Source organism: Flagellimonas pelagia, from assembly GCF_003584135.1.
Classification (GTDB): Bacteria; Bacteroidota; Bacteroidia; order Flavobacteriales; family Flavobacteriaceae; genus Flagellimonas; species Flagellimonas pelagia.
Map to the genome: position 1 here is coordinate 230,686 of NZ_QXFI01000033.1, position 115,343 is coordinate 346,028.

Consider the following 115,343-nt stretch of genomic DNA (forward strand, 5'->3'; position numbering starts at 1 on the left):
TTGGTATTGATAAGAAACTGACGGAAAGAATTGACGAATGGTGAAATCTTCCTCAGAAGTGGACAACGACCGCCTCCAATCCTCATACCGTAAACCAAGGTCCACCTTCGATTTTTCATGAAGTTGCACTTGGAACTGCGAGTACAATGCCCACAGGGTTTCATCACTCTCGATGAGACTTTGGGACCGGGGGTCCACGATCCATTCGCCTTCCACCTGGGTCTCGATCTTACTATCGTTTGTGTTATCGGAATAACTCCCCTTGAATCCGAACTCGCCTTCCAATTTATCATTAAAGGTATGGGTGTAATCCAACTTGAGCACCCCTAACTGGATGGTCGACTCACTGAAACCTCGATTCCCATCCGTAAAAATTTCATTTTCCGGGTCATAGGGCTCATCGTTTTCATCAAAATACTCGCTCTTTGTGGTGGCCGGGCTATCGTTAGTATAATTGAGATAACTCAAATCCACAGCAAAACTGGAATGGTCGGTCAGCTTGTCAGTCAAATACAAGGAGGAAATCACATTCAACTTCGATGCGTTTCCCTCCGTAACCAAATGCGACCTAAAATAATCCTGACCCTCAATGATCCGTTGGTTGTTCACATTGGACATGGATCGGTTCTTGGCAAAATTCAAGGTGAATTCCCCACCGAGTTCCACCTTTGGTGAAATTTGATAACCCATACCTAAATTCATGTTATGGGCATTGTTGTTATTGTTGAAATAGGTGGAAAAAATAGCCTGACTGGGAGCGCCGAGAATAGGTTGAAAACTCGTTCCCGACCCTTCAAACCCATTTTTTCCATGGTCGTGGAATAGGGAATAGTTGGCATTCAGGTGCATTTTTTCAGTTCCGAAGGAATAGCCCAACGAGGTACTTGCCTTTTCCCAATAGCCATACCCCAAACTGGCGCTATAGTTCCATTGGCTGCCCTCGTTCACTCCTTTTTTGAAGATAATATTGATGATGCCCGCTCCCCCATCCGCATCGTATTTGGCCGAAGGAGAGGTGACGAGTTCCACCTTTTCAATGTTGTCCGCCAAGGTGCTCTCCAAAAGGGCCATCACATCTTCCATGGACATGGATATCCTTCGACCGTTGAAGAGGACCGTAACCCCACTTTGCCCGTTCAAGGTAAACTGGTAGTCACGCCTGTCCAAAATCACTCCTGGCAACCGTTCCAACAGTTGCAAGGCATTGCTTCCCTTGGTTATCACACTGCTCTGCACATTGATTACCTGGCCTTCCAGGGTGCGTTGTACCCAATCCCTTCGTGCCGCCAACACCACCTCATCCAATTCATTCACATTTTCGGTCAATACCAATGTCCCCAATTGCAATGACGGTGAACCCGAATCCAAATGAAAGGGTTCCGTATAGTGATCGGCAAAACCGAGATAGGTCACCCGCACTCGAAATGGACCTACTCCAGTTGGCTCCAAAGAAAAATAACCTGCATCGTCTGTTATGGCACCGGTAACCAAAGTGGTATCCACTGCCTGATACAACACCACATTGGCAAAGGGGATGGGATTGTCCTGTGCATCACTCACCTTACCGCGAACTTGCGCCAAAACTTGGGAGATTCCAGCAATCAACATAAGACTCACACAAAAATTTTTACCAGTTAAAACCTTGACTTTCATTTGTTTTGAATTGATTCTTGCCAAATGAAGTTTGCTTTGCTATACCATCATAATTGGATTGACCGAAGGTGGCACTTTGTTGACTTCCCGCGTCTTTTCCCAGATAATGATGTAAAATGCCTTTCGTCAATTATTTATGGCAGGTCGTCAATTTGGCTCGGGCACATAATCAAAAAAAGTAACTTGTACTGATTTATGAATTAGTTGATGGATTTCAACCGACTGAAAAAGATTGCCCTGAAACTCAAACTGTACCATATCCCCTTTTGGTTGGGGTATCATTTGGTATGGTTGACCATCAATGTGGGCAGTTTATCACAAGTTTGGGAATATTTACTCCACAGCGACTCTTCCGTCAAATTCTATTTTTATGTGATTTTCCAGATTATCGGGGTATACTTCAACCTGTATTATCTGATTCCGAAGTTGTTGTATGTTGGGCGTTATGCGAGTTATATTTTTTCGGTATTGGGAACCATTTTGGTCTGTAACGCCTTTATTGTAAGTGGTTACTTTTTGGCCTCCTATCTTTCCGGAAAGTCCCTATTCGAGCTGTTTGGGGTATATCCGTACCAATTCACCACCATCTATTTTGTGTGGGCCCTACCCTCCACTGTGGCCAGTATGACCTTGGGGATGAGCATTAAACTGGGCAAGAATTGGCTGCAGGCGGAGAAAAGGCGGTTGCGCTTGGAAAAAGAACACCTGGAAACCGAGCTCAAGTACCTCAAATCGCAGATCAATCCCCATTTTTTGTTCAACACCATCAATTCCATCTTTGCGTTGATCCACAAAAACCCGGATTTGGCCTCAGAATCATTGGCCAATTTTTCGGACATGCTGCGCTTTCAATTGTATGAATGTAATGATGAGCAGATTCCGTTGGAAAAGGAACTTCGCTTTATTGAAAACTTCATCGACCTGGAAAAACTGCGGTTAGATCCCGAACATACCGAAATGCAGTTCGACATTCTGGACCAAACGCTGCATCAAAAAACGATTGCTCCTTTTATCCTGATTCCCTTTGTGGAAAATGCGTTCAAACATGTTTCCAAAGGAAAGGGGCAACCCAATTTTATCCGGATGACACTCAAAGTGACCGATGCTTATCTCAAATTACATATTGAAAACAGTAAAGGCCCCAATGGGTTGGGTAACGAGGATGAACGGCCCAGGGGCATCGGGCTGACCAACGTGGAACGCCGGTTGCATTTATTGTACCCTGACTCGTATTCGTTACATATTGATGATCAAAAAGATAGATTTTCCGTACTATTGAAACTGGAATGGCAAAAAAACTGAAGTGCATAATCGTGGATGATGAGCCGCTCGCTAGGGAGGTGCTGCAGGAATACGTGCAGGTCATCGACCATTTGGAACTGGTATGCACGGTGGAAAATGCTCTGGAATTGGACCAAATGTTGGAGAAACAGGCCATAGACCTCATCTTTTTGGACATTCAGATGCCGTATCTGACGGGTTTGGATTTTCTAAAAGTCCGCCACGACCTGCCCATGGTCATCATCACCACGGCCTTCCCCAATTATGCTTTGGACGGGTTTCGGTTTGATGTGATCGATTACCTTTTGAAACCTATCACCTTTAACCGTTTTTTTAAGGCGGTGACCAAAGCAGTTCGGTATCATTCCTATAAATCGGGCACTCAAGAACCTACCGAAACAACCACCGAACAAGCTTACTTTTTTGTTAAGTGCGATGGGCGGTATCAAAAAATCTATACTTCGGAAATCCTATTTGTAAAGGCCTTGGAAAACTATGTGTTGATCCATACCACTTCGGACAAGCACATGAGCCTGATGCCGCTAAAGACCATTGAGGAAAATCTGGATACGGAAGCCTTTATTCGGGTACACAAATCATACATCGTTCCCATTGCCAAAATACGGTCTTTGGAAAACCACGAACTGATTTTGGAAGAGGGCCATAAAATTCCCGTGAGTCGAAATTATGCCAAGCAGGTACAGGACAAAGTATTGAAGGACAAGGTACTGAAACGAAAAGAACCCTAGAGCCGTAGCTGCCTGTTTTTACGCGCTGGCACCAATTGTTTGACGACCTTATTTTCCTCCTTATATTTTTTTTGAAAACACTTTACATTTTAAAGAATTGTATTAAATTTGCATCCGCGCTTAGAAAAAGTGCAGAGTTCTTTAAAATGCGAAAATAGCGTCCCGATAGCTATCGGGAGTAGAGCATAAAACACCAGTGGTTTGGCTCGAAAGCTATTTGCAGAACATGCGAAAATAGCTCAGTTGGTAGAGCATCACCTTGCCAAGGTGGAGGTCGCGGGTTCGAATCCCGTTTTTCGCTCAAAAACGCTGCTTGCAGCGTTTTTTTGTTTCAAGTCCAGGCTCGAGTGGTGGAACTGGTAGACACGCCGGACTTAAAATCCTGTGGCCTTTTTGGCCGTGCGGGTTCAAGTCCCGCCTCGAGTACATAAAAACTCCGTAGACCCAAAGTTTATGGGGTTTTTTGTTTTTATAAAGTTTATTTGAGGTTTACTTTTTCAGGTCTTATTCCAAAAATTAAATATTGAATGAAAACTTTTGATCTCCAGAAGTCTTTGATTTCAGCTTGGCTTTTACTTTTTTACTAATAACATCTAATGGATTGGGCTTGGAAGATGGTTTTGTTGCTTTAGAAAGCCATCCCACCTCATTTGTTGAATGCAAGTCATATTCGTTCTTAAGAAATGATTCAACTGCCTTTTGCGCGGGATGTCCATATTTATTTGTTCCAACAGAAAAAACAACCGGCGTTTTTTTCTTTCGTACAACTCTTGACCAAAATGAACTACTGTGATTATATCCAGAACCATGGTGAGGGCTTTGACACAGTATTAGCTCTCCACCTAATTTAAGCCTTTCAAGTTGTTTTTTAGACGTATCGGCGGTCAATAAAACGTAACCTTCTTCAGTATCAATCCTGCAAATTGTCGATAGAATATTTGCCAACGGGTTATTATGAACATCTTCTTCATGAACATTGTACTTTTCCTTCTTTATATATTTCAATACATCACCATAAGTAGGGGATAAAAAGGAAATAACCCCTTTTCCAAATAATTCTATATTAAAATTTAAATCTGCTTGTATCAACCCAACTTTGGTACCATTAGCTGCGTATCTGTCATTAACATACCTCATCAAATCCAAATACGCCTTTTCGGAAACTGTAGTTTTTAAGGCTGCCCGAATAAAATCAGAGGTGAAATGAGTACAGGTTTGTAAGAAGTAGTTGATTTTTACATTCTGTGAATAACAGTAATCAATAAGTTCAAGCATGCCTGAGAAATGGTCGTAATGCGGATGAGAAAGAATCAAAAATTCAATACTTTCCGGCTTCTTATCCTGAATAAATTTTAAAACAGGATTATCATTGTTTCGATTGCAGTCAATAATTCCTATATGCTTAATGGAATCACCAGGACCCCATTCGAGAACAATAGAATCACCTTGACCAACATCCTTGAACGTAATTTCTAACAATATCTAAACTACTTTATAGGCTTGGTTAATTCAGAATTTTCAAGCCCAGCATATAAATCATTAAGTTCAAAAAGCTTCATATCCACAAGATATTCTCCGTTATAAACATCAAACCTCATTGAACCAGGTCTTTCTTTATAAACCAACATTACAGGCGTATTCTCTTTCAATCCTTCAAGATGTTTAAATAAAACCTTTCCAAACTCCCTTACTTCAAATTCCCGGCCCTCCTTATCCACCAGACATTCACAAATAACATAATCTAAACCAATTTCAATTACTTTAGCTTGGTAAGATATTTTATTTGTCCAAGACTCTTCAACTTTGAAACCTCCAGAAATAAAATCATGGTGTGTTAAATTATATTCTTCTTTTTGTATTTGGTCACGGCCAACAAAAAATTCAACATCCACCTTCTCATAGTTTGCATCAACATTCCCTTGGGAAGCATCTTTTTTTCGTTCCTCGACATGCTCTTCAACAAAAATTTCCCCTTCAAGGAAATCAACTGTATTTTGAAAAGTTATACCCTTATTGCTCATTTGACCAACTTTGTTCTGTTAATGATTTTGCTTCCAAGTGTAAATCCTTATAATCATTAAAACTAAAGCTATTTGTATTTCTAAGGATGTTAAGAATAATAATTTCTCCAAAACCAGTTATATTCTTTAAAGTGTCAATGTCCTCAATTATGAAATTACCTTTTCCGTGCTTTTGAATCTCCATTGGGCCTGAATATGGCCCCATATTAAGTGATACTTGACCACTAGAAGTTGTTTTTTCGATAACTATTCCAATGTCAGTTTTCAGAGGTATAATGTTATTTATGCCATCTTTAAAATAGTTTTCGGAAAACCTTTTACGAGATTCCTCTAAGTCAATTTGTTCATTTATATTGATAAACATTGAATAGTAAAGAATGTTCTTAATTTGACCAAAATGCTTGGACCCCTTTATTTTTGCAAATAGATTAAGAAAAGGTTCTTGAAAAAAGGATTTAGATCCAACAAGATTATCTTTATGATTCTCGCTTTTGTAAATAATCCTATCCCATCGTATAGAAATTGTATCAAAGGTATCTTTGAAGAAAAGATGAATGATAGCATTATGAGAGTTTTCATTTTCAATTCTCAAACCTGTAGTCAATTGCACAAAAGGAGCAACAATATCATACATGCAACTGGGAAAATCCAAAATGTTAGTAAATCTTATTTCAAATTGATGTGCTGGTATATAATTCATTTCCATCATTTTATGGAACCCTTAAATATATAGTAATTTCAATTGTTATAACGATATTTTCCAAGAAATCATTGCCCTAAGCAGAATTAGCAACCTATTAAAAAATCGGCTTTCTGTATAAGGGATATTGCCAGTTTCGCACACAAACAAATAAATAGGAAATTTAGAACTTGTAAATCCTACCATCTTATGTTATCTAATTCTCATACCGCATCTTATACGACTCCCATTGGTAGCCCATCTGCACCCGTCGGTACGCATAAATATATTCGCCATCGGTACGCACGTTGATAATGCCCGGCAAGATCTTTTTAAACCTGCGCCTCGCCACCGTATTGGAAGCCGATAGGGAAAAATCCAAATCGCCCAAAGTGGTCGGCTCAATAATGTTGGAAGCCGCTACGTGCTCCGCATCCTCATCATCCACAAACAGCGCCGATAAAGCGGTAGAAAACAACAAAGGTTCTTCCCCGCGCACCGCTCTTCCGATCGCCCCTAAAAATTTGGCCCTGGGGTGACCATGGTCGGGTACCTCGCCAGAAGACACCACCGTAACCATCGGGTTCACCGCCTTGAATAGGTCGGGGTCAAACTCATGGCTGCCATGATGGGGCGCCTTGAACACATGCGCATTCACGTTGAGGGCACCATCGGGTTGGGACAATAAGAGTCCGCTCCCTTCTATGTTCAGGTCGCCAGAGAAAAAAGTGCGGACATGGTTATAGGACATCCGGAACACCAAGGAATGCCCGTTGATGGTATGCGACTTGCCCCCGAACCATTCAAAAGCTCCATTAGGTTTAAGGATAGGCCCCAAAATCTCCACACGGATATCAGGGTCGCCAATGTTCAGGATACCTGCGGATTTGTCCAGCCGATGGTAGTTGATACCTCTGACCTTGATGGCATCGACCCATTTTTTAAAGGTTCCCTTCAAATTAAACCCATTCAGGTCAGCCAATGTACTGTGCTTGGTCACCAGTTCGCCGTTCACTTCGTTGCCCAAGTCGGTATTGAAACCGGAATCGAACAGCCCGATACCGTTATGATAAATATTGTTCACCGTGATCTGTGGATGTTCGATGAGGGGAATGAGCCCTTCCACATGATCGGCATCGGCATGGCTCAGGAACATATGGTCGATGGTCACGGTATTGCCGGGGATGTCCAAGCGGTACTTCCAAATGATAAACCCCAAGGCACGATCGCGAAGGCCACCGTCTACCAAGATTTTGGTATCGTTGGGCGTCACCACAAAGGCGGCATCGCCTTGGCCCACGTCCAAAAAGTACATCTCGAAGCTTCTTTTATTCATCAATGAGGGATTTTTGATTTCCCCGTCCCTGCCCCTGTAGTTGATCGGGGTGTACCCTGCGGTTGGGGCGTTTCCGGGTAAAAGTTCCACATCGTCCCCATAAATGAGCACATAACTTTTGCGTTCCCCTTGATCCTGAAAATAAAAGCGTTGGGTCTTGTTCCCCAAGAATTGTATCGCCATAGGAAGTTGAATTTTAATAGCGGGGGAAGTATTGTTTTAAAAATAAGGAATTTTCTTATTCATTTGCTTAGGAGCAATGTTATCAAATAGAAAAATTGATAGCAAAGACATCATAAAAAATAGCCCTACTTGGGAACATATTGATGATTTTGAATTATCTTTTAATGGATTTTCACTTCTACAACATCTTGAAAGCCAAAACAAACGCACATAAAATGAAAAAACTACTATTCTTTTGCGTGTCAATCGCCATGCTCTATGGATTTACATTGCATGAAGCAACCTCTATGGTAAACATACAGCCAAATCCATTTAACAAGTACGGTATTTTTGATCATCAGATCAACATAGGAAAACCTACCATTTCAGGAACCGTTGCCTATGATACAGGATCGCAGGAATATACCCTGGAAGGATCGGGAACGAACATGTGGGCCAATACTGATGAGTTTCAATATCTGTACAAGTCCATACAGGGTGACTTTATCCTCAGGGCACATATCCGATTTGTGGGCGAAGGGGTGGACCCCCACCGAAAAATAGGATGGATCATCCGCAACAACCTCAGGGGAGACTCTCCCCATGTCAACGCATCGGTACATGGAGATGGGTTGACCTCATTGCAATTTAGAAGGGAGACTGGAGGCGAAACCGAGGAAGTCACCTCTACCGATGTTGCTCCGGATGTGGTTCAATTGGAACGACGTGAAGGGGTCTATTACATGTCTACCGCAAAATTTGGCGAACCATTTACCACCGTGAAAATTGAAGACGTGAATCTTCGGAACGAAGTATTTGTGGGGCTATATATCTGTTCCCACAACCCTGAAGTGGTTGAAAAAGCAGTCTTTTCCAATGTACGGATCATTAAACCTGCCCCAAAGGACCTTGAGCCTTATCGGGATTACCTCGGCAGCAACATGGAGATCATGAATGTTGAAACGGGCCATCGGAAAATCCTGTTCAATTCCGCCCATTCCATCCAGGCCCCGAATTGGGTCAACAATGATAGGGAACTGGTGTTCAATTCCAACGGGTTTTTATATCGATATGATTTTGCCACGGATGAAATTTCCCAGATCAATTCAGGTTTTGCCGTCAACAATAACAATGACCATGTATTTTCCTTTGATGAAAGCATTTTGGGCATCAGTAACCATAATCAAGAAGATGGGGGAACCTCGTCCATCTACATCATGGACCCTAAAGGGGATTCACTTCCCAGGAAAATTACCAAAGATGGGGTGGGCGCATCCTATCTGCACGGGATATCCCCGGATAATAAATCAATGTTGTTCACAGGAGAGCGCAAGGGTAAATACGATCTTTACAGTGTGGATATAGCCACTGGCAAGGAAGTGCAACTTACGGACACCGAAAACTTGGATGATGGCTCAGAATATTCCCCAGATGGCAAATACATCTATTTCAACTCCAACCGAACAGGCAATATGCAATTGTGGCGTATGAAGCCAGATGGCAGTGACCAAGCACAATTGACGTTCGACACTGCATATAAAGATTGGTTTCCCCACGTTTCCCCGGATGGTAAATGGATCGTGTTCATTTCCTTCCCTCCTACCATTGGATTTGGGGAGCATCCCTTTTATAAACAATGTACCATTCGGTTAATGCCAGCTTCCGGCGGCGTCCCAACCATTGTTGGCTATATCTACGGCGGACAGGGTTCCATCAATGTGCCCAGTTGGTCTAAGGACAGTAAACACATTGCGCTTGTCACCAATAGTGATTAGGTCTAAAGACCGATTAAAGTAATTCGTCAAAATACCATAAACCATCCATCCAATGGGTGGTTTACAACGTTCGCCATCTAAGCTGATAAGCTCCATAAACCCATTACCAGAAAAAATGGTTAAGGTAGGTCAGCAAAAAGGACCCTATCTCTTTGTTTGACTGTCTATTAATCACTTCATCAATCCTGACAGAGCATTCATCAATTAAAGTCTGTCATCCATCAATCCATATCTTCCTTCGCAAGGATCGCCAGCTACATTTGGATGACCAACTATTCAAATTATGAAGCGAATCAAATTTTTCAGTTTGGCCATTCTGGTATTGGGAATGACCATTACCTCTTGCTCCATTGAGGATGGCAAGGATGGCATCAACGGTATTGATGGATTGGATGGCAAAGATGGTGCCAACGGACAGGATGGAGCACCCGGACAAGATGGAGCACCCGGACAGGACGGTTCCAATGGCGAAGATGGAATCGGTTTGGATGAAATGGCCCAATATGGTGCCGTAACCCTTGATTTGAGTGGTAAAAGACCAGATGGGATTGCTTTTGAGGATTCTGCTGTATTCAAGTTTACCCCAATAAATGCCACTAGTTACCCAAACTACAATATTGTTGAAGCTACCCAAAATGGTGATGATGTACAGTACTTCTTTAACTTCCGCCGGTTTTACAGTTCTCCGGACGATACATATAATACCACTTTTGTGGACTGGGAAGTTACAGTGGACAACCCAGGCCAAGCAACTGAGAATATACTATCAGTTGTGCTTGTCTTGAACAGATATGGTGTTGTTGGCCCTGACAATAAATACTTTGTGATACAGGATAAGTATGAAACCGGAGGTGAAGGGGTTTCGGATATCGCGATTCCAGATATGACCTTTGACCCGAATAGTGGCAACCACCTGACTTTCTCTTACTCCTTCACAGTTGAAGGTGCCAATAATGATTCTGGGAACTTTTTAAATGTTTCCGGAACAGTGGATGTAAACCTTCTTGAAGAAATACAATAATTAACGATCACTCTAAAATAACCGCTATGAAAACAAGAAAACTATTAAGAATTACCGCGCTCACCATGAGCTTGATCATGCTATCCTGCTCAGGGGATGATGGAAAGGACGGAATGGATGGACTGGACGGAATCAATGGCACCAATGGAGAAGATGGTGCCGATGGAACAAATGGGGTTGGTTTTGATGAACTTACTCGGTATGGATCCGCTACATTGGAATTGAACGGAAACCGACCTGACGGGGTCACCATTGATTATTCCACCATTTTTAAGTTCACACAAACCAATGGAGAGACCTATTCCAGCAATATTTTATATATGGAAAAAGATGTCGTATTACAGTTTACCCGCTTTTATAGCTCCCCAGATGACTATTTCAATGGCAATTTCATCCATTTTTATATCCAAATCTCAAATTTTGGGGAAACCACCCAGACCATCAATTATTCCGAAGTACAAGTCCAAGGCCATCCGGTAATCGGCACGGATAATAAATACTTCATTTTGGACGACCTCTATGAGTCCAACACCAATGGAACTTCAGAAATTGAATATACCGATTTCAATTTTAACCCGGAGGACAACCACCTTACCTTCAATTATTCCTTTTTTGTTGATGCCTCAGCAAACGATTCCACACATCCACTTCATGTAAAAGGTAGTGCGGATGTATATCTTTTGGAGGAAATACAATAAGACATAACATAATCTATAATCATAAACAACCCCGTTTACAACTTTCAATTTTTAACAGCTGACAAATAAATATCCATGAAACTTATCAAATTATTCAGTGCGGCAATGCTTGCGCTAAGCGTAACCATGGTTTCCTGTTCCGGTGAGGACGGAAAAGATGGCATTGACGGTATAGATGGCATCAATGGGACCAACGGCAAAGACGGAACCGATGGACAAAATGGCACCAATGGTCAGGATGGAACTGACGGAATCGGTTTTGATGAACTTACACAATATGGCTACATCACCCTAAAAATGGAAGGCACAAGAGCAGATAATGAGGCTTTTCAGGATTCTACTTCCTTCAAGTTTACACCCGCAGATGGGATAAACCTATGGCAATATAGCCTTGTAGATTCTTATATGGTTGGGGAAGATCAAGTGTATACATTCACAGTAGCCCGTTTTTTCAGTGCGCCGGATGATGTCTTTCAAGAGACCACCTTTAGTACATACATGGAAATCATAGATATCGGACAAACAACACAGGATTTTTACTTTAGCTATGACATCTCTAGCTATGCCGTGGTCGGAGATGACCATAAGTATTTTACGTTAAGCAACTCCTATGACAGCAACAGCCCGGAGATGTTGAATTTACAAATAACAAATGTCAACTATGACCCGGAAACCCATCACCTTACTTATTCTTTTGACTTTACTGTGGATGGAACAGGGAATATAACAGGGAATCCGCTACACATGTCCGGTACCGTGGACGCCATTGTTTTGGAACAAGTATTTTTCTAAAAAGATTCAAAAATAACATTGAACTTTCAACATTCTAAAAATATGAGACTGAGCAAAATTATTGGATCAACCATGCTTTTCATGAGTCTGGTCATGGTTTCCTGTTCCGATGGCACAGATGGTATGGATGGCACCAATGGATTGAATGGCATCAATGGGACCGACGGTAAAAATGGGGTAGATGGTACCAATGGTGAAGATGGTCAAAATGGTTCCAACGGTGTTGGTTATGATGAATTGGCCAAATATGGGCAAATCACTGTTGACATGGAGGGAGTCCGACCCGACGGGGAAGCGTATCAGGATTCTGCCATCTACAGATATACAGCGGTTGAGGCATCAACCATTCCTAAATTTAACAGTGTATCCGTATCGGACAATATTACAAGTTTTAAAATTCGAAGGTTCCTCAGCACTCCTGATGAACCTCTCCAAACTTCCTTTTTTCAATTGGATATGGAAATCCAAGATCTTGGTGGAGCATCACAGCAATTTGGTTTTCTACATCTTTACACCCTTGGCTATACGGTCATTGGGCAAGACCACAAGTTTTTTTACTTGGACGGGGAAGATTTTGTATTGATCGATGATAGCATCATCCAAGATTTTGACTTTGATGATACCAGCAACCATCTTACCTATAATTTTTCAGTGACCCTGCCAGCAGGTCAAAACAGCTCTGGAAATGAGGTGACCTTTTCTGGCACTGTTGATGTAACCGTTCTGGAAGAAGTTGAAGTACCATAATCTACCTGCCAACCTAATACAAAAAGGCCGCTACTTAAGTAGCGGCCTTTTTATTTATGGTCAAATTTCACTTACGTAATCAAATTTCCATTTTCGTCCCATTCGGCGATGACACCACGCTTACTTTGGTCCACACACTTGGCTAGCCATTCTTCTTCATAGGCCACACCGTGCTGTGCCAAAACATCCTCAGGGACCCCGTCCCATACATTGGGCATGTTACCCTTATACCCAATCTCCTCGATTCCGATCTTGGTGGTATAGAAACCGGTCATGGTCAAGTTCCTTACCAACGAAAAGAAGTTCACCTCAAAAGGCCTCTCATTTCCTGGAACCTCTGGGTCATAAAAGGCAATAGTATCTAAAATGCTCTTCTGTTGTTCCACGGTACAATCCTTGAACTCTTTAGCGAACTCCGTGTTGCACTTGTGGTCCAGCCACATCAGCCCACCGCGCAGATCAGGTTGGTAACGCGGATTGTCCTTGGCCATGAATTCGATGAACCCCACCACATCGGCATCGCTGGCCGCCTTGAACTGCTCGCTCCCCGGTAAAATAAGGTCGCACAAAATAGTAAGGGTGGCCACTTCGTGTGGATTTAGGAATTCTTCTTCCTGTAGTTCCGCAATCAGTTCTTCTTCCAAGGGAACCCTGCCCGGATAGGTCATCTTTGGGGACTCTACCAGTTCCTCGGTCTCAGCACTGGGCTTACACCCATGTAAGGCCAATCCCCCGGCAACAGAACCTAATACGATCGATTTTAAACTCTTTCTCCTATCCATCACTTATATGTTTTGTTGTTTCAACTGGTCAACGATATATTCAGAAGCCCGCATGGAAAGGGCCAAAATGGTCCAAGTACAATTCTTGTCCGCTTGGGATACAAAAGGCCCTGCGTCCACGATGAATACGTTATCCACATCGTGCAACTGTTGGTATTTGTTGGTTACCGAAGTCTTGGGGTCGTCACCCATACGGGTCGTACCCACTTCATGGATGATGTTACCCGGATTGTGAAGGCCATAATTGGTCTCCTTGCCCGGTTTCTTGCCCAAGGGCTCACCGCCCATGTTGATCAGGATCTCCTCAAAAGTATCCTGCATGTGTTTGGCCTGGTTGATCTCATACTGCGACCACTTGTAATGGAAACGCAATACCGGGATACCAAATTCATCCACAGTGGTAGGATCGATCTCGCAGTAGTTTTCTTTTCTTGCAATAGATTCGCCCCTTCCGGCCATCCCGACCACGGCACCATAATATTTCTTGGCGTCGCTTCTCAGCACATCGCCATAACCTCCGACCTTGGTCCCGAAGAACTTGTTGAACTCGTTTGCATTGAACCCGAAACCATAGCTGGGCATACCCATACCGCCCCACACCTCAATGTGGTAGCCTCGTGGGAAATCCAGTTTGGAATTGTCACCCCACCATGGGGAATATACGTGCATTCCACCTACTCCATCCTCGTTGTAGGAAACTTTTCGGTTCATCAGATCGGGGATAAAACCGGCGCGGTCGGCACCAGTGGAATCGTGGAGGTACTTCCCGACCACGTCACTGCTGTTCCCCAATCCGTTGGGGTGCTGCTTACTTTTGGAGTTCAAAAGGATCCTGGCGGAACTACAGGCAGAGGCACCAAGTACCACTACCTTACCCTTCAGTTTGTATTCCTTTCTGTCTTCCTTGTTGATGTAGGATACCCCTGTTGCCTTTCCTTCGGCATCGGTGGTGACCTCACGAACCATGCAGTTCACAAAAAGATCTACTTGGCCGCCATTCTTTTGGGCTGGGAATATCAAACAGGTTCCAGCGGAGAAATCGGCATACACCTGACAAGCACGGTTACATTGTCCACAATAAAAACATACCCCACGATAATCATTCAACTTTTTGGTAAGCATGGATAGACGGGCCGGATATACAGGAACGTTAGTTTTTCTTGCCCCTTTGATGTAGAACAACTCGTGCAACCTTGGTTTTGGCGGTGGCAAGAAGAAACCATCAGGGTCGTTCGGAAGACCTTCATTGGTACCGAACACCCCGATCAGTTTGTCCACCTTATCATAATAGGGTTTAATATCTTCATAACTGATAGGCCAGTTGTCTCCGTGCCCATCAATATCCTTGTGCTTGAAATCCTTAGGGCCGAAACGTAGGGAAATCCTTCCCCAGTGGTTAGTCCTACCCCCAAGCATGCGGGAACGGAACCATTCAAACTGTGAACCGTCTTTTTGGGTATAAGGCTCTCCCTCAATATCCCAGCCACCATAGGCGGCATCGAAGTCACCAAAGGGCCTAAAACGTGTGCTCGCCCCTCTCCTCGGACTTTCGTAAGGCCATTTCAATTGGGTCTGGTGCTCTGGAAGGGCCGGATCAAAAAAGGGGCCTGCTTCTACAACGGCAACCTTTAGGCCTGCCTCGGACAGCACCTTGGTGGCCATTCCACCTCCTGCTCCCGATCCCACAATGATGGCATCGTAAACAGTGGAATTTTCAATAATCTGCATTGGTTAAATTGGTTTTATTTGTAAGTAGTTATTTGACAGTGGGTTAAAACATTTTATTGGAAAGCTCGAAAAGTCAAACCTTCTGAATAACAAAGCTCAAAATGGACCTTGTAGGTTTTAAAGATACTTTTTATATGGATAAATCAAGAAGCCTTCCCACAATTTTTCATTTAATAAAATTTGAACAAAAGTAATGCAAGTGGAACTCGGCAAAATACCCGATATTTGAAAACACAGGAATCAAACCAACTTTAAACCTTCATTCCAAAATGGGAAAACATTTTACGCTAATCGTTCTTTTACTATTGACACACCATGGTTTATGGGCCCAAAAAGGTAATAATTCCACCTTGAAAATCAAGGACATCATGCAAGGGGACAACTTTGTCGGGCACCTGCCTTCCAACCACTATTGGTCTTCCGATGGCATGACACTATATTTTGACTGGAACCCCGATGGCGCCATGAGTGATTCGCTATATGCCTATTCCATCGGAAAAAAGGATATCTACAAGGTGGATTTTATGTCTGCAAACACATTGCCCTCTTCAAGACTTACTTACAACCAACAAAAAACCAAGGCGGTTTATGCAAAGAATGGTGATATTTTCTTATTGGATATTGCTACTTACAAATCCACTCCCATCACCAAAACACTGGAAAGGGAAAACAACCCCCATTTTACCCATAATGGAAAAGGGATAGCCTATACCAAGGACAATGAGCTTTTTGTTTGGGACATGGCCACCGGAACCACAGAACAAATGACCCATTTTGTGAAGGCCAAGGACAAAGAGGACAAAAGGGATTCCAAAGATGAATTTCTATACCAAGACCAATTGGGGCTTTTTGATGTGCTGCGCGAACGCAAGGCTAAAAAGGATGCTGGGGAAGAGATTAGCAAAAAGCTGGAGATACTAGAGCCTTTGGTCGTGGAAACTGGTGGAAAATCTGTAATCGGATTGGAAATGGCCCCTTCGGGAAAATACATTACCTATATTTTGATGGACAGGCCCAAAAGCAAGGGAACCATTGTACCTCATTATGTAACTGAATCAGGGTATACAGAAGACCAAAATACCCGTTCCAAGGTTGGCGATGAGCCCACCAAGTATGAAATGTTTGTGTACAATTTGGCCAAACGGGAAAGTTATCCCGTGGTCCTTGATAATTTGGAAGGCCTGGATTATGTACCCGAATACACCAAGGATTATCCGGACAAACCCTATAAAAATGAAGATCGGATCGGTTTCATCAACGGCCCCACATGGAACCCTGAAGGTTCCAAGGCCATATTGGACATTCAAGCCCATGATTATAAAGATCGATGGATCGTATTGCTCGATCCAGAAACAGGCAAAGTGGAACAATTGGATCGCCAACATGACGAGGCTTGGATCGCAGGACCCGGTGTGGGTTGGTTTGGAGGTTCTAAATTAGGCTGGCTACCTGGTGGGAAGAGTGTTTGGTTCATGTCCGAAAAAACAGGATACACCCATTTGTACACCATGGACATCAATTCCAAAAAGGCCAAGGCCCTTACTTCTGGTGAATTTGAAATCTATGATGCATTCATATCCAAAGATGAGTCCAGATGGTATTTTGGCTCGAACAAGACCCATCCCGGTGATCGACAATTTTACACCATGCCCTTAAAAGGAGGGAATTGGGAGCAGCTGACCAATATGATTGGCAATAATGATGTGGTACTTTCTCCAGACGAAACCCAGTTGGCCATACTATATTCCTACTCCAATAAGCCTACGGAATTGTACCTTCAGGAAAACCCTGTGTATGCCAAAAAACAGACCCAAGCGGTACAACTGACCCATTCAACCACTAAGGATTTTGAGGGATATGAATGGAAAGACCCCGAAATCATCACTTTTCAGGCCGAAGACGGTGCCGAAGTATATGCCAGGCTCTATCAACCCGAAACATCAGTAAAAAACAAGGCTGCCGTAATTTTTGTTCACGGGGCCGGTTATCTACAGAATGCACACAAGTGGTGGAGTTCCTATTTTAGGGAATATATGTTCCACAATCTTTTGGTGGACAACGGATATACCGTTTTGGACATCGATTACCGTGGAAGCGCCGGTTATGGGCGGGACTGGCGTACCGGAATCTACCGCCATATGGGAGGAAAAGATCTTTCCGACCAAGTGGACGGTGCCAAAATGTTAGTGGACAAATACGGTATCGACACGGATAAAATTGGTATATATGGAGGTTCCTATGGCGGGTTCATCACGTTGATGGGCATGTTCAACGCACCCGATACTTTCAGTGCGGGTGGGGCCATTAGGTCCGTTGGGGATTGGGCCGCCTATAACCATGGCTATACGGCCCGCATCCTGAATACTCCCGCAACGGATAGTTTGGCCTACAGAAGAAGCTCTCCCATCTATTTTGCAGATGGCCTGAAGGGAAAACTTTTGATCCTTCACGGCATGGTGGACGATAATGTCCATTTTCAGGATATGGTAAGATTGTCACAGCGCTTGATCGAATTGGGCAAGGAAAATTGGGAAATGGCCGTTTACCCCGTGGAGCGACATGGCTTTGTGGAACCCAGTAGTTGGACGGATGAATACACCCGTATTTTCAATCTGTTCCAAGAGGCACTTCTAGATAAAAAATAATGTATGGAGGTAGAAAAGGCTTCATCTGGAATTTGAACAAAAAAACATATCTTCCCGTTTGAAAGTTAACGAACAAACGGGATGAAAGCATTGTTGAAAGCACTCGGCCCTGGCCTATTGTTTGCCAGTATGGCCATTGGCACCTCGCACTTGGTACTCTCCACCAAAGCTGGGGCACAATATGGTTGGATTATGGTCATCCCCATACTTTTGGCCAATCTGTTCAAGTATCCCTTTTTTGAGTTCGGTATCCGATATACCACGGTCACCGAAAAAAGCCTGATCCAAGGGTATTTGAATTTAGGCAAAACCTATTTGTGGATCTATGCCTTTGTTACCCTCATCAGCACTTTTACCATTTTGGCCGCCCTCTATGTGGTCACCGCTGGATTGTTCATGAACCTGTTCCATATCAACAGCATGGGTGCCGGGACCATTTCGTTAGGACTGTTTATTTTCATCAGCCTATTATTGATTGTGGGGAAATACCGCTTTTTGGAAGAATCGTTAAAGGCAGTAATTACCATTCTCTTTGTCGCCCTGTTGATTACTACCATCATGGTCTTGCAGAAGGGTACCGTTCCCGGTTCGGAAACATACCAACGCCCCGAAATTTTCAATGAAGCCGGCATTTTGTTCCTGATAGGTCTTGTGGGATGGATGCCCACCGCAGTGGAAGCTTCGGGTTGGGTAAGCATGTGGGGGATGGAGAATTTAAAGACTATGAAAAACAAACCAACACTGAAGATTGCCATCCAGGAATTCAATATTGGATACATTCTAACAGCGTTATTGGCTATATTCTTCATGATTATAGGTTGGATGACCCTCTATGGTACCGGAACAGAATTGAGCGGTAATGCAGTGATTTTCGCAGATCAATTGGTGAACCTATTTACCACCCATATTGGCAATTGGGCCTACTTTTTCATTGCCGTGGCCGCATTCGCCACCATGTTCAGTACCTGTATGACGGCCCATGATGCCATCTCCAGGGTAAGTGTGGACATTCTTCAAAAACTCTACCCGAAAAAATCCCTGTTCCAAAACAAAAATGCCTTTGCCATTATGGTGATTGTCATGACTTTGATCAACTGGATGGTCATTACCCTGTTCAGTGCCAACATGGGAGATCTTGTGGCATTGGCCACTTTTGTTTCGTTTGTATTGGCTCCACTATTAGGTTGGATGAATTTAAAAACGGTGATGGGCAATGATATTCCCTTGGAACACAAACCCAAACTGGGACTAAGAATCCTCACCTATACAGGGATGGTATTCCTTTCCTTGTTTGCGCTTTACTATTGCTGGATGCTTTTGGTATGAACTTAATCAAATAGGACATTGTCGTTTAGGACCACAATCAAAGAACGTTGGTTCTGCTTGTGCAAAGTCTCAATACAGAACACTCCGTTGGTACAGTTGTTCAGTATTTTATCTTCTCCATATCCAATGGAATACAAAATACTGGTAGCAGGCACGCCTTGTCCCACCAAATATTTCTTTATGGCATCAGAACGTCCTTGTGTAAGTTTAAAATTGGTGCTACTACCCCCCCTACTGTCCGTATAGGTCTCAATCCTGAGTTGAGCATCCGGAAAGGCTTTCATGAAAGTTACCACCTTATCCAACTGCGCATCGATTTCCGGAGTAAGCTGGATGGAACTGTTGGCAAAATAAAACTTATCCATCTTTACTACTTTCTGTCCTTCTTTTTCCTCAACCAAATCGTCATACAACGATATCTGGATGTTATAGGAATCGCTGTTGGATAACTCTTGCAGTTCTTCCTCAGATAAGCGCTTTTTAAAGGTCGAATAGCGTTCTGCAGTACTCTCAAGGATCACCGCACTGATCCATGGGATTTCCAAACGGTAATTTCCTTCCTCGTCGGAATAGGTCTCTGCCAATAGCTCGCCAGTGTTGTCTTTTAGTCGTACCACGGCTTTGGAAACTGTCTCACCGCGGCCATAGGGTTTTACTATCTTGCCTTTGAAGGTAATGGTCTTCAAGCCGGGTTTTTCATCAACCTTAAAACCATAAAGATCATCCTTTCCTTTTCCACCAGTTCGATTGGATGCAAAATAGCCCAACAGGCCTTCTCCTTCGTTCCTGATTACAAAACCGAAATCATCGTATTCCGAGTTGATTCCCTTTCCAAGGTTGATGGGTATCCCAAAACCGCCCTTTTCTATATTCGCCTTATAAATATCCATTCCCCCAAGACCATAAAACACATCCGAAGCAAAATAGAAGCTGTCCTCAAAAACATAGGGGGCAATCTCATTGCCCGGTGAGTTGATCCTTGGACCCAAATTGATGGGAGCCGACATGACCTGCCCATTGGTGGTATACACAAAATAGATATCGGTACCACCGTAACCATCCTCAAAATCCGCAGCAAAATAGAGTTTGCCAGTGGCATCATCATAAAAAGGATAATAGAACGAAGTGCTCAAGTCTTTCAGCAACAACTGAAAAGCGCCCCCAATCCTCTGCATACCTATGGCAAGGGCATTTTTTCCATTATCATCAAAGGCCATTTCCCCATTTTGCGTATTGGAAAGTACATAGAATACACTGTTCAATTTATTGGAATAGTAGGGCGTAGCCTTATGAAAACTGGAGTTGGCCACTTGCTCAAAAGGTTGAATGGCCGTTATCTGACCATCGGGCTGCAAGGTGGACTCATACAAATTGAAATACCCTTCGTTACCCGGTTCGTACTTTAACTTTTTGTTGTGTTGCCTTCCGCTGGAAAACAATAGCTTGTTTCCATAGAATGCTGGGGCAAAATCCGTCTGGGAACTGTTGGCTGCCAGATTGAAAATTTCATAATCCAATCCTGAATTGGCCGACTCACTTTGTAACAGCTGGTTGTTAAAGTCCATGTTCTCCATAAGTTCCTTCGGAAAGTCTGTGGACATAGTGGCCAAAAAGCTTGCTTTACGCTCTTTATCGGTTGTTTTGGAAAAGCTCTGGAGCATTTTATTGTAATGGTGCCCATCCATTAGGGTATCTTGCTTATAAAGCTCCAGATACGCCTCAGAAGCCTTTTCAAAATTGTTGGTCTGGAAATAGGAATCTGCCAGGTTCAAAAATTGTTTGGGCGTTAACGTACCATTGGCCAGCTGTGCCTCATAGGCATTGACGGCCTTTTGGTACTCATATTGGAAAAAGAACAAATCTCCTTTGGACTTTTTGGTTTGCGCAACACAGAGTACTATGCCCAAAAGGAACATAAAAAGTGACAGTCCTATTTTTTTTGTTGGGTCCATGTTAGAAAAATCTTGGGGAATCAATCTGTTTGCCTTTGTTCTTCGTGTTCTTGTTGTTGTTCTTGGTCTTGTTGCCAGTACCAAATCCGCCTCTACCAATATAAAATTTCAATATGGCCTCATGGGAACCGCCACTATACTCTCCCAGTCCGTTAATGGCATAATCATAGGAATATCCGACGAACATGGCATTGGAAATCTGGAATCCCACCAAACCACTCACGGCATTGTCAAATCGGTACGAGGCCCCAATGGTGAGGGCATCAATAAATTGAAAATTGGCCGAGAGATTCACGGTTACCGGAGCACCCTGAAGGTAATTCACTAAAAAAGCCGGTTTAAACTTGGTCCGGTCACCCAATTGAAACACATACCCACCAATGGCATTGAACTGCATATTGTCCTCCACGATCGTGGACACTTCATCATTATATAGGGCATTGGTCAAAAAATTGGGCACCGAAACCCCCAAATACCAATCCTCTTCATGATACAGGAACAATCCGGCCCCAACAGTTGGGTAAAAATTGCTGTACTTATCGCCTAAAAGCGAAGGGTCCGACGGGTCTTCAAAACTACCTTTGGAATAATCAATGTTCAAAGAAGATCCCCCGGCATTTAATCCAAAGGACAGTTTGGTATCATTGGAAAGTTGGATCTGGTAGGAATAGGCCACATCAAAATAAGTTTGCGTGGAAGGTCCCAGTTGATCGCTCACGATATTGATCCCCAATCCCATTTTCTCATTTTTAAACGGAATGTTGGCCCCAGCTCTAATGGTAGTCGGAGCCCCTTCTATATCCACCCATTGTGCCCGATACAGACCAATAATCTCTGGACTTTCCACAGTGCCCACATAAGCAGGGTTGAAGCTGCCGATGTTGTACATATACTGAGTGTACTGGGGCTCTTTTTGGGCATGGAGCATCTCTGCGCCCAACAAAAGCGTCAAAAGCGTAATCCTATATATCGTTAAACCGAATTTCTTTGGCATTTTTTAATCTCTAATGATTTGTATCCACCCTTTGACCACATCCGTGCCATCTCCCTGACGATCTAGCACATAGAAATAGGTTCCTTTGGGCAATTCCCCGTTTTTGCCTGTTCCGTCCCATGAACTGTCATACCCATCCATCTGGAAGACACTGTTTCCATAGCGATCGAACACCTCAAAAGTGTTCTGTGGATATAGGTCATCATCCACCAATGTCAAGGTATCGTTGACCCCATCCCCATTAGGTGAAAATATAGTACAAATAGTACCGGGATCTTTGCATTGGCTTTCATTCACTTGTACCGATACAGATGCCGTATTATTGGACGGTTCATCATCATTCGGAAAACTGGAAGCAAGGGTCGCCGTATTCTGTAATTGACCTGCTGAAACAACCCTCACCGTAATCCGCAATGTCACCGTTTCCTCTGCAGTCATTTCATCAATGGTCCATTCCCCGGTTTCGGGATCATAGGTTCCTTTGGAAGCATTGTGCGAAATATAGTTGAACCCGGATGCCAGCAAATCGTTCACCACAATGTCCAATACCCTATCCATGGTCAGGTTCTCTACCGTAATGGTAAAATTGATCTCGGTGTTCAACAACACTTCCTCACTATCCACTTCCTTTGTCACGGCCAAGTCAATATCCTCAGGGTTACAATCGGGCGTCAAGAAAGGATCACAGGCATCCAAGGGGTCGGTAGCATTTTCTGGAACAGCGGTGGTACTCGGGTCATCGATGACCAAAACTTCCTCACCATCCGTCAATCCATCGCCATCCGTATCGGGATTGTTTGGATTGGTACCCAAGGTGGCTTCTTCGGTATCCAACAGTCCATCGCCATCGGTATCCACCATACAATCACTCACCGATATGGTTACCTGTACCGATGTATTGGTACAAGGCGCTACGGCTCCTGTTGTCGTATATTCAAAAACATAGTCCCCATCTGGCAAACCGGCAAAATCAACCGTATTGTCCGAACCAATTACCAAAGCTCCACTGGAAGGGTCAGTGATCAAGGCCCAGGTTCCTGCATCGGCCCCAGTAAGGGTATCATCCAAATCGATGATATTTGGCCCTCCGTTTCCTTGCACGCTACAGGCGGTGGTATTGGAAGGGGTTCCCGCAGATTGGGTATCGTTTACCACAGCTATGACTTCCACTCTTTCGGAAGCACAGCCATTGGCCGATGCCGAAACGTAATAAGAAGTCGTTGTATCTAAATTATTAATGACCAAAGTATTCCCCGTTTGCAAAATGGTGCCATCTGTCGGGGCATCATACCAGCGATAAGTAATGGTACTTTCATCTTCCACGGTAGCCGAAGCGGTCAACGTAGCCGTACCTTGCCCACAAATGGGTTCCCCGGCATCCGTACTGTTGATCACAGGGGTAAAGTTTCGAATCAAAGTGAGATCCATGGTCGGACTGGCACAGTTATTCGCCTCATCATAAAAGAACCCGTAATAGGTTCCGGGACCCTCCACGAAGCTGCCAACATGGGCATCGACCACCAATGGATCGGCATCCACACTCCAGGTCAATACAGTGCCGGCTGGAGTAGCGTTTGTAACATAGTCGTTCAAGTCCACCGCAATAATATCGCAGAACTCCAGCTCGGCACTTTGGCCGGGAGCCTCACTTCCCGCGTCACAAGGAATGGAGCAATCGTTTACCGTAACCGTAACATTCACACTTTGGTCCACACAAGGAGATGCCGCGTTTGTGGTGGTATACGTAAACACATAACTCCCTGTGGGCTGACCGTTAAAATTCACGATATTGAACGCGTCGATGGAAATGGAAGATCCAGCTACAGGGGTCGTCAAAGACCAAACTCCATTGGGGTCATTCCCAGAAATCCTATCGTCCAAATCCACAATACTATTACCATCCGAGGAACTATTACAAACAGCGACACCGGTAGTTGTACCTGCATTAGGCTCCTCGTTCACCGTCAAAACGATTTCTAAAGAATTTGGACTAGCACAGTCGTTCAATGCGTCATAGTAAAATCCATAGTAAGTCCCCGCAGAAGTGACCACACTGGAAGCCAAATAATTTGCAGAAACACTGGTATTGGAGTTAGTGCTCCATCGGAGTTCAGTACCCGCTGGTGGGACACTGCTCACATAATCATCCAAATCTTGATTAAAATCACCTAGGTTTTGTACGCAAAAATCGGTTTCCGTTCCATTTAACGTAGGGGTTGCATTTCCGGCCGCACAGGAATCATCATCAATAAAACTACTTTCCCCAACATTCTCCGTTGGATTGATCGTTCCATTATTTGTGCCTGTCAGGGTAACCGTTATCGTCTCATCCGATTCTATTAAGATATCTCCATTTGTGGTCACATCAATCTGGGCATTAGTGCTGTTGGCAGGGATGATCACGTTCGAACTCGTGCCGTTTTCATTTCCCCCATTTATTGTGTAGTCGACTGTGGTAGGGTTGACAAGATCTGCCTGATCTAGACTAATTGTAAAGGTAAGCGTCGCCGTGTCTATATTTCCCTCGTCGACAGGAGTTGGGTCATCGATAGACACAACAACGCTGTCATCATTCGTATTTTCCACCGATACTGTTTGGGAGCCGACTAACAAATATGAAATGGCACTAGATCCATTTACACTTATTGTAATATCGTATGTTTGGGTACCATCGACGATTGCATCATCAACGCCTGTCACCGTTACCGTCTGGGGGGTGTCCCAGTTCCCTGTTGTAAAGGTAAGTTGAGACAAATCAACTGTTCCTTCACTTGTATCCCCTGATACAATATCCAAAATAACATTATTTATAGGTGGTTGCCTGTTCAAAACTACCGTAAAGGTATCCGTAGTACCTATTTCAGAAGTCACCGTTGTTCCACCGGATTCCGTCACTGTGAAGCCTGCAATGTCATCATCAGCATTTTCGACGGAGACTGTCTGGTTTGCAAGACTATCAAATGCATCGTCACTAGATACATCATTTACACTTATACTTATATCATAAGTTACAGCTCCATCTATGATAAGATCATCCTCCCCTGTCACCGTTACCGTCTGGGGGGTGTCCCAGTTAGCATTGGTGAAGGTCAACTGGGGAAGGTCCACCGTCCCCTCGCCCGTGTCGCCCGACACAACGTCAAGGACCACATCGGTCAGGGGCTGCGCATCAAGGACCACCGTGAAGGTGTCCGTAGTGCCAGTTTCGGAAGTGGCGGTCACTCCGCCCTCCTCCACTATGGTGAAGCCAACGACCTCGTCATCGGCATTGTCAACGGAGACCGTCTGAGGGGACACACCGCTATAGGCGGCATCACTGCCGGCCACATTCACGCTGACCGTTATGTCATAGGTCTGGGTGCCGTCCGAGATCGCATCGTCGACCCCTGTCACCGTTACCGTCTGGGGGGTGTCCCAGTTAGCATTGGTGAAGGTCAACTGGGGAAGGTCCACCGTCCCCTCGCCCGTGTCGCCCGACACAACGTCAAGGACCACATCGGTCAGGGGCTGCGCATCAAGGACCACCGTGAAGGTGTCCGTAGTGCCAGTTTCGGAAGTGGCGGTCACTCCGCCCTCCTCCACTATGGTGAAGCCTTCTTGTCCATACCCCACAACCACAAAAAACAAAAAAAGAATACACAGAATTCCACCTCGACGCAATTGGGCCGATGGGGTATAAGAAATTGTTTTAAACAAGGACAGCATCACCTAAATCAATCTGTTTCAGTTACGTTCTATGGTGCCATGATAGGTTGGTGATTTGGGAGCTACCAATATTACGAAAAAGCGGGGAACCCCCACTAGCAATTAGTTTAAATCTCTATTTAATCGGATAAACTGTTTGCTCGTATTTATGAAACTACAGCAGAGCTGGTTTCGGCCTCTGGACTGATCTTTTTTACCAGTCCCTGAAGCACTTTACCAGGACCTACCTCAACAAAGGAAGAAGCCCCATCCTTTACCATTTGCTGTACGCTCTGGGTCCATTTTACGGGTGCTGTCAATTGTAGGATCAGGTTCTTTTTAATTTCATCCGCAGTGGATACAGCCGTAGTGGTCACGTTTTGGTAAATGGGACAGCTTGGCGTACTGAATAGGGTGGTTTCAATAGCTGCCGCCAACTCTTCGCGGGCTGGCTCCATCAATGGGGAATGGAAAGCGCCCCCAACAGGCAACAATAGAGCTCGTTTGGCCCCAGCTTCCTTTAATTTTTCACAGGCAATGTTCACGGCATCCACTTCACCGGAAATCACCAATTGACCAGGACAGTTATAGTTTGCAGGCACCACAATACCTTCAACTTCGGCACATATTTTCTCCACAATTTCATCATCCAATCCCAAAACGGCCGCCATGGTACTGGGTTTAATCTCACAGGCCTTTTGCATGGCCAAAGCACGTTGGGAAACCAATTGAAGTCCATCCTCAAAATTCAAGGTACCATTAGCCACCAAGGCAGAGAATTCACCCAAGGAATGTCCGGCCACCATATCGGGCTTGAATGTATCGCCAAGTACCTTGCTCATGATCACGGAATGCAAAAAGATGGCAGGTTGGGTCACTTTGGTCTGCTTCAAATCTTCGGCAGTGCCCTCGAACATGATATCGGTGATGGAAAAGCCCAAGATTTCATTGGCCTGTTCAAAAAGTTCCTGTGCCACCGAATGATTCTCGTACAGGTCCAATCCCATACCTACAAATTGCGCTCCCTGTCCTGGAAAAATATATGCGTTCATCTTAGTCGAGTTTTTTTGAGTGGGACAAAAATAGGGAATATTATCCGATGTGTTTTGGATACTTGGATGGTTGGATTTTTGGACGGTTGGACTTTTAGATTGTTGGATTACTCAATTGTTGGCCTGTTCGACAGATTAGCTATTCTTCTTTGAACCAGCTGGAATATTTTACGTAGTTGTTGGCAATCCGGTCTATTTCCCCGGCACTGAGCTCGGGACTGATATCCTTGATCTTCTTGGCGGGCATTCCGGCATAAATGCTGTTGGCTTCCACATGGGTTCCCTTGGTGACCACGGCACCAGCCGCGATGATGGAATTGCTCTCTACTACACAATCGTCCATAATGATGCTCCCCATGCCCACCAACACGTTGTCCTTTATGGTGCATCCATGCACAATGGCATTATGCCCAATGGAAACATTGTTTCCGATCGTGGTCGGTGATTTCAGATAGGTACAATGGATCACGGCCCCATCCTGCACGTTTACCTTGTTGCCCATTTTAATGAAATGGACATCGCCACGCACTACGGCATTGAACCATACACTGCATTGGTCGCCCATGGTAACTTCCCCTACAATGGTAGCGTTCTCGGCTATAAAACAATCCTTTCCCATTACCGGGGATATGCCCCTCACGGATTTGATGATCATATCTTTTTAATTTGAATCAATTCAATTATACTACTTTACGGATATCTAAATTGTTCCTTCGACTCCGCTCAGGGACCTGCTCGATATGGCCGCTAGTGGATTTTGTCTTTTTATATCTCGCTTCTCATGCTAAAGCCGTCAATTCGAGTGAAATTCCGGGGGAATTTTGTATCGAGAATCGGTTTTGGGCTTGAAATGCTGGTTCTCGATACAATTTTTCTCTTGAAAAATTACTCGAACTGACAAATTACGGTCAAAATGCTCAACGGTCATATTCATCTATTGAAAATATGACAATAGTTCTGCTTTTTTGGAGGCGGATACGGAGAGTTCCTTCCCGTTGGACAAAATAACACTACCTCCTTTGCCCTTTTTGTACTTGACCACTTCGGATACATTGACCAGATACGATTTATGGATCCTGGCAAAGGGATAGGGTTGCAGGGCATCTTCAAAATATTTCAGGGTCTTGCTCACCACAATTTTTTTCTTTTCCAGATAGATTTCCGTGTAGTTATCATCCGCCTTGCAAAAATAGATATCTCCTACCTCCAATACCTGAAAGCCATCCTGCTGTGGTAAGGTAATCTTTCCTTCTGCCTTGATGGGCCTTGCCTTCAGCACCTGTCCTTCCAAGGCATTTTCCTTTTCCTTAATGGCCCGTACATACTCCACCGCTTTGACCAATTCATCAATATTGATGGGCTTCATCAGATAATAAGCGGCATGATGATTAAGGGCATCCATGGCATATTGGTTGTAGGCCGTGACAAAAATGATCTCGAACGAACGGTCTGGAATTTTGTCCAGAAGGTCAAAGGCGTTGCCAAAGGGCATTTCCACATCCAAGAACACCAGATCGGGTTCCTGGTTTTGGATCAATGACAATCCTTGTTCAATATTGGCGGCTTCCCCGAGGAGTTTTACGCCTTCGCAATACTTGGCCAAATAGTTCCGAAGTATTTCGCGGCTATTGGCCTCGTCCTCCACGATGATTGCCTTGAGTTCCATCATTGCTTTTTCAGTTTAAGGGACACTCTGGTCCCGGTATGGTCTCCATTTAGGTCGGAAATGGAAACGTCCACCCGATTTTTGTACATATCGTTCAAAATCTCGATGCGCTTTTTGATATTTCCCATCCCTTTGGACTTTTGTTTCTTTTGATTACTGGTCTTCAGTTCTGCGGACTTTTTTCTGCCGATGCCATTGTCCTCGATGATGATTTCCAACATGTCGTTCGTCACCGGAAGCACCTTGATTTTTAAAAATCCTTTTTCTTCCTTGTAGCGCAAGCCGTGCCAGATGGCATTTTCAATATAAGGCTGGAGCAGCATGGGCGGAATCTGAAATGCCTCCACATCCACTGCGGGGTCCACCACCACCTCATAATCGAATTTATCCGCAAAGCGGGAATGTTCCAACTTCACATAAAGCTCCAATAGTTCGAGCTCCTTGGCCAAGGGAATAAAATCTTCCTCGGAATTTTCGAGTACGCTGCGCATGAGCACCGAAAACTCACTCAAAAACCGGTTGGCACTGCGTTCGTCACTTTTGGCGATATAATTGTTCACGGAGTTGAGCGCATTAAAGATGAAATGCGGATTCATCTGGGTTCGCAGCGATTTTAACGCCAATAGGTTGTTGGCCAATTTCTGCTGTTTGTCACTGCGGTAGTACAAAAATGCAGTCAACGACATCATCGCAATCCCAAAGATGAGGGAATAAATGATCCACTTTTGGCGTTTACTGGTCTCCTCGTACAATTGTTGTTCGGTAACAGCCAGACTGTACTTGCTCTGCGCTAGTTCGCGTTCCTGCTCCAAGCTAGAAATTCGGTTTTGGGTATTGGCAATTTCCCGGTTGAAGCGAGCAGCCCTAGAGATTTCCTGTTCCTTTCTCACATACAGACTATCCACAACGGCCACATAATCTTGATAGGACTCCAAGGCCTTGGTGAAATCGCCCTTGTTCCGATATACTTCCGAAAGTTTACGGGTAGCATCTTTTTGGATAACCAAATCATCATCCTTATCGGCTTCCACAATACTTTTTTCGAGATAGGGAATGGCCTCATCCAGCTTGTCTTGGGCAATATAGGCACTCGCAATCTTGTAATTGATGCGTTGTGAGGTAATGGTGTCGGAACCTGACACGCCTTTGCTTTCACGAGGCACACTTGGAGGGGAAAGTTGCTTGAGCTCGTTCAAACTTTTTTTCCGCTGTTGGATCTCATCACCGTACCTACTTTTCTGGTTGTAATAATCGGCTACGCGTTCACTCTCTTGGATCATACGTTCCGGGGCGACTTTTTTGGACAGGTCCAACGAATTTCGATAATACCCTTCGGCCTCTACCTCCCTATCCTCACTTGCAAAGGCATCCGCCATTTTGGAATTCAGGTCGATAATCTTGGGCGAAATCTGGTTCTTCTCCGCAATCACCAAACCTTGTTTGTAATATCCTTGCGCCTCCTTTATTTTACCATTACCCTTGTTGGCATCACCTAAAGCCTCAAAGAGTTCCACTCGTTGATAGGGTACCATGCTTTTTTCTTCGATCAAGGAGGTAAGGGTTCTGATGGCCAAATCGTTTTGCCCATTCAAGGTGTATGCTTGTCCCAACAATAATTTAGTTCGATTGGACTCCGTTGCAGAAAGGGCATCCTTAAAATTATCGATGGCCAAATCGTATTGTTTGTGATAAAGGTAAATTTCACCTAAAGTTCGCAGGGATTGGGCAAGTTCCCGTTTGTTGCCCGAAGTACCCAAGGGCTCCATGGATTGGGCCACAAAATCGATGCTCTTTTCCAGACTGGTTTTTTTATAAAAGTTGGCAGAATCCAACAGTCGTTGGTGGTCCATTGCCACACTCCTTGTTTTGGATGCCGAGCTTTCCCTCTTTTTGGAAATTCCCTTTCCATATCCTTCCACCAAAACATCTACATCCTCACCGGAAATGATCCTATGACGCACCGTTTCGATCTCTGGGCTTTCAAAAATGAGTATATCTCCAATGGAAGCCCTAATCTTGAACTCTCCCAAACTATTGGTCTTGGTATATTCTCCCTTGTCCGTAGACACCTCAACCCCAGAAATGGGCACATAGTTCTCCTTGCCCTTCACGGAACCCTTGATCTCCACCCCGCCACTGGTTTGCCCCACTTGGGACACGGCGGTCAGGGTGGTCATCAACAAACAGATAAATATGTAAGCCCTTTTCATCATAATTGAAGTAAACTTAGTTCATCCCAAGCGTATTAAAAAATGGATTTTTAGGGAAAGAAGCTCAAATACACCTCGATTTTACCACTTTACAAAGTCATCCGGTTCATTGGCTCATTCTGATTGCCATTTGGCTCATTCTCGATTTTTATTGCAAAAAGATGCCTATACTTTTAAGCCATCATTTAAAAACATTGCATCATGAAACATTTGAATAAAGTATTGGGAACAGCATTCGCACTTATGGCCACAGGTGCCAGCTACGGTTGCAACCTCAAAGCACAGGAAAAAGAAAATACGGTATTGGTGACCCAATCCATTGTGGAAAAACCAAGCAAGCATTTTGTAAAAATCGCTTTGTTGCTCGATACCAGTAACAGTATGGACGGACTCATCAACCAAGCCAAGGCACAATTGTGGGATATTGTGAACGAGTTTACCCACGCCAAATGTGGCAACGATACCCGACCCATGCTTCAAATTGCCCTTTATGAATATGGAAATGATAATCTTTCTTCCCGTGAAGGGTACATTAGACAGGTATTGGGATTTTCGGATGACTTGGATGAAATTTCAGAAAAACTATTCTCCCTGACCACTAATGGCGGTGAGGAATATTGTGGAGAGGTCATTCAAACTTCCCTGAAACAATTGGATTGGGGCAAGAATGCCGATGATCTTAAAATGATCTTTATTGCAGGGAATGAACCCTTCACACAAGGCAAATTGAATTACAGGGATGCAGCCGCCAATGCCAAGGAAAAGGATGTGATCGTGAATACTATTTTCTGTGGCAATTTTCAACAAGGCATCAGTACCGAATGGAAAAGTGGTGCCTCATTGACCGGAGGGGAATATATGGCCATTGACCATAATCAACAGATCGTGCACATCAACACCCCTTATGACGATGTCATCATCAAATTGAATTCCAAATTGAACAACACCTATATTTCGTATGGTTCCATTGGGTATGAAAAGAAAGCGCAGCAAAGCGCTCAGGACCTGAATGCCGCTGAGCTGGAAGAAGTCGTTGTGGTAAAACGTGCGGTGAGCAAAAGCTCCAGACTGTATAAAAATTCCCAATGGGATTTGGTGGATGCCGTGGAGGATGATGAAGCCGTGCTATCCAAATTGAAGGATAATGACCTTCCCAAAGAGTTGCAGGGCAAATCCAAAAGTGAAATCAAAGCGTACGTTGAGGACAAAAAAGCGGAGCGTGAAAAAATTCAAAAGGAAATCCAAGAATTGAATGCGAAACGTGAGGCTTATATCGCCCAAAGCCAGAAAGAGGAAAAAGGGGAATTGGAAAACGCCATGTTATCGGCCATCAAGAGCCAAGCCTCCAAGAAAAATATGAAGTGGGATTAATGTAGTTTTTATTGGTTGGTTGGAAATGGCTCATCCCTTGTGGTGGGCCATTTTTAATTGTTGGCTGCTGGGCAATAACAATCGTATCGTTTGCCATCATCGCTCTGACCAAAATCGTAGCCCAAGGTAATCTGGTGGAACCCGCCATTATCAAAACGGATATCCCCGGATTGATAGGAATAATTATAGGAGAACAAGAAACGGTTCACATTCACACCCACAATTGGCGTGAACAATTGCAAACGTTGCTCGCCAAAAGTTCCGTTGGATTGGTACTGTGCCCCATCAAAACTTCTTCGGTAAGAAAGTCCGGCCCAAATGGTACCGAAACTAACATCCTTGTACACCTTGGCGTTCAGGTCAACCGTTTTTTCCTTGGTATAATCCGTCATCTGGAACAAGATGGAAGGCTCCACCCTAGTTTTTTTTCCGAATACATAACCTGCGGAAAGCAAATATCTTCTAATGTTGTCGATTTCAACTGCACTATATAGGTCACGTCCGCTTCCCAAAACATTGAGGATTGCCGCATGGGCGTAGAACTCGAACAAGTTGTAGGATGCGCCCAAATCCACATTGAAATAACTGGTCGTATTTTTTACCCCTGTGACCACAGGATCGGGTATCACAGACCTAAATTCCGTTTCATCCAAACTACTTAATATCACTCCTGCACTAAGTCCGAACGAAAGTTGGTTCAGTGTTCTGAAATCACCACCAAGCTGCAAGTGGTGGGCATACGTTCCTTTAAACCCGGTTTGGGAATGGTAGCCGTTGGAATCATTAAATAGAATACCTCCGATACCGCTACGTTCCCCCACTCTAGAATTGATATTGAACGTTTGGAGACTGGGAGCCTCGTCCACATTGAACCATTGCTTTCTGGCCGTAAGACGAATCTTGGTCCCCTCAGCAATACCCGCCATGGATGGATAGACCAAATAATAGTTATCCGCCAAGTAGTCAAAATATACGGGGATTCCCTCCTGTGCCTTGGCCATAAAACCAAAGAACAGGGCAATAATGATTGAGGTTGTGCTGCGTCTCATGTGACGATCTGGGCTAATGGTTGTGATTTAAAAATAATCAAACATTTAGATAACGGTTTGCAAAGGACATTATTATAATATTTTGCTGCACATATCAACTATTGGTATTTTTGTATCAAATTAAACCGATGAAAGAATATAATATCACCGTAATAGCCACCAATAATCCTAAGATCATCAAATTGGAGGCCAACCATTTTTTGGTGAAGGGCAATTACGAATACAAGAATATAGACGAGGCCAAAAATTCTCCCTTGGCACAGCAACTTTTTTACCTTCCGTTCATTAAAACGGTGTACATCGCCAGCAATTTTGTGGCTTTGGAAAGGTACGATATCGTGACCTGGGAAGATGTAAAGGCCGATGTGGCCCAACAATTGGTAGAATACCTGAATGCCGGGGAACCAGTGGTGAACGAAGAGGATGTGCAAAAAAAGCAGCCCGTTACCGTTTATGCCGAAGTAACCCCTAACCCTTCGGTGATGAAGTTCGTCTGCAACAAGCGCATTGTGCCTTCCACTTACGAGTTCAAGAACATCGATGAGGCCAAGGATGCTCCATTGGCCAAGGAACTTTTCCATCTACCTTTTGTGAAAGAAGTGTTCATGGATGAAAACTATGTTTCCGTAACCAAATATGATGTGGCGGACTGGGATGAAATCAATATGCAACTGCGGGAATTTATCCGTGATTTTTTAGCTGATGGGAAGGATGTCGTCACTGCGGAGGCGCTTCAAAAAAAGGAGGAATCCAAACAACAGGAGAAGGTCAACCTCAGCTATGATGACACCTCCCAACAGATTATCGATATTTTGGAGGAATATGTGAAACCCGCCGTTGCCAGTGATGGTGGAAATATCCAGTTTCAATCCTATGAAGAGGAAAGCGGAACCGTCAGTGTGATCCTACAGGGAGCCTGTAGCGGTTGTCCTTCATCCACCTTTACCCTCAAGAATGGGATCGAGACGATGTTGAAGAACATGATGGGCGATAAAATCCGCGAAGTGGTGGCCCTGAACGGCTAATTTTAAGGGTTTTTATAACCCGTTTCCGGTAAATTTTTGCTAAATTTAAGAAATTTAAAAAACATTGACCATGGCAGTTTTAAAAGTTATTGAAGTATTGGCCAATTCCGATAAAAGCTGGGAAGACGCAGCAAAAAATGCACTGGAACAAGCCGCAAAATCCGTGAAAAACATTCGTTCCATCTATATCAACGAGCAAAGTGCCACCGTTAAGGATGGAAAGATTGATGACTACAGGGTGAACGTTAAGATTACCTTTGAGGTACAGTAAATCATCCACAAAAGAAAAAAGCGTCCCAAGGGACGCTTTTTTTATTCCCAAAAGTGAAGAAATGTCCATTAAGTTTCCATTCTTCCTCCTAATTTTGATGGTCTTCCTAGGCTGTAACCCAAAACCCAATAAAGTGACCCACGAACATACCAATGCGCTAATCCACGAAACCAGTCCCTATTTATTGCAACATGCCCATAATCCCGTGAACTGGGAAGCTTGGCTTCCTGAGGTTCTGGAACGGGCCCAAAAAGAGGATAAATTGCTGCTCATTAGTATTGGATATGCGGCCTGTCATTGGTGCCATGTGATGGAAAAGGAATGTTTTGAAAATCCCGAAGTGGCCAAAGTGATGAACGAACATTTCATCAACATCAAGATCGATCGTGAGGAACGGCCAGATGTGGACCAAATTTATATGGATGCCATACAGATGATTTCAGGCAACGGTGGTTGGCCCCTGAACATTGTGGCCTTGCCCGATGGCCGTCCGTTTTGGGGTGCTACGTACGTCCCCAAAGAAAATTGGATGAGATCTTTGGAGCAACTGGCAGAACTTTACCAAAAAGACAAACCTCGTATCACCCAATATGCCACAGACCTTGGGAATGGGTTACACGCCATCAATTTGGTGGAGCACAACAAGGAAAATGACCTTTTCAACTTGAATCAGCTAGAAGCTGCAATCCATAATTGGTCCCTATATTTTGACACCTTTTTGGGCGGACATAAACGGGCACCTAAATTCATGATGCCCAACAATTGGGATTTTCTGTTGCACTATGCCACAACCCAAAACCGCAAGGACATTATGGAAGTTGTGGACACTACCCTAACCCGAATGGCCTTTGGAGGCATTTTTGATCATGTGGGAGGTGGATTTTCACGATATGCCGTGGATACCAAATGGCACATTCCCCATTTTGAAAAAATGCTCTACGACAACGGGCAATTGATCAGTCTATACGCCAAGGCCTACGCCGTCACCAAAAATGAACTGTACAAAAAGGTAGTGCAGCAAACCATTGCTTTTACTCAGGAAGAGCTGTTGGATGAAAGCGGAGGGTTTTATTCTTCCTTGGACGCTGATAGTATGGACGAACATGGCGAACTGAAGGAAGGAGCCTATTACGTATGGACGAAAGAAGAATTGGAACGATTACTGGGTGAAGATCTTGATGTTTTTCAGGATTATTTCAACATCAACTCTTATGGGCTTTGGGAGGATGAAAATTATGTACTCATCCGGGATAAAACCGATGAAGAATTGGCACAAAAACATGGCATTTCCACTTCAGAATTACAAGAAAAAATGAAGGCTGACTTGGCCATTTTAAGAAAAGAAAGAAGCAAGCGCCCCAAACCCAGATTGGATGATAAAATCCTTACTTCTTGGAATGCCTTGATGCTGAAAGGACTTGTAGATGCCTATCGCTATTTAGGAAACGATGAATATTTAAGCTTGGCTTTGAAAAATGCCAGCTTTATTCAAAGGGAAATGGTAAAAAAAGATCATTCGCTTTATCGCAACCATAAAGAGGGAAAAAGTACCATAAATGCCTTTTTGGAAGATTATGCCACCTTGATTGACGCATATATTTCCCTTTACGAGGTCACTTTTGATGAGCAATGGCTCCAAAATGCCAAAAGGTTGACCGATTATGCCCATCAACATTTTTTTGACGCAGATTCGGGCATGTACTTTTTCACATCGGATGAGGACCGTTCTCTAATCCGAAGAAGCATTGAGACCAACGATAATGTGATTTCTTCTTCCAATTCCATCATGGCCAACAGCCTATTTAAGTTGGACAAATATTTTCATGGTGAAGGTTATGATTCCATCGCCACTCAAATGCTTAAAAACGTGCAGCAGGATTTTGACAAAAGGGCACAAGGCTTTGCCAATTGGTTGAACCTAGTGTTGTACATCAATCAAGATTTTTATGAAATTGCCCTAGTGGGACCAGATTTTAAAACTATGGGACAAACAATAGGAGCCATCTATATCCCCAACAGCATTTTGGCCGGCTCTGTAAGCGAAAGCAACCTCGAACTGCTTCAAAATCGGGAGGTTTTGGGTAAAACGTTGGCCTATGTTTGTATTGAAGGAGCCTGCAAGCTTCCCGTTTCAACCGCAAAAGACGTATTGGAACAGATCAAGCTTCCCTGACAACATTAACATTTGTTTGCGTTCCAAATTTTTTATTTAAAAGATTATTGACTAGGTTGTCCACAAAACAGAAATCCTTATGAAACAACTGGAAAACTACCAAGAATATATTGACAAAGCGGTGATGTGGGGCATTGGTGTATTGCCCAACCTTGTTATGGCCATTATCATCTTTTTTGTTGGGTTTTGGGTCATCAAATTCATCAATAAGATGGTACGTCGCTTTTTTGCAAAGAAGGATTACGACGAAACCCTGGAATCCTTTCTGCAGAGCTTTATCAGTATTACGCTTAAGGCTTTGCTGTTTGTATTGGTAGTCACCCAATTGGGCGTAAAGACCTCTTCCCTAGTTGCCATTATAGGTGCCGCCGGTCTGGCCATTGGCCTGGCCCTGCAAGGCTCATTGGCCAACTTTGCTGGAGGTGTCCTCATCCTGATTTTTAAGCCTTTCAAAGTGGGCGACTTTATTTCAGCCCAAGGTATTGATGGCACTGTAAAGGAGATTTCCATTTTCAATACCAAGTTGAGCACTTTTGGTAATCAGATAGCCATTCTTCCCAATGGGCAATTGTCCAACGGGAACATCATTAATTATAATATGGAAAGTACCCGTCGTGATAAAATTGATGTCGGGATCGGGTATGGGTCCAATATCAAGGAAGCCAAAGAAATCCTTTTACAAATCTGTGCGGAAAATCCAAATATCAACACTGAACCTGCTCCCGAAGTGTACGTTGGTGCATTAGGAGATAGTTCGGTGAATCTGACCTTACGCTTTTGGGCCAACAACGATGTTTTCTGGGCCGCCCATTTTTATGTGATCGAGCAAACCAAGTTGCGCTTTGATGCTGCCGGAATCGAAATCCCATTTCCACAGAGGGTCATGCACCAAGCAGCGAAGGGCTAGGATTTCTTTTTGGTCTGAAGGACAAAATCCTTTAAGTAATAGGGTTCAAAATAGGCTACGTCCTCAAAATCCTTATGCAGGAATTTATGGTAGGCCAGGGATGCCATTTCCTTTGCTGAAGGGACCACAGAGGTGTCAAAATTATAGTTCGGGGCATGCAGGACCTGTTGGCACTTTTCGGCTCCGCTGCCGATAATATGAACTTTGGGGAAGGAGAAATAATCCCCAAAAGAATTCTCATCAATGATTTCGGCACGGGTTTCCCTAATTTCTTGGTATCGATGGTCAAACACGCAGGAATACACCTCCATACGCCTAGCGTCCAATACCGGAATTACCACTTCCCCTTCTTTCAAATCAACTTTATGGGCCATACTTTCCAGGGTGGGAATGGAAATCAAAGGTAGGTCCAAAGAAAAGCAAAGTCCTTTTGCGGAGGAAACCCCAATACGAAGTCCGGTGTAGGAACCGGGACCCTTGCTTATAGCAATGGCATCGAGGTCCGAAAATGACAAAGAAGCCTCTTGCAAGGCTTCTTTGATAAATAGGTGCAATTGTTCCGAATGCGAATAATCTGCTGCATTGTTCTCCTTAAGACAGAGAATCTCGTTGTTCTTTGAGACACTTACGGAGCAATTGGTCGTTGCTGTTTCTAAGTTTAGTATAATGGCCATAGCGGCCACAAAGATACTAGTTTAATGAAATGGGCAAACCAAAGTAGAACTCCAATATTTTGAGTCGGAAAATATAATCGTACTTGGTACGGATCACATCTGCCTTGGCATTGTCTACCCTAGCCTGTGCTTGACTAAAGTCGAAAGCGTTCATCAAACCATTGTCGTAACGTTCCTTGGCATAATCATAAGCAAGTGTGCGGGCTTCCAAAGATTTCAAAGCGGCCTCATAGGCTTTTTCAAAAGTACTTACATCCACATAGGCCTGTTGAATGGTATTCTCCAAAGCCAATTTATCCTGTTCAAACTGCACCTTTGCTTTTTCTAAACTGATCTGGGAACGCTTTACACTGTTACGTGCGCTCCATCCGTTAAAGATGGGAACATTCATCTGAAACCCATAAGATATTCCATCATTTTGCCACAACTGGTCCTTAAAATCAGAGCGGAACAATAATGGGGTATTTGTGGTCGGATCTAGAACAATTTGGTATTGATTACTGTAAAAGGTGTTGTAATTGAAAAATGCACCAATGGTGGGAGCATATGCGCCTTTAGCAATCTGAACATCTTTCTTTGCCAATTCCACGTTAGATTCTGATAATTTAATATCGTTTCTAAAGGTCAGAGCCTTATCAAAGATGACCTTGGCCGAATTCTTCAAAATATCGGAAGGTGGGATATCAAATTCTTCCTCCGCTATATCGAAGTTTTCATAATCCGTAAGCTGCAGCAATTGGGCCAAGTTTACACGGGCTATCAACACATTGCCCTCACCGTTTACGATTTGTTGTTCCTGATTGGCGGCAGTCGCCTCAATCTCCAACAGATCGCCCTGTGGCAAAACCCCTGATGCAACCAGCTCCCTGGTCTTTTTCAAATCTTGCTCCGTAACGGCATACTGCCCTTTGAAAGACTTCAATTGTTCCTTTCCTGAAAGCACAAGTAAATAGGCATTGGCTACGTTCAAACGGATATCGTCCTTCAAATTATCCAATCGATATTGGCTTGCAATGGCGTTCAGTTTGGCCCGATTTAATCTGTGAACATTCCTCAATCCATCGAACAAGGTCATATTTGATGATATGCTAGGAGAGAATGAGAAAATCTTTCCGGCAACATTACTGTTACTATTTGGATCAATAACAAGTCCGGATCGTTCGGATACAGAAGCATTTGCATTTAAACTTGGAATAAATGCACCTTCTGCATCTGATTTATCGATTTTGACATTTTCCAGATCCAATTCAAACTGTTGAATTGTCAAATTGTGTTCCACTGCATATTCCACACATTCCTGAAGCGTCCATTTACGCATTTGCGCCGTGGACACGGAGACCGTGAACAACAGTAGGAGTATCGTTATGCTATTTTTCATTCGTTTTTTGATTTTTGGTTCTTAATTGTTGGTCAGCCATTATTAATTATCGTCCGACTTTTTCTCTAGCTTGTTCCAAACCTTGATCTTGGAGTTTTCATCGATTCCGGAAACAATTTCCACATCGATACCATCACTTACACCCAACTCCAGGTCTTTTCTTTCGAACTTGTTCTCACCTGTTTCTACCTCTACATAAGGTTTTTCCGTTTCCTTATCGAACTGTAGCAAAGCTTCTTTAATAGAGAGTACATCTTTCTTCTCTTCCAAAACAATGGAAGCATTGGCACTGTACCCTGCCCTAACATAGGAAGTAGAATCCGGGATGTGCATATCACCTTCAATCTTGAACTGAACGGCACCTTCTTCCTCCACACCTTTTGGTGCGATGAATTTTAATTTGGCCTCGAACTTTTGTTCTTCCAAAGCACCCATGCTAATTTCCAAAGGCATTCCTACATGCAATTTACCAACTTCAGCTTCATCCACTTCTCCTTCAAATATCATTTTGCCCATGTCGGCTATAGTGGCTATAGTGGTACCGTCGTTAAAGTTGTTACTTTGAATTACCTGGTCCCCTTCCTTTACCGGAATTTCCAAAATAGTCCCGGAAACAGTAGCCCTAATATTGGTATTGGCACTGGCCGAGCCACCCGCAGATCCTTTTTGAATAATCTGGTAATCGGCCTGGGCATTCTTCAGTTCTTGGGTCGCCTGATCAAAGGTCAATTTCAAGTTGTTGAAATCCTGACTGGAGATTACGCCTTTATCGAACAATACTTTGTTCCTATCATATTCAATTTTGGCATTGTTAAGAGCAAGCTCTGCATTGCGGACCCTTCCAGCTGCCTGGTTCAAGGATTGTTCGTTGGGAACCACCTTGATCACGGCGATAAGGTCTCCTGCCTTAACCTTTACCCCTTCTTCCAAAATAATCTTGTCTATGATCCCGGATATTTGGGGTTTGATATTGATCTCGTCTTCTGGAATGACCTTTCCTGTAACAATTACCTTGTTCACAATATCCTTGCGGATTGCGGTTTCGGTCTTGTAGAGTTCAACAGGTGTACTGTTCTGTTTTAGAAAGTATACCATGGCGGCCAAAATTCCAATGACCGCTACTCCAATCAATCCGTACTTTACATACTTGTTCATTATCGTTTATTTGATTCGTTATTTATTTGTGTTGATTATTCTTCTCTTAATGCTTCTATAGGCCTTACCCTTACCGCCCTGTTGGCCGGCAACAATCCAATCAGTACGCTCAGTCCCACCATCAATACAAAGGAGACAAAAAACTGTGGCACACTGATCATAGGCTTTACAAAGGGAAAATTGTCCCCGCTGCCCCACATGGAGTCCATGATGGACAAAATCCCCACGGAGATAGCAAAACCCACCAGGCCTGCAAAGGTGGTCAATACGATGGCTTCGACCACAATTTGTCGTTTCACGATTTTTGGGGTTGCACCCAATGCTCTTCGCACTCCAATTTCCTTGGTCCTTTCCTTTACCGTAATCAATAAAATATTACTGATCGCAATGACCCCGGCCAGCAAGGTAAAAATGCCGATGAAAAATGAAAATCCTTGAAGAACAGTGGTAAAGGCCGTAATGTTGTTGAAAATCTCGGACATATCGAAACTACCTATCGCCCGTTCATCATCCGGATGGATATCATACTTGGCCTTTAAAATATCCTTGATTTGCTTTTCGACCACAGGAACGGGTGTATTCTCCTGTACCGCAATGGCCATCCATCCCATTAAATCTCCCGAGTTGAAGGCCTTTTGAAAAGTGGTAAAAGGAATGAATACTGCATTTTCCCCATCAATGTTGATGTTGTTGTTGGGTTTGTAAATGCCCACGACGGTGAAATACACCCCATTGATCCTAATATCTTCCCCTATGGCTTTTTCCCCCTTGTCGAACAATAATTTATAGGTCTCTTCCCCAATGACACATACTTTTTTGGAGTGGTCCATATCGGTCTGGTTCAGGAACCTGCCTTCCACCAATTTCTTTTTTGTGATATTGTCTATTTCCGGATAATCCCCATATACAGCAGAACCACTTGTTTGCCCATTACGATAAACAGTGACCGTTCCCCTATGGCTTGCCAGTTCTATTCTTGGCGCTAAAACCTCTATTTCTGGAATCTGCTTTTTTAGAATCTCTGCATCCTCAATTTTATACCGGATCCTACGTCCCCTTTCAAAACCTTTGTATGGCATTGAGGTCTGTTGTCCCCAAACAAACAAACTGTTGGAAGCTGTTCCAGCAAATATCTTATTAAAACCGTTGCTCATCCCATTGGCAGAACCAAGCAATAACACCAATATGATCATGGCAAAAATCACACCCAACATGGTCAAGAACGTACGGAACATGTTCTTGCCCAGCGTATGAAAAATTTCAAACCATAAGTCCCTGTCGAATAACCACATAATTATTTATCGCTTAGTGCTACAATCGGTTTAACATTTGCCGCCTTCATGGCTGGTAACAGACCGGCCAATACTCCAGCAATAATCAATATGATAGTGGCAGTAATTACCGTGGAGGCACTTACCGATGGATTACTGAAGGCCGGCGTTTGGAACATTGGACCCAATGCGGCAAGTATGATCCAAGCAAACAATAGTCCCACAAAACCTGAAATGGCGGTAATGAAAACAGACTCCAACAAAACCAAGTTCACAATTTGTCTGGGTCTTGCTCCCAAGGCCTTCCGCACTCCAATTTCTTTGGTTCGCTCCTTTATGGTGAAGACCATGATGTTTCCTATCCCCACAATACCGGCAATGAGAATCAAAAATCCGACCCCGATACCGATGCCCTTCAAAACTGCGGTAAAACTGCTGATGTTCTCAAAAGCTTCCGCATAGTTCCAAACGTATAGCCCGGCCTGATCCTCTGGATCGATCTTGTGCCTTCTTTTCATCAAATCTTCCAACCTTCCAGAAAATTCCAGTGCCTTGGCAAGGTCGTAGGTAGGGTTATAGGTAAGGGCAATGGTATTGATATCATTGGTATTGCCATAGATGCGTTGATAGGTACTCAATGGAGCATGTATCCTTCGCTCCGCATTGTCATCCCCGTCGTCGGTAAAAATGCCAATTACCCTAAAGGGCAACCCATTGATCTCGACAAAATTACCCACCGGATCTTCTTTTTTGAACAGATCCTCTGCAACCTTTCTGCCAATTACGGCCACTTTGGCCTTGTTCACCTGATCGGCTTCGTTGATATATCTTCCGGCCATGACCAAGGTCTTCTCTATGATTTGATCTTCGGGCAATACTGCCTGAATGGAATAGGACCCTGTTTCACTTTTATATCTCGCGGTTCCATTGGCATAATATCTGGCGCTTATGTATTCAATATCTTCAGGAAAGCTTCTTTTGATATATTCAATGTCATCGTTCTTCAACTGAATACGCCTGCCTGCCTCAAAACCGGCATAGGCCTTGGAGGTGGTTCCGGGACGAACGAAGATGGAATTGGTGGCATCATCATTGAATTGGTTGGTAAAACCATTCTGCATACCATTGACGGAAGCCAATAGCATCACCAAAATAAAGATGGCCCATCCCACAGAGAATCCAGTTAGGAAGGTCCGTAGCTTGTTCGTCTTAATCGTGTTGAAAATTTCCTGCCAAACGTCGCGATCAAACATATTGCTCTGCCCTTACTTGTTCTATTTTTTTGTCCTCCACGATCACACCATCCTTAAGGTGTACGATGCGTTTGCACATGTGCGCAATATCCTCTTCGTGAGTCACCACCAAAATGGTATTGCCTTCGTCATTGATTTTTTGGATCAAGTCCATGACCTCATAGGACGTTTTACTATCCAAGGCTCCCGTTGGCTCATCCGCTAAAAGTACTTTGGGCTCAGCTGCCATGGCCCTGGCTATGGCCACCCTTTGCTTTTGTCCACCGGACAACTCACTCGGATGGTGGGTAGCCCATGGTTTAAGACCTACCCTGTCCAAATACTGCATAGCCTTTTCCTGGCGCTCCTTTCTAGGTACTTTTTGATAGTACAGTGGAAGGGCCACGTTCTCCAAGGCACTTTTGTAATTGATCAAGTTGAAGGATTGGAAGATGAAACCCAGGAACTTGTTCCTGTACTGTGCAGCTTTGGTTTCACTGAGGTTTTTGATAGGCACCCCGTCCAAGGTATATTCTCCTGAATCGGCCCCATCCAACATTCCCAAAATGTTCAACAAGGTGGATTTTCCAGATCCTGAAGACCCCATAATGGCCACTAGTTCCCCTTCTTCCACTTTAAAATTTATCCCCTTTAAAACATGAAGGGAGTTGCTTCCCATTTTATAGGATTTATGAAGATCTTTGATTTCTATCATGATTGGTTATGTTAGCTATCTTTTTTAACCTCTTGCTTGTTAGACCTACAAGTTGTTAAATTGTTACAGCAATTATTTAAATTTTTTGTTAAATGATTGATTAAAGGCCTATTCTTCAGCGATTGCGTTCCAAACTTTTATCTTATCGGTAGCAGCTAGGCCCGATTTGACCTCTACAAATATCCCGTCGCTTACCCCCAATTCCACATCGCGACGTTCAAATTGTTGGTCGGCCGTTTCAATCTCCACAAAAGGTTTTTTGGTATCCCCATCAAACTGCACCAAGGCTTCCTTAACGGCCAAAACACTATCGGCACGGGCCAGAATAATGGAGGCATTTGCGCTAAGTCCCGCACGGATAAAGGTGGTATCGCTTTTTTTCAACGACCCTTTGATCTCAAACTGGATAGCTCCATTTTCCTCTTTGCCTTTTGGAGCGATATAATCCAAGATGGCATCAAAGACCTTATCCTCTATGGCCCCTACGGTAATCTCCAAGGGAAGGTCTTCTTTGATCCTCCCTACTTCGGATTCGTCCACCTTACCTTCAAAGATCATTTTGTTCACATCGGCAATAGCGGCTATGGTGGTCCCTTCATTGAAATTGTTGCTCTCTATGACCTGGTTGCCCACTTCCACGGGCACCTCCAGCACCATTCCGCTCACAGTAGCCCTGATCATAGTATTGGCAGCATTGCTCAGTCCGCTGGTGGTTCCCGTTTTCACGATATCATATCGTTTATTGGCGGCAGCATAGGCTTGTTTGGCCTGATCATAGGTTACCTGGGCGCGTTCCATATCGGTTTTGGAGATCACCCCTTTTCCGAACAGCGCAGTTTGCCGCTCCAGGTTCCGCATTTGATCGTCCAGATTGATTTTGGCTTCATCAATGGCATTTTTGGCATCGTTAAGCGCTGAAAGGTTAGGGACCACTTTGATCTTGGCCAACAGGTCGCCAGATTTTACAAAATCCCCTCCTTCAACGAATATTTCCTCTATCACCCCAGAAATGTTGGGTTTGATCAATACTTCTTCCAAAGGAAGAATACTGCCCGTGGCCACCGCTTTTTTAACAATGGTCTGTGTAGATGGTGTTTCGGTCTCATATATTACCGGATCTTCAGCGTTTTTCTGATAGAGATAATACATGGAGCCACCGAACACGATTACGATGAGCAACAGGATGGCAATGGTTACCGACTTTTTCATTTTTATATGCTATTATTTTGATTGATTTCTATTTATTCTGTTCGTAATGCTTCAATGGGTCTCACCCGAATGGCACTTTGCGCCGGGATGAATCCGGCCAATAACCCAGAGACCATTAAAATGGTCAGTGCCCCGGTAACTACCCCAACACTAACACTTGGGCTCATGAACATATCCACCGGGCCCACACTATCCAAAAGGGAATTGATCCCGAAAATGACCAAGGATCCAAAAATGATACCCATCATTCCTGAAATCAGGGTCAAAAAGATGGATTCCATCAAAATCTGTTTTTTTATGGACCAAGGCTGTTCCCCAAGAGCCCTACGGATTCCGATTTCCTTGGTGCGTTCTTTCACCACGATCAGCATGATATTACTGACCCCAATAATTCCGGAAAGCAACACCATGATCCCTACGATATAGGCTACCGCCTTCAATGCCCCGAATAGGCTTTCCACCCGGTTATATTGTTCGTACAGGTCAAAATAACCAACGGCCCGGGTATCTTCTGGATGCACTTTGTGCCTCTCTTTCATTACGCTCACAATCTTATCTTTCAACACGGAAATGGAACTGCCATCATTGGCGGTGATGGCCATCCAACCTACATCCTCGCCCCTATTAAAGGCTTGGGAAAACGAAGTGAAGGGCACAAAGATTTCCTTTTGGCCTTCTTCCCCTCCTCCACTATTGTTCTTTTTATAGGTACCGATTACCAGGAAATTCACTCCCTGAATTTTAATGTAGGTGCCCAGCGGATCTTCATCCTTATCATAAAGGTCGTTCCGAACGCCCAACCCGATAATGGCCACTTTTCTCTTCTCGTTGATGTCGTTGTAGTTCAAGAACCTTCCCGAAGTAACCGCCATGGGATCTTGGTTGATGATTTCCGGATAATCGCCATACACATTGTAGGCTCCGGTCCGAATACCTCGCACCACATTATTGTTGCCCCCAAAACCGCCCAATTGGTTCCTTGGGGAAATAAACCGAAGGTTCGGCACATTGTCTCGAATGGCCTGTACATCATTGATCTTAAACTCAAATCGTCTCCCCTGGGGCAACCCTTCATAGGCACGGGTAGTGGCACGCGTCCACATGAACATGGTATTGGTGGCAATATCACCAAAGTCTTTTTTAATTCCGTTTTCAAGTCCCTTTCCAGCAGCCAAGAGTACAATCAGGATAAAGATGCCCCAACAGACCCCAAAGGCCGTAAAAATGGTACGCCACACATTGCTTGTGAGGACTTCCAGAATTTCCCGCCATCTATCTCTATTGAACATCTTGACTTACTTATATTTATTCGTCCCGAAGGGATTCTATCACTTTCACTTTTGCGGCCCGGTAGGCAGGGACAAATCCTGCCAGGGTTCCCGCAGCGATCAGTACGAGTACCGTGGAGAAGGCCACGTTGAAATTCACAGAAGGGTTCAACACATAATCCACCTCAATATTGGGTCCTACGAGTTCCAATAAGGCCATACTAAAGATCAGCCCGGCAAAACCCGAAATGGCCGTCACGAAAATAGCTTCGTGCAGGATCATCCCGATAATGGACCAAGGTTTGGCCCCCAATGCCTTTCTAATCCCGATTTCACGGGTGCGCTCCTTCACCACGATCATCATGATGTTACTAACACCTACCACCCCGGCAATGATGGTACAAATCCCCACAAACCAGAAAAAGAGCTTGATGTTGTTGGTGAGGCCATAGTATCTTTTTGCCTCTTCCATAGCGCTCCATACCTCCATGGCACTGGTATCGTCCGGAGCTACGGTATGCACCTGTTGCAGATATTCCCTAAGACCATTTTTAAAATCGATGGCCTGTGCCACTGCTTGATCGAAGTTTTCTACAGGGGGAAGGGTAAAGGACATGTTGTTCACCCGGTTGCCTCCATTAAAGGCCTTTTGTGCTGTGGTAATAGGGATGTAAATGCGCTCTTCCTCACGATCTTCCATTTCTTTGTAAACGCCGATGACCTTGAAGGGTATTCCCGACACATCGATGAACTCCCCAATGGGCGTCTCCACTTCGTTGAAAACATCCTTTTTGATCTTATTGCCAATAATGGCCACCTTGCCTGCACTTGCTTCATCTTGGTAGTTGATGAACCGACCTTCTATCATGGAGGCATTCTCTATAAACTGAAAATCGGCCGCCACTCCCTGAACGCTATAAATAAGGGCTTCCTTTCCATAGTTGACCGTAACCCCGCGCACAAAGGTGCGAGACGAACCATATTCAATATCACTTTTGAAGATGGCAGAGGCGTTATCGAAATTTTCATTGACCAGTTGAATGGGTCTTCCGGGATTGAGCCCTTTGTACTCTTTTGAGGTTACGCCTGGCCATACCCAAACACTGGTAGAGGCATCTTCCTTGAACTCCTGTTCAATGCCGTTGCGCATACCTTGCCCAAAACCCAAAAGAATAACGAGTATGAAGATACCGGAGGCTACGGAAAGCCCGGTCAAAAAAGTACGGAGTTTGTTCTTTCGGATGGTGTCAAATATTTCTTGCCACCGCTCAAGGTCGAACATAGGTTAGCGATTTTGATTGATGAATACGCAAGCGTACATGTATTAGATGAAAAAAACCGCAAAATGTTACACCTAATGAGAAAAAAAATGGGTTTGGGGCCTATCCCCTCATTTTTCTGTAGATGAAATAGAACAGGGCGGCAATCAAAACATAGGGCACGGCCATTAAGTAAACTATCCCGTTATTGATTCCTTCAGCAGTGCCTCCATCCGCTTCGCTCTCCACTACTGCACGGCACATGGCACATTGAGCATCCATCACCGATGGAAACGCCAACAATACAACAAAAACCAATAACAGTTTAACCTTCATAATACATCAATATTGATAGTAGGGAGAAATCATGATATAGACAACCACCCCAGTAACGGCAACATACAGCCAAATCGGGAATGTATATTTGGCCCAAAGCCTGTGGCTTTCAAAATCGTCCAAATATACCTTCGAGTATGTGATAAGCACTAAGGGAATAACGGAAATGGACAATACAATGTGCGTCAAAAGAATGAAATAATAAATATATTTCAAGAAACCTTCCCCTCCGTAAATAGTCGTCTCCGACGTCATGTGGTACGCCACGTACATAATCAGGAACAAAGCCGACAAGACAATGTTGGTGGTCATCAACTTTTGGTGCAGGGACTGCCTTCCATTTTTAATGGCCACTACCGCAGCAACCAACAATATGGCCGTAATTCCATTGATGGCCGCATATATGGGCGGTAGAAAAGATAAGGGTTTTGCATTGGGGATCTTATAACCGAACAGCAATGCCACAACCAAAGGTATCGCAATGGATATCACTGTTATCCATTTATTGAACCGTTTTTCCTTCAAAGAAATTTCCTCGGTCATTCTGCCAATAATTTTTTAATGTCCTCTTTTAATATGGTAATCTGTTGGGTCTCACCCTCATCATTTACCCCTTGCTTTTCGGTAATGGTTCCCCTATAATAGATCAGTGGGTTACCGAACTCATCCTCACGGGAGCGAATATACCCATTTTTATCCACCAATGCGAACATCCCAGAATGTTCAAATCCTCCGGGGGCATCCCCATTTTCACTGGCGAAAATGTAAAACCCTTCTTGGGCTAGATTGTATATGGCTTCTTGGTCACCGGTCATCAAATGCCAGTCCTTGTCGGTGATACCGTATTTTCTCATATACTTTTTAAGGACCGAGGGAGTGTCATACCGTGGGTTTATGGTAAAAGAGGCCACCCCAAAATCATCATGGTCCTTGAAGGTTTTCTCAACTTCTACCAAGTTTTTGGTCATAATGGGGCAAATGGTCGGGCAAGTAGTAAAGAAAAATTCCACCACATAGACTTTCCCTAAATAGTCCTTGTTGGTGATCATGACACTGTCTTGGTCCAAAAAGGAAAATTCGGGCACCTTTCGCCTTTTTCCCTCATTTACAATAAAGGCCAATGGCCTGTGCTGCATTCCCACGCTCATTCTGTCGTTCTCCACTATGGTACCGCCCTTTATCCGTTTGGTGATTTCATGGACCGCAAAACTCCCGAAAATCAGGATGATTGCGGATACCCAAACGTAGGTGTATTTTTTCTTCTTATTTGCTCCTGTCGGCATTGTTCTTTTTTAAAGCGAGGCGGTATTCTGCCAAGATGATCTTGACGTCGTCCACCATTTTATTGTTAAGCTCCGCTACGGAAGACGTATCGAAACCAAATTTAACCCCTTCGTCCTCATCATCATTCCTTCCCCTTAGGCTCAAATCCTTATCGATGATGAACACATAAGGAGTGGAAAGGTCACTGGCCAGTTCCACATCAGTTCCAAGCCCTTTGAAATAGGATTGTATCTCTGCTTCGGAACCAAAGGCAAAATGCCATTTGTCCACATCGGAAATTTCACCCAGTTCCTTTTTCAGTTCCTGCGCCTCGGTTTCACTTCCCTTGGGAACGACCATCACCACCTGAAAATCGTTGAACTCCCCAAAGCGTTTGTATATTTTTTGGTTCAGGTTGAAGGCATTCCCTTTCTTATCATCCAAATTGCTTCCCAAAAAACCCAATATGGTAATCTTGTCCTTCAGCTGCACCTGACTGTCCATTTCGGAAATATCAGGAATCTTTTCTTTCAGGACGGGCAGTTTTCCAAAGTGATTGATCCCCGATGCAAAGAATAGATAGGCCACTACCGGGAACACGAACAGAATAAATAAAACAACCTTTTTTTTCATGAAATCCTAAACCGTACAAAAATAAAAAAAGACGGTTGGAAAACCGTCTTTTATTGCTGTTAATACTTTCTTAGAAGTTCCAAGTGAGGAATCCGTCCTTGTATACATTGTAGATATAATCCGCTTCGAAAAGCAAGATAAAGATCAAATAGCATATCAAGAAAACAGGTGTCCAAACGATAACCCTTCTCAAGGAATTCTTTTCATCACGCAAATGCATAAAGTCCCAAGCAATATAATAGGCCTTTACCAAGGTAAGGATGATGAAGATCCAGTTCAGTACTTTCATTCCCAAAATATGGCTATGGGTCAATGCCCTTGGCTTGGTGATACCCAAGGCTACCTCAACAGTGGTCACAATGGAAAGGAATATCAATACGCCCCATATTTTTTGGGTGTTCGACTTAAATTTTAAAAGTCCTCTAAAAATTTCGAGTTTATGATCGTGTGCCATGAATAATCAATGTTTTAAACCAAGTAAAAGAATGTAAATACGAATACCCAAACCAAATCCACAAAGTGCCAGTAAAGACCAACTTTCTCTACCATTTCATAATGCCCTCTGCGCTCATAGGTTCCCAAAATCACATTGAAGAAAATAATGATATTGATGATAACTCCTGAGAATACGTGGAATCCGTGGAATCCTGTGATAAAGAAAAAGAAGTCGGCAAACAATCGGTGACCGTATTCGTTGTGGATGAGGTTTGCTCCTTCCACTACCTGAACGGCATGGGAAAGTTGTGTCAGCGATTGTGCCCTATCCAGAACGGTCTTGTGCCCTTCTTCGTTCAATTGTTCGGTTCTGATAACGATGTTCGGGTTTGCTTTGAAACCTTCAACAACCTCGTTCAAGGAGAAAGACGTTTTGTACCCTTCACTAACAAACCAAATCCCATCATTCTTTTCATGTTTTACCCTTTCTTCCGGCAACGTCTTGGCGAAATCGGCCAAAGATAACCTTGCCCCACTTTCGGCATCCACAAATTGTAGGATCTTTCCAGCCTTGGTCTCTACGGCACCATGGTCTCCCCTGATAAAAGTTGACCATTCCCATGCTTGGGACCCAACGAAGATAAGACCACCGATAATGGTAAGGAACATATAGAGGATGACCCTGTTCTGTTTCATCTTGTGCCCAGCGTCCACAGCCAATACCATGGTTACGGAAGACATGATCAGAATAAAGGTCATAAAGGCCACATAGTACATCGGAAAGTTACCGTGGAAAAAGGGCACGTGCGTGAACACCTCATCGGCAATAGGCCAAAGTTCAATGAACTTGAACCTTGAAAAGCCATATGCCACCAAAAATCCAGAAAAGGTAAGTGCATCAGACATGATAAAGAACCACATCATCATTTTTCCATAGCTAGCGCCCAGAGGTTGATTACCACCTCCCCAAACGCTGTCTTCAGTACCGGTTGTTACCGTTGCATCCATATAAAAGGTCGTTTTATTAAAACTTTCACAAATTTACACCTTTTGACGTATTCGAAAAGATAAAGTTGAAGTAAAACTACTCCAACCTAAATTTATTTCATGAAATACATGAACACAATCAAATACACCCAAATAAAATCCAAAAAGTGCCAAAACGTGGCACCCAATTCCATCCCCAACATTTTCTGGGCCGTATATTTTCCCCTCAACTGTTGCACCATCACTACCAAAAGGGTGATCAAACCCGCTACAACGTGGGCAATGTGAACGGCTGCAAGCAAAAACACATAGGACATTTTGATATTACTGGTCGGTCCTGTAAAGTAATATCCGTTCTCCAACATTTGGGAAAAACCCATAAACTGCAACACAATGAAGGTGATACCCAATACCAAAGTAGTCACCAGAAAAACAGTCGCTTGCTTCTGGTTGCTTTTTTTAACGGCCCTCCTGGCCAATATATAGGTAATACTGCTCAAAATGATGATTGCCGTACTCACGAAAAAAGCCTGCGGGAGTTCCAGATCACTGATCCAATCATCGCGCTTACTGCTCACGATATAGGCACTGGTCCAACCGGCAAAGCCCATGGTCAAACTCACAATTCCGAACCAGAGCATCATCTTTTTTGCCCTGATTACTTTCTCTTCTTCTGTTCCTTGGGTCAAATCCATATCAACTGACAAACTTATCTATAACGTATATTACTTGAATCAATGAAATGTAGGTCACACTGGCCAGCATGAGCTTTCTTGCCGATATGTTGTCCCTTTTTTCGTATAGCCTAAAGGCAAAGAACAACATGACCAATCCGGCCAAAAGTACAACGGCCGCTGCCACAATGGACAATTGCAGACGACCAGTAATTCCGAAAACGGGAATGATGGAGATTACGATCATCCAAAACGTATAAAATATGATCTGTATGGCCGTTCCCTTATCCTTATTTCCTGTTGGGAGCATTTTAAATCCGGCCCTTTTATAGTCTTCGTCCAACATCCATCCCAATGCCCAAAAGTGGGGAAATTGCCAAAAGAACTGGATCATGAAAAGGGTTCCCGGCTCTATTCCAAAATCGTCCGTGGCGGCCACCCAACCCAACATAAAAGGTATAGCCCCCGGGAAGGCCCCTACAAAAACCGAAAGCGGTGTCTTGGTCTTCAAAGGAGTATATACACTGGTATACAAAAAAATGGAAATGGCCCCGAACATGGCAGTCTTTGGACTTAGCGCCAAAAGGGAAAGAACTCCCAGAACCGTTAACGTTACCGCAATGGTCAAGGCGGTTTTCACCGACATTCTCCCCGATGGGATGGGACGGTTCCTGGTCCGTTTCATCAAGGCATCCAAGTCTTTTTCTATGACTTGGTTATAGGCATTGGAAGCCCCTACCATACAATAGCCACCAAAGGTGAGCAACAAAACGGAAACCAAATTGATTTGATAGGCCCCCAAAAAATATCCCGCTATGGATGAGAACACCACGCTGATGGCCAATTTGGCCTTGGTGATTTCCTTGAAATCAGTAAAAATCAAAGAAAGGGTATTGCTTTTAACGGAACCTACTGCAGATTTCATCCACTATGTTAATTGGCTGGCAAAGATAACGCCAGTGTCCATCTTTTGCAACCCAAGAAAAGGTTTTATGACTCTTGAACAGCATATTGAACAAATAAAAACCATAAAAAAAGCCCTGACGTTCACATCAGGGCTTTTTCCATTCCTGCCTCAACAGGAATCATGTATTCTTTTACTGAAGTTTGAAGGTAATCGGAATACTGAAAGGTACTTTTACCGGTCTTCCCCTTTGCTTACCTGGGGTCATTTTAGGTAATTTTTCAATAATCCTTCTTGCTTCGGCTTCCAAGTTCTTATCCGGTCCACGCATTCTGATATCCCCGATACTTCCATCTTTCTGGATGACGAAGATTACGCTTACCCTACCTTGAACACCCATTTCTTGGGCAATTTCTGGATAACGGAAATTTTTACGGATATGCTCTTGCATTTGCTCTTGGAAACAAGCCTTTTTATCTTTAGCTCCTTCGCAACCTGGAAAAACAGGTACATCCTCGATCACGGCAAATGGAACCGAAATATCTTCTTCAACCTCTTCTACCTCTACCTCTTCGATCTCAACCACTTCTTCTTCTTGGCTGGTTTCGGTAGACTCGATTACGGTTTCTTCCACTTCCTCTTCATCTTCTACTACCTCGATTACCTCTGGTGCTGCTGGCGGTGGTGGTGGTGGCGGTGTTTTGATCTGCTCCGTCATCGGCACTTCTTCGTCCAACTGATCCTCCACGTTCAAGGCAATGTCATAGTCATTTGCCTTATCGTATTTCTTCCACTCCATAGCGTAGTAGACCAAAGCCAAAACAGCTGCCATCCCTACTACAAAGTAAAGGGAGCTGTTCCGTCCTACATTCGCTTTTGGATTCTTTTTTAATTCCATCCTTTCAAAAATTTAGTGTTCGCTAATTTAATTATTTATTGGTTAAATAAACAATTAAAATTTCCATTTTAACGGCTTTTCCTTAGAAAAAAGCCATCGAATTAATCCAATTCCTGTTAATGCTCCCAAAGAATTTGCCAAAACGTCGCCAATTTCGGCCATTCGGTCCGTGGTGAACATATACTGTAAAACCTCAATAATTATGCCATAGGATATAGCTGTTACCAGTACCATTATGGTAGCCTTACCCAACGGGATATTCCCCTTTGTTCGCTCCCTAAAACACAGGCTACCCAAAAAAGCAAATCCAGTATAGAACACAAAATGCGTTATTTTATCCGCATAGGGAATATCTATACCACCAGTATCCAAGTGAAGGGTAGAGAAAGAAAATAAGCTGAGCATTGTAATAAACACCGCCCAGCTTATGAACAATAATGTATATCGGTATGCTTTAAGCACCAATCAATGCCTTATAATCTTCAGCGCTCAAAAGATCGGCTACCTCGGATTCATCGCTTATTTTGATCTTGATCATCCAACCATCACCATACGGGTCGGAGTTTACTTTCTCCGGTTCGTCTTCCAATGCCTCATTGAACTCGATGATTTCCCCGGTCAACGGTAAAAAAAGATCGGAAACTGTTTTCACGGCCTCCACGGTTCCAAAAACCTCTTCCTTGTCCAAGGTCTCATCCAAGGTCTCCACCTCAACATAAACGATATCCCCCAACTCTCCTTGGGCAAAATCCGTAATACCGACTGTGGCAATATCCCCATCGATCTTGACCCATTCGTGGTCTTTGGTGTACTTTAATTCTGATGGTATGTTCATTATTATATGTTTGAATTAGTCGCTGGACAAATGTAACAGATTGCGGATTGCTTTTCAAACAATACCTTCAATTAAATTGAAGGAAAATGATTTGGGGCCTCCTAATTACCAAAGTTGTACCGCAACGTGAACCCTGCATTGATGGTCGTTTGCGGAAACGCCGTAGAAACGGCAAACTTGGAAAAGGAATGATCGTAGAAGAACAAGGCATTCAAACTTTTGCTCAGGGCATAATCGGCCGTGAACTTCATGGATATCAATTTTTGCCCGGAGGTGATCTGGTTGTTGTCGATATCCAAGTTTCGGATGATGGTAATGTTATCACGTAAGGATAGGTCGGCCTTCAGGTTCAAATCCCCCTTCAACCTAGTCTTTTCCCCTCCAATATTGGTCACGAACTTCACATCTTTAAAACGATATCCCAATCCAAGGGTATATTCCTTTCCATTGATTTCTGTCAACAAATTATTGTCAAAACTCAAGGACAAGGTCCTATCGGTCCTCACCTCTGCCAAAAAGCTGAAGGAGTTCACCATTTCAAAATCTACCCGTACCAACGGATTGAACTGGTCCGTAAGCACTACGTTGTTGATCAAGGTTTCAGGTAGTACATCTCCAGTTTCGGCATCGAACTGGGTGTTCTGGCGCTCCAAATTGGTCTGGAACTGGTTGATACTGTATGCCGCACGATAGCCATGGCTCAACGAGAATCGTTTGAACTTCTTCTTGAACCAACGGTTTTTCATTAACCCCGTGTACTTGATGTTCCAGTTCGGAATCGGGATTTCCCTAAAGGCATCCAGGTTCACCCGGTTCACATCCTGCCCGGTATAGGCCGCAAAGAAAGCAGGCAACAATACCTCTTGTTGGGTTTTTCCATATAGTTCTGGGAAACCATCCTCATCCAATTCCCCTGGATCTTGGCCCCTGTCAGAAACCAATCGATTGGCAATGGTAATCCTGTTCTCTTTGAACTGTTCAAACGTCTTGGAATCAAACTGGTCGCTCTTGTTGAAAATGGTACCGATCATGACCGTGGAAATACTGAAATTCCCCATCTCATTGACCAATCCGTCCTCAAAATTGATCCACTTTTCTGGACTATAATTTTCCTGTGAAGTATTGGTGTATTGCCTGTCCGCACTCAAGTCAATGGTAATGTCCTGTGTGGGTTGGGCCGTAGCAGTAACGTTGAGTTGCCTACGTGTGTTTTGAATGAATTGGGAATTATATTCGGGATAACTTGTCAACCAACCATTACGTGCCGCCTCGTAGCGTACATCGGACTGGCTACCAAAAACAAATCCCAAGGTTGGCCTTGCGGTACCGATGAACCCAACAGATTGGGTATAGCCTGGTAATACCGTACCATTGTTCTCGCTATAATTGACATTTACTCTTTTTACCATCGTCAGTACATCCACCAACGTATTGAATCCTTTGCTGGTCTTTCTTGGGCCATTGTCCTCTGTCCCATTGGCCGGGTTACCTGCTTTGTCCCTTCTGATGGGTGGCTGGTTGGCCGTTACCTTGCCATCCTTTTTCTTCAACCCCAGAAAATCGTACAGGCGTTGCATACTCAGGTTGGCCGTCAGGTTATGGGTGTTGGCGTTTTGTACAATATTGATGTTCTCTCCTGCCACCTCGATCAAGGCATCTCCCCCACGCTGCCAATCAAAATTACTGGTGTAGGTATATTGGGCATTGATGAAATTCAGGAACGGAATCTTACTGAACGGCAATTCATAGTTCAACTGCATTTGTTGGGCATGTCGGTTGGGTTCCCCAATATCAAAGAAGCCATCCCAAAGGTCCAAGGCTTGGTTGATACCCGAATCGGGATCATCATCCACATTGAAATAGTTTCGCACAATGTTGTTGTTCGAAGCCGTAAGGTTCACCCTCAGCGATTTGGTAATGCTATAATTCAAGGCATATTGCCAATTGAAAAGGTAGTTGCGCTGTTGCAACAACGGCAACTCCAAAGATTCCACCCCAGGCTCCAATACATCCCTAAATCGTTGTTGATTAAAGGAACGGTTGTAATTGGCATTCACCGAAATACTTGTCGGAAGCACATTGAAGTTCAAATCCTTCAGCCACTGCCAGTACCTGCTCATGAACAGGGAATCCTTTTTGGCAAACGGTGCCACATTGGACGGTTTAAAATTATAGTTGTACACAGCTCCCGTGGTCACATTTTGATCCCGTAGGTCGGCCACCTCAAAGTCACGGTGATTGGTCTCGTTGTATGAATAGTTGAAGGTGAAGTTCTCAATGTCAAAGAATTCTTCTTTTGCATCTTCCCCCCTGTTCTTACGGACCCCGATCAAATTGATACTGGTTCTTTTGGTGTAATCCTCAGCCTGTTTTTTTATGGTTTCCGCTTCCTCAGCCGTGGATGCAGCGGCAATGCGGTCATCCAATTTCAAGTCGTCATACACGGGATCGAACTCTGGCGTGATCAAGGTTTCGGAAATACCATAGTTAAAGGGTAATTGCAGGTTCCACTTTTTGGGGAACAATTGCCCCACATTCACATTGGTCACCACATCATAGGAAATGGCATCTTCCCTAGATCGTTCGTTCGGGGTTTGGTCGATGGAACCAAAACCAGAAGTACTTTTGCTACCAGTGGCCGATACATTGGCAAAATCGGCCATGTTGGCATCCAAGGCTGCGATGGCTGCCCATCCCCCCTTGTTGTCCAAGCCCGCCAAACGCAATTCGTTGAACCAAACCTCTCCTCGTGCAGGCACATCGTCAATGTTCTTTACACCGACCATCATGGCGCGGATACTTCCCAAAGATGGGTTACCCCTAATTCCGATACGGATAGTCCCTAACGTCCTTGGTGCAAATTCATCCACAAGCACCGCTTCGCCGTCCACAATTTCATAATAGTTGATATCGGTCAACGTTTGGTCGGAAATACCTCTGGACTTCACTTTGTTCAGGTCACTCAAGGCGATATCGATCTCGTTGACGGCAGGCCAGATTTCGTCAGCGGAAGAAGCTCCGTATGACGTAAACTGTAACGGTAATTCAATTTGATAGAAATTCTCGGAAAAATCCGTTCCTACTCGAAGGAACCCGACCAAAGGGGTATCACTGTCTGAATAATCCCCATTCAATATTTTTTCGGCGTGCATGAACATTTTGAGGCGTTCGTACTGCCTCACATCAATGTTTACACTTTTGAACACCCCCCTGGCATCCTGCGATTCCAAATTTTCCACCACAAAAGACAAGGATTGTTCATTCTGGCGGATAATGGTGTTGTTGTTGTTCAACTGTTCCCTAACCACTCCCGGAGGCAATACATAAGGAATAGGTTGCCTGCCATAGTTCTCCTCTATGTTTACCGTGTTCACGTCCGTTACGGTACCATCATCGGTAGGATCGTTGTCCACATCAGGTTGAAGTGAACTGGTATAGGTCCTCCAATCGCCACGGACCAAATCCAAAGTAGCAAAACGGAGTACCACATCATTGGTAAAGCCCGTAAGGTACATCCTCATAAAACTGATGGACCTAAAATCGGCAATACCTCCAACCGCATCGGTAAAATCGCTCAAAGGAATCTTATACTGTATCCATCTTCTATTTAACTGGGTACCGTTGGGCAAGGTTGGGGTGAGCCCTTCACGAATATCGGTCACATACTTATCGTTGATGGTCGTGTTCGGTTTGATCTGGATACGGTATTCGTAATAGCTGTTCACCGTGTTCATGGTTAGGTCCCTGTCGATATCTTCCACATCAGGAAGCGTGGTAGAACCCCTATTGGTGTTGGTCACGTCAACCGGCGAGTTACCCTGCGTATTGTTGAAATCGAGATAACGCTCCAAAATGGTTCCTTCTCGGTTCAAATAATATTGATAGTTGTCCAATGCAGGGTCGCTAGCAGGACCGTTATAAATGGCCTGTTCCTCCGCATCGTTAAGTCCGTCCAAACCAGCATCCTGAGCAGTCCTATTGGCTTCGTCAGCATCAAACGCATAAACCAACGATTGTGTGGAAGGCACTTGGCCCCAAATAGTTTCCCTTGGCACCTCGTTATTGGTGGTTGCTGGAAGTCCATTCTCGTATTGCTTGCGGCCATCCTTTAAAATATCCTCCGAGATGTTACCCAAGTTCAATACCAGTTCCCCCGCATTGGCACCCGTAGCTTGCCCATCCACATAGGGATCCAAAACCCAAAACTGGACAAACTCCACATTCGATTGCTCAAAGTTGGTACTGCTCAAAGGTCGCATGATCCCTGCCCATTTGTTATCGGCCGTTTCCGTTTCAAAACTTGGATTGGCATTGTAAGGTCCTTTTTGATTGGGATAATAGGCAATGTCCAAGGTACTCTGAACCTGGGTCTGGCCTTGTGCGATATCGGTCTCGGTAAACACCTCATCAATGAATACCCTACGGGTAGCGTTCAAGGAAATATCATTGTCCGATAAACCGGTAGGCCTTTGGTTGGTATAAAAAATAGGGTCGATGGTATACCACGACATTTTTGCCCTTTCGTACCCTACATCGATTCCTGTTCTGTCCTGCAAAAATTCCACTGGCGGGCTCGCCAACGTCCATCCCAAGGAGGAACGAATATCGATCAAGGCCTGGGCTCCTTCAAAATCATCCAGATAGGTTGTGGTCTCCCCTTGAAAATCAGCATTCTTCGGTGAGTTCGGCTGTAAAAATGCCACTTCTCCCCGCAACGAGAGATTAGAAGGCACATCGGTATCGATATTGGGTAACTTATTTGCCAAACGGGTCAAGAATGGAATCTCAGTACTGAAGTTTCCGTTCAGACCAAAAATGGTATTGTTCACGGGCTCCACCCCATAATTGGATTTTTGGGTAAGGGGCCGTTCGTTCAGATTGAGCAAGGTACCTCCCAAAACAAAGTTTTCATTGAACTGGTGTTCCACGTTCACCCCGGCGAATCGTCTTGTCTGTTGTCCGAAAACTGCATTGTTTTCCACAGAAATGTTGATGGGTGTATCCGAAGCAGCCAAGCTGGGATCCAAAATCTGGACTGTTCCTGCCTGATAGTTCACCGTATAATCGATGCCTTCCTGTAATTGCCTTCCTCCTGCGGTTACGCGAACTGAACCTTGCGGCACATTGAAGGCCCCAATCGGAATGCCGTTATTGCCCGAAGACTTGTATCGACCCTTGATCTGAAAACGGTTCTTTTCCGCATTTTGAAGGGAAGCCGCCTTGGTTTTGGCATACATATTTCTAAACACGTAGCGCCTTTGGTTGGCATTATACCCTTGGTCGTTTTCCACATCGTAGGTACCCCCTCCAAGTAAATCGAAAAGATATTCCCCAAAGGGTTCCACTTTGGTAAAGATGATACGCCCCGATTGGGAATCTACCGTTATGCCTTCGTAGTAATCAAAGAATCCATCACCTCCTGGTTGGATGTCATTATAGGAATTTAATCGGTCCAAATTGAAGACCCGAAGCAAAATCTGGTCCTCCAATCCGGATGGCCAGCCAATGTTTTGGTCCACTGGTGTGATGTAGTTCCTTGGTGTGGGATCGGAGTACAAAATGTTCAACCTAAAATCCTCTTGGCTCAATTGATAGGCGCCCGTGGAATAAATGTTCTTCATCATCAAGTCCCAAATGGGATCGTCAACATTGGTTATGTTGCTCTTCAGCAACTTCAAAACCAAAGTGTTGTTCTCAATAAGATTGGTCGTGGTGGAAACCGTTGTGGCATCAATCCCACCGTTGGCAAATTCTCCCACTTGATACACCTGTCCGTTAAAGGTATATTGGAAGGCCACACCCAAAACCTCATCATTGCTCAAACTTTGGCTCAGGGAAATATATCCCAATTGGGGATCAAAATCGTAATCCCTACCCGCTTCCAATTTCCGGGCATTTTCAAGAATGGCGTAGTCAAATCCTTGGTTCACTGGATACCCTGGAACATTAAAGCCGGATTCCACTGTGGCGATATCCCTGATGGATTGTGTCAACGCACCACCACTACCAATTTGATTGGGGTCATAGGCATTAGCTGGGTTTTGCGGTAGACCAGATGCAATGGCAGAGGGGTTGAAAAATCCAGCTGGATCGCCATTGTTTCTCCCGATACGGGTATTGTCCTCATTAGCCTCACCCAAATCCTGGATGGCCACCACATTCCGCACATTCTGGGTCTGTTGGTTCCGGTTGGTCACCCAAACTTCCAAACGGGTAATCTGAACCTGACTTTGGATGAAAGGATAATTTTCGAGGGCACGATCATAATTGTCCCTAAAATAATGGGCCAAGAAAAAGTGCCTGTCCTCATCGTAATCCAAAGCTGTCATGGAAAAATCCTTTACCTGTCCGCCACCTTGGGCAACCACGGTATTGTTCTGGGAACGCTGTTCCGAAAAGACGGCCGTAACGGTCGTTTTTCCAAATTTCAATTGGGTCTTGACCCCAAAAAGACTTTGAGCACCGGTAATCAAGGAACTATTGAGGGGCATGTTCACGTTACCTATTTCTATCTTTTGGAGTATATCATCTTCTGTTGGGGTATAGTCCAGTTTTACCAGATTCTGAAAATCGAAAGTGGCCTCTGTATCATAATTGGCGGTCACCTGCAGACGTTCCCCCACCTTCCCCAGCAAACTTAAGCTGATGCGCTGATCAAAATCGAACGACAGGTTGGTCCTGTTACGAGGTGAAAGGGCCGGGTTGTCATTCTTTTGCCACAGGACACCGAGATCCATAGCCACGGAACCTTGGGGAATCACCTCAATGGTATTTCCACCAAAAATGGATTCGAAGAAATTGCTATTGACGTAGAAATTGGGCAACAGGTTCTTTCTAGCTTCCTCACTGCCTTCCTTCTTGCCGGCATAAGCATCCGACTTTTGCTTGAAATAAGATTTCATTTGCTCCTTGCGCACCAAGTCATAATACTGCTCCGGGGTAAGGATGATGGGGTAATTGATATTATAATCCCCTACGCTTTCCGTATAGATGTAACGGTCGGTCTTGGGATCATAGGTATACTTGGCAATGATACTATCGGGATTATCTAAAATAAGGCGGCCAAGCTCCACTCCGGTTTGTACGGAATCCTGAGCCTGCTCGGTAGTTTCCTGACCCGTGACAATAGCCACGGCCAAAAAACTGACCATAAAGAAAATGTACTTAAAACGTGTTGGTTTAAGTATTGGTTTTGCCCCTCTTTTCAAACTAGTTACAAATTTTTCAGCGCCAGTTTTATAATGTTCTCTACGCTAAGTGAAGTGTCTTGGGCAAGCACCTTGTCCACCACCTTTTCAGATTGCTTTCTGGTGAAACCAAGAACCTCTAATGCAGATAACGCTTCTTCTTTATTTGTATTGTTTGTTTGAGGTGAAACTTCACCCATATCGTAAACTTTCAAAATCTTGTCCTTTAAGTCCAAGATTACACGTTGGGCCGTCTTGGCCCCGATGCCCTTTACTGCCTGAATTGTGGCCACATCCCCACTGGCAATGGCATCCCTGACATCGGTTGGGGAAAGGGAAGATAACATGGTTCTTGCGGTACTGGATCCCACTCCTGAAACCGAGATCAGCAAACGGAACACTTCCCGTTCGGAACGCTCCGCAAATCCGAATAAGGTATGGGAATCTTCCTTGACCAATAAATGGGTATACATATGGATGTTTTCCTGATCCTTGAGCAAGGAAAAGGTGTGTAGGGAAATGTTCAAAAAATAGCCTACTCCATTGCATTCCACAATAACGTAGGTTGGGTTTTTCTCGACCAGTTTTCCTCTTAGATGTTCTATCATCAGGTTTTTGGATTGCTTGTTTGCAGGTTATGGATTTACTCCTCACCCATTCGAGCCTTTCTCCTTTTTTCCCTTTCTTGGGCATCAATAACCGCCACGGCTGCCATGTTCACCATTTCATCCACACTGGCACCCAATTGCAAGATATGCGCCGCACGAGGCAGACCAACCATGATCGGGCCAATGGAATCGGCATTGTTCAACCCTTTTAGTAGTTTATATGTGATGTTGGCAGATTCCAAATTCGGAAAAATCAGGGTGTTCACCTTTTTTCCAGAAATTTTGGAAAACGGGAAATTGTTATTTGCAAGGTCGGAGCTCAAGGCAAAATCGGTCTGGATTTCCCCATCGACCACCAACTCTGGGTTACGTTCGTGCAAAATACGCACCGCTTCCCTTACTTTTTGGGCATGTGGGTGTGCTGATGATCCAAAATTGGCATAGGATAGCATGGCCACCACAGGGTCGAAACCAAAGGTTTTGGCCACATTGGCCGTCATTTGGGCAATTTCGGCCAATTGTTCGGCATCTGGATCTATGTTGATGGACGTATCCGCCAAAAACAAAGGTCCCCTTGCCGTGATCATAATATTGACGGTGGATGCGTTCTTCACGCCCTTGGCCCTTCCCAACACCTCAAAAACGGGGCGAAGCACCCTTGGATATGATCGGGAATATCCAGAAATCAATCCATCTGCGTCACCTTCCTGCAACATCATGGCACCAAAATAATTGCGTTTGCCCATATTCACTCTTGCGCTATATTGGGTCTCGCCTTTGCGTTTCCTCGATTCCCAAAGCTTCATGGCATATCGGACGCGCATTTCTTTGGACTCTTCAGACCTCGGGTCGATAATCGGCACTTCCGCATCAAAATCCAGTTCTTTCTTCAAGCCTTCAATCGTCTCCTTATGACCCAAAAGTATGGGCTGGGCAATGCCTTCGTCGTGCACGATTTGGGCAGCTTTCAACACATCCAATAGCTCTGCTTCCGCAAAAACAATCCGCTTTGGATTGAGCTTGGCCCTGTTGTGCATCAATCGCACCACTTTGTTATCGTTACCGGAGCGTTGGTGAAGCTCTTCCTCATATTTTTCCCAATCCTGAATCGGCGCTTTGGCCACTCCGCTTTCCATAGCAGCTTTTGCCACAGCGGGTGGAATTTTTGTAATCAAACGGGGATCAAAAGGTTTTGGAATGATATAATCCTTACCAAACGTCAATCGTGTAGTATCGTAAGCAATATTCACTTGTTCCGGAACCGATTCACGAGTCAGATCGGCCAAGGCCCTAACAGCTGCCATTTTCATTTCTTCATTGATCTTGGTGGCACGAACATCGAGTGCGCCCCTAAAAATGAATGGGAAGCCGAGCACGTTGTTCACTTGGTTCGGATGGTCGGAACGGCCCGTTGCCATAATGATGTCCTTACGGGTCTTACAGGCCAATTCGTATTCAATTTCCGGATCAGGATTGGCCATGGCAAAAACAATAGGATCCTTGGCCATCACATTCAACATTTCCGGAGTAACCACATTAGCAATGGAAAGTCCAATGAACACATCGGCATCTTTCATGGCTTCTTCCAGGGTATCAATTTTTCGGTCGGTGGCGAATTCCAATTTCTCAACGCTGAGATTGGGTCTATCACTTCGGATAACACCTTTACTGTCCAACATTACAATGTTTTCGGCACTCGCACCAAAAGCCTTATAGAGTCGGGTACAGGAAACTGCCGCGGCTCCTGCCCCACTCACCACGATTTTTACTTCTTCAATTTTTTTATTGGCTATTTCCAATGCATTCAACAGGGCAGCCGCAGAAATAATGGCAGTACCGTGCTGATCATCGTGCATCACGGGAATATCGAGCTCTTCTTTTAGGCGTCTTTCTATTTCGAAGGCTTCCGGGGCTTTGATGTCCTCCAAGTTGATGCCCCCAAAAGTCGGTGCAATGGTCTTGACGGTCTCAATAAACTTTTCAACATCTTCCGTATCCAGTTCAATATCGATTCCATCGATATCGGCAAAAATCTTAAAGAGCAGACTTTTCCCCTCCATCACTGGCTTGGACGCTTCGGGGCCGATATTCCCCAATCCCAATACCGCGGTACCATTGGATATTACGGCCACAATATTCCCTTTGGCGGTGTACTTGTACACGTCGTCCTTGTTTTTTTCAATTTCCAAACAGGGCTCCGCAACTCCCGGTGAATAGGCCAAAGCCAAATCACGTTGGGTAGAATAGGGTTTGGTAGGTACAATCTTGATTTTTCCCGGTTGGGGCTTTGCATGATAAAGTAATGCCTCTCGTCTTTGTTTTTCCTTGCTCATAAGTTAGCCAATGAATTGGTAAAGTTAGGGCATTCCGAGTTTTTTAGGGAACATTCCTTCCATCAATTATTTATAGAATGTTACCCAAATGGCAATAAAGCCATTACCTATAGATATTCATCTGATATCTTGAAAGTTATAAGTCTATTTCAGGATTGTTTGTGTCTTTGGGCATATTCAACCGCGTGGCCAACAGTCCCGCGATCACAAAAAATGCACCTGCAAAGAGCATGGCATTTACCGAATTGCCACCCAACAGATTTTTGAAAATAGGTCCGAAAGTAAGGGTCTGGATACCCATGGGAATCACAATCATCATGTTCAAAATTCCCATATAGACTCCCCTGCGTTCCTGGGGAACAATTTTGGAAACCATGCTATAGGGAATACCCATCATGGCCGCCCATCCTATACCAAACAATACCATCGGGAACAGCACATAGACCGGGTCCGAAATATGTGGAATGGCAATCAAGGCAATGGCTGTACCAAAAAGACTCAAGGCATAGATTTTCTTACCTCCAAATCGAAGGGTCAGTGGCACCAGTATCAATGCCACTACAGCAGTCACCACATTATAGGTGGTACTCATTTTGGCTGCCTGCGCCGCTGCTTCGGAAGTATCATACCCCATGGTAACCCTGAACAAGGGTGTTATAAACTGCCAATACACAAAAAGGGCATACCATTGGAACAGGTACACGGCCGAAAGCCTCCACATAAATCGTGGCATTTCTTTTACTGCGTGGCTAATCTCCACAAAAGGCATTTTAAACCGTTCGGCAAAAGGCAGGGACTTATGTTTGTTGATCTCTTCCAACTCCGCATCCGTGGGTGGAATTTCCGGGGTTTTTAATACGGACCAAGAAATAGTCGCGATAGACAGGAACGAGCCTATAAAAAACGAATAGTACAACCATTTTGGAATGGTCCCTTCAATATCCTGACCCCCACCAAACCAATCTTGGAACAAAAAGAGCGAGGCATTGGCCAACAGGATGCCCGCACCAACAAATAAACTCTGCATTTGATACCCCATGCTCAACTGTTCATCGGGCAATTTATCCCCCACAAATGCACGGTAAGGCTCCATGGCCATGTTGTTGCCCACATCCAGAATCCAAAGGAGACCAACGGCAAACCAAAGGGCGGGACTCAACGGGAAAGCAAAAAGGCATAAACTCCCCATAAGGGCGCCGATCAAAAAGAAGGGTTTTCTCCTACCCCATCGAGGGGACCAGGTCTTGTCCGAAATGGCTCCTATCAATGGTTGTATGACCAATCCTGTCACAGGTCCGGCTATATTTAAAATAGGGAGAATTTCCTCTTTGGCACCAAGGAATAGAAATATGGGATTTATGGCGCTTTGCTGTAATCCAAAACTGTATTGGATTCCCAAAAACCCAACATTCATGTTGAAGATTTGCCAAAAACTAAGTTTGGGCTTAATTCTGTTGAGCATAGTCTGAGCTTGGTTAATTTTCTAAAAATCGTATCCAGAAATACGTATTTGCCAAAATATTACCGTCAATATAGCATTTTTCATCATTTTAACTCAAAAAATGATTAATGAAATAGTAGGGTTTAATATCAATCTTTCAAAAATTCAATATTTCTTTTTAACCCCTCCCATTTGGTTCTTTTTACCGCCGACTTCTTGAAGATCTCTCGAAAAACTTCTTCGGTAATTTCTTCCCAATCCTTTTTTGAATAGTTGAGCAAGTCCGGATTCGGGTTGAAGAGGGGTTCTTGGTGCGGTTTGGAAAATCGGTTCCAGGGGCACACATCCTGGCACACATCACAACCGAACATCCAATCGTCCAGCTTGTCATGAAACTCGGATGGTATTTCATTTTTCAATTCGATGGTAAAATAGGAAATGCATTTACTTCCATCCACCACATAAGGTTCCACAATGGCTTGGGTAGGGCACGCATCGATACAAGCGGTACAGGTTCCACAATGGTCGGTTACCGGAGTGTCATATTCCAATTCTAGATCCACAATGAGTTCGGCGATAAAGTAAAAAGACCCTACTTGTTGGGTCAACAGATTGCTGTTTTTCCCGATCCAACCCAAACCACTCTTGGCGGCCCATGCCTTGTCCAAAACAGGCGCCGAATCTACAAAGGCACGACCATGCACTTCCCCGATTTCCTCTTGAATAAAATAGAGCAATTGTTTAAGCTTGTCCTTTATCACAAAGTGATAATCGGTTCCGTAAGCGTATTTAGAAATCTTGAACGATTCTGGATTTTGCTTTTCAGACGGGTAATAATTCAACAGTAGGGAAATGACCGATTTGGAGTCTTCCACCAATTTAGTGGGATCCAGTCTTTTGTCGAAATGGTTTTCCATATACCCCATTTCGCCATGCATATTTTGGTTGAGCCATTTTTCCAATCGAGGTGCTTCCGTTTCTAAAAAACCTGCCTTGGAAATACCACACGACAAAAAACCGAGGCGTTTGGCCTCGGTCTTGATCTGCTGTGTCCATTGGGCGGTGTTCATGCCCTAAAGTTAGCGGATATTCGGATGAACTAAAAATACATTCAGTTCACTTCTTTTATATACCCCCAACCTTCCTTCTGTTTCATCACGATTTCAAAAATCCCGTCGGGAACAGAGCCCACTCCGGGAATCAAATCATCGTTGACCATCTTATGTCGTTTCATGGTCTGCTCACAGACCACCACCGATACATTGCTCCTTTTTACCATTTCGGCCAAGGTTTCCCCAGCCACGGAAGCCTTTCTATCCACCATTTTAATGGCACCACTGTAGATGACCATTTCAAATTGGGAATCGGGATAAGCTTCGGCCATCAATCGCAAATGCTTGGCCGCGGTTCGGTGTACATCTGGGTTGGCGCTGGTTACATCAAACACTACTTTGATGGGTTCTTGCTGGGCCACAATAATCCCTGACACCAACATGAATAGGAATAAGATCAACTTTCTCATATCCTAGACAATATTTCCAGCAAAAATGTATCCACAGCCTTCCTCTTGGGCCCTGCCCAAAGCCCATACCCCAGAAGGTACTATCTGGATTCCGGGCAATACTGCAGCCTTCCACTCCTCGTATACTTCACCAGGATCCTTACCTGCAGCCTGCGCCGCAAAACTACTGTACACGTTCAACGCCAAATTGCAAACACAGAACATGGCTCCCCTACCGATCATATCCTTGATGCCCTGGATCATGGGTAGTGGAAAATCGCCTTCCTGCGGTTCGTAGTAAGGATTTCTGTCATAAACAGTCCCATCCGCTTTTTTAACATGGAACATTTCCCCTAAGGGATACTTTTTCCATAAATCGTCGTGCAAAGCAATTGGTATGGCGTCGTGTCTTAGTACCGTCATGGCGGTAACATCATTGTCCGGGGATCCCATTTCGTTGTTTGATAAATAATAGGCCCAGTTCCAAATAATCGGAAATCCCTTGTGGGGGTAGGATCCATCGTACACTACACGGTGATTCCCTTTAATGGTTTTCATCCAAGCCTCTGCATCATTCATTATTGAATGTGAAAAATCTGCCATTCCTGCCAGCGCAGGATTGGAAAAAGCCGATAATGTGGATGCAGTGGCACCCAACATCATCGCTCCCATAAACTTTCTTCGCGATGTTGCATTTGTTGTTTCCATTATTAATTGTGTTTATTTGGTTTTCTTGAGTTGATACTCCTTTTGGTAGAATTCCATAATGGGTTGGAATGGTCCCAGCTGATGCTGTTCCTCTGAGAAAGGATCCACGTAGGGGCCGTAGGGCGTGGAGACAGGCTTTTTGAGAAGATTTGGAAAATCGGCTTCCCTATTGGCCTTGGTAGGCCGAAGCTGTTGGTTGATGAATCCGGCCACATCATAGGCCTCTTCATCCGTCAAAATTGGATTTTCGTATGTAGTGCCAAAAGGCATATTGGCCTTTATGAATTCTGCAGCGGTAATCACACGGGTCATACCGGCTCCGTTATTATAGGAATCCGGTCCCCACAGGGGCGGGTACAGATATAGATCGCTATCGGCCAATTTTTGGCCTTGGCCATCCACTCCATGGCAAACGGTGCATTGCTGGTCGAAGACTTTTTTCCCGTGGTCCAAATCCACGGCTCGATTAGGAAGCTCAAGTTTCACAAAACCTTGACCTTCAATTTTGCCATCGGATGGTGCTGTTTTCCCCAGCCAGTCCATATAGGCAACCAAAGCTACCATGGCCTCATTGTCCTCTGGCATTTTACTGCCGTTCATGCTTCGTTCCATGCAGCCGTTTACCCGTTCCTGAATGGTTCCGATCTTGTCCTCACGACCACGATATTGTGGAAAACGTTTGACCACTCCTATAACAGGAGCAGCAAAAAGTTGGGTACCCGCATTGAGGTGGCAACTGGCGCATGCGAGATTGTTTCCAGCAAATATTTGATTGCTATCGGTTTGTTTGGGACCGATATGCAGAGGGGTATTCCTGAAAATTTCAAAGCCTTTTTTGATCAAGTCATTTTTTGCTGAGGCGGTCAGTTGGTTGACATCAAATTCGCCATATTCCACTTTTGGAGTTTCACTATCTGGAGAAAACAACCCATCAAAGGCCCCAAAACGCAACATCAAAATGACAAAGGACAGCAAAATAATCGTCCCCATTCCAATACCGACCTTAAGGCACAGCTTTTTAATCTGTACCGATAGGATTTGGAAATCCCCACAATGCGGTGCGTTGGTATTTTTTATTGGTTCACCCATAAAGTAAAAGGTTGCGACCACTACTCAAAAGCAGAAAGTACAAAACGTAAAATTGGGGACTAGAACCTTGTTTTTTCCATTGTTGAATAGTCAGGAAATCATTCCAAACACACCTAAACCACTGATAAACAAAGTACTATGTAAGATACAAAAAAGATTTGGATTTTTTAACATTTTAGAAGCCCACCCAAAATGAAGGAAGCTTTTAAAAAAGCCCTCCTTGCACACCTCCTTTGATCCTTCCCAAGTGCTTGTACGCCAATTCGGTAACCTCTCGACCCCTCGGTGTGCGCATGATAAATCCTTGTTGGATCAAAAAAGGTTCATAGACTTCTTCAATGGTTTCGGCACTTTCCGAAACGGCTGTGGCCAAGGTGGTAATCCCCACAGGACCACCTTTAAACTTATCGATGATGGTGGTCAAAATCTTATTGTCCATTTCATCCAAACCATGGGCATCCACATTCAGGGCCTTGAGGCCAAATTGGGAAATATCCAAGTCGATACTGCCATTCCCTTTGATCTGGGCAAAATCCCTCACCCGTCGTAACAGGGCATTGCAAATCCTTGGGGTTCCACGGCTTCTTCCTGCAATTTCAATGGCCGCTTCTTGGGAAATAGGCACTTTTAAAATTTCGGCGCTACGTTCCACAATGGTGGACAACAGCTCTGTGTTGTAATATTCCAATCGACTTTGGATACCAAATCTTGCACGCATCGGAGCCGTTAACAAACCTGAACGTGTGGTGGCACCTATCAAGGTGAACGGATTCAGGTTAATCTGTACAGTACGGGCATTGGGTCCCGTTTCGATCATGATATCAATCTTGTAATCCTCCATGGCGGAATACAGGTATTCTTCCACAATGGGGCTCAAGCGATGAATTTCGTCAATGAACAACACATCCCGTTCATCGAGATTGGTCAACAAACCTGCCAAATCTCCTGGTTTATCCAATACTGGGCCAGAGGTCACTTTGATGTTCACCCCAAGTTCATTGGCCAAAATATGGGCCAAGGTGGTCTTCCCCAATCCCGGAGGACCATGAAAAAGGGTATGATCGAGGGCCTCTCCGCGAAGATTGGCCGCCTGCACAAATACCTTTAAATTTTCCAATACCTGTGCCTGTCCAGTGAAATCATCGAACGAAATGGGGCGTAACGCCCTTTCAATATCGAGTTCCTCTTGACTGAAATTTTCGGCTGTCGGGTCTAAATGTTCGTTCATCGCTTAACAAATATAGTCGAAAACGACATGGCAAGAAATAATCTTCCCGTATAGAAAAATTGCAAATCAATTAACCAAGTTCATTCCATCTTCTTGATGAGTTGTGAAGTATCCAAGAATTCAAGAACCGTGATTTGCGGTGTTCCATAGAGGTATACTTTGGAATTTCCTTTAACACTGAGTTCAAGGTCTCGAAAGGCATACACCCAAGCACTGGGATCATTCTCCATGGTGAGTATCAGATTGCCTACCTCCATTTTCTCTCCTTTAAATTTAGCATCTCCCATCAGTTTCACCTGAATCCTGTCCGATGTGCCTTCAATGGCCAAGGTGGCATTACCTTCCATATCCACCAGACCGGTTTCATTCACGGCATATACATAAGCCTCTGCCCTATGACCCATGCTGATGTTCAACGAATCCACATCCACATTAAAATTGCCATTGCTTGTATCCTCCAAGTTGATGTCCATTACGGCTGCATTGGCCTTGATATCCAATTTGGTGTGGTTGAATCCATCCACGAACAACTCATCACTTTCAATAATATCCTTGGACACCATACTACCATCCTTTACGGTGATGGCCTTCAAATCGGTATAGTTGATGGTGATGTCGAACTGCTTCTTTGCCGTAACATCATAGTATGAACTGATGATCAACGTACTATCCTGCACATTGAACTTTAAGATGTCAATGAGGTTGTCGTCGGCCACAATACGGTATCCGGGGCCAAAGGATTTTTCCAAAACGATATCCAGATTATCATTGAGCACAATGGCGTTGAACGGAGGCAGTTCCTCGCTCACCTCGGTCACAATTCGACTTCCCTTGATTCTGGGTTTACGCTGGGCGATGGACAGCAGGGGTGAAATCACAAAAAGTAGGAGCATTATCTTTTTCACGGTTCTCTATTTTGGGGTACGGTTTCCTAAAGATATTATAATTAGTACAATTCTGTACATATCAGCATGCTACAAACAAAAAAGCCCATCCTAAAGGATGGGCCTTGTATAAGGTTCAACACATTAATGGTTGAGTTCTTCTTCATTTTCTTGCAAGGGGACGTTCTGCGGAACAAAATCCTGTCCAGCGATGATGTACTCCCCATTTTCATAGGTCTTACTGTAATCGTAAGCCCAACGGTACACATGAGGAATTTCCCCAGGCCAGTTTCCGTGGATATGCTCTTGTGGAGCGGTCCATTCCAAGGTATTGGAACCCCAAGGGTTTACCGGTCCTTTTTTACCGTAGAATATGCTGCTGATAAAGTTGTACACGAATATCAACTGGGCCAATCCAGCGATGATGGCAAAAACGGTCATCAATACCTGTACGTTCGTCAATTCATCGAACATTGGGAATGCAGTGTTCTCATAGTAACGTCTTGGCACACCTGCCATACCTACAAAGTGCATCGGGAAGAAAACCCCATAAGCACAGATGGCGGTAATCCAGAAATGGACATAACCCAAGTTCTTGTTCATCATTCTGCCATAGAACATTTTTGGGAACCAGTGATAGATACCCGCAAACATTCCGTATAGGGCTGAAATACCCATTACCAAGTGGAAGTGGGCCACTACAAAATAGGTATCATGCACGTTGATATCCAACGTACTGTCACCCAAAATGATACCTGTTAGACCACCCGTGATGAAGGTAGAAACCAATCCAATCGAGAACAGCATAGCTGGGTTCAATTGTAGGTTTCCTTTCCAAAGTGTGGTAATGTAGTTAAATGCTTTTACTGCTGATGGTATCGCGATCAACAAGGTCGTAAAGGTAAATACCGATCCCAAGAACGGGTTCATACCGGATACGAACATGTGGTGGCCCCATACGATGGTGGACAAGAACGCAATGGCCAAGATAGAGGCGACCATCGCCCTATAACCGAAAATCGGTTTTCTTGCGTTGGTGGACATTACTTCGGAAGTAATACCCAAAGCTGGCAACAATACGATGTATACCTCGGGGTGTCCCAAGAACCAGAACAAGTGCTCATATAGTACCGGTGAACCTCCCTGATAGTGCAACACTTCTCCTTGAATAAAGATATCCGAAAGGAAGAAAGAGGTACCAAAGCTTCTATCCATAAGCAACAACAAAGCTGCTGACAAAAGTACTGGGAAAGAAACCACACCGATGATAGCGGTAACGAAAAAGGCCCAAATCGTCAATGGCAAACGGGTCATGGACATTCCCTTGGTCCTTAGGTTGATTACCGTAACGATATAGTTCAACGAACCCAAAAGGGACGATGCGATAAAGATGGCCATGGATACCAACCAAAGGGTCATACCCAATCCTGAACCTGGCTGTGCCATAGGTAATGCACTCAATGGTGGATAGATGGTCCAACCAGCAGCGGCAGGTCCTGCTTCCACAAACAAAGAACAAATCATGATCACACTGGAAACAAAGAACATCCAGTAAGACACCATGTTCATAAAGCCCGATGCCATATCCCTAGCACCGATCTGTAACGGAATAAGCAGGTTACTAAAGGTACCGCTCAATCCCTGTGTCAATACGAAGAATACCATCAAGGTACCGTGAATGGTCACCAATGCCAAATAAATATCGGCATCCATGACACCATCCGGGGCCCATTTGCCCAAAACGGCCTTGAAGATACCGAAAGATTCTCCCGGCCATGCCAATTGCATTCTAAACAACAATGACATTGCAATACCAACGAATCCCATGATAAGACCCGTAATCAGATATTGCTTGGATATCATCTTGTGGTCCTGACTGAAGATATATTTGGTTACAAAGGTCTCCTTATGATGATGCCCGTGATCTTCGTGTCCGTGTTCGTGTTCAGTAGCTGACATAATCTCTTTTAAATTTTGTTTTGGTTCTTTTCCTAGCCTGTATTATTCTGCGGGTGCCATGCTTGCCTTAAAGGTCTTCTGCTCCGCCATCCATTTATTGAATTCCTCCTCGGTCTCCACTATGATCTTCATTTGCATGTTGTAGTGCGACTTTCCACAAATCTTATTACAAAGCAAAAGGTAATCGAATTCCCATGGGTCCGAGTTGGGTAATCCCTGTGCAGCCTTTTTGGCCCTGATCTCGTTGGTTCTTTTTACTTTTTCCACCACATCCGGGTTCAAACGCATTTCCTCTGTAGTGACGGTAGGGGTAAACGAGAATTGAGTGATCATACCGGGAACACAGTTCATCTGTGCCCTAAAGTGTGGCATATAGGCTGAGTGCAATACGTCTTGCGACCTCATTTTGAAGTTGATTTTTCTGCCGACAGGCAAATGCAATTCCTTTACAATGACATCGTCATCACCATTGGGATCGGATTCATCTATACCCAAAACGTTGGCCCTATCGATATCGATCAAACGAACGTTGGCATCCCCAAGTACATTGTCGGCACCTGAATAACGAGCCGTCCAGTTAAACTGCTGTGCATATAGTTCCACTACCATAGGGTCATCATCCTCATTAAAATCCATTATGTTGCTCCAAGTGTACAATCCCCAAAGGATCAAACCTGCTAAGACAATAACCGGGATAATGGTCCAGATGAACTCCAAACGGTCGTTGTCCGCAAAGAAAAGTGCCTTTCTGCCTTTTTCTCCCCTGTACTTGAATCCGAAGTAATGCAACAAAGCTTGCGTGATGGTCTGCACAAAGAAAATGATCGCAAAGGAAATCCACATCAATTGGTCATACTCACCACCGTGTTCCGAGGCAGCTTCCGGCAACAACATTTTACCATAGCTCACAAAACTAAAAATGGTGATTCCGTAGATGAAAATCAGGAACCCGAACAAAAGATAGCCGTTGTTTTTATTATCGGAATCGTTCGCAATCTCGGCGTACTCTGTTTTGGCTTGTGACAATTCGAAAATCTTGGTCATTTGCCAAATTGCAATCGCCACCAATACCAGAACAGTCAATGTTAATAATGCAGTCATCGTTTATCTATCTAAGACTTAAATCGTATTAATAATGAAAATGTCTACTTTCTTCAATGAATGGGTTTCGTTTGGGCTGCAATGGAGCCTTGGTCAGGGTAGTGAACACCCAGAACACGAACAAACCACCAAAGAACAGGATACCTCCAATCTCAGGCAATCCAATATACCACTGATCACCAACGGTAGCAGGCATTATCATATTGAAAATATCCAAATAATGGCCCAACAATACCACGATGCCGGCCATTACCACAAACCAGTTCACCCGTTTGTAATCACTGTTCATGAGCACCAACAATGGGAACACGAAGTTCATGACCAACATACCGAAAAATGGTAATTTGTAATCTTGGAACCTTGCGATATAGTAGGTCACCTCTTCAGGGATGTCCGCATACCAGATCAACATGAACTGTGAGAACCATAGGTAGGTCCAGAAGATGCTGATCCCGAACATGAACTTGGCCAAATCGTGGACATGGCTATCGTTTACATTTTCCAAATATCCTTTAGACTTCAAATAGATGGTAACCATGGCAATCACGGTAATGCCCGATACGAACATACTGGCAAACACATACCATCCGAAAAGGGTACTGAACCAGTGTGGATCCACACTCATGATCCAATCCCAAGACATCATGGACTCGGTTACCAAGTAGAATACCAAGAAAGCTGCAGACCATCTAAAATTCTTTACAAAGTTGCTATTGTCATCCGACTCATCCTGTGCCAAGGACAATTTCCTGGAATACTCCCTGTAGAAAATCCATCCACCCAAGAAGATGGCCGCCCTGATCAAAAAGAAGGTAGGGTTCAAATACCCTGCCTTGCCCTGCAACAATTCATCATGTGCCACGGTTTCAGGATCCATCCACACAAACAAATGATTAAAATGTAATGCAGAAAGCAACAAAATCACAAAAACTATGATTCCACCAGGAACCAAGTATCCGGTGATTCCTTCCATCACACGGAACAATAAAGGGGACCAACCCGCTTGGGCTGCCCTTTGGATGGCGTAGAATGCCAACACTCCCAATGCTATCATAAAGAAGAAGAAAGCCGCAACATACAGGGCAGACCAAGGTCTGTTCTGCAATTGGTGCAACAAATGCGTGTCATGTGAAACGTCGTGTCCTTCTTCTTGGGAAGCCTGCGCACCATGGCCCTGCTCCTCTCCGTGGCTCTCCGCAGCTGCTTCCGCGTGGCCTCCTCCATGTCCTTCGTCATGTACCGCTACCATGGCCTTGGCCTCTTCCACTGTTGATGGGGCGGATACAAAACCTATTACCAAGAAAATTGCCCCAAGGGCCATGGCAATGAAAGATCCTATTCTAAGTCTGTTTGAAAAGGTGTACATAGTTTGCTCTTATCCAATTATTTTGTTAGGTCTTCCTTTAATTTCATCACATATTCGGACACCTGCCACATCTCTTTTTCGTTGGCGAACTGAGAGGCGTAGGAGCCCATGGAATTCAATCCGTAGTAGATGGTGTGGTAAGCCGTACCCACGGTAATGTTACGGGCCACATCATCATAACTGGGAACACCCAATATTTTTTCACGTTTTACAAGATTGCCTTGTCCGTCTCCCTTTGCACCATGGCAAATGGCGCAGTAGATGTCGTACAGTTCCTTTCCCTTGGCCAGGTCGGTTTCCATTTGAAGGGAATCCAATGGACTTGGGTTCAATCTTGCCAATTCTTTTCCTTCCGGAGTGTTTTCGAACTCATAGGGCATGTATCCTCTGGAAATGGTTCCTTCCACAGGCAGCATGGCCTCTGTTCCATCGGGGAACAAGCCATTGTCCACACCTTCATAGGTTTCATATCCCACGGGTTCGTACATGTTCGGCATGTATTGGTAGTTTGGTCTGTTCTTATCGGCACAGGATGCCACGAGCAGTACCAAGACCAAAGCAACACTTATTTTACCTAATTGCTTCATATTATTAAGACTCCTTTTCTGTAACTTTTACTTCTACCGCTCCTGTTTCCCACAAAAGATCGGCAAGTTCCTTTTCATTGTCGTGTACCCCAATTTCCATCAAAAAGTGGTCGTCGGTGGTACGTTTATCTGGGTTCTCCGCTTTTTTGAAGGGCCACATCCTACTTCTCAAATAGAAAGTGATCACCATCAAGTGGGCCGCAAAGAATACCGTTAACTCGAACATGATCGGTACAAAGGCCGGCATATTCTGCAAATAGCTAAAACTTGGTTTACCACCAATATCCTGTGGCCAATCCTCGATCATGATATAGTTCATCATGACCACGGCAACCGTAAGTCCCAAACAGCCATACATAAAAGAGGTAATCGCGATACGGGTGCCCGCCAATCCCATGGCCTTGTCCAGACCGTGCACTGGAAACGGGGTGTACACTTCCTCTATATGATGGTGCTCTGCCCTAACTTTTTTTACGGCATGCATCAACACATCGTCATCGTTGTAAAGTGCCTGAATAACTTTTGATGCCATAATTACTGTTTATCTTCATTTAGTTTTTTCGCCTGTCCGGCCCAATCATCACGTTGTGCCCTTCCTGGGAAGGAACCGGTAATGGAATCCAACAGGTCGTATTCTTTTTCGGTCATACGGCTTACCTGAGCAAAGGTGTAGATACCAATTTGGTTCAACGTCTGCTCCATTTGAGGACCGATGCCCTTCACTTTCTTCAGATCGTCCGCAGTCTCCGTTTCTGGGTTGAATGTTCCAATAGTCTCCAACAAAGTAGAAACATGTGCTTCGCTTGCTTCTGCTTTTGGAGCTTCTACTACTGCAGTTTTTCCTTTTACAGCTGGCATTTCATACAAAGGCTTGCCTGCTTCACGTAATTTTTTGTACTTCTCACCAGAAGCCTTCAAGATGGATTTTACTTCCGCCTGGGCGATTACTGGGAATGTTCTGGAATACAATAGGAACAATACGAAGAAGAATCCGATGGTTCCCACGAAGATTCCGATATCCACAAAGGTTGGGGAGAACATGGTCCAAGAAGATGGAAGGTAATCCCTGTGCAATGAAGTTACGATGATCACGAAACGCTCGAACCACATCCCTATGTTTACCACAATGGAGATGAAGAATGAGAACATGATGCTGGTACGCAATTTTTTGAACCACATGAACTGTGGAGAGAACACGTTACAGGTCATCATGGACCAGTAAGCCCACCAGTAAGGACCTGTAGCCCTGTTCAAGAAGGCATATTGTTCGTACTCCACTCCGGAATACCAAGCCATGAAGAGCTCCGTGATATAGGCGCATCCCACGATGGAACCTGTGATCATGATCACGATGTTCATCAACTCGATATGCTGTACAGTAATATATGCTTCCAAGTTACACACCTTACGCATAATGATCAAAAGCGTGTTTACCATGGCAAACCCGGAGAAAATAGCACCGGCAACGAAGTACGGTGGGAAAATCGTGGTGTGCCATCCTGGAATTACAGAAGTGGCAAAGTCAAAGGATACGATGGTGTGTACGGAAAGTACCAAAGGTGTTGCCAAACCGGCCAATACCAAGGAAACTTCCTCAAAACGCTGCCAATCCTTGGCACGTCCTGTCCAACCAAAGCTCAATATGCCATATATCTTTTTCTGGAAAGGTTTTACCGCCCTGTCACGGATCATGGCAAAGTCAGGCAAAAGCCCTGTCCACCAGAACACCAAGGATACGGATAAATAGGTTGAGATCGCAAATACGTCCCAAAGCAAAGGGGAATTAAAGTTCACCCAAAGGGATCCGAACTGGTTAGGGATAGGAAGTACCCAATAGCCCAACCATGGACGACCCATGTGGATGATCGGGAACAAACCGGCCTGAACAACGGAGAAAATGGTCATCGCTTCCGCAGAACGGTTGATCGCCATTCTCCATTTCTGTCTGAACAGCAAAAGTACCGCGGAAATCAGGGTTCCTGCGTGACCGATACCCACCCACCACACAAAGTTGGTGATGTCCCAGGCCCAGTTAACGGTTCGGTTAAGACCCCAAACCCCAATACCCGTGGAAACGGTATAAATGATACATCCTAGACCCCAAAGGAATGCCACAAGCGCAATGGTGAAAACAATCCACCACTGTTTGTTGGCCCTCCCCTCAACCGGACGGGCAATGTCCACTGATACATCGTGGTATCCTTTGTCTCCGACAACTAAGGGCTTTCGAATAGGTGCTTCGTAATGCGACGCCATAATTTATCTTCTAGTTACTTCTTTTTTATTTGATTAAGCCTCGTGGGTGTTTCTTACCTTAACATGATAGAACACATTGGGTTTTGTTCCCACATGCTCCAATAGGTGGTACATTCTATCATCTTCCTTCAACTTGGCCACTTTGCTTTCTTTATCGTTGACATCCCCAAAGACCATGGCACCTGTGCTACAAGCGGCGGAACATGCTGTTTGGAACTCCCCGTCCTTGATGACCCTTCCATCCCTCTTGGCATCCAAGATGGTCTTTTGGGTCATTTGGATACACATGGAGCATTTTTCCATAACACCTCGGGAGCGAACATTCACATCTGGGTTGATAACCATTTTACCCAAATCGTTGTTCATATTGAAGTTGAACTCGTCGTTGTTGTTGTACAAGAACCAGTTGAACCTACGTACTTTATAAGGACAGTTGTTGGCACAATACCTAGTACCCACGCAACGGTTGTAGGCCATATGGTTCTGACCTTGCCTACTGTGCGATGTTGCCGCAACCGGACAAACCGTTTCACAAGGAGCATGGTTACAGTGCTGGCACATTACCGGCTGGAAGGCCACCTGTGGATTGGCAGATGCATCTTCCATCTCCCTGAATCCGCCCAAGGAGCCTTTTTCTCCCCAAAGGCCGTCCATGCTTTCCTTTTTCTCGTTGTCTTCCTCAAAAGTCTCTTCGGAAGAGTAATATCTATCGATGCGCAACCAGTGCATATCACGGGAACGACGCATTTCTCTTTTACCTACCACAGGAACGTTGTTCTCTGCATGACAAGCGATCACACAAGCCCCACATCCTGTACAAGCATTCAAATCGATGGACAGGTTGAAGTGGTGTCCGATGGAACGATCAAAAGATTCCCAAAGATCGGCGTCAGGTGACGTAACAGGAATTTCTTGATGGTTCAAGGAAACCTCAGGCATGTGGTTCCACTCGTGATGGTCTTTGGTATTGAAGATTTCCAAGGTGGTTTCCTTGATGATATCCCCCCTACCCATCAACGTTTTGTGGGATTGGATACAGGCGAACTCGTGAACACCTGCAGCTTTTTCAACCGTCACAGATTGCACATTGGCAAAATTGCCGTACAACGTATAGGCGTTCACACCAGTGGCCATTTCATCCTGCATACCGGCTTTCTTGCCATATCCGAAAGAAAGTCCAACGGTACCCACCGCCTGACCTGGCTGCACGATTACTGGAACATTTTCCAGCACCTTGCCATCCACGGTCAATTTGGCATAGTCTCCATTAAGACCTCCGTCCGCTACAATTTCATTTTCAAAGCCCCACTTTTCAGCATCGGCTTTGGATACGGTCACATAGTTGTCCCAAGACACCCTGGAAATAGGATCGGGAAACTCTTGCAACCATGGGTTGTTGGCCTGACGGCCATCCCCCATACCGGTTTTGGAATACAAAACCAACTCGGTTCCAGCACTTGTGGCATTCACCAAAGAGCGAATGGCAGAAGCAATCGGCACCACAGTGGTCTCTTCTCCCTCCGTTGTATCGGCGGAAACCATTTCGGCAGTTTCTTCACCTTCAACAGCTGGAGCCATGAAAACACCATCTTGCAAGGCTTTGTTCCAAGAACCGCCCTGAAGGATATCGGTACTCCATGTTTCCTTGATGTAATCGTAATAGGTTTTCTCCATGCCCATCCAGCCCAACAAAGCCGTTTGGAACTGTTTGGTATCGAACAACTCGCGGATTGCGGGTTGCATCAAGCTATATTGTCCTTTCTTGAACTGTGCGTCACCCCAAGACTCCAAATAGTGGGAAGCAGCCCCAACATAGTTGGCAGCTTGTGCCGTTTCATCATTGTTGAATGAAAAGGCAACGGACAAATCCACTTTTTCAAGTCCAGAGACAAACTCTTCTGAATTGGGAAGGGTGTACACTGGGTTCACACCATCCATAAGCAATGCCCCAACGCGACCTGCATTCATATCGGCAACCAACTTGGTTACCTTGGCAGTATCTCCTTGGCGGATGTATTTTGGATTTTCAGTATCGAAAGCCTCACTGGCCAACAATTTGTTGATGGCCAATACCACGGTCTGCGCATTTACATCGTTCAGACCAGTGACCACAACAGCTTTGCTGCCTGCTTTTTTAATTTCTGTGGCTACTTTTTCAACAGCTTCATCAACATCGGAAGTACCACCTCCCACATTACTGCCATTCAATTTGCCGTACAATTTGGCCAAGGCTATTTTTTGCTGGGTAGGCGTCATTGGATAACGCTTGTCCGCATTGGCGCCTGACAAGGACATGTTGGACTCCAACTGGATGTGTCTTGACATTTTACCATGCTTGGGCACCCTGCCTTTGGCATAGCCTCCTTCATAACCTCCACCTTGCCAATCTCCAAGAAAATCAGCTCCAAAGGAAACGATCAAATCGGCCTTTTCAAAGTCGTAATCGGCCAAGGCGCGTTCGCCATAAGCCGTTTGGTATGCGTTAAGGGCAGCATCCTCAGAAATGGCATCGTAAACCACATGGTTCACATTTTCACCATAAGCTGCCTTAAACTCAGCAATCAATTTATCCGTGGAAGGGCTCGCATAGGTCTGGGTCAACAAGACCACTTGCTTATTGGAACCTTTCAAACTGTTCAATTTGGCCCTCACCGTAGCATCAAGGACCTTCCATTCGATAGGTTCCCCTTTTGCCAATGGCCCTTGAACTCTTTTACTATCATAAAGGGAAAGCACGGAAGCCTGCACCCTGGCATTGGCACTTCCATTGACCTTGGCATCGGTATTGTTCTCGATCTTGATCGGCCTTCCTTCCCTAGTCTTTACCAAAATACTGGCAAAGTCAAATCCATCTGCAATGGTGGTGGCATAGTAGTTGGCCACACCGGGAACAATTCGGTCCGGTTGCACCACATAAGGAATGGATTTGTGCACTGGGCCCTCACAGGCAGCAATGGTAGCCGCCGCTGTGCTGAAACCCACATATTTCAAAAAGTCCCTTCTGGAGGTATTGGAGGCCGACAGGTTTTCCTTGTCGCCCAAAAACTCATCAACGGGAATCTGTTCTGTAAACTCGTTGTGTCTTAGCGCCTCAACAATGGAATCGTTCGGATTCAACTCCGCTTCACTTTTCCAATATTTCTTGTTTGATGCCATACGATATATCTGAGATTATCTGCTTTTTAATTCTTAATAGTGACACTTACCACATTCGATACCACCCATCATGGCCGCGGTCAATTGCTCCACACCATATTTTTTGGACAGTTCTTCATGAATGGCTTCGTAGTATTCATTGCCCTCCATCTTCACGTTGGTGGTACGGTGACAATTGATACACCATCCCATGGTAAGCGGAGCAAATTGCTCAACGATTTCCATTTCCTCAACCGGACCGTGACAAGTTTGACAGGCCACACCCGCCACAGAAACGTGCTGTGAGTGGTTGAAGTAGGCAAAATCGGGTAGATTGTGGATCCTTACCCATTCCACAGGCTGTGTCTCACCTGTATATTTTTGATTTTCCTCATCCCATCCTACGGCCTTGTACAATTTCTTGATCTCGCCAGTGTAGAAATCATTGGTATGCCCGGCAGCCAAATCCTCAGCAGAAGGCCCTTCAGGGTTTCCTGCATATTGGTAAATGGATTTGTGGCAGTTCATACATACATTTAACGAAGGGATACCTGAAGTTTTGGATACCCTTGCGGAGGAGTGGCAATATTTACATTCAATCTTGTTATCCCCGGCGTGCACCTTGTGCGAGAAGTGGATAGGCTGAACAGGGGCGTAACCCTGATCCACACCAACCTGCATCATATAGCCGTAAGCAAAATAGGCACTTGCCAATAAAAGGAAAATCGTGGTCACCAACACCAAGAACTGGTTTTGGGCAAACGCCTTCCAAATGGGCAATCTTTTTTCTTTTTCTTTATCCAGAATGACTCCATTGGCTTCGGCGATGCGGCGCAAGGTCTTGTTCACCAATATCAACATCACCACCAACAATCCAAAGACAAGGGCCAAAGCACCCAAGATCATCTCATTGGAAATACCTCCTGATGCATCACCAGAACCAGCACCAGTATCAGCAGCGGTTGCCGTAGCGGCAGCCGGAGTTGCCGGAGGCGCGGCGGTATAGGCCAAAATATTATCGATATCTTCATTGGACAGCGTAGGGAAAGGCGTCATGGCCGCTTGATTGAACTCCGCATAGAGCGCAGTGGCATAAGCATCGCCAGAGGCAATCACCCCGGGACTGTTCTTTACCCAAGCATAGATCCATTCACGATCCAATCCGGCATCGTCCGCCAAACGTTGTTCCACATTGGCCAACGCAGGACCGGTCATCTTACGGTCAAGCGCGTGACAAGCGGCACAGTTTTGGTTGAAGAGCTGTTTTCCTTTTGCAGGATCACCCCCACCCGTTTCAGCGGCGGCTGTTTCTTCCTGTGCATAAAAAGATGTGGAGAAAAGTAGGAGAGATAAACCTAAAACTTTAGAAAATAGATGGCGGTATAAAACCTTTTTCATATTTACGAAATTTCTATCGAAATCCTTGGCACGATTCTTTCTATTGAAATTGAGAACAATAGCTTTTTCAGCTACCAAGAGTGGCAACAAAAGTAAGACATACAGGCATTTTTTAAAATGTTAAGGTATTTATAACATCTAATTTATAAAGATTCTAAATAAACTGGCTCGATCAGGTTTAAAACAGAATAAATTACATTTGCACGAACAGATAATCCAAAAGTACCGGAACAACATGAAAACTTCCGTATTTACTGCTATTTTGCTAGGTTTGTCCCTTCATCTTTCTGCACAGGAGGGCAAGGTGACCATCCAGCAGGACCCAAAAATTGACGAGCTGGTAAAATTATATGCCGATGTAAATTCCAAATCGGGATTTTATCAGATCCAAGTTGGCTTTGGGGACTATCAAATGGCCCAAAACCTCAAATCTCAAATTGATATAGATTTTCCAGGATGGTATTCCAAAATAGAGTTTGAATCGCCCACCTATCGCGTTAGATTGGGCAAGTTCAAGACCATACTGGAAGCGGAACGAAAATATCTCGAAGTCCGAAAAAAATACCCGGATGCCATGCTCTTAAAACCGGAGAGCGAATCCAAGCCATAAAAAAATCCCGCCGAAAGCGGGATTTTCTTTTTTTGATAATTTTCTCATTACAGCTTTTTCTTCACTGCAACTTCTTGGAAGGCTTCCACAATATCACCTTCTCTTATGTCATTATAGTTCTTGATCTGCAATCCACAGTCATATCCTTTGGACACTTCCTTCACATCATCCTTAAATCGTTTCAAGGAAGCTAATTCGCCTGTATAGACGACCACTCCATCTCGGATTAGCCTTATTTGTGAATTTCGGAAAATCTTGCCACTGGTCACCATACAACCTGCAATGGTACCGACCTTGGAAATCTTGAAAGTTTCCCTGATCTCGGCATTACCCGTGATTTCCTCCTTGATCTCTGGGGACAACATACCTTCCATGGCATCCTTAAGATCGTTGATGGCATCATAGATGATGGAATACGTTCTGATATCGATTTCCTCCTTGTCGGCAACCTGACGGGCGTTGCCCATCGGTCTTACGTTAAATCCAATGATGATAGCATCAGATGCACTGGCCAACAATACGTCCGATTCAGTAATGGCACCCACCCCTTTGTGGATGATGTTCACTTGGATCTCCGCGGTTGAAAGTTTTTGGAACGAATCGGTCAAGGCCTCTACGGAACCGTCCACATCACCTTTCAGGATAATGTTCAATTCCTTGAAGTCACCCAATGCGATTCGTCTTCCAATCTCATCCAAGGTAATATGGCGCTGTGTCCTTACGGATTGCTCGCGTTGCAATTGGGAACGCTTGGCGGCAATCTGCTTAGCTTCACGCTCATCTTCCAACACGTTGAACCTATCACCGGCCTGCGGCGCACCATCCAATCCCAAAATGGATATTGGGGTTGAAGGTCCAGCTTTCTTGATGCTTTTTCCTCTCTCATCCTGCATGGCTTTTACCTTACCACTGCAGGTTCCGGCCAAGACGTAATCCCCGATGTTCAATGTACCCGATTGTACCAAGACCGTGGAAACATATCCTCTACCTTTGTCCAAAAAGGCTTCCACAACAGTACCGGAAGCAAGTTTGTCGGGATTTGCCTGGAGCTCCAACAATTCGGCTTCCAGCAATACTTTTTCCAACAATTCCTTCACGCCCTGCCCTGTTTTGGCAGAAATATCATGGGACTGGATCTTACCTCCCCAATCCTCGACCAAGAGGTTCATTTGGGCAAGTCCTTCCTTAATCTTATCCGGATTTGCCGTTGGCTTATCCACTTTGTTGATCGCAAACACTATAGGAACCCCAGCGGCTTGTGCATGGCTGATAGCTTCCTTGGTCTGCGGCATGATGTCGTCATCCGCAGCGATCACAATGATCGCGATATCCGTTACCTGTGCTCCACGGGCACGCATTGCGGTAAATGCTTCGTGACCCGGTGTATCGAGGAACGTTATTTTTTGGCCGCCTTCCAAGGTAACCCCATATGCACCAATGTGCTGGGTGATTCCCCCGCTTTCTCCGGCAATTACATTCTCTTCCCTAATATAGTCCAACAAAGAGGTCTTACCGTGATCTACGTGACCCATTACGGTAACGATCGGAGCCCTTGGTTTCAAATCTTCAGCGGCATCCACTTCTTCCTCAATGGATTCTTCGATCTCGGCAGTAACAAATTCTACCTCATAACCAAATTCATCGGCCACTATGGAAAGGGTTTCCGCATCCAAACGTTGGTTCATGGTCACCATGATACCCAGGGACATACAGGCAGAAATGATTTTTGTAGTGGGCACATCCATCATGGCAGCTACCTCGTTCACGGTAACGAACTCGGTAACCTTGAGGATTTTGCTTTCCAATTCCTGCTGTTCCAGGTCTTTTTCCGTTTGTTGACGGTGCTGGTCCCTTTTCTCCCTGCGATATTTGGCCCCTTTGCCCTTACTGGCCTTGCCTTGGAGTTTTTCCAAGGTTTCCCTTACCTGCTTTTGTACTTCTTCCTCTGTAGGCTCCACTTTAGGAACAGCAGTTCGCTGACCACCTTTTCTACCAATTCCATTGCCTCCTCCCGGTCTATTGGGACGTCCGTTACCGGACTGTGGCCCTCCATTTTTAACGATACGTTTTCTGCGCTTTCTCCTATCCGCACCTGCATCTGAAGAACCTCCATTGGACTTTTGGCTGTCCTCTTTCTTCTTCTTTGGTTTTTCGAATTGGGAAAGGTCTATTTTATCACCAGTGATCTTAGGCCCGGAAAGTTTTTGGTATTGGGTTTTTATGGTACCGGACTCCTTGGGTTGCTCCTCCGTCTTCTCTTCCTTTACTTCTTTTGGCTCAACCTTCTCCTCTACTTTTTTGACTTCTACTTCTTTTGGTTTTTCCTCTACAGGGGCAGGCGTAGGCTTGGGTTCTTCTACCGTTTGTTTTGGCTCTTCCTCTTTGGGTTGACTTGGCTTTTCGTCCAAATCTATTTTACCAACGGTCTTGGGACCGGCAAGCTCGGCCTTGGCCTTGATCACCTGCTGCTCCGCATTGCGTTTTTCCCTAGCAATCCTTCGCTCTTCCTGTTCCTGTTCCATTTGGACTCGGATAGCTTCTTTTTCCTTCCTTTTCTCCTCACCAACTTCTTTGGAAGCTACTTTTTTACTCTTATCCGTTTGGAACTCATCCAACAGGACCTGATACACCTCATCTGAAATTTTTGTGGTAGGACGTGCCTCTACCTCATGGCCCTCAGAGGCCAGGTAGTCTACCGCCCTTTCCAGTGAAATGTTCAATTCCCTAAGAACTTTATTAAGTCGTATCGTTGGATTTTCTGCCATAAATTAATTTCCTTGCCCTAAAATTCGCTGCTAATATAAGTCTAATCTTCAAATTCTTCCTTCAGGATGCGAATCACATCCAGGATTGTTTCTTCTTCCAAATCGGTTCGCTTAGCCAAGTCGGTCACATCTTGCTCCAAAACACTACGTGCGGTATCCAAACCGATCTTCTTGAGTTCCTCAATCACCCAACTTTCAATTTCATCTGAAAACTCGGTCAATTCCACATCTTCCTCAACACCTTCACGGAACACATCTATTTCGTAACCAGTCAATTGGCCTGCCAATCGAATGTTATGTCCACCCCTGCCGATAGCCTTGGAAACTTCCTCTGGCTTAAGATATACCTGGGCGGTTTTTTTCTCTTCGTTCAATTTTACCGATGAAACCTTCGCAGGGCTCAATGCCCTTGTAATCATCAATTGAGGATTATTGGTCCAGTTGATCACATCGATGTTTTCATTGCCCAACTCGCGGACAATTCCATGGATACGAGACCCTTTCATCCCCACACAGGCACCTACCGGATCGATCCTATCATCATAGGAATCCACGGCCACCTTGGCTTTTTCACCAGGAATACGAACCGCCTTTTTGATCGTGATCAATCCATCGAACACTTCCGGGATTTCCTGGAAGAACAATTGCTCCAAGAAAATAGGTGAAGTCCTCGACATGATGATGGTCGGCTTGTTCCCTTTCAACTCAACACTTTCAATGATACCACGGACATTGTCCCCTTTACGGAAAAAGTCGGATGGAATCTGTTTTTCCTTTGGAAGGATAATCTCGTTTCCTTCATCGTCCAACAAGATCACGGCCTTGTGGCGAATGTGGTGCACCTCAGCGGTATAGATTTCACCTTCCAAATCCTTGAACTGCTTATAAATTGTGGTGTTATCGTGCTCATGGATCTTGGAAATCAAGTTTTGGCGCAAGGCCAAAATGGCCCTTCTTCCCAAGTCAATAAGTTTCACTTCTTCGGAAACATCTTCTCCCACCTCAAAATCCGGCTCGATCCTTCTGGCTTCGGTAAGGGATATTTCCTCATTGGGATCTTCTACTTCCCCATCTTCCACAACCACTCGGTTTCTCCATATCTCCAAATCCCCTTTATCCGGGTTGATGATGATATCAAAATTGTCGTCAGAACCAAACTTCTTCTTGAGGGCACTTCGGAACACTTCTTCCAAAATGGCCATCAGGGTCACCCTGTCTATAAACTTATCGTCCTTGAACTCCGAAAAGGATTCGATGAGCGCTAGGTTTTCCATTTTTCTACTACGATTAAAATTTTAATATAACTTTTGCTTCTTGGATATCAGAAAATGCAATTTCCTGCTTTTTCTGTACTGTTACCTTTCCCTTACCTGTTGGTTTGGGCTCACGGGCCTTCCACTCCAAGGTAATACTATTTTCAGAGGCATCCACCAAAGTCCCTTCCAATTCTTGACCAGTGGTGCGTACCTTTATTTGTCGTCCAATATTCTTGGTATACTGACGTGGAAATCGCATGGGAGAAGCCGCTCCTGCGGAGGCCACTTCGAGAGAGAAGTCCTCTTCCTCCCGATCGAGGTTATGCTCAATGGCCCTGCTCACATCCATACAATCCTGCAGACTGACTCCTTTATCACCGTCCAAAACCACCTTTATGGTATTGTCCCCGCCTACGGTAAAATCAATCAAAAACAAGGAAGGACGTTCCTCCAAGGCCTTGTTCAACAACGATTCCACTTTTTCCTTCAACATAAGAGATCAGCAATAAAAGAGGGGACCCAAAGTCCCCTCATGAATACTTCTATATCCGTTCAGTGGTGCAAATATACGACAAATATTCCTGTAACTGCAAGTATGTGGTACACAAAACATTTGATACAACTTTATTCATGATGCATTTGGTCTAGATTAACCCAATATTACTTGCCCTCTCCAATACCGCTCTATGTAAATTTCAAAAGGATGAGCATATCCCAGACTCAACAAATTTACCCATTAACATGGCTATTTCCCCATTTCACAACAAATATTTTCAGTAAAGCATACCAAGATTAGTTTTGTATGCAAATCAACAAGGAACATGACCTCAACATTGTTCGTCAAGGGAAAAACTCCTAAAATTTCCAATGGCCATAAGGCTTTATTGGTATTCTTTTTATGGGGAACCTTCCTCTCTTTTTCGCAGACCACTCTTTGGAGTGAAAACTTCACCTATGGCAACAACACCCAGAGCGGTACTGCCACGGGACCCTCTGCATCCAGTTGGACCACTGATAGGGGAAATAGTTTATCTGTTCGAAACAATTCCCTACGCGGAAGAAATTTAGGCGGTATGGGAACTTGGCAGGTCAATTCCATTGATATCTCAGGATATTCCTTTATCAGTTTTTACATGGATACTTGGGCAAATACACCCAGCGAAATGGATAATGGTCAGGATTATTTTAGAGGAGAGTACCGCATTGATGGCGGGTCTTGGCAACAATTTGTAAATGCATCAGGATCTAACTCAGACCCCTTAAATTCCTCCTACACCGTTAACCTATCCACAGCCGGAAATACTTCACTTGAAATTAGGGTTCGGATGTACAACAATGATGGTGCGGAACAATATTTTATTGACAATGTCACCGTGGAAGGAGTTTCTGGCATCTGTAACGGGGAAATCGACTTTGAGTTTTATGACAGTGGCCCTTCTGGAAGTACAGTGGACAACATCCCAACCTCTGGCGCATTGGGTACGGGCACCTATACCAGTTTTGACGTTGACGCCCTCCAAAATCAAGAAGATCCAGGGGATACCGATTACTTCAGTATTCGATATGACGGGTACATCCAAATAGATGCTGCAGGATCATACACTTTTTACACTTCTTCGGACGATGGTTCCAAACTTTATATTGATGGCAGCGAAGTTGTCGACAACGATGGGGCCCACGGTACGCAAGAAAGATCGGGATCCATTTCGTTGACTGCCGGTCTTCACAGTATCCGGGTCCTCTTTTTTGAAAATGGCGGTGGCGAAACCTTAACAGTACAATACCAAGGGCCATCCATTTCCAAGCAAAATATTCCATTCTCCATATTGTACTCCAATTGTTCCCAGCCCGATTTGGACAATGATGGTGTACCGGACAGTACGGATGTAGATGACGACAACGATGGTATTTTGGACACGGACGAATGCGGGGGAGCAACGGGGAGTACTTATGTGCAGACCGCAACGAATGTTCAATATTTCAATAATGTTTCCAATGCCCAAGGAAACCCCGGCACCACATATGCTGCCAATTCGGTTTCAACCTACCAAGGCCAGTCCATTTTATTGTTACAGTTTGCCCAGGTGATACCAATGGGTACTACTGTCAGTGTTTTCTTAGCAGCGGACCCTAATGCAAACAGTAATAGTGGTATTACAGATATGCAGATCCAATATACCAATGGCAACTATCTGGCTGATGCCACCGATGTTCCATCTGGATCTATAACAGAAATTACATTTACGGTTTCAACCAGCAATTTTCAATCCTTTAGGGTGATGGCCTACCAAACCGGAGCAAGGGTATACGGTGCCAGTTACAGTGGTTCTTTTGATTGCTCCACGGTGGATACGGACGGTGATGGAATTCCCAATTACCAAGATCTGGATAGTGATGGCGACGGTATCCCCGATAATGTGGAAGCCCAGACTTCAACCGGTTATACGGCACCTTCGGGAACCGATTCCGACAATGATGGATTGGACAACGCCTACGAAACTGGTGGCATAGCCTATATTGATACTGATGGGGATGGCACCCCTGATTTTTTGGATACGGATAGCGACAACGATGGAACCAACGATACCACCGAAGCCGCATTGACCTTATCCGGAAGCGATTCCGATAACGATGGATTGGACAACAATATTGATACTACCTCAGGTTATAGTGACCCAGGCGGTACCATTGACGACCCTACCACCACAAGTGGAGGAACCTTGATGCTACCTGATTCGGATGGGGATTTAGGTTCTGGAGGGGATTTGGACTTCAGGGATGATACCGTCGATGCGGACCAGCCACCGTCCATTACCGCTACAGGAGATCAGATTTTCTGTCCCGGTAGTACCATTCCAGTTGTGGAAAGTGTCAGCATTACAGACCCGGACAGCAGTACCTTGGATGCGGTATTCATACAGATCACCTCCAATTACGATAATACAGGGGACCTTTTAAGCTTAACAGGCACCCATCCCAATATTACCGCAAGTTGGGATGTTTCAGAAGGTAGATTGACCTTGACCGGACCAACAACCTTGGCTGAATTTGAGGCAGCCATCAGTGCGGTTGTTTTTCAAACCACTGCAACAGTAACTTCTGGGGAAACTCGTAGTTTTTCCATTGTGATGGATGAAGCCAACTATTTGGCGTCGACAGGACACTATTATGAGTATGTACCCTCATTGGGAATTACCTGGACATCGGCAAGGGATGCCGCTGCTTTACGAACTTTTTATGGCCTTCAAGGATATTTGGCCACTATTTCCATTCAAGACGAATCCGATCTTTTGGGTTCACAGGCTCCCGGTGCCGGTTGGATCGGAGCCAGTGATGCCGCATTGGAAGGGGACTGGTATTGGGTAACAGGTCCCGAGGCCGGAACATTGTTCTGGAGAGGAAACGCAGGCGGAACAGCTTTTGCCTATGAGTTTTGGAACGCAGGGGAACCCAATAACAGTGGTGATGAGGACTATGCGCACATTACCGCACCTGGGGTAGGCTTGCCCGGATCATGGAACGACCTTTCCAATACAGGTGCAGGCAGTGGCGATTATCAACCCAAAGGGTATTTGGTGGAATACGGTGGAATGCCAGGGGATCCACCATATCCAGATCTAGCAGCCACTACAACCATTACTGTGGATACAACAGCTCCAACAGCAAGTGCTCCGGCTCCATTGACCGTGTATTGCTCCGGGGATATTCCAGCAGCGGATGTGACCGTAATCACCGATGAAGCTGATAATTGCGATCCAAGTCCTACTGTTACTTTCATCAGTGATATGAGTGATGGAGGATCTAATCCAGAAATTATCACCAGAACCTATAGAATTACCGATGCCTCTGGAAATACTTTTGATGTGGAACAGACCATCACAGTGGATCCTTTCACCATCGACACACAACCTTCAGACCAAAATATAATTGTGGGCAACAATGGAAGTTTTTCCGTTTCCACTACTGGAATAGACACCTTCCAATGGGAAGTGAGCACCGACGGGGGCAGTAATTTTGTTCCGTTGGCGGACGGTACCGATTATAGTGGGACCTCAACGGCAAACCTCACTGTTAACAGTCCGGATTTGGATAAAAACGGATATATCTTCCGTGTTTTGGTTTCCAATTCCACGGCAAGTTGTACAGCATTGACCTCAAACCAAGCCACTTTGAACTTAAAGGTCGGAACGGTCATCACCAACAGAAAAATAACCTATCGGGTAAACAAGAATTAACAAAAAAGGGAGCTGCTTTAGCTCCCTTTTTTATTCTTTATTTTTTCTCAAAAACACCCACCATCTGACCTTCAAACAGTGCTTGGATCTCCGAAAGTATTTCGGGATCATCAATGGTTGAGGGTACATTGTATTCCTTTCCATCGGCAATGGCCCTGATGATTTTTCTGAGTATTTTTCCTGAACGTGTCTTGGGCAAGCGTTCGGCCACCAATACTTTTTTAAGTGATGCCACGGGGCCTATTTCTTTCCGTACATCATTTACGACTTCGGACTGTAATTGAAAATGTTCAATTTCCGAACCAGCTTTGAGTACTGCAAGTGCCAGAGGTATCTGACCTTTAAGGTCATCCTCTATCCCCACCACACAACATTCGGCCACATCGGGATGTTTGGCCACCACTTCTTCCATTTCCGCGGTAGACAAACGGTGTCCGGCCACATTGATGATATCATCTACCCGTCCTGTGATGAACACATATCCCTCCTCATCAATATATCCCCCATCACCCGAGAAATAATAGCCTTCAAATCGTTCCAAGTAGCCTTTCACGAATCGTTCCGTATCTCCCCAAAGGTTGGGCAAGGTTCCTGGGGGCAAGGGTAATTTTATGGCCACGTAGCCTTCCTCACCTTGGTCAGCTTGGGTACCATCTTCCCGAAGGATTTGGACATCATAGCCACAAACAGGTTTGGTTGCCGATCCCGGTTTTACCTCAAAATGACTTTCAAACCCCATCATGTTGGCCACAATGGGCCACCCTGTTTCGGTTTGCCACCAGTGATCGATCACGGGGACGTTCAACTTTTCTCCTGCCCACTCCAAAGTGCTCACATCGCAACGTTCCCCGGCCAAGAAGAGATATCGCAAATTGCGCATTTCAAATTGCTTGATAAATTCTCCATGGGGATCTTCCTTCTTGATGGCACGAATGGCCGTGGGGGCCGTGAACATGACATTGACCTCGTGATCACTGATCACCCTCCAAAAAGTGGAAGCGTCAGGAGTACGAACGGGTTTCCCTTCAAAAAGTACCGTGGTACAGCCATAGATCAAGGGAGCGTACACAATATAACTGTGTCCTACTACCCATCCCACATCGCTGGCCGCCCAAAAGACCTCACGAGGGTTGACTCCGTAAACATGTTTCATACTGTAGTGCATGGCCACGGCATGCCCTCCATTGTCCCGAATGATTCCCTTGGGCTTGCCCGTTGTTCCCGAAGTATACAAAATATACAAGGGGTCGGCGGCATCCACTTCGGTCCAACGAACAGGATCCGCAATTTTCATCAAAGTGGCATAATCAATATCGTTTTCACCATCTGGACGTACAGCTCCGAGTTTTCGGTTGAATACGATTACATGTTCCGGGGAATGGGTTGCCATTTTGATGGCTTCATCCACCATGGGTTTATAGGGAATGATACGGTCTACCTCGATGCCTGAAGTCGCCGTGATGATGAGTTTCGGTTTGGCATCGTCTATTCTGATGGCCAACTCATGCGGGGCAAATCCGCCAAAAACTACGGAGTGTACCGCACCAAGCCTTGCACAGGCCAACATGGATACCACGGCTTGGGGAATCATAGGCATGTAAATGATGACTGTGTCCCCTTTTTCCACTCCCAAGCGCTGCATCCCACCAGCCAATCGGCTTACCATATCCCTCAATTCCAAATAGGTATATTTCGCTATAGATTGCGTAACCGGGGAATCGTAAATCAGTGCAATGTCGTCTCCCCGACCGTTTTCGATATGGGCATCAAGGGCCAAATAAGAGGTGTTCAACTTTCCCCCTTTGAACCATCGGTAAAACCCATTAGCATCCTTACTGATTGCCCGAGTTGGTTTTTGAAACCAACTGATCTGCGAAGCTTGATCCATCCAGAAATTTTCCGGATCTTTTATGGATCTTTTGAACTCCTGTTCATAAGTAATCTGCGCCATTGTTCATGTAGTTTGTTTAATCTGTTTGTGCATGTAACCACCATAACAGAACTACCTGATTTCAAAGTAGTTCTAAAGATAAATACCTGCCTAATGTACAGATTAATCCCCTGTGGAACGGTTTTTATTTTGCTAAATTGATATAGGTCAACCACTCTTCTTCAACAACCGATACCTAACGAATGGTACACTTTGGATCTGCACTTCTCCTTCTTCTTGGAACCCCAATCTTAAAAGCCCTTTGACCTTAGTTCTGGTTTGGGGCAGCAAAATGGTGATGGAGTCGAGTCCCATTTCATTAAAAGCTTTCTTGATGATCTTGGTATAAATGGACTTACCCAAGCCCCAATGGTCAGGATGTAGCACCATGGCCAAATCAGCCTCCCCGTTTTCAGGTTGCAGTCCGCCCCAACCCACAAAAGCATCATCCACATAAAAAGCCCAGGGACCATAACCGAATTCAATCCACATTTGCTCCTTTGCAGTTACAAATTTTTCCAAATCCTCCTCTGTGAAATCCCCTTGGAACAACGGCATTTGTCTTCGTACCAATTCATGGTTCATCAATAAGAGCAGATCAGCAGTACCGACTTCGTGAAGTCGCTTGAATTCAATCTTCATTTGAATGGATTAACTTTCCATTGGTTCGGATTGGTCTTCATCCATTACAAAATCCTGCTACCTTTATACCATGATCAACCTTGGGAAACCCAAAACCAAATACTACTTAAAACGAATACTGCCTTTCGGAATCATCTGGCTGGCTTTGAGTTGGTTTGTGCTCCTTATCGAGTCCATGGCCACCGACTATGAAAACAAACGCCCGGAAACGGATATTACAGTAGACTGGGCCATTTTTCTATTTGCCTCCTTTGCGGTTTTCATGGTAGGAATTGCCATGGGAACCGTAGAAGTACTTTGGTTGGGAAAGCAGTTTAAATCGAAAAGTTTTGGCCGTAAGATTCTTTATAAAATGGGGTTTTACCTATTGTTCATGCTGGTCATCAATTGCATTACTTTTCCACTGGCGGCCAGTATAGAGATGGGCACCTCTATTTTGGACAATGGAGTTTGGGACAAATTTTCCCATTACATTGTGAGTTCTACCTTTTTGAGCACCATGGTATCCCTTTCCTTCAGCATTTTTGTTTCCTTGTTGTATTCTGGAATCAGCGAGCATTTAGGGCACGATGTTTTACTCAATTTCTTTTCCGGAAAATACCACCGTCCTCAAGCCGAAACCCGAATCTTTATGTTCCTCGACATGAAGTCTTCCACTTCTTTAGCAGAGCAATTGGGGCATCAAACCTATTTTCAATTTTTAAGGGATTATTATAACCAACTCTCGGATGCCATTATTCAATTTAAGGGTGAAGTGTACCAATACGTTGGGGATGAAATCGTGATTTCTTGGAAAAAAGAGGAGGGTGTTTCGCATCAAAATTGCATCCAATGTTTCTACGCCATGAAAGAGCGCCTAAGGAAAAAGTCGAGCTATTTTGAAAAAAAATACGGTGTAGTCCCTTCCTTTCGGGCAGGTATGCATATGGGACAGGTGACCACGGGAGAGATCGGGGCACTTAAAAAAGAAATCTTTTTTACGGGTGATGTATTAAATGTAACGGCCCGAATCCAGAAACTGTGTAAGACTTATGGAAAAGAATTGCTTCTTTCAGGTCAACTGAAAGATGTACTGGATGAAAAGGGACCCATCAACTTTGAACCCATGGGCACTATGGAACTGGAAGGCAGAAAGGAACCCGCGGCACTGTTTTATCCGGCTTATCCCTAAAACATCTTCATAAGTTCTAGTTTTCAGCTTGCCATCTTCCCTTTCCTTGTTAATAAAATTGCAAATTTGAAGGTGGATTTTAACAAAGCCCGTGCTGTTTGGTATTTTCGCAGTCGCGATACAGTTCAAGTATGATGGTCTGGATAATCTTCCTGTTGGGAATACTTTCCTTTTTAGCCCTCGATCTCGGTGTTTTCAATAAAAATGCCCACATTATCAGTGTTAAGGAAGCATCGATGTGGACCAGTATTTGGGTTACCTTGTCCCTTCTGTTTTCCTTGGTGATCTATTGGCTTTATAGTACGGGCAAAATCGATAATCCGGATCAATTAAAACCCACGGGGGCCAGCATGAAATACCTGACAGGTTATCTCATCGAGCTTTCCCTGAGCATTGACAACATTTTTGTAATTGCCGTAATTTTCGGTTCGTTCCGGATTCCACAGAAATATCAACATAGGGTCTTGTTTTGGGGCATTTTGGGAGCCATCATCTTTAGGGCCCTCATGATTTTCTTCGGGGTTGCCCTGATCAAAAAATTTAGCTTTACCACCTATATTTTTGGGGCATTCCTGATTTTTACGGCCATACGCATGGTCGTTTCCAAGGAAAAGCCTTTCAATCCGAAAAAATCCTTTGTCTACAGAAACTTGCGAAAGGTGATGCCGATTACCTCCCATATGCAAGGGCAAAAATTCTTTATCAAAATAAAGCATATTACGGCGGCCACTCCACTTTTTATTGCGTTGGTGGTCATTGAGTTCACGGATATTTTGTTTGCCCTGGACAGCGTTCCGGCCATTTTGGCCATTACTTCCGACCCATTTTTGGTCTTCAGTTCCAATATTTTTGCCATATTGGGTCTCAGGTCCATGTACTTTTTCTTGGCCAATATGCTGAACAGGTTCCATCACCTGAAATACAGTTTGGTGGCCATTCTAAGTTTTGTGGGGATCAAACTCATTTTGGCCCATTATTACACTTTCCCTGAATGGGTATCCCTTGGGTTTATTGGAATTTCCCTTTTAATTGGGATTTTGGTTTCCTTTTTGGATAAGAATCCTAAGAACGACCAGTAATTCAAAACATTAAAAAACCTCCCGATCTTGCGAAGGGGAGGTTTTACGTTGGCCTACTAGGACTCGAACCTAGAATGACTGAACCAAAATCAGTAGTGTTGCCAATTACACCATAGGCCAGTACCACATCAAAGCCAAAATTGTTTCAGCTTTTGAGCGTGCAAATTTAGAACAAACTTTGGTATCAGCAAATATTTTGATAAGAATAGATGCTAATTTTCTCTCCTATCCATGTTAAAGGTTTTCGAAAAATGACCGCCCTTCTCTGCTATATTTACTAAATTCGCCCCAACTCGGTTAACAACCAACTCTTATGTTTGCAAAAGACTTCAAAAAATGGGATACCATCGTCGGGTGGATTTCCTTCGCAATCGCCTTTGCTGTTTATGCCCTGACCGTTGAACCCACAGGAAGTTTTTGGGATGCCGGGGAATATATTTCCACCGCCGCCAAGCTACAGGTTGGTCACCCACCGGGCGCTCCGCTCCTTCAGATGATTGGTGCCTTTTTTTCCATTTTTGCCTTTGGGGACGAAACCAAGATTGCTCTCATGGTCAATGCGGTTTCCATCGTATCCAGTGCTTTTGCCGTACTGTTTACTTTTTGGTCCATTACCAATTTGACACAAAAACTCATCAATTCCGATAAGCCATTGTCCAACAACAAGGCCATAGCCGTTTTGGGAAGTGGGCTTGTGGGTGCATTGGCCTTCACCTTTTCAGACAGTTTTTGGTTTAACGCCGTGGAAACCGAGGTATATGCCATGGCCAGTTTGATTATGGCTCTTTTGCTCTGGCTGGGATTGAAATGGGTAGATAATCTGGACGACCCAAGAGGCCACCGTTGGTTGTTGCTTATCTGCTTTTTGGTGGGACTTACCTTCGGGATCCAGTTTATGGGCTTTTTGGCCATCCCTACCGTTGGCCTGCTTTATTATTTTAAAAGATACAGGACCACCACCGTCAAGAATTTTCTTTTGGCGAATTTGATCGTAGTGGTCATCTTGATATTGGTCTACAAATTTTCGCTCACCTATGTATTGAAATTGTTCGGTTGGAGCGAGGTTTTCTTCATCAACGAAATTGGCCTTCCCTTCAATTCAGGGACCATTATCATGGGATTGCTTTTTGTGGCCGCCTTCTATTTTGGGTTGCGCTATACCCGAAAACACAAGTTTTACTCGGGCAACCTCATCATCATGTGTTTAATGTTCCTCATCCTTGGGTTTTCTTCATGGATGATGCTTCCGATCAGGGCCAACGCCAAGACCGTGGTGAACGAGAACAACCCCGCGGATGCAAGGGCCCTTTTGGCCTACTACAACAGGGAGCAATATCCTGGGGTGGACAGTCCCATTTACGGTGCTTATTATTCCGATGCCTTTGCCCCATCCGGTGAAGACAGGGATGACAGCCCCAAATATGAAAAAGACCTGAAGTTGGGCAAATATGTAATCGTCAATCATTACAAAGGCGCAGTGCCAGGCCCTAACCCAAAGCATGTGGGCCTTTTACCCCGAATGTGGAGCGACCAACATGCCGAGAACTACATGAAATACTTTGGGGTACTCAATTTCAGGATCAAATCCGAATACATTTCCAACAATGATCTTAGGGATGCGGTGAACCAGTTTAAGGCCGCCTACACCAAAGGTGAACTGGACTCCGAACAATACATCCGCTTTTTACGGGAATTCGGGGAATATATTGAAGTGGAGCCCCCAACGTTATGGCAGAACATCCAATATATGTTCGATTTTCAGTTTGGGTATATGTACATGCGCTACTTCATGTGGAACTTCGTAGGGAAGCAGAACGACATCCAAGGCAAGTACGATGAAAATGGTAACTGGCTCAGTGGTGTCGGTTTTATTGATAGCCTGCGATTGGGTAGTCAAAAGAATCTTCCCAGCGATTGGAAGAACAATAAAGGACGTAACACCTACTTCTTCCTGCCTCTGATTTTAGGCATCTTGGGCATCGTTTTTCAAATTTCGAAGAACCCCAAACAATTTTGGGCCCTCTTTGTGTTCTTTATGTTCACGGGATTGGCCATTCAATTCTACACCAACCCATATATCTTCCAGCCCCGTGAAAGGGATTATTCATTGGTAGGATCTTTCTATGTATTCTGCATATGGATAGGTCTTGGGGTATACGGATTGTATGAAGAGTTCAAAAAACTGATTCCTGCCAAGATTGCGGCACCGGCCATTACCACTATATGTTTGTTGGCGGTTCCTTTTTTGATGGCGTTCCAAAACTGGGACGATCATGACCGTTCCGGCAAGTATACAGCTCCCTCCACCGCAAAGGCCTATCTGGATTCCTGTCAGGAAGATGCCGGGGCCATCTTGTTCACCATTGGCGACAACGATACCTTCCCACTTTGGTATGCCCAAGAGATCGAGAACTACAGAACCGATGTCCGCATCGTAAATACTAGTCTATTCGCCACGGATTGGTATATAGACCAAATGAAACGTAAGGCGTATGAAAGTGACCCGATTCCTTCGCAGTTAACACACGATAAGTATCGATACGGAACCCGGGATGCCGTCTATTCTACCAAAGCGGATGATGTTTTCAGAAAACCGATTTCGGAAAGCAGATGGTCCATCAACGATTTTGTGGGCTGGATCGGAAGCGATAATCCCGAGACCAAATTCGGGTTTGTATTGGAGAAACGTGGCATGGACCTAGAGCAATATCCCGAAAGTACCTTGGATATTGTATACTACCCCACCAACAAGATCCGCATTCCGGTGAACAAACAGAACGTCATCGAAAGTGGACTTGTAAAAGAAAAAGATTCTGCATTGATTGTGGACTATATCGACATTGACCTTCCACAAAGTGCCTTACCAAAGAACAGGATATTGATGCTGGATGTCATCGCCAATAACGACTGGAAGCGACCTATTTATTTTTCCGGTGGAAGTTTTGATAGCTCGGAATACATTTGGATGAAGGACTATCTACAATTGGATGGCCTCGTATACAAACTGGTGCCCATCAAGACCCCGAACAAGAATTCGTTTGAAATGGGCCGTATCGATTCCGACCTCATGTATGACATTGTGAAAAATTGGGATTGGGGCAATTCCGGAAGTGATAACATCTACCATGATCCACAGACCCGTTCCCAAGGGCTTTCATTCCGAAGCAATTTGGCCAGGTTGATGGAAACCTTGATCGAAGAGAACAAAATAGACAAGGCCAAGGACGTCATCGACATTGCCATGACCAACATGCCCGTAGAGCACTATTATTTCTATGCCTTTGTGGAACCCTTCGTGGATGGCTACTACAAGGTAGGTGAGACCGAAAAGGCCAGGGAATTGTACGGCAAGCTTAAAAAAATCTATCAGGAACATTTGGAGTACTATTCCAGCATTCCGTTGGATGAGCAATATGAGAAGATCGACGACATCCTATCCGACATGCAGGCCTACAGAAGGAACATCGATATCCTTATCGACAACAAGGACAGGGAATTTGCCGAATCCGAAACGGTCATATTCAATGAGTACATAGACAAGTTCTCCCAATTTGTGGATGACGGGGAAGAAGAACTACTGGAGGAGCCTTCACCCATTGATCCGGATCTGGAAGATTCCATTCCATTGGACACCATTGGGGCCATGGGGGATTCGGTTGTGCCTCAAGAACAGAACTAATAAAAAAAGCGAGGTGAAAACCTCGCTTTTTTTATTAAATATATTCGTTTAAGATGCCTATCAACGTGTTGGCGTCCTGTTCACCGCTCTGCCGCCAGACCATCTCTCCTTTTTTATAGATCATCAGTGTGGGGAGCCCTTTTATACGAAGGGCTTGGGAAAGTTCCTTGTTTTTGTCCACATCAATTTTTATCACTTTTCCCTTATCGCCGAGAGCAGCAGCTACATCGCGTAATACGGGGTGCATGGACGTGGATTGCTCGTTCCATTCTGCATAAAAGTCCAACAACACAGGGACCTTTAAATCTATGAGTTCACCAAACTTGGACATGTATTCTATAGGTTTGTAGTCAAAAGTAAGAAAAAATGTTAAAGTTTAACATTAAGTGAACGCTTTACGGTATTGACCTTAGTTAAATTCACGTTAAACCTTCATTATAAAAAAATGCCCTGGGTTTACCCGTTCTGAACCGCGGATAAAAATTCATCCCCCATCGAGAAAGCTTAACCCTCCCGTTTTTCCGTTTCACCCTTTTTGGCCATCCCGATTGTTGGGATACGCCCTAACATTGCTTCAAATTTAAAACACACATCATGAAAAAAATACTATTGGCAATTATGCTGTTCTCTTTCGCACTTGGTTTCTCACAGGAAGACGAGAAGTACACCGAGATCTTGGAAAAACAAATCGAGACCCTACAATTGACCGGTGAAAAGAAAGAAGCCTTTATCGAAATCAGCGACAAGTACTACGAAAAGATCAAGGCCACCCAAGAGAGCGAAGGCTCCAGAATGTCCAAGTTCAAAGAGCTAAAAGCAATCCAGGACAGTAAAAACGAAGAAATGAAAGCGCTTTTGAGCGAAGACGAATTTGAAGCTTTTAAGGAACTCCAGAAGGAAAACCGAAGCGCACTCAAAGATCGTTTCAAGCAAAAGAGCAAATCATAAAAAGCAACTTTTTCATTCTTAATCCCAGGCTTTCCCGGTCAACTGTTGTGGATTGGGGAAGCCTTTGTACTTTTAAAAAATGAAAATGATCAAGACCGAAAAAAGGGTATTGTTGTTGACCTCTGTTTTAGTGGCCATTGCCTTGAACGTCCACAGACTGTTTGTGCTATTGCCGGGTGAAGCAAGGAACATTGGCCTGCCTTGGGTATTTAACGCACCTGAACTGGCCTACCAGACCCTGTTCCAATTCGGTTTCTGTATTTTCTTTGGCTACCTCAATTTGGCCTGGCTCAATTGGAATGGGGAGAAGGGTAACAAACACCTAGTGAAGAACCTTCTTTCCAACGCCGTATTTTTCGCCGTGCTTTTGGCCATTGGTTCCGCCTCCCAAAAGTTGTTTTTCCAGAATGTGACCAATGTAAGGCTCTTTCGTTTGGGGTACTTTTTTAGGTTGGTTACCAGTTTGGGATTGATTGCCATTTTGGTCAAGATCGTTTTGCTCAACAGGATCCAAAAACGAAAGGAACAGGAGAACGAGCAATTGAAAACGGCCTATTTTGATGCGGAGATCAAAAACCTAAAGGCCCAGATCAACCCTCATTTTTTGTTCAATGCCCTGAGCAGTCTTTCGGCTTTGGTCAGGGAAAATCCGCAAAAGGCCCAAGATTATATCACCCACCTTTCCAAGGTGTTCCGATATTCCCTTGGCAACCACCAAGAGCAATTGATTGGTCTGGACAAAGAGTTGGAATTGTTGGACTCGAACATCCAATTGTTGAAAATGAGATTCGAGGAGGCCCTTCAGGTGCATATCGATGTCCCAAGGACCCAAGGCATCCGATTGCCCCACATGTCCTTGCAACCCTTGTTGGAAAATGCAGTAAAGCACAACTATGTTTCGAAGGAGATTCCTCTGCGTATCGATATTTTTCAGGAAAATGGGGCTCTGCTTTTTAGGAACACCCTTAATGAAGCCGTGTACAAAGAACCTTCAACAGGAATTGGCCTGTTGAACTTGAACGAACGCTATAACATCTTGATGGGCCATTCCATTGAGATTGAAAAAACAGAAGATCATTTTACCGTAAAACTTCCCTTAATTCCCTAGTCACATGTCCATAAACATCGCCATTATTGAAGACGAACCAGCCATTGCCAGAAATCTGGAGTTTACCCTTAAAGAGCTGAATCCGGAAATCCAGGTGTTGAACAAAATGGACAGTGTAAAAAGTTCCGTGGATTGGCTGCAGAAAAACATGGATGCCTGTGATTTACTTTTTATGGACATTCGATTAACGGATGGACTCTCGTTCGACATCTTCAAGATCATAAAGCCCTCCGTCCCTGTCATATTCATTACCGCCTATGATCATTACGCATTGGAGGCCTTTAAAGTAAATGGGTTGGACTATATCCTAAAACCGTTTGAAAGGGATGAAGTGGCCAATGCCCTCCAGAAATTCAGGGATACTCGGGGCATTAAATCAACCGGCAACGACAAGATCCAAGAATTGTTGAACTACCTCCAGATCAATGAGAACAAATCTTATCGGGAGGCTTACTTGGTACACTTCCAAAATAAATTGATCCCCCTACCCGTGGAAAAAATCCATTGGTTCTTTACCGAACAGGAAGTGGTCTATGCCCATACTTCGGATGGAAAAAAATACATCATTGACTCCACATTGGACAAAATATTGGCCGAGATTTCACCAAAACTATTTTATAGGGCCAACCGCCAATTTATAGTGCAACGTTGGGCAGTAAAGGACATTGATTTTTACTTCAACGGCAGATTGATCATCAATGTGGAACCCAGACCCCATGAAAAAATCATTGTAAGCAAGGCCAAAGCCCCTGAATTCAAGAAATGGTTGGATGAATAATCAATACAACGGTTCTTGCGCCAACACCACGAGTTCTTTCCTCCTTGGACAGGTTTCCAACACGGTATGCATGCGATCCATTTGATCTAGAGTGAAGACATTCATGCAACCATCATCCGTATAGTCCATATAATTTTCGATCATTTCCAATTCGGTGCAGGTGATTTTATCCACCGGGCAACCATAACTGGGTTCGGCCGATAAAGGTGTATCGAGACAATAGTCATCATAGGTACAGTCCCCATCACCCCAAATATGTCTCAAGCCCAGCCAATGCCCTACTTCATGTGTGGTGGTTCTCCCCAAATCGTATGGAGCGATCATATCGGGAAAATTGCCCTTTTCGCTGGAGCCAAAATATTTATACCCGATCACGATGCCATCTGTATTGTCGGGTCCATTATCCACATTCAACCCTGGCAGACCGGACTCATCCGGAAACTGGGCATAACCCAACAAATCCCTACTGGCAAATCCGCCAAAATTTACGGTCCAAATGTTGAAATACTTTTCCGGATCCCAAATGGTGAACGGTTTCAAACTGGTTTCAATCGGGTTCCTCAAAAAACCCTTTGGCCATTCGGAACGCCCCCCGTCCACACGATCAATCCCAGGTTCTTCCAAAGCGCTACCGTTCGGGTCTTCGGTGGCCAGAAAAAACTCGATCAAGGTATCTGCACCGGCTTCATTTTCGTTGAACCCATTGCTTCCAATCCTCCTTCTAAAATCCTCATTGAGTACTTCAATTTGCGATTGGATTTGGGCATAACTGATGTTCGCGCCTGATCCAACAGCTTCCCCGTTATGCACTATGTGCACCACAACGGGTATCCTATAAATGGTTTGGTATTGGGTTTCATCCCCATTGAAATCTTCCGAATCGCTAGAACATGCGGAAAGCAACAGCAATAAAAATGTGGTTGCAAAAAGTCTTTTCATGATTGTTGTTTTGCTCCAAAAATATTTCCAATCCTATAGGATTGGCCATGAAAAATTCCTTCAAAGAGGGTATTCGGGGGGCAAGCCTGCAAAATTAAAGGTTGAACCAAAATGCCAATTTGTTAACCGACCTTAAAGGAAATTTCAACGCTAACATTTTCAGCCTCACCTACTTTGCTCCCACACAGCTTTATATTTCGAACCAACTTAGCCCCAAAAAGAAATCATGGACAACAATTTTCGCGCTGGATTTGGGGGTATTGTATTCTTGTTCTTATTGGCTTTGGTGGTAGTGGAGATCATTTGGAGTTGGCGCAAGGACAAAAAGGCGTACAATACCAAGGATACGTTGGCCAATTTGGCCATTTTTATCGGGTTTCAATTATCGAAGGTCCTCTTTTTTGGATTTCAATACACGATTATGGGCTACCTGTCCCAGTTTTCATTGTTCCATTTGAAGAGTACCCCATTGGTGTTCCTGATCAGTTTTGTGGCCGTGGACTTTGTATACTACTGGTACCACAGGCTATCGCACAAAATAAAATTGTTGTGGGCGTTCCACTTGGTGCATCATTCCAGTCTGTTCATGAACCTAACGGTATCCTATAGATTGAATTGGCTCAGTGCCCTGCTTACCCCTTTTGTGGTAGCCCCCCTCATACTAATTGGCTTGCCGTTTGAGTTTATTGCAGCTTCGTTTGGGCTCAACCTGCTCTATCAGTTCTTTCTCCATACCGAAGCCGTGGGCAAGTTGGGTTTTATAGAAGGTATACTGGCCACTCCGTCGGCGCATCGGGTACACCATGGATCCAATGAGCAATATATCGACAAAAACTTCGGGGGCGTATTTATGATATGGGACCGATGGTTCGGCACTTATCAACCTGAAACCATTAAGGCCACTTATGGTGTAACCACAGGCTTTATCAGCAACAATCCGTTTGTGTTGGTCTTCAAGGGGTTTGTGGATTACTTCAAAGGAAAAATGGACTACAAGGGATAACAACAGGCTCACCCCCAGAATTGGCAGGTTCGCCTTTTTTCTGTCTCCCTGACCCTAAGGACATAAGTAGTTTAGCCAAAAAATAACAACAAAAAGAAAATTAATCTTAAACCTTTAAAAATCATGAAACATCTAATCTTACCCAAAACAACAATGAAAAGAAACAACCTTATTTTGCTTGGATTGGCCATTTTGACGCTATCCATCACTTCTTGTAGCGATGATGATGACTCCAATGATGGCACCGAAACTTCCATTACTGAGGAAGAAGCTGCCGAAGCCATCGCCATGGCCGTATCCCCAGAATCCGGAGGAATGGTGGAACAGACCAATCAGGCCATTTACACCATGGAGGAAGACAACTCCGCTTCTAACAAAGCCGAGGATTACGAATGTGGTGTGGAATATGGTTCTTCTTACAACATTTCCGGTCAGTCCGCCAATGTTACCTATAGCGCCAGCTTAACCTGGAGCTGGATCATTGACTGTGGAACGGGGATTATTCCTTCTGCAGCCGATTTTGACCTTACTGGAACCTCTAGCTATGATGGCCCAAGGATATCTTCGGAAGCCAGTACCAGTGCGAGTATCAACATCCAAAACTTGGATGATGCCGAATCCAGCTACGTGGTAAATGAAACGTTCACCGTTTCAGGATCCCAAGAGTCGAATGTGAGCAGCATCAACTCGTTCACCAGTACTATGGAATTCACCACTACAAATCTTACCATCTTGAAGGCCAATTATAACGTGGCCTCGGGAACAGTTTACGCCAGCTTCGTAGGCAAGGCTTCCAATGGAAATATATACGATTATTCCGGCACCTTGGTATTCACCGGAAACCAGACTGCAACACTAACCATGGGCAGTGGGAACACCTACAACTTGGCTTGGTAGTGTAGGTTCCATAATTCTAGAAGAAAGAGCCCCTTAAAAGGGGCTTTTTATATTTCTTGAGTATTGAAATTATGGTTTGGCTCCAAAATCATCCTCAAAAGAGATTTCTCCTTCGTCATTTTTAAGTTGAACGGACTTAATGGAACCTGTTCCCTCGAATATGTAGGCAAGCCCCATAATATTGCCCAAATCCTCTTTAAAAAACTCACTATAGGTTTCCTCTCCATTTATAAAAATGGTGGCTTTTTTATCCTTGACCCGTATTTCCAAATCGTTCCACTCATAAAGATCGATCCCCAATTTGGAGAGGTTGTTATCCTTCCCTGATCTATAAATTTCGCCCAACTTATAACTGGCACCGGTCTCACATCCTTTTCCGACCATCCCTACCGAGAAAATATTCTCTGTGGTGACAAGGATCACATTCATCCAAGGACAATTGGAATCTAGGGCATGGTCTGATCTCAACCTCGTCCGAAAGGTAAAGTTATCGGAGGAAACCCCATACTCATCACTATGTGAAATTCGGGACATGAAATGGCGGGATGTATCCACACCCCTTTTTTTAAGCAGCTCCATAGGCAAGTGCAACATACTATCCGCTATAAAGGATTCCCCTTTAAAATCGATGTAACGGTCATCCGCCTCTGTATAATATACGTGTGGCTCCCAACCGTCACTGATGATATGCACCGGTTGGGTGGCAATTACGTCGCCATTGGCAATCAATTTGGCCCTATGATAGCCGCTCTCATAATAGGTAGAGGTATAAACAGATTTTTTAGGGTCAATTCTTTCACGCCGAAAAGCATTCCAAGATTGTTGGATAAAAAAGCTATCGGCCTGCACGTGGCTCAAATCATAGTTGAAGATAAAGGTATTCGGAACACCTTTGTCCACCGTTTTATTAGCAGTAAACGTAACGGGGCCATCAATCTTTACGGTACTGGCCCCACTTTTTCCAAAGGAAAATGCCAAAACCACCACTAGGACCACCACAATGCCTGCAGCCACATAAAGTGGCGTTTTGCTCCTGGGTGGGTTCTTATCCTCCGTAGCGATCGGTTTTCTGTTTTGAAGCTTGAAGTCCTGCCAGTTTTTATACCCCAAAACCTGTACAAGTGCGTTCAAAGTTGCCAATTGCGGTTGGGTCTTGTACCCTCCTTTCCATACCCTTTTTAAGGTGGAAAGACTGATGTAGTACCCCGTATGTTCTTCAATATAGGAAGAAAGTTGCTCCAGGTCCTTTTGGGTATAACCGTGCCCGTTGCCGAAAGAAAACTTCTCTTCCAGCAATTTTTTGCACAGGGCAATATGGTCATTTTCGATGTTCTCCATTTGACAAGTCAAGATATCAATAAAAGCTGAAAATGATAAGGAAATTAACTCGTGACCGACTTTTGACCGAGGATTAAACCACTTTTGCTACCCTTCGTGGTTTTTACGGACCGTAGTTTTGGTGTTGAATCAAATCAGAAAACAAAATGAAGCAATTTTCTTTTAGCCCTACATGGGCAATTATGTTATTTCTGTCCTTTACTATGATGGGGCAATCGAACAAGAAATTGACCGATCCCGATAGCTGGGAGGTACAGAACCGAGACGTCTCCTTCGACATGGGTGTCATCCATTTAGATGATCGCCCCGGTGATGGGGTTCTATGGTTGAAGGGTTCCGATTTCCATAACGGGACCATTGAACTGGACATCAAAGGGAAAGACAAAACGCAGGGAAGTTTTGTTGGCTTGGCGTTCAATGGAAAAAACGATTCCATCTTTGATGCCGTCTATTTTAGGCCCTTCAATTTTAATGACCCCAAAAAACAGGACCATATGATGCAATACATTGCCATGCCTCATTTGGACTGGAAAAAATTACGGGAAGAGCATCCTGGAAAATACGAGAATACCATCTCCCCTGCTCCGCAGCCGAATGATTGGTTTCATGTTACCCTTAACATCAACTACCCAGAAGTGAAGGTGTATGTGAACCATTCCATGACCCCATCGCTTGTTGTGGAACAGATCAATCTGAGTGGCCATGGAAAAATTGGTCTATGGGTCGGGGAAAGCAGCGAAGGCTGGTTCAAGAACATCTCCATAAAAGAAAACAAAATGAATTCCCTTACCCATATTTTGATGGACGTAGGACATAACCCAGTGTTCTGGAACGACCCAAAATCCATGAGCATGGAAAATGAAAAAATCGGTAGGGTCTATATGATGTCCGAAGAGTTGATGAAGACGGCCAACAATGTCCATGCACAGGTTGATTATGCCTACGGCGAACTCAATGACGACCTTCTTGCCAACACGGATATCCTGTTCATCCATATCCCCAAGGAACAATACACTGAAAACGAGGTAAGGGCCATCCATCGTTTTATCGATGGAGGTGGAGGCTTGTTCCTCATCATGGATAGTGATTATTGGTCTTCCCTGAACGACACCAACGTGAATGACATCATTGCTCCATACGGAATCCAATATGGGGATGCCATACCCGACAAACTGCCCGGAGGACACACCATCAAAAGTGAGGTTACCGGCAAACCCTTAAAAATTTCCTATCACGAAGCCAGAAAAGTATTGGGTGGGACCCCATTTTGTTATGGGGATGAACTGGGCAAGGCCTATTCCTTTGGAGCTTATGCGAAAACCATGAAAGGCGGCAAATTGGTTGTCATGGGGGATGCCATGACCGCCCTATACATGACCAGCTGGCAAGGGGTTGACGATTACCAATGCCAGGATTTCATGCAAGATGTCTTTAATTGGCTCAAATAGCCGCTGCAGTTTCAACTGTCAAAACAGTTAAAATAAGTCCCTTCGATATCCAACTAGAACACTAGCTCAGGGAAGCTAAAAACAACTATTTGGCAGAACATTGGGTTCGATAATCTATTAGAGAAAAGCCCCGTTATGGGGCTTTTACTTGTTTAATTTTTGTTCATCAAGCCCGTAATAACCTCCACCCATCTGGTCACATTTTTCAAGATATTGTAGCAGAACCTCTTCCTCTTCATCTATTATTCCAGACCGAGCCATAAAAGTCACATCTTTTTCATTTCTATTTACTAGAATAATTGCAGGTTCTCCTTCCATTGGCAAGAAAGGGCAATTCAGTTCATAACCAATATCAGGTCGTTCTTTTCCTAAGTTATAGATATAATAAACATTCCTGATATCTTCTTTTAAATAAGAATAATTTCTGTCGACTTTAATAACAATCCCTTGTACCTCAGTAAAGTCATCTTCATCATAATCTTCATATTTCTTAACAGGTTTCCCACAGGAAACCATTAGGAGAATAGAAAATAAGAATACAGGCACCTTACTCATACTAATCCCTTTTTCTTAAGGGTGATCACAGAGATTTCGGGCCAGATACCAAATCGGCCAGGGTAGCCGATAAATCCAAACCCTCGGTTCACATTGATGAACTGGCCCAATTCTTTGTAAATGCCGGCCCAATATTTGTAGCGCCATTTGGCAGGACTCCATTTTACCCAACCCGGAATCTCCACACCAAATTGCATGCCGTGGGTGTGTCCGCTCAAGGTCAGATGGAAATGGTAGTCGTCATCGAGCACCACGTCTTCCCAATGGGAAGGATCATGGCTCAATAATATTTTAAAGTCGTCATGGGCAATACCCTCTTTCGCCTTTTGCAGGTCGCCAGCTTTTTTAAAGCCTCCGCGGCCCCAGTTTTCAACTCCTAGCAAGGCAATTTTTTGGCCATCTTTTTCCAAATAGCGGTTGGAGTTCAAGATAAGGTCAAAGCCCATATCCTTCTGCATCTCTTTGAGGTCTTCCAAATTCTGCGCCTTGGCTTCTTCGGTATCCCAAGAGGCATAATCCCCATAATCATGGTTGCCCAAAATGGAGAATACCCCATCCTTGGCATCCAAACGGGCAAAAACCTCTTTCCAGGGTTCAAGTTCTTCCGATCGGTTGTTCACAATATCACCTGTGAAGAAAATCACGTCACTCTTTTGATTATTGATTAAATCCACCCCATAGGAAACCTTGTTGTAGTCGTCAAAACTACCGCTGTGCACATCCGAAATCTGGGTAATCTGATAATTATGGAAAGCATCGGGCAGGTCGTCAAATTCCAATTCGTATTTCAATACCTGATAGTTGTATTTACCACGGTACATACCATACAACATGGCACCGAATGGCAAAGAGGCCAAACCAAGGGCCAACCCGCTGATAAATTTTCTTCGGGAAGGGAAATGGCTTGCATCGGCATTGGACATGCCTACAACTTTATTATAACCGAATCCAACCAAACGAACAATATCTTCCAACAAAAGGAAAAATCCCAACACCAAGGCCATCAAAAAGAAGGCGGCAAAGATACCACCGGCCACAGCTGCCGATCCTTTAAACCCATCTCCGGGCACATAGGTGATCACCTTGACGGTCAAGAAAATGAGTGCCGCCAAAAACAACACGATATAGGTCCAGTGCAACAAGGGACTTTTGAACAAGGTCCGGAATGCCTGAAACCCATAGGTGGCCAACACCACATAAAGGATAGCGAGGATTATAAATCGAGACATACAATCTTTTTTGCAAAATTATGGTAATCAACTAGAATCTAGGGCTTTTTAGTATTATTTAACGGCTTGGACAATCTTTCTGACGGTTTCCACATTGGTGGAAGCAAAGGTATTCTCTACCAAATGTTTGGTGGAATTCATGCTGATCTTCCCCTGAAGCTCAATAGTGTTTCCAAAGGAAGTTCCTGAACAATGAATGACACGAAGCCCTATCTCCTTGAACAATAAGGCGTTGCTAGGCGAAACTCCTCCCCCGGCCATGATGGTCATGCTGGTATGTTTTTGCCAAGCTTCCAAAAGCTGAAGTCCTTGCTCCGCAGATGGGAATTGTCCTGAGGTCAAAACCGTATCCACACCGATTTCCTCCAAAACCTTCAAACTTTCCATGGGTTGGGTCACCCAATCAAAAGCGCGGTGGAACGTAAAATGCATCGGTTGGGAAAGTTCCACCAATGCCTTGGTCCGTTCCTCATCCACCGAAAAATCTTCTTTCAAAATCCCGGATACCATCCCGTCAACCCCTAGTTCCTTGCAAGCCAAAATATCGGCCTTCATCACCTCGAATTCGGTATCGGAATAGGTGAAATGTCCACTTCGTGGACGCAACAAAACATGTACGGGAATCGACAACCGTTCCTTGACCAAACGAATGAGTCCCATGGAAGGGGTAATGCCCCCCACTCCAAGTTCGAAACAGAGTTCGATTCGGTGCGCCCCGGCCTCTTGAGCATTTATGGCGGATTCCAAAGAATTGGCACAAACTTCTACGAGCATATTGCTATATTTAACCTCCTTAAAAGTAAACATCCCCTGCATGAAACGACGCAATTTCCTTAAAAATTCGAGCCTTACCGCTGCAGGCTTGGTTTCCGCATCGGCCATAACCGCCTGTAACACCGAAAACAAACCTGTAGAAACCCCGGCTGTGGCCACAACCCCGGTCGACCCCATAAAACCCATAGTGGTCTGTACCTGGAACTTTTTAAATGCCACGGACAAAGCCTGGGAAGTATTAAAGTCCGGCGGAACCTCCTTGGATGCCGTGGAACAGGGTGTGATGGTGGAAGAAGCCGATGTGACCAACGAGACCGTGGGCAAAGGTGGCAGACCCGACCGTGATGGCAACGTGACCCTCGATGCCTGCATCATGGACAAGGATGGCAATTGTGGTTCCGTGGTGTATTTGCAAAATATTGTGCATCCCGTTTCCGTGGCCAGAAAGGTGATGGAAGAAACCCCACACATTATTTTGGCAGGAAAAGGGGCCGAGAAATTCGCTTATGAACAAGGCTTCAAGAAAGAGGACCTGTTTACCGAAAGCACCCGAAAACAATACGAGGAATGGTTGAATACCTCCAAATACGAGACCACCATCAACATTGAAAACCATGACACCATCGGTATGTTGGCCATTGATGCAAACGGCGACCTATCCGGGGCCTGCACCACCAGTGGCATGGCCTACAAAGTGGGTGGCCGTGTGGGCGATTCCCCTATCATCGGGGCAGGATTGTATGTGGACAACGAAGTGGGTGGGGCAACCGCTACAGGCGTGGGCGAGGAAGTCATCCGTACCGTGGGCAGCTTTTTGATCGTGGAGTTAATGCGCCAAGGCAAAAGTCCACAAGAGGCCTGTGAGGAAGGCGTAAAACGCATCATGAAGAAAAACGAAGGCCGAAAGGATTTCCAGATTGGGTTCCTGGCCATCAACAAGAATGGGGAAACGGGCGGGTATTGTGTGCATCCCGGGTTCACCTATCGCGAATACAGTGAAAAAGGCCATGTAAACAGGGAAGTGAAGAGCTTTTATAGTTAGAACCAAGACCGCTGCGCTGTTAGACATTGGAACGCTTCGCTTTTAGACCAAAGAGCCAAGATATCTTGATACTTGACTCCTGAATCTTGACCCTTGTTTCTTGTTGCTTTCCAACATCAATTCGTACTTTTAATCCCCCACCATTTTTTTGCAAATTGTTTATTGAACATTGATACTAGAATACTATGTCCGAACAAAAACGACTCTTTTTACTCGATGCCTACGCCCTTATTTTCCGTGGATATTACGCCCTCATCAAAAACCCGAGGATCAATTCCAAAGGGATGGATACTTCCGCCATCATGGGGTTCATGAACTCCCTTTTGGATGTGATCAAGCGTGAACAGCCCGACCATTTGGCCGTGGCCTTCGATAAAGGAGGCAGTGTGGAACGCACCGAGCTGTTTGAGGACTATAAAGCCAATCGGGATGAAACCCCGGACGCTATCCGGATTGCCGTCCCCTACATTCAACAAATTTTAAAGGCCATGAAGATTCCCGTGGTGGAACTGCCCGGTTATGAAGCGGACGACCTCATCGGCACCTTGGCCAAGCAGGCCGAAAAAGAGGGATACAAAGTATTCATGGTTACCCCCGATAAGGATTTTGGGCAGTTGGTCAGTGAAAACATCTTCATGTACCGCCCCGCCCGAATGGGCAACGGTATCGAAATTTGGGGTATCCCAGAAGTGCAAAAGCGCTTTGGTGTGCAACGTCCCGAACAGGTGATCGATTATTTGGGGATGATGGGTGATGCCAGTGATAACATTCCCGGCCTTCCCGGTGTGGGTGACAAGACCGCGAAAAAGTTCCTGGAGGATTTTGGTTCGCTGGAGGGATTGTTGGCCAATACGGACAAGTTGAAAGGCAAGATGAAGGAGAAGGTGGAAGAAAGCGCCGAATTAGGAAGGCTATCCCGAAAATTGGCCGAGATCAAAACGGACTGCGACGTGCAATTCCACGCCGAGGATTACGAAATGTGTCCGCCTGATGCCGAAGAAGTGCAAAAAATCTTTGAAGAACTGGAATTCCGACGGTTGAAGGAACAGTTCATCAAGTTATTCTCTGGGGAAGTGGAACCAGGAGCCCCGGTGACCAGCACCGAAACAGCCAAACAAGAGGCCAAGGTAGCCGGAAGCGGGCAGTTTACCCTTTTTGGTGGAGACCCCGCGGAAGCCGCGGCCACCATCAAGGATGTGAACAGCCGCAAGACCATCGCAGATGTGCCCCATTCTTATCAATCCGTGCAAGGCGGAATGGCCATGGACCTCTTTTTGCAAAACCTGATGAAGCAAACTTCCGTTTGTTTTGATACGGAAACCACTTCCATCAATCCGTTGGAAGCGGAATTGGTGGGCATTGCCTTCAGTTGGGCAGCAGGCAAAGGATTTTACGTGCCTTTTCCCGAAGGGAAAAACGATGCCATGCCCCTGATTGAAAATTTGCGCCCTTTCTTCGAATCGGAAACCATCGAGAAAATTGGCCAGAACCTGAAATACGACATCAAGGTAATGCAGAACTACGGCGTGGAAGTGAAGGGTAAGCTGTTCGATACCATGTTGGCCCATTATCTCATCAACCCCGACATGCGCCACAACATGGACGTGCTTTCGGAGACTTATCTCAACTACACCCCTATTTCCATCACCGAACTGATCGGTAAAAAGGGCAAGAACCAATTGAACATGCGCCAGGTTCCGTTGGACAAACAGACCGAATATGCGGTAGAAGATGCCGATGTCACTTTTCAATTGGCGCAACATTTTGCCCCCGAATTGAAAGAAACCGAAACCGATACATTGTTTACAGATATAGAAGTGCCTTTGCTCCGAGTGTTGGCAGATATGGAACGGGAAGGCATCAATCTGGATGAAGATTATCTGAAAGACCTTTCCAAACAATTGGATACCGACATTCAGGATTTGGAGAAGAAGATTTACGAACAGGCGGGTGAGGAATTCAACATTGCATCCCCAAAGCAGTTGGGCGATATTTTATTTGAAAAATTAAAGTTGGTGGACAAGCCCAAAAAGACAAAAACGGGCCAATATTCCACCGCGGAGGATGTGCTTTCCTACCTCGCCAAGGACCACGAGATCATCCAAAATGTGTTGGACTACCGCGGACTCAGCAAATTGAAGAGTACCTATGTGGATGCCCTACCCAACGAGGTGCAAAAACACAGCGGCAGGGTGCATACGGATTATATGCAAACGGTGGCTGCCACAGGCCGTTTGAGCAGTAACAACCCCAACTTGCAG

At 44.6% G+C, this 115,343-nt stretch carries 91 protein-coding genes and 3 tRNA genes (2 of these 94 only partly in view); 29 read left to right on the top strand and 65 right to left on the bottom strand.

From position 1 onward, the window contains the following. Window positions 1-1,653 carry the 5' portion of an outer membrane beta-barrel family protein gene (locus tag D2V05_RS15145; RefSeq protein WP_119648432.1) on the bottom strand. Its footprint begins 804 nt before the window's first position, so 1,653 of the gene's 2,457 nt are visible here — the first part of the coding sequence; its start codon is at window positions 1,651-1,653; the stop codon falls past the left edge of the window. A 207-nt stretch (window positions 1,654-1,860) separates the two neighbouring features. Between D2V05_RS15145 and D2V05_RS15150 the strand changes: the two genes are divergently transcribed. From D2V05_RS15150 to D2V05_RS15165, 4 genes are all read left to right on the top strand, one after another. Beyond that, window positions 1,861-2,955: a sensor histidine kinase gene (locus tag D2V05_RS15150; protein ID WP_119648433.1), complete on the top strand. Its 1,095-nt coding sequence runs from the start codon at window positions 1,861-1,863 to the stop codon at window positions 2,953-2,955. Beyond that, window positions 2,940-3,683, top strand: a complete 744-nt coding sequence (locus tag D2V05_RS15155; protein ID WP_119648434.1) for a LytR/AlgR family response regulator transcription factor — start codon at window positions 2,940-2,942, stop codon at window positions 3,681-3,683. Before D2V05_RS15150 ends, D2V05_RS15155 begins: the two co-directional genes overlap by 16 nt. Before the next feature lie 228 nt (window positions 3,684-3,911). After that, window positions 3,912-3,984: transfer RNA gene (locus D2V05_RS15160), tRNA-Gly, on the top strand. 40 nt (window positions 3,985-4,024) lie between these two features. Beyond that, window positions 4,025-4,109 (top strand) — tRNA-Leu (locus D2V05_RS15165). Window positions 4,110-4,199: 90 nt separating this feature from the next. Here the strand turns inward: D2V05_RS15165 and D2V05_RS15170 are convergent. From D2V05_RS15170 to D2V05_RS15185, 4 genes are all read right to left on the bottom strand, one after another. Then, on the bottom strand, window positions 4,200-5,162 hold the full coding sequence (locus D2V05_RS15170) for a ComEC/Rec2 family competence protein (RefSeq protein WP_119648435.1): 963 nt from the start codon (window positions 5,160-5,162) through the stop codon (window positions 4,200-4,202). A gap of 8 nt (window positions 5,163-5,170) precedes the next feature. Next, a complete protein-coding gene (locus tag D2V05_RS15175; protein ID WP_119648436.1) occupies window positions 5,171-5,704 on the bottom strand; it encodes a hypothetical protein in 534 nt (177 codons plus the stop codon). Then, window positions 5,694-6,404, bottom strand: coding sequence for a hypothetical protein (locus D2V05_RS15180; protein ID WP_147378293.1), 711 nt, complete (start codon window positions 6,402-6,404; stop codon window positions 5,694-5,696). Before D2V05_RS15180 ends, D2V05_RS15175 begins: the two co-directional genes overlap by 11 nt. Window positions 6,405-6,600: 196 nt before the next feature. Continuing rightward, entirely contained in the window at window positions 6,601-7,902 is a 1,302-nt protein-coding gene (locus D2V05_RS15185; protein WP_119648438.1) for a ComEC/Rec2 family competence protein, read from the bottom strand. A 215-nt stretch (window positions 7,903-8,117) separates the two neighbouring features. Between D2V05_RS15185 and D2V05_RS15190 the strand changes: the two genes are divergently transcribed. From D2V05_RS15190 to D2V05_RS15210, 5 genes are all read left to right on the top strand, one after another. Continuing rightward, window positions 8,118-9,656 (top strand): TolB family protein, encoded by a 1,539-nt coding sequence (locus D2V05_RS15190; RefSeq protein WP_235855471.1) that lies wholly within the window; start codon window positions 8,118-8,120, stop codon window positions 9,654-9,656. A 283-nt stretch (window positions 9,657-9,939) separates the two neighbouring features. After that, the gene (locus tag D2V05_RS15195; protein WP_119648439.1) at window positions 9,940-10,677 is read left to right on the top strand and encodes a collagen-like protein; all 738 of its coding nucleotides are present in this window, start codon (window positions 9,940-9,942) and stop codon (window positions 10,675-10,677) included. Between the two features lie 26 nt (window positions 10,678-10,703). Beyond that, on the top strand, window positions 10,704-11,375 hold the full coding sequence (locus D2V05_RS15200; protein WP_147378294.1) for a hypothetical protein: 672 nt from the start codon (window positions 10,704-10,706) through the stop codon (window positions 11,373-11,375). 75 nt (window positions 11,376-11,450) lie between these two features. Next, the gene (locus D2V05_RS15205; protein WP_119648441.1) at window positions 11,451-12,167 is read left to right on the top strand and encodes a collagen-like protein; all 717 of its coding nucleotides are present in this window, start codon (window positions 11,451-11,453) and stop codon (window positions 12,165-12,167) included. A 42-nt stretch (window positions 12,168-12,209) separates the two neighbouring features. Beyond that, window positions 12,210-12,914: a hypothetical protein gene (locus tag D2V05_RS15210; protein WP_119648442.1), complete on the top strand. Its 705-nt coding sequence runs from the start codon at window positions 12,210-12,212 to the stop codon at window positions 12,912-12,914. A 71-nt stretch (window positions 12,915-12,985) separates the two neighbouring features. On the opposite strand, the gene D2V05_RS15215 is transcribed toward D2V05_RS15210, so the two are convergent. Both D2V05_RS15215 and D2V05_RS15220 read right to left on the bottom strand, forming a co-directional pair. Beyond that, complete coding sequence (locus D2V05_RS15215) at window positions 12,986-13,696, bottom strand: gluconate 2-dehydrogenase subunit 3 family protein (RefSeq protein ID WP_119648443.1); 711 nt, start codon at window positions 13,694-13,696, stop codon at window positions 12,986-12,988. Between the two features lie 3 nt (window positions 13,697-13,699). Continuing rightward, window positions 13,700-15,424: a GMC family oxidoreductase gene (locus tag D2V05_RS15220; protein ID WP_119648444.1), complete on the bottom strand. Its 1,725-nt coding sequence runs from the start codon at window positions 15,422-15,424 to the stop codon at window positions 13,700-13,702. A gap of 269 nt (window positions 15,425-15,693) precedes the next feature. Here D2V05_RS15220 and D2V05_RS15225 point away from each other — a divergent pair, with 269 nt between their 5' ends. After that, complete coding sequence (locus tag D2V05_RS15225) at window positions 15,694-18,069, top strand: S9 family peptidase (RefSeq protein WP_119648445.1); 2,376 nt, start codon at window positions 15,694-15,696, stop codon at window positions 18,067-18,069. An 81-nt stretch (window positions 18,070-18,150) separates the two neighbouring features. Continuing rightward, the gene (locus tag D2V05_RS15230) at window positions 18,151-19,395 is read left to right on the top strand and encodes an NRAMP family divalent metal transporter (protein WP_119648446.1); all 1,245 of its coding nucleotides are present in this window, start codon (window positions 18,151-18,153) and stop codon (window positions 19,393-19,395) included. 2 nt (window positions 19,396-19,397) lie between these two features. Here the strand turns inward: D2V05_RS15230 and D2V05_RS15235 are convergent, their stop codons facing one another. The 7 genes from D2V05_RS15235 to D2V05_RS15265 form a co-directional block, all read right to left on the bottom strand. After that, window positions 19,398-21,347: an OmpA family protein gene (locus D2V05_RS15235; protein ID WP_119648447.1), complete on the bottom strand. Its 1,950-nt coding sequence runs from the start codon at window positions 21,345-21,347 to the stop codon at window positions 19,398-19,400. A 1-nt stretch (window position 21,348) separates the two neighbouring features. After that, entirely contained in the window at window positions 21,349-22,341 is a 993-nt protein-coding gene (locus tag D2V05_RS15240) for a PorP/SprF family type IX secretion system membrane protein (RefSeq protein ID WP_119648448.1), read from the bottom strand. A gap of 3 nt (window positions 22,342-22,344) precedes the next feature. Then, complete coding sequence (locus tag D2V05_RS15245) at window positions 22,345-26,046, bottom strand: T9SS type B sorting domain-containing protein (protein WP_119648449.1); 3,702 nt, start codon at window positions 26,044-26,046, stop codon at window positions 22,345-22,347. Window positions 26,047-26,192: 146 nt separating this feature from the next. Next, entirely contained in the window at window positions 26,193-27,077 is an 885-nt protein-coding gene (gene fabD, locus D2V05_RS15250; protein ID WP_119648450.1) for an ACP S-malonyltransferase, read from the bottom strand. 139 nt (window positions 27,078-27,216) lie between these two features. Continuing rightward, window positions 27,217-27,732, bottom strand: a complete 516-nt coding sequence (locus D2V05_RS15255) for a gamma carbonic anhydrase family protein (RefSeq protein ID WP_119648451.1) — start codon at window positions 27,730-27,732, stop codon at window positions 27,217-27,219. Window positions 27,733-28,011: 279 nt separating this feature from the next. After that, window positions 28,012-28,743 (bottom strand): LytR/AlgR family response regulator transcription factor, encoded by a 732-nt coding sequence (locus D2V05_RS15260; protein WP_119648620.1) that lies wholly within the window; start codon window positions 28,741-28,743, stop codon window positions 28,012-28,014. Continuing rightward, complete coding sequence (locus D2V05_RS15265; protein ID WP_235855472.1) at window positions 28,743-30,920, bottom strand: tetratricopeptide repeat-containing sensor histidine kinase; 2,178 nt, start codon at window positions 30,918-30,920, stop codon at window positions 28,743-28,745. The genes D2V05_RS15260 and D2V05_RS15265 overlap by 1 nt, the downstream gene beginning before the upstream one ends. Window positions 30,921-31,154: 234 nt before the next feature. Between D2V05_RS15265 and D2V05_RS15270 the strand changes: the two genes are divergently transcribed. Beyond that, a complete protein-coding gene (locus D2V05_RS15270) occupies window positions 31,155-32,324 on the top strand; it encodes a vWA domain-containing protein (RefSeq protein ID WP_119648453.1) in 1,170 nt (389 codons plus the stop codon). Window positions 32,325-32,377: 53 nt separating this feature from the next. Here D2V05_RS15270 and D2V05_RS15275 read toward each other — a convergent pair whose 3' ends face one another. Beyond that, on the bottom strand, window positions 32,378-33,373 hold the full coding sequence (locus tag D2V05_RS15275) for a PorP/SprF family type IX secretion system membrane protein (protein WP_119648454.1): 996 nt from the start codon (window positions 33,371-33,373) through the stop codon (window positions 32,378-32,380). Window positions 33,374-33,501: 128 nt separating this feature from the next. Here D2V05_RS15275 and D2V05_RS15280 point away from each other — a divergent pair, with 128 nt between their 5' ends. The 4 genes from D2V05_RS15280 to D2V05_RS15295 all read left to right on the top strand — a co-directional run bounded on the left by D2V05_RS15280 (window position 33,502) and on the right by D2V05_RS15295 (window position 37,749). Continuing rightward, complete coding sequence (locus D2V05_RS15280; protein WP_119648455.1) at window positions 33,502-34,398, top strand: NifU family protein; 897 nt, start codon at window positions 33,502-33,504, stop codon at window positions 34,396-34,398. Window positions 34,399-34,468: 70 nt separating this feature from the next. Continuing rightward, window positions 34,469-34,669, top strand: a complete 201-nt coding sequence (locus D2V05_RS15285; protein WP_119648456.1) for a dodecin family protein — start codon at window positions 34,469-34,471, stop codon at window positions 34,667-34,669. Between the two features lie 61 nt (window positions 34,670-34,730). Then, the gene (locus D2V05_RS15290; protein WP_119648457.1) at window positions 34,731-36,842 is read left to right on the top strand and encodes a thioredoxin domain-containing protein; all 2,112 of its coding nucleotides are present in this window, start codon (window positions 34,731-34,733) and stop codon (window positions 36,840-36,842) included. 79 nt (window positions 36,843-36,921) lie between these two features. Then, window positions 36,922-37,749: a mechanosensitive ion channel family protein gene (locus tag D2V05_RS15295; RefSeq protein ID WP_119648458.1), complete on the top strand. Its 828-nt coding sequence runs from the start codon at window positions 36,922-36,924 to the stop codon at window positions 37,747-37,749. Here the strand turns inward: D2V05_RS15295 and tsaB are convergent. From tsaB to D2V05_RS15485, 38 genes are all read right to left on the bottom strand, one after another. Next, entirely contained in the window at window positions 37,746-38,423 is a 678-nt protein-coding gene (tsaB, locus tag D2V05_RS15300; protein WP_119648459.1) for a tRNA (adenosine(37)-N6)-threonylcarbamoyltransferase complex dimerization subunit type 1 TsaB, read from the bottom strand. The genes D2V05_RS15295 and tsaB overlap by 4 nt on opposite strands. A 16-nt stretch (window positions 38,424-38,439) precedes the next feature. After that, on the bottom strand, window positions 38,440-39,801 hold the full coding sequence (locus D2V05_RS15305; protein ID WP_119648460.1) for a TolC family protein: 1,362 nt from the start codon (window positions 39,799-39,801) through the stop codon (window positions 38,440-38,442). A 42-nt stretch (window positions 39,802-39,843) separates the two neighbouring features. Beyond that, window positions 39,844-40,956 carry an efflux RND transporter periplasmic adaptor subunit gene (locus D2V05_RS15310; protein ID WP_119648461.1) on the bottom strand — a complete coding sequence of 371 codons (1,113 nt, stop codon included), beginning with the start codon at window positions 40,954-40,956 and terminating at the stop codon, window positions 39,844-39,846. 35 nt (window positions 40,957-40,991) lie between these two features. After that, window positions 40,992-42,248 carry an ABC transporter permease gene (locus D2V05_RS15315; RefSeq protein WP_119648462.1) on the bottom strand — a complete coding sequence of 419 codons (1,257 nt, stop codon included), beginning with the start codon at window positions 42,246-42,248 and terminating at the stop codon, window positions 40,992-40,994. A 2-nt stretch (window positions 42,249-42,250) separates the two neighbouring features. Next, window positions 42,251-43,480 carry an ABC transporter permease gene (locus D2V05_RS15320; protein WP_119648463.1) on the bottom strand — a complete coding sequence of 410 codons (1,230 nt, stop codon included), beginning with the start codon at window positions 43,478-43,480 and terminating at the stop codon, window positions 42,251-42,253. Continuing rightward, on the bottom strand, window positions 43,473-44,174 hold the full coding sequence (locus D2V05_RS15325; RefSeq protein WP_119648464.1) for an ABC transporter ATP-binding protein: 702 nt from the start codon (window positions 44,172-44,174) through the stop codon (window positions 43,473-43,475). Before D2V05_RS15325 ends, D2V05_RS15320 begins: the two co-directional genes overlap by 8 nt. A gap of 108 nt (window positions 44,175-44,282) precedes the next feature. Beyond that, complete coding sequence (locus tag D2V05_RS15330; RefSeq protein ID WP_119648465.1) at window positions 44,283-45,383, bottom strand: efflux RND transporter periplasmic adaptor subunit; 1,101 nt, start codon at window positions 45,381-45,383, stop codon at window positions 44,283-44,285. 32 nt (window positions 45,384-45,415) lie between these two features. Next, on the bottom strand, window positions 45,416-46,672 hold the full coding sequence (locus tag D2V05_RS15335) for an ABC transporter permease (protein WP_119648466.1): 1,257 nt from the start codon (window positions 46,670-46,672) through the stop codon (window positions 45,416-45,418). Window positions 46,673-46,688: 16 nt separating this feature from the next. Further along, window positions 46,689-47,933, bottom strand: a complete 1,245-nt coding sequence (locus tag D2V05_RS15340; protein WP_119648467.1) for an ABC transporter permease — start codon at window positions 47,931-47,933, stop codon at window positions 46,689-46,691. 100 nt (window positions 47,934-48,033) lie between these two features. After that, on the bottom strand, window positions 48,034-48,246 hold the full coding sequence (locus D2V05_RS15345; protein ID WP_119648468.1) for a hypothetical protein: 213 nt from the start codon (window positions 48,244-48,246) through the stop codon (window positions 48,034-48,036). Between the two features lie 6 nt (window positions 48,247-48,252). Further along, window positions 48,253-48,789, bottom strand: coding sequence for a DUF420 domain-containing protein (locus tag D2V05_RS15350; RefSeq protein WP_119648469.1), 537 nt, complete (start codon window positions 48,787-48,789; stop codon window positions 48,253-48,255). Continuing rightward, on the bottom strand, window positions 48,786-49,529 hold the full coding sequence (locus D2V05_RS15355) for an SCO family protein (protein WP_119648470.1): 744 nt from the start codon (window positions 49,527-49,529) through the stop codon (window positions 48,786-48,788). The genes D2V05_RS15350 and D2V05_RS15355 overlap by 4 nt, the downstream gene beginning before the upstream one ends. After that, the gene (locus tag D2V05_RS15360) at window positions 49,510-50,142 is read right to left on the bottom strand and encodes a hypothetical protein (RefSeq protein ID WP_119648471.1); all 633 of its coding nucleotides are present in this window, start codon (window positions 50,140-50,142) and stop codon (window positions 49,510-49,512) included. Before D2V05_RS15360 ends, D2V05_RS15355 begins: the two co-directional genes overlap by 20 nt. Window positions 50,143-50,212: 70 nt before the next feature. After that, the gene (locus D2V05_RS15365) at window positions 50,213-50,596 is read right to left on the bottom strand and encodes a cytochrome C oxidase subunit IV family protein (protein WP_119638607.1); all 384 of its coding nucleotides are present in this window, start codon (window positions 50,594-50,596) and stop codon (window positions 50,213-50,215) included. A gap of 14 nt (window positions 50,597-50,610) precedes the next feature. Continuing rightward, window positions 50,611-51,585: a cytochrome c oxidase subunit 3 gene (locus tag D2V05_RS15370; protein ID WP_119638606.1), complete on the bottom strand. Its 975-nt coding sequence runs from the start codon at window positions 51,583-51,585 to the stop codon at window positions 50,611-50,613. Window positions 51,586-51,677: 92 nt separating this feature from the next. Further along, window positions 51,678-52,259: a cytochrome c oxidase subunit 3 gene (locus tag D2V05_RS15375; RefSeq protein ID WP_119648472.1), complete on the bottom strand. Its 582-nt coding sequence runs from the start codon at window positions 52,257-52,259 to the stop codon at window positions 51,678-51,680. A 1-nt stretch (window position 52,260) separates the two neighbouring features. Beyond that, window positions 52,261-53,163 carry a heme o synthase gene (gene cyoE / locus D2V05_RS15380; protein ID WP_119648473.1) on the bottom strand — a complete coding sequence of 301 codons (903 nt, stop codon included), beginning with the start codon at window positions 53,161-53,163 and terminating at the stop codon, window positions 52,261-52,263. Window positions 53,164-53,335: 172 nt separating this feature from the next. Next, window positions 53,336-54,040, bottom strand: a complete 705-nt coding sequence (locus tag D2V05_RS15385) for an energy transducer TonB (RefSeq protein ID WP_119648474.1) — start codon at window positions 54,038-54,040, stop codon at window positions 53,336-53,338. 54 nt (window positions 54,041-54,094) lie between these two features. Next, a complete protein-coding gene (locus D2V05_RS15390; RefSeq protein ID WP_147378295.1) occupies window positions 54,095-54,445 on the bottom strand; it encodes a VanZ family protein in 351 nt (116 codons plus the stop codon). A gap of 49 nt (window positions 54,446-54,494) precedes the next feature. After that, window positions 54,495-54,875, bottom strand: coding sequence for a glycine cleavage system protein GcvH (gcvH, locus tag D2V05_RS15395; RefSeq protein WP_119638601.1), 381 nt, complete (start codon window positions 54,873-54,875; stop codon window positions 54,495-54,497). A gap of 101 nt (window positions 54,876-54,976) precedes the next feature. Further along, window positions 54,977-62,083 (bottom strand): T9SS outer membrane translocon Sov/SprA, encoded by a 7,107-nt coding sequence (gene sov / locus D2V05_RS15400; RefSeq protein ID WP_119648476.1) that lies wholly within the window; start codon window positions 62,081-62,083, stop codon window positions 54,977-54,979. Window positions 62,084-62,088: 5 nt separating this feature from the next. Then, a complete protein-coding gene (gene ruvA / locus D2V05_RS15405; RefSeq protein ID WP_119648477.1) occupies window positions 62,089-62,670 on the bottom strand; it encodes a Holliday junction branch migration protein RuvA in 582 nt (193 codons plus the stop codon). Window positions 62,671-62,705: 35 nt separating this feature from the next. Further along, window positions 62,706-65,003: an NADP-dependent malic enzyme gene (locus tag D2V05_RS15410; RefSeq protein WP_119648478.1), complete on the bottom strand. Its 2,298-nt coding sequence runs from the start codon at window positions 65,001-65,003 to the stop codon at window positions 62,706-62,708. 136 nt (window positions 65,004-65,139) lie between these two features. Further along, the gene (locus tag D2V05_RS15415; RefSeq protein WP_119648479.1) at window positions 65,140-66,465 is read right to left on the bottom strand and encodes an MFS transporter; all 1,326 of its coding nucleotides are present in this window, start codon (window positions 66,463-66,465) and stop codon (window positions 65,140-65,142) included. A 128-nt stretch (window positions 66,466-66,593) separates the two neighbouring features. After that, the gene (queG, locus tag D2V05_RS15420) at window positions 66,594-67,514 is read right to left on the bottom strand and encodes a tRNA epoxyqueuosine(34) reductase QueG (RefSeq protein WP_119648480.1); all 921 of its coding nucleotides are present in this window, start codon (window positions 67,512-67,514) and stop codon (window positions 66,594-66,596) included. A gap of 41 nt (window positions 67,515-67,555) precedes the next feature. Continuing rightward, a complete protein-coding gene (locus tag D2V05_RS15425) occupies window positions 67,556-67,966 on the bottom strand; it encodes a DsrE family protein (RefSeq protein ID WP_119648481.1) in 411 nt (136 codons plus the stop codon). A gap of 3 nt (window positions 67,967-67,969) precedes the next feature. Continuing rightward, window positions 67,970-68,653 (bottom strand): Tat (twin-arginine translocation) pathway signal sequence containing protein, encoded by a 684-nt coding sequence (locus D2V05_RS15430; protein WP_119648482.1) that lies wholly within the window; start codon window positions 68,651-68,653, stop codon window positions 67,970-67,972. 12 nt (window positions 68,654-68,665) lie between these two features. Further along, window positions 68,666-69,742, bottom strand: coding sequence for a c-type cytochrome (locus tag D2V05_RS15435; protein WP_235855474.1), 1,077 nt, complete (start codon window positions 69,740-69,742; stop codon window positions 68,666-68,668). A 205-nt stretch (window positions 69,743-69,947) separates the two neighbouring features. After that, window positions 69,948-70,970: a Holliday junction branch migration DNA helicase RuvB gene (ruvB, locus tag D2V05_RS15440; protein WP_119638593.1), complete on the bottom strand. Its 1,023-nt coding sequence runs from the start codon at window positions 70,968-70,970 to the stop codon at window positions 69,948-69,950. An 80-nt stretch (window positions 70,971-71,050) separates the two neighbouring features. Continuing rightward, window positions 71,051-71,875, bottom strand: a complete 825-nt coding sequence (locus tag D2V05_RS15445) for a GIN domain-containing protein (RefSeq protein WP_119648483.1) — start codon at window positions 71,873-71,875, stop codon at window positions 71,051-71,053. Between the two features lie 123 nt (window positions 71,876-71,998). Further along, the gene (locus D2V05_RS15450; protein WP_119638591.1) at window positions 71,999-73,813 is read right to left on the bottom strand and encodes a cytochrome c oxidase subunit I; all 1,815 of its coding nucleotides are present in this window, start codon (window positions 73,811-73,813) and stop codon (window positions 71,999-72,001) included. Window positions 73,814-73,855: 42 nt separating this feature from the next. Beyond that, a complete protein-coding gene (locus D2V05_RS15455) occupies window positions 73,856-74,914 on the bottom strand; it encodes a cytochrome c oxidase subunit II (protein WP_119638590.1) in 1,059 nt (352 codons plus the stop codon). Window positions 74,915-74,942: 28 nt separating this feature from the next. Then, entirely contained in the window at window positions 74,943-76,280 is a 1,338-nt protein-coding gene (locus D2V05_RS15460; protein ID WP_119648484.1) for a quinol:cytochrome C oxidoreductase, read from the bottom strand. A gap of 17 nt (window positions 76,281-76,297) precedes the next feature. Next, a complete protein-coding gene (locus D2V05_RS15465; protein ID WP_119638588.1) occupies window positions 76,298-76,867 on the bottom strand; it encodes a c-type cytochrome in 570 nt (189 codons plus the stop codon). A gap of 4 nt (window positions 76,868-76,871) precedes the next feature. Then, window positions 76,872-77,399, bottom strand: coding sequence for a DUF3341 domain-containing protein (locus D2V05_RS15470; protein WP_119638587.1), 528 nt, complete (start codon window positions 77,397-77,399; stop codon window positions 76,872-76,874). Between the two features lie 2 nt (window positions 77,400-77,401). Further along, the gene (gene nrfD / locus D2V05_RS15475) at window positions 77,402-79,123 is read right to left on the bottom strand and encodes an NrfD/PsrC family molybdoenzyme membrane anchor subunit (protein WP_119648485.1); all 1,722 of its coding nucleotides are present in this window, start codon (window positions 79,121-79,123) and stop codon (window positions 77,402-77,404) included. Between the two features lie 33 nt (window positions 79,124-79,156). After that, window positions 79,157-82,279: a TAT-variant-translocated molybdopterin oxidoreductase gene (locus tag D2V05_RS15480; RefSeq protein WP_119648486.1), complete on the bottom strand. Its 3,123-nt coding sequence runs from the start codon at window positions 82,277-82,279 to the stop codon at window positions 79,157-79,159. Between the two features lie 33 nt (window positions 82,280-82,312). Continuing rightward, window positions 82,313-83,656: a cytochrome c3 family protein gene (locus D2V05_RS15485; RefSeq protein WP_119648622.1), complete on the bottom strand. Its 1,344-nt coding sequence runs from the start codon at window positions 83,654-83,656 to the stop codon at window positions 82,313-82,315. Between the two features lie 235 nt (window positions 83,657-83,891). On the opposite strand from D2V05_RS15485, the gene D2V05_RS15490 reads away from it, so the two are divergent. Continuing rightward, window positions 83,892-84,266 carry an SPOR domain-containing protein gene (locus tag D2V05_RS15490; protein WP_119648487.1) on the top strand — a complete coding sequence of 125 codons (375 nt, stop codon included), beginning with the start codon at window positions 83,892-83,894 and terminating at the stop codon, window positions 84,264-84,266. Window positions 84,267-84,313: 47 nt separating this feature from the next. Here D2V05_RS15490 and infB read toward each other — a convergent pair whose 3' ends face one another. The 3 genes from infB to rimP are packed head-to-tail and all read right to left on the bottom strand — an operon-like array spanning window position 84,314 to window position 88,780. Then, window positions 84,314-87,031: a translation initiation factor IF-2 gene (infB, locus tag D2V05_RS15495; protein WP_119648488.1), complete on the bottom strand. Its 2,718-nt coding sequence runs from the start codon at window positions 87,029-87,031 to the stop codon at window positions 84,314-84,316. 41 nt (window positions 87,032-87,072) lie between these two features. Beyond that, complete coding sequence (gene nusA / locus D2V05_RS15500) at window positions 87,073-88,305, bottom strand: transcription termination factor NusA (RefSeq protein WP_119638581.1); 1,233 nt, start codon at window positions 88,303-88,305, stop codon at window positions 87,073-87,075. A 13-nt stretch (window positions 88,306-88,318) separates the two neighbouring features. Next, entirely contained in the window at window positions 88,319-88,780 is a 462-nt protein-coding gene (gene rimP, locus D2V05_RS15505) for a ribosome assembly cofactor RimP (RefSeq protein ID WP_119638580.1), read from the bottom strand. A gap of 328 nt (window positions 88,781-89,108) precedes the next feature. Between rimP and D2V05_RS15510 the strand changes: the two genes are divergently transcribed. Next, the gene (locus D2V05_RS15510; protein ID WP_119648489.1) at window positions 89,109-92,522 is read left to right on the top strand and encodes a PA14 domain-containing protein; all 3,414 of its coding nucleotides are present in this window, start codon (window positions 89,109-89,111) and stop codon (window positions 92,520-92,522) included. A 37-nt stretch (window positions 92,523-92,559) separates the two neighbouring features. Here the strand turns inward: D2V05_RS15510 and D2V05_RS15515 are convergent, their stop codons facing one another. Both D2V05_RS15515 and D2V05_RS15520 read right to left on the bottom strand, forming a co-directional pair. Continuing rightward, window positions 92,560-94,464, bottom strand: a complete 1,905-nt coding sequence (locus D2V05_RS15515) for a propionyl-CoA synthetase (RefSeq protein ID WP_119648623.1) — start codon at window positions 94,462-94,464, stop codon at window positions 92,560-92,562. A gap of 156 nt (window positions 94,465-94,620) precedes the next feature. After that, the gene (locus D2V05_RS15520) at window positions 94,621-95,094 is read right to left on the bottom strand and encodes a GNAT family N-acetyltransferase (RefSeq protein ID WP_119648490.1); all 474 of its coding nucleotides are present in this window, start codon (window positions 95,092-95,094) and stop codon (window positions 94,621-94,623) included. A gap of 70 nt (window positions 95,095-95,164) precedes the next feature. Between D2V05_RS15520 and D2V05_RS15525 the strand changes: the two genes are divergently transcribed. Together D2V05_RS15525 and D2V05_RS15530 are read left to right on the top strand one after the other, a co-directional pair. Further along, window positions 95,165-96,265 (top strand): adenylate/guanylate cyclase domain-containing protein, encoded by a 1,101-nt coding sequence (locus tag D2V05_RS15525; protein WP_235855475.1) that lies wholly within the window; start codon window positions 95,165-95,167, stop codon window positions 96,263-96,265. Between the two features lie 131 nt (window positions 96,266-96,396). Further along, entirely contained in the window at window positions 96,397-97,344 is a 948-nt protein-coding gene (locus D2V05_RS15530; protein WP_119648491.1) for a TerC family protein, read from the top strand. A gap of 48 nt (window positions 97,345-97,392) precedes the next feature. Here D2V05_RS15530 and D2V05_RS15535 read toward each other — a convergent pair. Further along, a tRNA-Gln gene (locus D2V05_RS15535) sits at window positions 97,393-97,464 on the bottom strand. 193 nt (window positions 97,465-97,657) lie between these two features. Between D2V05_RS15535 and D2V05_RS15540 the strand changes: the two genes are divergently transcribed. Continuing rightward, window positions 97,658-101,023 carry a glycosyltransferase family 117 protein gene (locus tag D2V05_RS15540; protein ID WP_119648492.1) on the top strand — a complete coding sequence of 1,122 codons (3,366 nt, stop codon included), beginning with the start codon at window positions 97,658-97,660 and terminating at the stop codon, window positions 101,021-101,023. Window positions 101,024-101,057: 34 nt separating this feature from the next. Here the strand turns inward: D2V05_RS15540 and D2V05_RS15545 are convergent, their stop codons facing one another. After that, a complete protein-coding gene (locus D2V05_RS15545; protein WP_036382448.1) occupies window positions 101,058-101,354 on the bottom strand; it encodes a thioredoxin family protein in 297 nt (98 codons plus the stop codon). A 263-nt stretch (window positions 101,355-101,617) separates the two neighbouring features. Here D2V05_RS15545 and D2V05_RS15550 point away from each other — a divergent pair, with 263 nt between their 5' ends. The 3 genes from D2V05_RS15550 (at window position 101,618) to D2V05_RS15560 (ending at window position 103,857) form a co-directional block, all read left to right on the top strand. Next, a complete protein-coding gene (locus tag D2V05_RS15550; RefSeq protein ID WP_119648493.1) occupies window positions 101,618-101,971 on the top strand; it encodes a hypothetical protein in 354 nt (117 codons plus the stop codon). A gap of 85 nt (window positions 101,972-102,056) precedes the next feature. After that, a complete protein-coding gene (locus tag D2V05_RS15555; protein ID WP_183114852.1) occupies window positions 102,057-103,079 on the top strand; it encodes a sensor histidine kinase in 1,023 nt (340 codons plus the stop codon). 4 nt (window positions 103,080-103,083) lie between these two features. Next, a complete protein-coding gene (locus D2V05_RS15560; protein WP_119648495.1) occupies window positions 103,084-103,857 on the top strand; it encodes a LytR/AlgR family response regulator transcription factor in 774 nt (257 codons plus the stop codon). Here the strand turns inward: D2V05_RS15560 and D2V05_RS15565 are convergent, their stop codons facing one another. Continuing rightward, window positions 103,858-104,796, bottom strand: coding sequence for a zinc metalloprotease (locus D2V05_RS15565; protein WP_119648496.1), 939 nt, complete (start codon window positions 104,794-104,796; stop codon window positions 103,858-103,860). It lies immediately after the preceding gene. A 226-nt stretch (window positions 104,797-105,022) separates the two neighbouring features. On the opposite strand from D2V05_RS15565, the gene D2V05_RS15570 reads away from it, so the two are divergent. Both D2V05_RS15570 and D2V05_RS15575 read left to right on the top strand, forming a co-directional pair. Then, on the top strand, window positions 105,023-105,799 hold the full coding sequence (locus D2V05_RS15570) for a sterol desaturase family protein (RefSeq protein ID WP_119638571.1): 777 nt from the start codon (window positions 105,023-105,025) through the stop codon (window positions 105,797-105,799). A gap of 153 nt (window positions 105,800-105,952) precedes the next feature. Next, entirely contained in the window at window positions 105,953-106,696 is a 744-nt protein-coding gene (locus D2V05_RS15575; RefSeq protein ID WP_147378296.1) for a hypothetical protein, read from the top strand. Between the two features lie 69 nt (window positions 106,697-106,765). On the opposite strand, the gene D2V05_RS15580 is transcribed toward D2V05_RS15575, so the two are convergent. Next, window positions 106,766-108,034 (bottom strand): LamG domain-containing protein, encoded by a 1,269-nt coding sequence (locus tag D2V05_RS15580; RefSeq protein WP_119648498.1) that lies wholly within the window; start codon window positions 108,032-108,034, stop codon window positions 106,766-106,768. A 146-nt stretch (window positions 108,035-108,180) separates the two neighbouring features. On the opposite strand from D2V05_RS15580, the gene D2V05_RS15585 reads away from it, so the two are divergent. After that, window positions 108,181-109,482, top strand: coding sequence for a 3-keto-alpha-glucoside-1,2-lyase-like domain-containing protein (locus D2V05_RS15585; protein WP_119648499.1), 1,302 nt, complete (start codon window positions 108,181-108,183; stop codon window positions 109,480-109,482). Between the two features lie 144 nt (window positions 109,483-109,626). On the opposite strand, the gene D2V05_RS15590 is transcribed toward D2V05_RS15585, so the two are convergent. Genes D2V05_RS15590 through D2V05_RS15600 form a run of 3 tightly spaced genes read right to left on the bottom strand, consistent with a single transcriptional unit; the run spans window position 109,627 to window position 112,040 of the window. Beyond that, entirely contained in the window at window positions 109,627-110,037 is a 411-nt protein-coding gene (locus D2V05_RS15590; protein WP_119648500.1) for a hypothetical protein, read from the bottom strand. Beyond that, complete coding sequence (locus D2V05_RS15595; RefSeq protein ID WP_119648501.1) at window positions 110,034-111,266, bottom strand: metallophosphoesterase; 1,233 nt, start codon at window positions 111,264-111,266, stop codon at window positions 110,034-110,036. The genes D2V05_RS15590 and D2V05_RS15595 overlap by 4 nt, the downstream gene beginning before the upstream one ends. 54 nt (window positions 111,267-111,320) lie before the next feature. After that, window positions 111,321-112,040, bottom strand: a complete 720-nt coding sequence (locus tag D2V05_RS15600) for a copper homeostasis protein CutC (protein ID WP_119648625.1) — start codon at window positions 112,038-112,040, stop codon at window positions 111,321-111,323. A 40-nt stretch (window positions 112,041-112,080) separates the two neighbouring features. Here D2V05_RS15600 and D2V05_RS15605 point away from each other — a divergent pair, with 40 nt between their 5' ends. Together D2V05_RS15605 and polA are read left to right on the top strand one after the other, a co-directional pair. After that, entirely contained in the window at window positions 112,081-113,082 is a 1,002-nt protein-coding gene (locus tag D2V05_RS15605; protein WP_119648502.1) for an isoaspartyl peptidase/L-asparaginase family protein, read from the top strand. A gap of 185 nt (window positions 113,083-113,267) precedes the next feature. Next, window positions 113,268-115,343, top strand: partial view of a DNA polymerase I gene (gene polA, locus D2V05_RS15610; RefSeq protein ID WP_119648503.1) — the 5' portion only. It continues 759 nt past the right edge of the window; the window shows 2,076 of its 2,835 coding nt (coding positions 1-2,076); the start codon lies at window positions 113,268-113,270; its stop codon lies beyond the right edge, outside the window.

Coding starts and splice junctions, on each gene's coding strand:
- D2V05_RS15555 (WP_183114852.1), top strand. CDS start 102,057: ATGATCAAGACCGAAAAAAGGGTATTGTTGTTGACCTCTGTTTTAGTG.
- D2V05_RS15520 (WP_119648490.1), bottom strand. CDS start 95,094: ATGAAGATTGAATTCAAGCGACTTCACGAAGTCGGTACTGCTGATCTG.
- D2V05_RS15345 (WP_119648468.1), bottom strand. CDS start 48,246: ATGAAGGTTAAACTGTTATTGGTTTTTGTTGTATTGTTGGCGTTTCCA.
- D2V05_RS15255 (WP_119648451.1), bottom strand. CDS start 27,732: ATGATCATCAAATCCGTGAGGGGCATATCCCCGGTAATGGGAAAGGAT.
- D2V05_RS15350 (WP_119648469.1), bottom strand. CDS start 48,789: ATGACCGAGGAAATTTCTTTGAAGGAAAAACGGTTCAATAAATGGATA.
- D2V05_RS15245 (WP_119648449.1), bottom strand. CDS start 26,046: ATGCTGTCCTTGTTTAAAACAATTTCTTATACCCCATCGGCCCAATTG.
- D2V05_RS15470 (WP_119638587.1), bottom strand. CDS start 77,399: ATGGCATCAAAAGTTATTCAGGCACTTTACAACGATGACGATGTGTTG.
- D2V05_RS15605 (WP_119648502.1), top strand. CDS start 112,081: ATGAAACGACGCAATTTCCTTAAAAATTCGAGCCTTACCGCTGCAGGC.
- gcvH (WP_119638601.1), bottom strand. CDS start 54,875: ATGAACATACCATCAGAATTAAAGTACACCAAAGACCACGAATGGGTC.
- rimP (WP_119638580.1), bottom strand. CDS start 88,780: ATGTTGAAGGAAAAAGTGGAATCGTTGTTGAACAAGGCCTTGGAGGAA.
- D2V05_RS15465 (WP_119638588.1), bottom strand. CDS start 76,867: ATGAAGCAATTAGGTAAAATAAGTGTTGCTTTGGTCTTGGTACTGCTC.
- D2V05_RS15450 (WP_119638591.1), bottom strand. CDS start 73,813: ATGTCAGCTACTGAACACGAACACGGACACGAAGATCACGGGCATCAT.
- D2V05_RS15275 (WP_119648454.1), bottom strand. CDS start 33,373: ATGAGACGCAGCACAACCTCAATCATTATTGCCCTGTTCTTTGGTTTT.
- nrfD (WP_119648485.1), bottom strand. CDS start 79,123: ATGGCGTCGCATTACGAAGCACCTATTCGAAAGCCCTTAGTTGTCGGA.
- D2V05_RS15545 (WP_036382448.1), bottom strand. CDS start 101,354: ATGTCCAAGTTTGGTGAACTCATAGATTTAAAGGTCCCTGTGTTGTTG.
- D2V05_RS15285 (WP_119648456.1), top strand. CDS start 34,469: ATGGCAGTTTTAAAAGTTATTGAAGTATTGGCCAATTCCGATAAAAGC.
- D2V05_RS15510 (WP_119648489.1), top strand. CDS start 89,109: ATGACCTCAACATTGTTCGTCAAGGGAAAAACTCCTAAAATTTCCAAT.
- D2V05_RS15195 (WP_119648439.1), top strand. CDS start 9,940: ATGAAGCGAATCAAATTTTTCAGTTTGGCCATTCTGGTATTGGGAATG.
- D2V05_RS15375 (WP_119648472.1), bottom strand. CDS start 52,259: ATGGATTTGACCCAAGGAACAGAAGAAGAGAAAGTAATCAGGGCAAAA.
- D2V05_RS15325 (WP_119648464.1), bottom strand. CDS start 44,174: ATGATAGAAATCAAAGATCTTCATAAATCCTATAAAATGGGAAGCAAC.
- D2V05_RS15365 (WP_119638607.1), bottom strand. CDS start 50,596: ATGGCACACGATCATAAACTCGAAATTTTTAGAGGACTTTTAAAATTT.
- D2V05_RS15265 (WP_235855472.1), bottom strand. CDS start 30,920: ATGACCACCCTGACCGCCGTGTCCCAAGTGGGGCAAACCAGTGGCGGG.
- D2V05_RS15580 (WP_119648498.1), bottom strand. CDS start 108,034: ATGGAGAACATCGAAAATGACCATATTGCCCTGTGCAAAAAATTGCTG.
- ruvA (WP_119648477.1), bottom strand. CDS start 62,670: ATGATAGAACATCTAAGAGGAAAACTGGTCGAGAAAAACCCAACCTAC.
- D2V05_RS15590 (WP_119648500.1), bottom strand. CDS start 110,037: ATGAGTAAGGTGCCTGTATTCTTATTTTCTATTCTCCTAATGGTTTCC.
- tsaB (WP_119648459.1), bottom strand. CDS start 38,423: ATGGCCATTATACTAAACTTAGAAACAGCAACGACCAATTGCTCCGTA.
- D2V05_RS15570 (WP_119638571.1), top strand. CDS start 105,023: ATGGACAACAATTTTCGCGCTGGATTTGGGGGTATTGTATTCTTGTTC.
- D2V05_RS15460 (WP_119648484.1), bottom strand. CDS start 76,280: ATGTACACCTTTTCAAACAGACTTAGAATAGGATCTTTCATTGCCATG.
- D2V05_RS15435 (WP_235855474.1), bottom strand. CDS start 69,742: ATGGGTGAACCAATAAAAAATACCAACGCACCGCATTGTGGGGATTTC.
- D2V05_RS15320 (WP_119648463.1), bottom strand. CDS start 43,480: ATGTTTGATCGCGACGTTTGGCAGGAAATTTTCAACACGATTAAGACG.
- D2V05_RS15480 (WP_119648486.1), bottom strand. CDS start 82,279: ATGGCATCAAACAAGAAATATTGGAAAAGTGAAGCGGAGTTGAATCCG.
- D2V05_RS15220 (WP_119648444.1), bottom strand. CDS start 15,424: ATGCAGATTATTGAAAATTCCACTGTTTACGATGCCATCATTGTGGGA.
- D2V05_RS15215 (WP_119648443.1), bottom strand. CDS start 13,696: ATGGATAGGAGAAAGAGTTTAAAATCGATCGTATTAGGTTCTGTTGCC.
- D2V05_RS15295 (WP_119648458.1), top strand. CDS start 36,922: ATGAAACAACTGGAAAACTACCAAGAATATATTGACAAAGCGGTGATG.
- D2V05_RS15225 (WP_119648445.1), top strand. CDS start 15,694: ATGGGAAAACATTTTACGCTAATCGTTCTTTTACTATTGACACACCAT.
- D2V05_RS15235 (WP_119648447.1), bottom strand. CDS start 21,347: ATGGACCCAACAAAAAAAATAGGACTGTCACTTTTTATGTTCCTTTTG.
- D2V05_RS15410 (WP_119648478.1), bottom strand. CDS start 65,003: ATGAGCAAGGAAAAACAAAGACGAGAGGCATTACTTTATCATGCAAAG.
- D2V05_RS15205 (WP_119648441.1), top strand. CDS start 11,451: ATGAAACTTATCAAATTATTCAGTGCGGCAATGCTTGCGCTAAGCGTA.
- D2V05_RS15180 (WP_147378293.1), bottom strand. CDS start 6,404: ATGAATTATATACCAGCACATCAATTTGAAATAAGATTTACTAACATT.
- D2V05_RS15240 (WP_119648448.1), bottom strand. CDS start 22,341: ATGCCAAAGAAATTCGGTTTAACGATATATAGGATTACGCTTTTGACG.
- D2V05_RS15525 (WP_235855475.1), top strand. CDS start 95,165: ATGATCAACCTTGGGAAACCCAAAACCAAATACTACTTAAAACGAATA.
- D2V05_RS15360 (WP_119648471.1), bottom strand. CDS start 50,142: ATGAAAAAAAAGGTTGTTTTATTTATTCTGTTCGTGTTCCCGGTAGTG.
- D2V05_RS15415 (WP_119648479.1), bottom strand. CDS start 66,465: ATGCTCAACAGAATTAAGCCCAAACTTAGTTTTTGGCAAATCTTCAAC.
- D2V05_RS15185 (WP_119648438.1), bottom strand. CDS start 7,902: ATGGCGATACAATTCTTGGGGAACAAGACCCAACGCTTTTATTTTCAG.
- D2V05_RS15540 (WP_119648492.1), top strand. CDS start 97,658: ATGTTTGCAAAAGACTTCAAAAAATGGGATACCATCGTCGGGTGGATT.
- D2V05_RS15210 (WP_119648442.1), top strand. CDS start 12,210: ATGAGACTGAGCAAAATTATTGGATCAACCATGCTTTTCATGAGTCTG.
- D2V05_RS15430 (WP_119648482.1), bottom strand. CDS start 68,653: ATGGAAACAACAAATGCAACATCGCGAAGAAAGTTTATGGGAGCGATG.
- D2V05_RS15150 (WP_119648433.1), top strand. CDS start 1,861: ATGGATTTCAACCGACTGAAAAAGATTGCCCTGAAACTCAAACTGTAC.
- D2V05_RS15585 (WP_119648499.1), top strand. CDS start 108,181: ATGAAGCAATTTTCTTTTAGCCCTACATGGGCAATTATGTTATTTCTG.
- fabD (WP_119648450.1), bottom strand. CDS start 27,077: ATGAACGCATATATTTTTCCAGGACAGGGAGCGCAATTTGTAGGTATG.
- D2V05_RS15335 (WP_119648466.1), bottom strand. CDS start 46,672: ATGTTCAATAGAGATAGATGGCGGGAAATTCTGGAAGTCCTCACAAGC.
- D2V05_RS15270 (WP_119648453.1), top strand. CDS start 31,155: ATGAAACATTTGAATAAAGTATTGGGAACAGCATTCGCACTTATGGCC.
- D2V05_RS15530 (WP_119648491.1), top strand. CDS start 96,397: ATGATGGTCTGGATAATCTTCCTGTTGGGAATACTTTCCTTTTTAGCC.
- cyoE (WP_119648473.1), bottom strand. CDS start 53,163: ATGAAATCTGCAGTAGGTTCCGTTAAAAGCAATACCCTTTCTTTGATT.
- infB (WP_119648488.1), bottom strand. CDS start 87,031: ATGGCAGAAAATCCAACGATACGACTTAATAAAGTTCTTAGGGAATTG.
- D2V05_RS15290 (WP_119648457.1), top strand. CDS start 34,731: ATGTCCATTAAGTTTCCATTCTTCCTCCTAATTTTGATGGTCTTCCTA.
- D2V05_RS15560 (WP_119648495.1), top strand. CDS start 103,084: ATGTCCATAAACATCGCCATTATTGAAGACGAACCAGCCATTGCCAGA.
- D2V05_RS15175 (WP_119648436.1), bottom strand. CDS start 5,704: ATGAGCAATAAGGGTATAACTTTTCAAAATACAGTTGATTTCCTTGAA.
- D2V05_RS15595 (WP_119648501.1), bottom strand. CDS start 111,266: ATGTCTCGATTTATAATCCTCGCTATCCTTTATGTGGTGTTGGCCACC.
- D2V05_RS15315 (WP_119648462.1), bottom strand. CDS start 42,248: ATGTGGTTATTCGACAGGGACTTATGGTTTGAAATTTTTCATACGCTG.
- nusA (WP_119638581.1), bottom strand. CDS start 88,305: ATGGAAAACCTAGCGCTCATCGAATCCTTTTCGGAGTTCAAGGACGAT.
- D2V05_RS15550 (WP_119648493.1), top strand. CDS start 101,618: ATGAAAAAAATACTATTGGCAATTATGCTGTTCTCTTTCGCACTTGGT.
- D2V05_RS15490 (WP_119648487.1), top strand. CDS start 83,892: ATGAAAACTTCCGTATTTACTGCTATTTTGCTAGGTTTGTCCCTTCAT.
- D2V05_RS15305 (WP_119648460.1), bottom strand. CDS start 39,801: ATGAAAAATAGCATAACGATACTCCTACTGTTGTTCACGGTCTCCGTG.
- D2V05_RS15230 (WP_119648446.1), top strand. CDS start 18,151: ATGAAAGCATTGTTGAAAGCACTCGGCCCTGGCCTATTGTTTGCCAGT.
- queG (WP_119648480.1), bottom strand. CDS start 67,514: ATGAACACCGCCCAATGGACACAGCAGATCAAGACCGAGGCCAAACGC.
- D2V05_RS15355 (WP_119648470.1), bottom strand. CDS start 49,529: ATGCCGACAGGAGCAAATAAGAAGAAAAAATACACCTACGTTTGGGTA.
- D2V05_RS15425 (WP_119648481.1), bottom strand. CDS start 67,966: ATGAGAAAGTTGATCTTATTCCTATTCATGTTGGTGTCAGGGATTATT.
- D2V05_RS15575 (WP_147378296.1), top strand. CDS start 105,953: ATGAAAAGAAACAACCTTATTTTGCTTGGATTGGCCATTTTGACGCTA.
- D2V05_RS15280 (WP_119648455.1), top strand. CDS start 33,502: ATGAAAGAATATAATATCACCGTAATAGCCACCAATAATCCTAAGATC.
- D2V05_RS15200 (WP_147378294.1), top strand. CDS start 10,704: ATGAAAACAAGAAAACTATTAAGAATTACCGCGCTCACCATGAGCTTG.
- D2V05_RS15370 (WP_119638606.1), bottom strand. CDS start 51,585: ATGGATGCAACGGTAACAACCGGTACTGAAGACAGCGTTTGGGGAGGT.
- D2V05_RS15260 (WP_119648620.1), bottom strand. CDS start 28,743: ATGGAACTCAAGGCAATCATCGTGGAGGACGAGGCCAATAGCCGCGAA.
- D2V05_RS15485 (WP_119648622.1), bottom strand. CDS start 83,656: ATGAAAAAGGTTTTATACCGCCATCTATTTTCTAAAGTTTTAGGTTTA.
- D2V05_RS15565 (WP_119648496.1), bottom strand. CDS start 104,796: ATGAAAAGACTTTTTGCAACCACATTTTTATTGCTGTTGCTTTCCGCA.
- D2V05_RS15310 (WP_119648461.1), bottom strand. CDS start 40,956: ATGAACAAGTATGTAAAGTACGGATTGATTGGAGTAGCGGTCATTGGA.
- D2V05_RS15330 (WP_119648465.1), bottom strand. CDS start 45,383: ATGAAAAAGTCGGTAACCATTGCCATCCTGTTGCTCATCGTAATCGTG.
- D2V05_RS15385 (WP_119648474.1), bottom strand. CDS start 54,040: ATGGAATTAAAAAAGAATCCAAAAGCGAATGTAGGACGGAACAGCTCC.
- D2V05_RS15455 (WP_119638590.1), bottom strand. CDS start 74,914: ATGACTGCATTATTAACATTGACTGTTCTGGTATTGGTGGCGATTGCA.
- ruvB (WP_119638593.1), bottom strand. CDS start 70,970: ATGAACGAACATTTAGACCCGACAGCCGAAAATTTCAGTCAAGAGGAA.
- D2V05_RS15340 (WP_119648467.1), bottom strand. CDS start 47,933: ATGTTCGACCTTGAGCGGTGGCAAGAAATATTTGACACCATCCGAAAG.
- D2V05_RS15390 (WP_147378295.1), bottom strand. CDS start 54,445: ATGCTCAGCTTATTTTCTTTCTCTACCCTTCACTTGGATACTGGTGGT.
- D2V05_RS15600 (WP_119648625.1), bottom strand. CDS start 112,040: ATGCTCGTAGAAGTTTGTGCCAATTCTTTGGAATCCGCCATAAATGCT.
- D2V05_RS15155 (WP_119648434.1), top strand. CDS start 2,940: ATGGCAAAAAAACTGAAGTGCATAATCGTGGATGATGAGCCGCTCGCT.
- D2V05_RS15190 (WP_235855471.1), top strand. CDS start 8,118: ATGAAAAAACTACTATTCTTTTGCGTGTCAATCGCCATGCTCTATGGA.